Below are 115,343 nucleotides of genomic sequence, written 5' to 3'. Positions count from 1 at the left end.
GCGGTGCAATGTTTCTTGCGGCGCAGCTGTGCAAATCGCGTTCGGTCTAGCGAATCGGATCTATGGAGTGTTGGGTGCTGTCCATGGCGCGGGCCGGTGTAAATGACTGTAAAAGTTGACGCTTGCTAGCCTGACAGGCAATCTTGCCCTTATGGCCATGGGGAATTGGAAAATAACCATAATGAACGACCGTCAATCCAAGCTGATTTCAACGTGGCTCACGCCGTTTTGCCGGGATCTTTCGTCACTGGGCGGCAAAGTCGCTCTACGACGCCTCAGGAGCTTCCTGCTGGCGCTGTTGATGCCTGTGGTCCTTGTTGGCTGTTATCTCCCCGAAGCCTTCACCATTGATCTCAGTATGGAGCGCAACGGTGATTATCGGCTGAGCTATCGGGGCTTGCTTGTGCAGCCAACCATCACAGAGGGCCTTTTGGATGGCACTCTTGATGCCGATGCGGAAAAGGAAAAGGTCTCAGTTGTTTTGGCCGACCTGAAACGCGATTCCGGTGTGCGGCAGCTAACGTACAACGGGCGCGGGGTGTTCAACATCGTTTATGAACGCCGCAGCAATATCATGCGTGACAAAAGCTTTGTCTTTGTGCGCCGCAATTCCCGCATTCTCGAGATGTTCTTTTACACAGACTCCAATACCGTCGAAATTCGTGGCGGGTTCGTTCCTGATCGTTATGAGGAGCGCCTGACGGCATTGGGCTATCAAATGACGGGCAAGATTGAAGTTCGGACGTCTGCTGGCATTCGAAGCCATAACGCAGATGAGTTCACCAAGGTTGGTGGGCAGAACCGCCTGCGTTGGGAAATCAAGTCGATTACCGACCCGGTCCCGAACGTCATCATTGGATAATCAAAGCACACAAGTGGAATGGTGGGCAGGGGCAGGCTGCGCGCAAAACAGTCTTAGCCGTTGTTGACGATGCATAAAAGAAAAAGGACAGCGCAAGGCTGTCCTTTGTAAAATTGTTTTGACGTGGCCGCGGGGCTTAATAGACCATTTCGTCTTCGCCGCCGCCTTCGGAAATAACGATCTGGCCCTGTGCCGCCAGTTCCTTGGCCAGTTGCACAATCATCATTTGCGACTCTTCGACATCCGACAGGCGGACAGGCCCCTGTGCGTCCATGTCTTCGCGCATCATCTTGCCTGCACGTTCGGACATGTTCTTGAAGAACAGGTCGCGCATCTGATCGGTCGATCCTTTGAGTGCCAAGGCCAGTTTGTCTTTTTCCACCTGACGCAGCAGGGTCTGAACACCGTTGTTGTCCAGGCGTGCAAGGTCTTCGAAGGTGAACATGAGGGCTTTGATCTTTTCCGCAGAGTCACGGTTACGTTCCTCAAGTGCGGTAAGGAACCGGTCCTGACTCTGTCGATCAAGGCTGTTGAAGATATCGGCCATAAGTTCGTGGTTATCCCCGCGCGAACCGCGCGCAAGGTTGGACATGAACTCGGTGCGAAGCGTTTTCTCGATATTGTCGAGGACTTCTTTCTGCACGGCTTCCATGCGCAACATACGCATGATAACTTCCATCGAGAAGTTTTCCGGCAAAAGCGACAGCACGGCCGCAGAGTGGCCGGGTTTAAGCTTTGAGAGCACAACGCCGACTGTCTGCGGGTATTCGTTCTTAAGGTAATTTGCCAGAACGGCTTCGTTAACGTTGTTGAGCTTGTCCCACATGGTGCGACCCGCAGGGCCGCGGATCTCTTCCATGATGCCGTTAACACGGTCTTCGGACAGAACTTTCGAGAGCAGGCGTTCGGTTGTATCAAACGAGCCGACAAGCGAGCCGGTTGAAGAAAGCTGATCTGCAAATTCGACAAACAGGCGTTCAACGATGTTGGACCCGATGGTGCCAAGGCTCGACATGGTTTGGGAAATCTCCTTGATTTCCTCATCATCCATCATGCTGAACATTTTGGTCGCGTGTTCTTCGCCAAGTGCGAGCATGAGAATCGCAGCTTTCTCAGGACCGGCCAGTGATCTGTATTCTTCTTTAACGCGCCCCACGAGTGGTCTTCTCCGTCCTAATGACTCTGTTCGAAATCAGTTGTGGGATGTTCGAACTTGCCCCTATCGCACCGTAAGATAGGAGAAATTTGTCAACAATTCTATAAAAGCTGACGCCCCAATGCAAAACCCCAAACGAATTGAGGGCGTAAAATGTGCAGAAAGGGTTAATTCAGTACAAAAGGAGGCGAAATTGTCATTCACAGGGTGATGTTGGCGCGCCTAAATGTCGAAAGGGTTGAAAACACTGCTAGCTGCTTGACTTGGTTTTGGGTGTGGTCTAACAAAGGCGCGCCGAATGATGGTCATTTTGCGGGCGTAGCTCAGTTGGTTAGAGCGCCGGCCTGTCACGCCGGAGGTCGCGAGTTCAAGTCTCGTCGCTCGCGCCATGACCCTTCATCTGTTGCCTTTTATCGGGCGTTTCGTCTTTTCCGCGATCGCCTTTTCATGTGTTGCTAACGTTGCTTCGCACGATTGGGTCTTGATCATATCGATGCGCGGCCCGATATCGGACGATAGTAAACGGTACGAAAAGATTAGAAAGTTTCTGGACTTAAGGCGGGTCAAACTGTTCGAATGTCTGGAACTTGTGCGGTGCATACGCTATGGTGCGCCGATATTGGCCAGGTGGGGACCTGGTCGGGTCAGAAGGCCTGTTCTTGAGAGGTCAGAGAGATGCAAGAGCTTCTTTCGGAATATCTTCCGATCCTGGTGTTTATCGGGATCGCCGTCGGTCTTTCGGCGGTAATCATCATCGCGTCGCTGGTTCTTGCCAAACAGGCACCGGATGTCGAAAAACTGTCCGCATATGAGTGCGGTTTTGCGCCGTTCGAAGACGCGCGCATCAAGTTTGACGTGCGGTTCTATCTGGTTGCAATCTTGTTCATTATTTTCGACCTTGAAGTCGCGTTCCTGTTCCCGTGGGCTGTTACCCTCGGTGATATCGGCACATTCGGCTTCGTTTCGATGGTGATCTTCCTGGCCGTTCTGACGGTCGGATTTATCTACGAATGGAAGAAGGGAGCTTTGGAATGGGAGTGAGCACCAATACAGGCGCATCCCTGGCACCCGGCGCGGATCAGGATACCCTGCTTAAGGGCGTGTTTGACGAGATGAACGACAAGGGCTTTGTCCTTGCCAATCTTGACAAGCTCGCAAGCTGGGCAAGCACTGGTTCGATGTGGCCAATGACCTTTGGTCTGGCATGCTGTGCTGTTGAGATGATGCATTCGGCTGCGTCGCGTTATGACCTTGACCGGTATGGTCTTGTCTTCCGCCCAAGCCCGCGTCAGTCAGACGTCATGATCGTTGCTGGTACACTGACCAACAAAATGGCCCCGGCACTGCGTAAGGTCTATGACCAGATGGCAGAGCCGCGCTGGGTTATTTCGATGGGGTCGTGCGCCAATGGCGGCGGTTACTATCACTATTCCTATTCGGTGGTGCGCGGTTGTGATCGTGTTGTTCCGGTTGACGTATATGTTCCGGGGTGCCCGCCGACAGCCGAAGCGCTGATTTACGGCGTGATGCAGTTGCAAAAGAAAATCCGCCGAACTGGTGTTTTGACACGCTGATCCGTAATAGGGGGCTTGCATGAGCGAACTGCTCAGCGATAACAGCGCCGCATTGAAAGATCTTAAAGATCTTGTGGTGTCCCAGCTTGCAAACGAAATTCTCGAAACCGAGATTCGTTACGGCGAGTTGACCGTCATTGCCAAGCGCGATGACATTCTAAAAGTTCTGACCTTCCTTCGGGACGATACCGGCTGCTTGTTCAAGCAGCTTATCGACGTTTGTGGTGCGGATTATCCGGAACGCGCTGAGCGTTTTGATGTCGTGTACCACATGCTGTCGCTTAAGCATAACCTGCGCATCCGCGTTAAGGTACGTACCGACGAAGAAATCCCGGTACCAAGCTGTGTCTCGCTTTTCAGCGCCGCCGACTGGTTTGAGCGCGAAACGTGGGATATGTACGGTATCTTCTTTGCCGGTCATCCCGATCCCCGTCGTCTCCTGACCGATTACGGTTTTGAAGGTCATCCGCTGCGTAAGGATTTCCCGCTGACCGGCTATGTCGAAGTTCGTTATGATGATGAGCAGAAGCGCGTCGTCTATGAGCCGGTCAAACTGGTTCAGGATTTCCGCAATTTCGATTTCGAAAGCCCATGGGAAGGCATCCAGAATGTTCTTCCGGGCGATGAAAAGGCGGAGGGCAAGGCCTGATGTCCGAACAAAAAATCAAAAATATGACCATGAACTTCGGTCCGCAGCACCCTGCGGCTCACGGGGTTCTGCGCCTGGTCCTGGAAATGGACGGCGAGGTCATTGAACGTGCGGATGCCCATATTGGCCTTTTGCACCGTGGTACGGAAAAGCTGATCGAATATAAAACCTATATTCAGGCAACACCGTATTTCGACCGCCTCGACTATGTCGCACCGATGAACCAGGAGCATGCTTATTGCCTGGCCATCGAAAAGCTGATGGGCGTCGAAGTTCCCAAACGTGCTCAGTATATCCGTGTTCTGTACGCCGAAATCGGCCGTATCCTGAACCATATTCTGAACATGACGGCATTTGCGCTCGACGTTGGTGCGATGACGCCGCTTCTATGGGGCTTTGAAGAACGTGAAAAGCTCATGGAATTCTATGAGCGCGCCTGTGGTGCCCGTCTTCACGCCAACTATTTCCGTCCGGGCGGTGTTGCTGTCGATCTTCCGGCTGGCTTGCTTGAAGACATCGATGCCTGGGCTGATCAGTTTGACGTTTTCCTCAATGATTTTGATCGCGTTCTTACCGGCAACCGTATCTTTAAACAGCGTACGGTTGATATCGGAACCGTGACCGCCGAAGAGGCGCTTGATTGGGGCTTTACCGGCCCGAATATTCGGGCATCCGGTCTGGCATGGGATCTTCGCAAGTCGCAGCCTTATGACTCGTACGAAGATTTCGATTTTGACATTCCGGTCGGCAAGAACGGTGACTGCTATGACCGTTTCCTCGTGCGTTTCGAAGAAATGTGGCAGTCTCTGAAAATCATCAAGCAGGCCGTCAAGAATATGCCTGATGGTCCTGTAATTGTTCAGAACAACAAAGTGGCACCGCCGTCGCGCGCGCAGATGAAGCGTTCGATGGAAGCCCTTATTCATCACTTCAAACTCTTTACCGAAGGGTTCCACGTTCCGGCTGGCGAATGCTATGCCGCGGTCGAGGCACCTAAAGGCGAGTTTGGTGTGTATCTTGTTTCGGATGGCTCGAACCGTCCGTATCGTTGCAAAATCCGCGCCCCGGGGTTCCCGCACCTTCAAGGCATCGACTTCATGTCAAAAGGCCACATGCTGGCCGACGTCGTTGCAAATATCGGGTCGCTAGATATCGTGTTCGGTGAGATTGACCGATGAGCCATTTGAGAAGACCAGCTCCGAAAGAGCTTCAGCCTGTCAGCTTCGCCTTTACGCCAGAAAACCTGGATAAAGCGAAAAAGATCATCGCCAAGTATCCGGAAGGCCGCCAGCAAAGTGCTGTCATGCCGTTGCTTGATCTGGCACAGCGTCAGACCGAAGGCAATTGGGTTCCGACAGTCGCAATGGACTACCTTGCCGACATGCTCGAAATGCCTGCCATTCGTGTCTATGAGGTTGCGACCTTCTATACGATGTATAACCTTGCCCCCGTGGGTAAGAATTTCATCCAGGTCTGCACCACAACGCCGTGCTGGCTTCGCGGTTCTGCCGACGTTGTCGATACCTGTAAAAAGGAACTCGGCATTGGTGTTGGCGAAACGACGCAAGACGGTCAGTTCACCATGATCGAAGTTGAGTGCCTTGGCGCGTGTGTTAACGCACCGATGATGCAGATCAACGACGATTATTACGAAGACCTGACCGCAGATACGACCAAGGCCATCCTTGATGCCCTCAAAAAGGGTGAAAAGCCAAAAGTCGGTCCGCAAAGTGGCCGTAAAGGCTGCGAGCCGATTGATGGTCCGAAGGTTCTGAAAGCATTCTGTGGTTGCGGTGCTGCACCGCAGGACGCCGATGCAAGCAAAGGGGACGCCTGATATGCTGCAGGATAAGGATCGTATCTTTACCAACCTTTATGGTTTTCAGGACTTCGGCCTTAAGGGCGCGCAGTCACGTGGGAACTGGGATGGTACAAAGGGTTTGATCGAAAAAGGTCGCGACTGGATCATCGATGAAATGAAATCATCGGGGATGCGTGGTCGTGGCGGTGCCGGTTTCCCGACCGGCCTTAAATGGTCGTTCATGCCCAAAGAATCTGATGGTCGTCCAAGCTACCTCGTGGTTAATGCCGATGAGGGCGAGCCGGGCACCTGTAAAGACCGTGAGATCATGCGTAATGATCCGCATACTCTGATCGAAGGGTGCCTTCTGGCCAGCTTCGCGATGAATGCGCATGCGGCTTACATCTATATCCGTGGTGAGTTCTATCACGAAGCCTCCAATCTTCAGCTTGCCATTGATCAGGCATATGAAGCAGGGCTCGTTGGTAAAAATGCCTGTGGGTCGGGTTGGGACTTTGACATTTACCTGCATCTTGGTGCCGGTGCTTACATCTGCGGCGAAGAAACCGCATTGATCGAAAGCCTCGAAGGTAAAAAAGGTCAGCCGCGCCTAAAACCACCATTCCCGGCGAACTCGGGCCTTTATGGTTGCCCGACCACGGTGAACAACGTTGAATCCATTGCTGCGGTTCCGACCATTTTGCGTCGGGGCGGTTCGTGGTTCTCAAGCTTCGGCCGCGAGAACAATCACGGCACCAAGCTTTTTGCCATTTCCGGTCACGTCGAAAAGCCGTGCACCGTCGAAGAGGCCATGAGCATTCCGTTGCGTGAACTGATCGAAAAGCATTGCGGCGGTGTTCGCGGCGGCTGGGATAACCTTCTGGCGGTTATTCCGGGTGGCTCGTCTGTTCCGCTGATGCCTAAAGACGTTTGTGACGACGTGCTGATGGACTTTGATGGCCTGCGTGAAGTGGGCTCGGGTCTGGGGACGGCGGCTGTGATTGTCATGGATAAGTCAACTGACATTGTCTATGCCATCGCGCGTCTGTCGGAATTCTACAAACATGAAAGCTGTGGCCAGTGCACGCCGTGCCGTGAAGGTACCGGTTGGATGATGCGCATGATGACGCGTATGGTCCGCGGCGAGGCTACGCTTGATGAAATTGATCTGTTGTGGGATGTGACCAAACAGGTCGAAGGCCATACCATTTGTGCGCTTGGCGATGCTGCTGCATGGCCAATTCAGGGCCTTATCCGTCATTTCCGTCCCGAAATGGAACGTCGGATTAAGGAATATCGCGCGAGGATCGCGGCCTGAGAAGGACCTGTTGAGAGGGATTGAGACATGCCGAAACTAACAGTTGACGGTATAGAAGTTGAAGTAGAAGCCGGGGCGACAGTCCTTCAGGCCTGTGAAGAGGCCGGTAAGGAAATCCCGCGTTTCTGCTATCACGAACGCCTGTCAATCGCCGGCAATTGCCGTATGTGCCTGGTTGAAATGGAACGCGCGCCAAAACCGGTCGCATCCTGTGCCATGCCTGCAGCAGATGGAATGGTGATTAAAACCGATTCTGATCTGGTTAAAAAAGCGCGTAATGGCGTGATGGAATTCCTGCTGATTAACCATCCGCTTGATTGCCCGATTTGTGACCAGGGTGGCGAATGTGACCTTCAGGATCAGGCCATGGCCTATGGTTTTGATTCTTCACGTTATGCCGAGAAAAAGCGTGCCGTGAAGGACAAGGAACTGGGCCCGATCGTTAAAACGATCATGACCCGTTGCATTCACTGTACCCGTTGCGTGCGCTTCTCCGAGGAAGTCGCCGGTGTTGGCACCATGGGTGCTGTTTATCGCGGCGAAGATACCGAAGTCGGGCCTTACATCGAAGCATCGATCAACTCCGAACTTTCGGGCAACCTGATTGACCTTTGCCCGGTCGGTGCCTTGACCTCCAAACCATATGCGTTCACCGCCCGTCCTTGGGAATTGAAGAAAACCGACAGCATCGACGTTATGGATGCGGTTGGCTCGAACATTCGCATTGATGCGCGCAGCTCCGAAGTTATGCGTGTTCTGCCGCGCATCAACGAAGACGTGAACGAAGAATGGATTTCGGACAAAACCCGTTACGCCATTGATGGCCTGAAACGTCAGCGTCTCGACCGTCCTTATGTCCGTGTTGATGGCAAGCTTGTTCCGGCAAGCTGGGACGAAGCCTTTGCCGCGATCAAAGCCAAGGTTTCCGGTCTGGATGGCAAAAAGATTGCCGCCATTGCCGGGGATACGGTCGATTGTGAATCGATGACGGCGCTTAAAGATCTGATGGGCAGCCTTGGTTCTGCGAACATTGATTGTCGTCAGGACGGATCAAAAGTCGGCGGTCCGCGCAGCTCTTATATCTTTAACACCACGATTGCTGGCATCGAAGAGGCAGACGCCTGCCTGATCGTTGGCGCAAATGTGCGCGCCGAAGCACCAATCATCAATTCCCGCCTGCGTAAGCGCTGGCGTGCGACCAACGGTGATTTCCGCGTTGGTATCATCGGCGAGAAGTGGGATCCGACCTACAAGAACGATTATCTTGGTGCCGGTCCGGAAACCCTTGCCGAAATTCTTGATGGCAAGAACGACTTCGCCAAGGTTCTTAAAGCCGCCGATAAACCGATGATCATCGTCGGCATGGGTGCTCTGAACCGTGAAGATGGTGATGCTGTTCTGGCCGCAACCCGCGCAATTGCCGAGAAATTCGGCATGGTTGCCGGTGAGTGGAACGGCTTTAACGTTCTCCATACCGCAGCATCGCGTGTCGGTGGTCTTGATCTGGGATTTGTCCCGGGTGAGGGCGGTCTGGCAACCAACGACATCCTCGATGGCGCGTCAAAAGGCGCTGTTGAAGTTGTTTATCTGTTGGGTGCCGACGAAGTCGACATGAGCAAACTGGAAAAGGCATTTGTCATTTACCAGGGTGCGATGGGGGATGCCGGTGCGCAGGCAGCGGACGTGATTTTGCCCGGTGCTGCCTATACCGAAAAGAACGGAACTTACGTCAACACCGAAGGCCGCGCCCAGCAGGGCTGGCGCGCAGTCTTCCCGCGTGGTGATGCACGTGAGGATTGGTCGATTGTTCGGGCACTTTCCGGTGCGTTGGACAAAACCCTGCCGTACAACAATATCGATGCCGTTCGCGCGCGCATGGTGGAACTCAGCCCGACCTTCGCGTCACTGAACGTTCCGACCAAGGCCGAATGGACCGATTTCGGTAAAGCAGGTGAGATGAAGTCAGATGGCTTTATGTCCCCGGTTCGCAATTTCTATATGACCGACCCGATCAGCCGTGCATCGGTGACGATGGCCAAATGTACTGAGGCCTTTGTCAAAGATGCGGCTGCCGAGAAGGTTGCCTGAGTAAGGGGGGCGGCGATTTGATCGTCGCCTATTCCGCAAGGGGGTGTCCCAATTCAGGGACGAAACGCAAAAGATACGGTTTGACCGATGGAACTTCTTTGGGACGGATATATTGAACCACTTGTCTGGATCGTCGCCAAGATTTTGGCGATTGTGGTCCCGCTGCTGGTTGCTGTCGCCTATCTGACCTACGCTGAGCGTAAGGTTATCGGTGCTATTCAGCTCCGTAAGGGCCCGAACGTTGTGGGGCCGTTTGGCCTTTTGCAACCGCTTGCCGATGGTCTGAAGCTGTTTCTGAAAGAAACAATCATTCCGACAAGTGCAAACAAGGGCGTGTTCATCATCGCCCCGATGCTGACCTTCATTCTGGCCATTATTGCCTGGGCGGTTATTCCGTTCGACGAGGGCATGGTTCTGGCAGATTTGAACGTTGGTATTCTGTACCTGTTCGCGATTTCTTCGCTGGGTGTCTATGGCATCGTGATGGCCGGTTGGGCTTCGAACTCCAAATACGCATTCCTCGGCGCGCTGCGTTCTGGCGCCCAAATGGTCTCGTACGAGATTTCGATTGGCCTGATCATCATCTCGGTTCTGCTTACAACCGGCTCGCTGAACCTGAGCGACATCGTCCGCGGCCAGATTGGCGGCGTATGGGAGTGGAACTTTGTCTATCACTTCCCGATGTTCATCGTCTTCATCGTGTCCATCCTGGCAGAAACCAACCGCGCACCGTTTGACCTTCCCGAAGCGGAAGCAGAACTGGTTTCAGGCTATAACGTCGATTATTCGGCAATGACCTTTGCGCTGTTCTTCTTGGGTGAATACGCCAACATGATCCTGATGAGCGGCCTGTGTGCTGTTCTGTTCCTGGGGGGCTGGACCGCACCGTTGCCGTTCCTTGACTTCATCCCGGGAGCGATCTGGTTCATTCTGAAGATCTGTTTCGTTCTGTTCATCTTCCTTTGGGTCCGTGCAACATTCCCGCGTTACCGTTATGACCAGCTGATGCGTCTGGGTTGGAAAATCTTCCTGCCGCTGTCGTTTGCCTGGGTCATGCTCGTTGCTACGTTCCTGGTAGTTTTTGACAAGGTCCCGGCCTGATCGCCGCGCATCGGAAAGAGAGAGGTAAACGATGTCATTTATTGATCGGACGGCCCGGAGCTTCCTGCTCGCGGAACTCGTATCGGGTATGGCGCTCACCTTGAAATATATGTTCAAGCCAAAAGTGACGCTGAACTACCCGTATGAGAAAGGCCCGCTGAGCCCGCGTTTCCGTGGTGAACATGCCCTGCGCCGCTACCCGAACGGCGAAGAGCGCTGCATTGCATGTAAACTGTGTGAAGCAATTTGCCCGGCACAGGCCATTACCATTGAGGTAGAGCCGCGTGACGATGGTTCACGTCGTACAACCCGCTACGACATTGATATGACGAAATGCATCTATTGCGGTTTCTGCGAAGAAGCCTGCCCAGTGGATGCCATCGTCGAAGGTCCGAACTTTGAGTTCGCAACCGAAAACCGCGAGGAGCTTCTTTATGACAAAGACAAGCTTCTCGAAAACGGCGAGCGCTGGGAAGCCGAGCTTGCTGCACGATTGGAGGCAGACGCACCTTATCGGTAAGTGTCGCGTCTGATCGTTATAAAGAGAGTTCATGGATCGTTGTTTGCCAATGGGGCGGCAACGATTCGCCAAGGGGGTACCTTATGGTCGTACAGGCTTTGGCTTTTTACCTGTTTGCTACCATCGCGGTTCTGTCCGCGACAGCGGTTGTGACCGTTCGCAACCCGGTGCATTCGGTACTGTTGCTGATCTTGACATTCTTTAACGCAGCCGGGCTTTTCGTCCTGCTGGGTGCTGAGTTTCTCGCCATGCTGCTCGTCGTCGTCTATGTCGGCGCGGTCGCGGTTCTGTTCCTGTTCGTCGTGATGATGCTGGACATCAACTTTGTTGAAATGCGCCAGGGTTTCCTGAACTACCTGCCGATCGGGGTTCTGATCGCGGTTGTTCTGTTCGTCGAACTGGCGTTTGTCGGTGCCGGATGGACGCTGACCGACGAGGCGGTTGCGGTTCTTGCCCAACCAACGCCCGCAGGGGTCGGTAATGTCGAGGCACTTGGTCGTTTGATCTATACCGATTACGCATACATCTTCCAGTCGGCTGGACTGGTTCTGCTTGTTGCGATGATTGGCGCAATTGTTTTGACGCTGCGTCATCGTGAAGGTGTCCGCCGTCAGAAAATCTCCGAGCAGGTCAAGCGTACCCGCGCTGATACGCTTGAAATCAAAAAAGTTCCGGTCGGAAGGGGGATCTGATGGAAATCGGTCTTGCACATTATCTGACCGTCGCGGCGATCCTTTTCACACTCGGGATCTTCGGCATCTTTATGAACCGTAAGAACGTCATCATCATCATGATGTCGATCGAACTGATGCTGTTGGCGGTCAATATCAACTTTGTGGCGTTCTCGTCGTTCCTTGGCGACCTCGTCGGTCAGGTTTTCACCATCTTCGTTCTGACGGTTGCGGCGGCCGAAGCTGCAATTGGTCTGGCGATCCTGGTCGTCTACTTCCGTAACCGCGGCACCATCGCGGTTGAAGATATCAACATGATGAAGGGGTAAGGCAGATATGTATCCGTTGATTGTATTCCTGCCCCTGATCGCGGCAGCCATTGCCGGGACCATCACGCTGGTCGGCGCCATGTCGACCGCGAAAGATGCCCCGCATGACGCGCACGGTCATCACCATCATGGTGTTTCCTCCGCCGACCGCGTGGCACAGCTTGTCACCGTTTGCGGCGTGGTGATTTCCTTTATCATTTCGATCTTTGCCTTTGTCGATGTTGCCCTTGGTGGCAACCCGGTGACGATTGAACTGTTTACCTGGATCACCTCGGGCAACTTTGATGTCTCATGGGCGCTGCGTATTGATACGCTGACCTGTGTTATGCTGATTGTTGTGACCGGCGTTTCCTCGATGGTTCACATCTATTCCATCGGCTATATGTCGCATGACCCGGACAAGCCGCGCTTCATGGCGTATCTCAGCTTGTTCACCTTTGCGATGTTGATGCTGATTACCGCCGACAACCTGATCCAGCTGTTCTTTGGTTGGGAAGGTGTGGGGCTTGCGTCCTACCTTCTGATCGGTTTCTGGTATTCCAAACCGTCGGCATCGGCCGCAGCGATCAAGGCATTCCTTGTTAACCGCGTTGGTGACTTTGGCTTTGCCCTTGGTATCTTTGCGGTCTATGTGCTGTTTGATAGCGTTCAGTTCGACGTGATCTTTGGCAATGCCGAAGAAGTCGCCGGCACGACGCTGATGTTCCTTGGTTATGAATTCTCGGCTTTGGAAATTACCTGCTTCCTGCTGTTTATCGGTGCGATGGGTAAATCGGCACAGCTTGGTCTGCACACTTGGTTGCCTGACGCAATGGAAGGCCCAACCCCGGTTTCCGCCCTTATTCACGCGGCAACCATGGTGACGGCTGGTGTGTTCATGGTCGCGCGTCTGTCGCCGATCTTTGAATATGCTGAAACCACCTTGATGATCGTCACCATTGTTGGTGCGTCGACGGCTTTCTTTGCCGCGACCATCGGCTGTGTTCAGAACGACATCAAACGCGTCATTGCCTATTCGACCTGTTCGCAGCTCGGCTATATGTTCTTTGCCTGCGGTGTGTCGGCTTATTCTGCGGGTGTGTTCCACCTGATGACACATGGTTTCTTCAAGGCGCTTCTGTTCCTTGGGGCCGGTTCGGTCATTCATGCGATGTCTGATGAACAGGACATGCGCAAAATGGGTGGCATCTGGAAAATGGTTCCGCTGACCTTTGGCGTGATGATGATCGGTACGCTGGCCATCACCGGTGTTCCGGGTCTTGCGGGCTTCTATTCCAAGGATCTGGTCATCGAAAGTGCCTATGCGGCCCATACCAATGTTGGTCTTTATGCCTTCTGGGCAGGGATCCTTGCGGCCCTTATGACCTCGTTCTATAGCTGGCGTTTGATCTTCATGACCTTCTTTGGTGCTCCGCGTGCTGATGAACGGACCATGGCGCATGTGCATGAAAGCCCGGCTGTCATGACAGCACCGCTTCTGTTCCTGGCTGTCGGCGCGATCTTTGCCGGTTGGTTTGCCAAGGACTGGTTCGGTGGTGGCAACTACGAAGAAATGCTGAACTTCTGGAACGGTGCGATCTTCATGGCCGAGGGCCACACAGCCCTTGAAAATGCACACCATGTTCCAGGCTGGGTTAAACTGGCACCGTTTGTTGCGATGATTACCGGCTTTGCCATTGCGGTTGTGATGTACAAGCTTGTTCCGTCGCTGCCACGCACGCTTGCGAACACCTTCAACGGTCTGTATCGCTTCGTGCTGAACAAATGGTATTTCGACGAACTCTACGACAAGATTTTCGTAAAACCGGCCTTTGCACTTGGCTATGGCTTATGGAAATCGGGTGATGGTGCGATCATTGATGGTTGTGGCCCTGATGGGGTTGCTGCTGCCTGCCGTAACATCGCACGTCGCGTCAGCGCCATTCAGAGTGGTTTTGTCTATCACTATGCATTTGCAATGCTGATTGGCATTGCTGCGCTGGTCTCCTACACAATTTGGAAGATGGGTTAACGGGCGATGAGTGATTGGCCAATTCTTTCGATCGTCACCTTCTTGCCGTTGCTGGGCGCAGTTCTGCTGCTGTTCATCAATGGTGAAGAGGCGAATGTCGCCCGCAATTCCCGCGGAGTTGCGCTTTGGACGTCGGTGTTCACCTTCCTTGTATCTTTGATGCTGTGGGTGAACTTCGATAAAACAACTGCTGACTTCCAGTTCGTCGAACAGGCGGACTGGATGCCGGGCCTGAACATTTCCTATCACATGGGCGTGGACGGTATTTCCGTTCTGTTCGTCCTGCTTGCGACCTTCCTGACCCCGATTTGTATTCTGTCGGCATGGGAAGCGATCCAAAAGCGCGTGAAGGAATACATGATCGCCTTCCTCGTTCTTGAAACGATGATGATCGGTATGTTCAGCTCGCTTGACGGTTTGCTGTTCTATCTGTTCTTCGAAGGCGTCCTGATTCCGATGTTTATCATCATCGGCGTCTGGGGCGGTCAGCGCCGCGTTTACGCTGCATTCAAGCTGTTCCTTTATACGCTTCTGGGCTCGGTCCTGATGCTGGTTGCGCTGCTCGCGATGTATTTCGAAGCAGGCACCACCGACATCCCGACGCTGATGGCATACGGGTTCGACTATAATATGCAGTTGTGGCTGTGGCTGGCTTTCTTTGCATCCTTCGCGGTGAAAGTTCCGATGTGGCCGGTTCATACCTGGTTGCCGGACGCCCACGTCGAAGCACCAACAGCTGGTTCTGTTATTCTGGCTGGCGTGCTTTTGAAAATGGGTGGTTACGGGTTCCTTCGGTTCTCGTTGCCGATGATGCCACTGGCGTCTGAAACCTTTGCACCGCTGATCTTCACCCTGTCGATTGTTGCAATCATCTATACGTCTCTGGTGGCCCTTGCCCAGCAGGACATGAAAAAGCTGATTGCCTATTCGTCGGTTGCCCATATGGGGATTGTGACGATCGGTGCCTTCACCTTTAATCAGCACGGTATCGAAGGTTCGATCTTCCAGATGCTCAGCCACGGTGTGGTATCGGGCGCGTTGTTCCTGTGTGTTGGTGTTGTCTATGACCGCATCCACACCCGCGAAATCGACGCCTATGGCGGTCTGGTTCATCGCATGCCAAGTTACGCGCTGATCTTCATGTTCTTTACCATGGCATCTGTTGGTCTTCCGGGTACCGGCGGTTTCGTTGGTGAAATCCTGACGTTGCTCGGTGCGTTCGAAGCCAATACCTGGGTCGCATTCTTTGCTGCAACCGGTCTGATCCTTGGTGCTGCCTATGCGCTTTATCTCTATCGCCGGATTATCTTTGGGGCCCTGACAAAGGATAACCTCAAATCGATCCTCGATCTGAGCCCGCGTGAATGGCTGCTGTTTGCACCGCTTGTGATAGTTGTTGTCTGGATGGGGGTCTATCCGGTCTCCTTCCTCGACATCATGCATGTCTCGGTTGAGAACCTCGTCAACCAGGTCGAAACGGCCCAAGCTGCCGCGGCAAGTGCCGCCCAGCTGGCTGTGAATTGAGGGGAATGATCATGGGAGTTTCTATGCTCAACCTCGGGGCCGCACTGCCCGAAATCTTTATGGCAGTCTCTGCCTTGGCTCTGTTGATGCTTGGGGTTTTCGCCGGCAAGGACAAAGCGTTCCGTACCGTGTCCTGGCTGGCCGTTGCCGCCCAGATCATCACCGTCATCCTTGTGGTGACGGGCGAGGGCGGTCCTGCCTTCTTTGGCCAGTTCACCGCAGACGCCTTTGCACAGTTCTGCAAAGTCATGATCCTGATCGGCTCAAGTGTCGGCATCATCATGTCGATGAAGTTTGCCGAACGTGAAAACATGGCACGTTTCGAGTTTCCGATCCTGATCACCCTTGCCACAGTTGGCATGATGGCGATGGTTTCGGCATCCGACATGATGTCGCTGTATCTTGGTCTGGAATTGCAGTCGCTGGCACTTTACGTGGTTGCTGCGATCCGCCGTGACACGATCCGGTCGACAGAATCGGGTTTGAAATACTTTATCCTTGGTTCGATTGCCTCGGGCATGCTGCTGTATGGCATGTCGATGGTGTATGGCTTTACCGGAACCACCAATTTCGCAGTTCTTGCCGATACCCTTACGGGCGGTGATCTGCCGGTTGGTGCGATGGTTGGTCTGGCATTCATGTTTGCCGGTCTGTGCTTCAAGATTTCCGCCGTTCCATTCCACATGTGGACGCCCGACGTTTATGAAGGTGCCCCAACCCCGGTAACGGCCTTCTTTGCGGTTGCACCAAAGATCGCGGGTCTTGCACTGTTTGTCCGTGTTGCGATTGGGCCGTTTGGCGGCGTTGTTGCAGACTGGCAGCAGATCATCGTTCTGATCTCGATCCTGTCGATGCTTGTTGGTTCGTTTGCCGCCTTGCGTCAGGAAAACATCAAACGTCTGATGGCCTATTCGTCCATCGGTCACGTTGGGTTTGCGCTTGTCGGTCTGGCCGCAGGCACCGAGGAAGGTGTGACCGGCGTTCTGGTTTATCTCGGTATTTATCTTGTGATGAACCTGGGCACGTTTGCCGTGATCCTCTGCATGCGTCGTAATGACCGGATGAATGAGGAAATCACCGATCTTGCCGGTCTGGCCAAAACCAAACCGCTGATGGCGGCGATTACTGCAATCTTGATGTTCTCGATGGCGGGTATTCCGCCGCTCGCCGGGTTCTTTGGCAAGTTCTATGTCTTTAAGGCCGCCGTTGATGCTGGTCTTGTGACGTTGGCTGTCATTGGTCTGGTGACCTCGGTTGTCAGTGCGTACTACTATCTGCGCATCATCAAGGTCATGTATTTCGACGAGCCGGTCGAAGGGTTTGATCGCAATGGCACAGAAATGAACGTTATCATGGCAGTTGCCACGATCGCCATTCTGGCCTTTGTCTTCTTCCCGAACCCGTTGATGGATAGCGCAGCTATTGCTGCCGCCTCACTGTTCGGCCAGTAAGTATGAAGTCGAACACGATCCGTCTTCCAGAAGGTTTCTACCTTCACCAACTGGACTCGGTCGACAACACAAATGAAGAGGCCAAACGCCTCGCAGACAAGGGCGCCCAGAGTGGCGCCCTTGTTTTAGCCAAAACACAAACGTCCGGTCGCGGTCGCCGCGGGCGGGCATGGTCGTCGCCGGTGGGCAACCTGTATTCGTCGTTGTTGCTGCGTCCGACCTGTTCTCTTGCCGAGGCCGCGCGCCTGACGTTCCTGATTGCCGTTGCCATGGCCGAGGCGATTGAAACGGTCACGGGGATGCAGGTCCGACCCGACTGCAAATGGCCCAACGATCTGATGGTCAATGGGCGCAAGATTTGCGGTATTCTTCTTGAAAGTGCATCCAATCACCTGTCGTCGACCGACTATCTGGTCATTGGGACAGGGGTGAATGTGGCGTTTTATCCAGACGATTCCGAACGTCCGGCAACCTCGCTTGCATCCCTTGGCGCACCGGTTTCGGTTCGTGAACTTGTTTCGGTCTATGTTGAACGTATTGCATACTGGTTGCCGATCTGGGAACAGCAGGGCTTTACGCCAATCCGCGAAGCGTGGCTGACACGGGGATATGGCATTGGCGGGCCGGTTGTTGCCCGATTGACAGAACGCGAGTTGCAGGGAACTTTCGTCGGACTTGATGATGATGGTTCCCTTATCCTAAGAGAAGGCAGCGGGTTTGAGCATCGAATTGGTGCTGGCGAAGTTTTCTTCAGGGCCTAAATTGAATAATATCTTGCTGCGAAGTGGAGGCGTGTAAGCTTCATGTTGCTTGCGATTGATGCCGGGAACACAAATATCGTTTTTGCTGTCTTTGATGGAGATACCATCAAGGGGCAATGGCGTTGCTCGACTACAACCGAACGTACTGCCGATGAATTGGGCGTTTGGCTGCATCATCTGTTCACGCTTTCAGACGTGCCGGTTGATGCCATTTCCGGGGCGATTATCGCAACGGTGGTACCCGCGGCGGAATTTAGCTTAAAGACCCTGTGTCGTCGGTATTTCAATGTTGATCCGATGGTGGTTGGCGATCCGGATGTTAAACTGGATATGAACATCATCATGGACCGACCAAGCGAAGTTGGGGCTGACCGTCTAGTCAATGCGGTTGCCGCCCATAAGCTGTTTGGTGGTCCACTTGTGGTGCTCGATTTCGGGACTGCGACCACCTTTGACGTTGTTGATTACAACGGCGACTATCTTGGCGGCGTGATCGCGCCCGGCGTAAATCTGTCGATCAAGGCATTGCATATGGCCGCCGCCCAGTTGCCGATGGTCGCAATTGAAGCACCGCGCAATGTTGTTGGTAAAAACACCGTTGAAGCCATGCAGTCTGGCGTGTATTGGGGCTATGTTTCGATGATCGAAGGGTTGCTCGCGCGTATTCGCCAACAGCAGGGCCTTGAAACCATCAAGGTGGTTGCAACCGGTGGGCTTGCGCCACTGTTTACCAAGGCAGTAGACGAAATTGAACATTTGCATGGCGATTTGACCATGCTTGGCCTGTTGATGATTTACCGTCGCAACAGCCAGGAACAAGATACTCAGGCCCAATAAGGGTTTGCACCGGGCAGGGGCATAAGCCCCGCCTGATCAGAATGCCGAATGTAAAGGAAGACCGTCCGTGGATTTGTATTTGCCAAAAGACGAAGTGCTGTTTGTGCCGCTAGGCGGTTCTGGCGAGATCGGCATGAACATGAACCTTTACGGGTATGATGATCAGTGGTTGATGGTCGATATGGGGGTTTCCTTTGGCGAGGAAGGCCTGCCGGGTGTCGATGTCGTCATGCCCGACCCAACCTTTATCGAGGAGCGTAAGGACAAGCTTCTGGGGCTGGTTCTGACCCACGCACACGAAGATCACCTTGGGGCCATCCCGTATTTGTGGAAACGCCTTAAGTGCCCGATCTATGCGACGCCCTTTGCCGCAGCATTCCTCAAAGCCAAGCTCTCGGAAACCGATTTTGCCGACGAAGTTCCGATCCATGTGATCGAACTGGGCGGTCGGTTTACCTTGGGGTGCTTTGACATCGAATTTGTCACCATGACCCATTCGATCCTTGAGCCCAATGCCTTGGCCATTCGCACGCCCAAGGGGTTGATCGTTCATACCGGCGACTGGAAATTTGACCCTGATCCGCAGATTGGCGAAGCATCCGATGTCAAAAAGCTTGAAGAGCTTGGCGACGAGGGCGTTATGGCGCTGGTCTGTGACTCAACCAATGTCTTTTCCGAAGGCCAAGCCGGCTCCGAAGGTGACGTTGCCAAAAACCTGTCGAAACTGTTTGCCGAACATCCGCAAGGACGTATCGCGATTGCCTGTTTTGCCACGAATGTCGCACGTCTGCAGTCTGTGATCGAAGCGGCCCACGAAAACAACCGGTGTGTTGGCTTGGTCGGGCGTTCGCTGTACCGTGTGACCGAGGCAGCCCGCGAAGTTGGCTATCTGACATCCTATCCGAACCTTCTGACCGATCAGGACGCGATGGAAGTGCCCAAGGATCAGGTGCTGTTTCTCTGCACCGGGTCACAGGGCGAACCGCGTGCCGCACTCTCACGCATTGCCAAGGGCGATCACCCGATGGTTGAACTCGATCCGGGCGATACAGTGGTGTTCTCTGCGCGTGAGATTCCCGGCAATGAAAAATCCATCGGCTATATCCAGAACCTTTTGATCCGCCGTGGCATTAAGGTCATCACCGCACGCGATGAACCGATCCACGTATCGGGGCATCCGGGCCGTCAGGACTTGGCACGGATGTATCAATTGACCCGTCCAAAGATTCTGATCCCTGTGCACGGCGAAACCCGCCATTTGTGCGAACAGGCCGCCCTTGGGGCCGAATGCCAGATCCCTGAACAGGTGATCCCGCATGACGGGACGGTCATCCGTCTATCGCCGGGCAATTCGCAGGTCATTGGTGTGGCCGAAGCTGGCATTCTTGCGCTTGATGGTGGTCGTTTGCTCAAACGTGATGCAAACACCATCCGCAATCGCAACCGTATCGTCTGGAATGGCGTGATGTTTGTCACCGTGGTGCTTAATCAGTTTGGCGAAATGGTCAAGGACCCGATGATTTCCGCACCTAGCCTGTTTGATGAGGCAGATGACGATGTTCGTCTTGATCATTTTGCTGCTGAGATCGGCAATCGGGTAGATCGGTTGGGTGATGAGGAAGTCCTTGATGATTCTGCTGTGATCCTGGCGATCCGCCAAGCCTTGCGCCGTCCTGTGCGCCAGCGTCTTGGGAAGCGTCCGCTGATCGAAGTCCATCTGGTCCGCGTTAAGGAATAGCAAGGCGCTTTGAAATCCCGTTTGGTGGCCATATTCGACCAAATGGGCAATTGTCACGGGTGCTAACGCTAACCTAGATTAGAAGTGATCGGGCAGATCACTTTGCAGGAGTAAGAATATGATCGGACGGCTGAATCATGTCGCCATCGCAGTCCCCGACCTTGAGGCAAGCATTGCGCAATATCGCGATGTGCTGGGGGCTAAGGTCTCCGAACCGCAAGATGAACCGGATCACGGGGTGACGGTCGTTTTTGTTGAACTGCCCAACACCAAGATCGAATTGTTGTACCCGCTGGGGGAAAATTCCCCGATCAAGGGATTCCTTGAAAAGAACACCTCTGGCGGTATTCATCATGTCTGTTACGAGGTCGATGATATTCTGGCCGCGCGTGATAAGCTTAAAGCGACTGGCGCGCGCGTACTTGGCGACGAGGATCCGAAAATCGGGGCGCATGGCAAACCGGTTCTTTTCCTGCATCCCAAGGACTTCAACGGCACATTGGTTGAACTCGAACAGGTTTAGCTGATTGTGGGGCTCCCGATTAACCGCCTTGCAATCTGATCAAGTGATCGACACACGCTTCACCATCAACAAAAAGAGCATTTCATGAACTGGTTTTCCGGAACTCTGGTCTATGTCGTCATCTGGTGGCTGGTTCTGTTTATGGTGTTGCCCTTTGGCGTCAAACGCACCGAAAATGTCGAAGCCGGTCATGACAGTGGCGCACCGCAGCAAGCTCATATGTGGAAAAAGGTTCTGGCCACGAGTGCCATTTCAGGCATTTTATGGGTGGTGGCATGGTTCGTGATCACCAGCGGCATGATTGAAGTTCGTCCGCCGCAATAAGCGCTATGGTCCTTTGCCAAAACAGAAAACCCCGCACATTTGTTGCGGGGTTTTGTCGTTTGGGGCTGCACAAGAATGGTCGAGAAGGCGATAAACCAAAAAAAAAGCAAGATCCAAAGGATCTTGCTAAGATGCTATTTTTATAGCTGTTTTTCCCGTAATCTTCTTATGCTTCCTCCTAAGACCTGGGCATCTAGCACAGGTTTTAATTCGACGTCGCGCCTGCTTCTTGTATGCTTATTGGCAACAAAGCCTCCCGCAATTTTATGAGCGGCTGCGATACGCCTACCGCAACGATCTTGCGCCGTCAGCGGAGGACTAAAAAGCCACATGTTTCCGTTTTATGCAAGATGTTTTGACGAATATTCACAAATGATTCGATGCTGCATTGCACACAGATAGGGTGAAACTCAAAGATGAATAGTAATTCATTGGCTAAACCTATTAAGCGCCATGTTTCTGGTCTTAACATCAGACTATTAAAGGCATTGGCATCGGTTGCATTCATTTCTGCTTTGCCCTCCACGGGGTGGGCGCAAGCCGATTCTCCTTTCCCGTCATCACAGCAAAATGACGTTGGCCAAGGCAATAATGCTGCAGCACTGCCGCAGGGCGAAGACGCCAAGCCAACCATCACGGTAACACGTTCGGCCTGTAAGCAATTGGTCAAACATGTGCCCGACGATGATGTTGCCTATCAGTCCGGTGTGGATGTGCGGGGCAACAAGGTTGCACCGGCTGATCTGAACGGTGGCAGCAACATTCTGAATTCCTTGCCAAAGGAAATTGAGTTTCCGGTGACGGTTGATTTCTTCGAATATTCCGGGATTTCCGTCCCTGATGGCGTCAGTGGTGAGCAAAGCATCGGCAAGATTTCCTATCGTAACGGTCGGGTTTATTTTAACGATCAACCGCTGGGCGACGATGGTGCAAGTGCCGAACTGATCGAAGCCTGTCGTCAGGCGGGGTTCAGATAACGCCGCCCGGTGGGCGTTATGGGGGCAATCTGTACACACAGATGCAGGCCTTCGCGGACAATCGTAGTTTTGCCATCATTGGAAACTAACCAGACTGCGATCAGATAACATAAGTTCCAGCTTGCGTTTCGCGCGATGCTGTCGCATTTTCCGGGCAAGGTAATTCATAAACCCAACAATTCAGATTTGTTCATCACGAGGCATTGATGCGTCTTTCCCAGTTCTTTCTGCCGACCCTGAAGGAAACCCCGTCAGAAGCCCAGATTGCTTCTCACCGTTTGATGCTGCGCGCTGGTATGGTCCGCCAGCTCACGGCGGGTATCTATTCCTGGCTGCCGCTTGGCCACCGTGTTCTTAAGAAAATCGAACAGATCGTTCGTGAAGAACAGGACAAGATCGGCTTTAACGAACTGCTGATGCCAACCATTCAGCCCGCCGAGCTCTGGCAGGAAAGTGGTCGTTACGATGATTACGGTCTGGAGATGCTGCGCATTACCGACCGTCATGATCGTAAAATGCTGTTTGGGCCGACCAACGAAGAAGCCATCACCGATATCTTCCGCAATGATGTGCGTTCTTATAAGCAGCTGCCGCAGATGCTCTATCACATTCAGTGGAAATTCCGTGACGAGATCCGCCCGCGCTTTGGCGTGATGCGGGGCCGCGAATTCCTGATGAAGGATGCCTATTCGTTCGACATCGACTATGAAAGCGCGCGTCACACCTATAACAAGATTTTCCTGGCCTATTGCCGGACCTTTACGCGTTTGGGTGTGAAGGCGATCCCGATGGTGGCTGATACCGGCCCGATTGGTGGTGATTTGAGCCACGAATTCATCATTCTTGCCGAAACCGGTGAAAGTGAAGTTTTCTGCGATCAGAAATGGCTGGAAAAAGATCTGAGCGGGCAGGGTGTTGACCTCAATGACCGTACCGGCCTTGAAAGCTGGGTGCAGACGACACTTAAAGATTACGCCGCGACCGAGGACATGCATGATCCAGAACAGGATGCGGTTAAGTCATTGGGTGATGACCTGGTGACGACGCGCGGGATCGAAGTTGGTCACATCTTCCATTTCGGTGCGAAATATTCCGAACCGATGGGCGCAACCGTTCTTGGCCCGGATGGGAAGGATACCCCGGTGCAGATGGGGTCTTACGGAATTGGCGTTTCGCGTCTTGTCGGTGCATTGATCGAAGCATCCCATGACGAAAACGGTATCATCTGGCCCGACGCGGTTGCCCCGTACAAGGTTGGTCTGATCAATCTGCGTACTGGTGATGATGCTTGTGACGCGGCCTGCGAAGACGCCTATGCCAAGCTCACCAATGCTGGTATCGAGGTTCTTTATGATGACCGTGACATGCGTGCCGGTGGCAAATTTGCCGATATGGACCTGATTGGTTTGCCGTGGCAGATCGTCATTGGTCCGAAGGGGCTTAAAAACGGTGTGGTTGAGCTTAAAAACCGCAGAAGCGGCGAAAAAACCGAAGTTACCTTCGACGCCGCTCTGAACCAGCTTAGCGCCTGATTAAATATTAAAACACGGGGCAGCGATTGCTGCCCCGTTGTGATTTCCGGCTTCGTTTGATGTTTACGCATGCGGGGCCATTTCCTGACCAGCTTCCACAAGGATAGAGTGCCCATGTTCAGTCCGTTCGAACGTATGGTGGCCTTTCGCTACCTGCGTCCACGTCGGCAGGAAGGTTTCGTTTCCGTTATCGCCATTTTCTCGTTGCTGGGCATCATGCTTGGTGTGGCAACGCTGATTATTGTGATGTCGGTCATGAACGGTTTCCGCGCCGAATTACTTGGTCGGATTTTGGGCTTGAACGGGCATATATCGGTCTATGCACAAAGCAATGACGGCATTGCCAATTACGATGCGATTGAAAAAGAGATCGCTGAAACCGGCAATGTAAAGCTGTCTGTTCCTGTCGTCGAAGGACAGGTCATGGCATCGAAAAATGGCCGGGCAAGCGGTGCCATTGTGCGCGGCATGCGTCCTGACGATGTTAAACAGCGTAAAACCATTGCCGATAACATCGTGTTTGGGTCGCTTGATAATTTTAAGGGTGATGACAGCATCATCATGGGCGCGCGTCTTGCGATGAAGCTTGGTGTCGGGGTCGGTGATACCGTCAATCTGATTTCGCCCAAGGGCAATGTCACCGCATTTGGTGCTGTTCCGCGTGTACGGGCCTATACCGTGGCCGGGCTGTTTGATATTGGCATGTATGAATATGACAGCGGGTTTATCTTTATGCCGCTGTCTGCCGCACAGCTTTATTTCCGCCTGCCCGAGAAAATCACACATTTTGAAGTGATGCTTGATGATATCTCGTCACTCGATGACACCATGGATACGCTGTTGACAACGCTTGCCAGTGAAAAGCTGCGGCTGGTCAATTGGCAACAATCAAATTCCGGATTTTTCAATGCGTTACAGGTCGAACGTAATGTGATGTTCCTGATCCTGACATTGATCATTCTTGTTGCCGCCTTCAATATCATTTCGGGCATGGTCATGCTGGTCAAGGATAAGGGGCGCGATATCGCCATCCTGCGCACTATGGGGGCCACCCGCAAATCAATCATGAAGGTGTTCTTCCTAGCGGGCGCATCCATCGGGGTTTTGGGCACGCTGAGTGGTTTGATCATCGGTGTGTTGTTCTGCCTGAACATCGAAAACATCCGTCAGTTCATTCAGACCCTGACGGGCACCGATTTGTTTAATGCTGAAATCTATTTCCTGTCGCAACTGCCGGCCGATATGGATACGGGCGAGGTCGTTCTGGTCTGCGTCATGTCCCTTACACTGACCTTCCTTGCCACGGTTTATCCGGCATGGCGCGCGTCACGTCTCGATCCGGTGGAGGCTCTGCGCTATGAGTGATCAGGTCAAAACAACTGCTCAGGAACGCTCGCGTACTGTTGTTCTGCGCCTTGAAAAGATTGATCGTGTTTTCAATCAGGGCCCCGATCAGCTGGAAATCCTCAAATCAGTCGATCTTGAAATCCATCAGGGCGAAATTGTCGCCCTTGTCGGGCCGTCGGGTGCGGGTAAATCAACCTTGCTTCAGATTGCCGGATTGCTTGAAAAGCCTGACGGCGGTTTGGTGTCGATTGGTGGTAAACGCAGCACGGATTTGTCCGATCTCGCGCGGACCGAAATGCGCCGTCGTCACATCGGGTTTGTCTATCAATATCATCATTTGCTGCCGGAATTTTCTGCAATTGAAAATGTCGTCATGCCGCAAATGATCAATGGCCTGAAACGCTCCGAAGCCGAAGTCCGCGGTCTTGAACTCCTGCGCTGTCTTGGTCTTGAAAACCGGGCTGAACATCGTCCTGCACGCTTGTCGGGTGGTGAGCAGCAACGGGTTGCCATTGCGCGTGCCCTTGCCAATGTGCCAGACGTTTTATTTGCCGATGAGCCGACCGGTAACCTTGATCCGCAAACCGCGGCAACTGTCTTTGGCATGTTGATGTCGCTGGTGCGTGAAACGGGTCTGGCATCCTTGATCGCAACCCATAACCCTGCACTGGCAAGCCAGATGGACCGGGTTGTGACCTTGCGTGATGGTCATTTGGTCGAACTTGATCCAGCCGAACTCGCCTAGGTTCTGTCCCTAAGCGATCTTTCGCTACGGCTCAAAATTCTCTAAGCTGATCGAACGCGGTGTTTCTCCATTGTGCAAAACACCGCGTGACCAGTCTTTTGTCTTCTTTTCCGGGGTAAAATTACGATGGAAAACGGTTTCGTCCATCTTCGTGTTCACACCAACTATTCGCTTGCCGAAGGTGCCATCACGACGAAGGAGCTTGCCAAACTTTGCGCAGCCGACGGCCAACCCGCCGTTGCGATGACCGATACCGACAATATGTTTGGCGCGCTTGATTTCGCAGGCGCCATGAGTGGTGCGGGTATTCAGCCGATCCTTGGCGTGCAAATGGGTTTTGAGCGGTTTGGTGATAAGCCTGCTGTTGGCAAAATCATGCGCGAACCGATGCCCGATCGTCTTGTACTGATCGCGCAGAACAAGGAAGGTTATTTCAACCTTCTGAAGATTGTTTCGCGCGCCCATATGACGTCGGAGGCCGGAAGCGAACCCAAGGCGCTGTATGAGCACATCGAAAAATATTCCGACCATGTGATTTGCCTGACCGGTGGCCCGACCGGCCCCTTGGCGCGCCTTCTGGCCGAGGAACAGGTTGATAAGGCCGAAGCCTGCCTGACGAAATTAAAGGGCATCTTTGGCAACCGCCTGTATATCGAGTTGCAAAGACACGGTGAGGCGCTTGAAGAGCAGGTCGAACCGGGCTTGGTTAAGCTGGCGTATGATCATGACGTGCCGTTGGTTGCGACCAATAACTGCTATTTCCCGTCGGGGAAAATGTATGAAGCCCATGACGTGTTTATCTGTATCGGGCAGGGGGCTGTCGTCGGGCAGGATGAACGCTGGAAACTGACGCGCGACCATCGGTTCAAGACCGCAGATGAAATGCGCAACCTGTTCGCCGATATCCCTGAGGCCTGCGACAACACCGTGGCGATTGCCAAACGCTGTTCATGGCACGTCGAAAAAATCGATCCGATCCTGCCGCCCTTTGACTGTGGCGAAGGCCGCACCGAGGTTGATGAACTGCGCCATATGTCCGAAGAAGGCCTTAAGGGCCGGTTGGAAAAATACGTCTATACCCCGGACATGTCGGATGCAGACAAGGAAGAAATCGCCAAACCCTATTGGACCCGCCTTGATTATGAGCTTGGCATCATCAATCAGATGGGCTTTCCGGGCTACTTCCTGATCGTTGCTGATTTCATTCAGTGGGCGAAGGATCATGAAATTCCGGTTGGGCCGGGCCGTGGGTCGGGGGCAGGGTCGCTTGTGGCCTATGCGCTTTTGATTACCGATCTCGATCCCCTACGGTTCTCGCTTCTGTTCGAACGTTTCCTCAATCCGGAACGTGTGTCCATGCCCGACTTTGACGTCGATTTCTGTCAGGATCGACGCGGCGAAGTGATTGAGTATGTGCAGAAAAAATACGGTCATGACCGTGTTGCACAGATCATCACATTCGGTAAGCTACAGGCAAAGGCCGCCGTGCGTGACGTCGGGCGTGTGCTGAGCATCCCGTATGGCTATGTCGATAAAATCTGTAAAATGATTCCCGGTGACCCGGCCAAACCGATCCCGCTCAAAGAAGCGATCGATATGGAGCCGGACCTGCGCCGGATTGCACGTGAAGACCCCGACATCGACCGCTTGCTCACCATCGCCATGCAGATCGAAGGGCTGTACCGCAACTCCTCAACCCACGCGGCCGGGGTTGTGATCGGTGACCGCGATCTTGATGAGCTCGTCCCGCTCTATCGCGATCCGCGCTCTGACATGCCGGTGACACAGTTCAACATGAAGTATGTTGAAAATGCCGGACTGGTGAAGTTTGACTTCCTGGGGCTTAAGACTCTGACGGTGATTATTGAGGCCGTCAATTTGATGCGTCAACGCAAAGACGTCCCGCAAGACTTTGATATTAGTGCGATTGAGCTTGATGATCGTCCATCGTTCAAACTGTTGTCGGCGGCTGAAACCGTCGGCGTGTTCCAGCTTGAATCGCAAGGGATGCAGGACGTTTTGCGCGGTCTGAAGCCAGATACGCTCGAAGACATTATCGCTGTCGTGGCGCTGTATCGTCCGGGCCCGATGGACAACATCCCGCATTACATTGCGCGTAAGCATGGTCAGGAAGAACCTGACTACATGCACCCGATGTTGCAGCCGATCCTGCAAGAAACCTACGGCATCATGATCTATCAGGAACAGGTGATGGAGCTGGCCCAGATCATGGCGGGCTATTCGCTTGGCGGTGCAGATTTGCTGCGCCGTGCGATGGGTAAAAAAATCGCCGAAGAAATGGAAAAGCAGCGGTCGCTGTTTGTCGAAGGATCGGAAAAGAACGGTGTTGATCGTGGACAGGCATCCGACATCTTTGATCAGGTCGCCAAATTCGCATCCTACGGCTTTAACAAATCGCACGCAGCCGCCTATGCCTTGGTGGCCTATCAAACCGCGTTTCTAAAGGCCAACTATCCGGTCGAATTCATGGCCGCGTTGATGACGCTTGATATGCACAACACCGAAAAACTTGCGGTGTTCAAGCAAGAAGTCGAACGGCTGGAAATCGAAATTCTGCCGCCCTGCATCAACCATTCGCAGGTCGCCTTCTCGGTCGAGAACCACGAGAGTGGCGGTAAAATCCGCTATGCACTGGCGGCAATCCGCAATGTCGGCGATGCGGCGATGGAAAGCCTGGTTGCCGAGCGCGAAGCCAACGGGCCGTTTAAAGACCTTACCGATTTTGCATCGCGCATCGATAGCCGCGCAGTCAACAAACGACTGCTTGAAAACCTTGTCCGTGCCGGTGCGCTGGACTGTCTGGCAACCAACCGCAAAGTCATGCTGGAGCATGTTGATAAAGTCATCGCCGTTGCCCAGCGCGAAATGCAGGCGCGTAATGATGACCAGATTTCGATGTTTGGTGATGAAAGCGCCTTTGCCAAGGACGCGATCAAACTGCCTGATGAGCGTGACTGGGTGCCGATGGAAAAACTGACTGAGGAATTCTCGGCCATCGGATTTTATCTGTCGGCCCATCCGCTTGATACGTTCGGCAAAAGCATTCAGCGGATTGGCATTGCACCGATCAAGGAGCTGCCTGCCCGCATGCGTGCGCAGAATAAAGGGGCGATCAAACTCGCCGGAACCTTGATCAATGCCCGTGAAATGATTTCGAAAAAGAACGGTTCGAAATTTGCCTTTGTCATGTTCTCCGATCCGACCGGCAGTTTCGAAGTCGCCTTCTGGGCAGAAGCCTGGGCGGCATATAAAGAAATCATCAATGCCGGACGCCCGGTCTTGTTGATCGTGGCCGCCGAGATGCGCGAAGGGCAGCTGCGTATTCAGGGCCAACGGGTAGAGGACCTTGAAAAAGCCGTATCTGGTGCGGCTGAAGGCATTCGCATTCGGTTGAACCGCCCTGATCCGGTTTCAGAAATCCGCGAATTGCTGGAAACGGCGGGTAAGGGAAGGGGCCTTGTGACCCTGTCATCCGTGGCGATGGCCGCATGGCCGAGATCGAGCTTGAAGACAGTTATAAGGTCGGGCCATCTCTGATCGGCGCCATCGGGGCTATTCCGGGCGTTGAATTTGCCGAGGAAATTTAGAGGAAACTTAATCGCCGGGTTTTGTGGGAGTTCAGACGCCGGTCGGCATGCGAGCAGGGTATCGCGGTCATTACCACTTTGCGGTTTTGCCAGCCCTCATGACGTTTCATCCTGCGGCGACCAGTTTTCTTCTGATACTCGCCCCACCGGCTGCAAGTCCCAGCACGATGAAAACCATCACCGCATGGTCCGGGCCAAACGCGTCCATCAATATCCCGAAAACTGGGGCTCCCGCCGTTTGACCAACTGCGATCATAAGAAAACCGATCATTAATCCCATCGCAGGGCGATTGGGTGACGCGGCAACGCCCCAGATCAAATACACCCCGGTTAACATGACATAAGAAGCCCCGAACAATGCACCGCCAAGAAGGGTGGTGAAGGGGGTTGCCCCTGTCATGCCGACGGCGAGAATACCAACGGACATCAATCCCAGAAACATCCAGTGGGTGCGGTTAAGACCAAAGCGCGCAACAAATGCACCGGCAAAAGCGCCGAAAATGCCTGCTGAACCGATGGCAACCCATAGCATCCCGATATCGTTTATCTTCCATCCCATGTGTAAGTTTGCCAACTGGCCGCCAAAGGACCAAAGGGCTGTACTGGCAGCCCCCATCAGAAACGCTGCGATAATCAGTCGCACGACATCATCAGTGATTGGCGGTAATTTTTGCGGCGAACTTGGGGTGTCGTCCGTGCGGGGCAGGCTTATGCGTGCGACGAATGCCATCAATAGGGCAACAAGCGCGAACCCGCCAAACGCCAAACGCCATTGCCCGGCAACCAACAATGCAATCGGGCCTGAAAGTGCAATGCCCGCACTTGTCCCGGCATTGATCGTGGTGTTTGTTATGTTCTGCTGATGACGTTTTACCGCTGCTGTGACAGCGGCGGCCATTGGTGGGGATGCCAAGCCCGTGCTTGATCCCGCCAAAAGTACAGCACCAGCAAGCCATACTGCGTTTGGTGCCGCAGCAATTCCGGCCATACCAATCGCTGCGACCAGCGATGCGCAGACTGCAACTGCACGTGCACCGAACCGCTCGGTTAACGTGGCCGAGGCGACAATTGCAATGCAATAGCCAAAAAATGAGCCGCCTGAAATGATACCCGATAAGGTAGGACCAAGAGAAAGATCATTGTCAATTTCTGGCAGGAACAAACCAAAGGCAAAGCGCGCAAAGCCATAACAAACAGCGATCAAGCCAAATCCGGTGGTTCCGATGCGAAGTGCAGCATTCATGATCGGGCCTGCGTAATCAGGACAGCCGCTGCGTCGCGTGCCGCAGAAATAGCACCTTCACCTTGGTAAACTGAAACGGATGTGGCGCCTTCAATCAAGATCAGTATTTGGTCGACGAGGGCGCTGACGTTTGCGTGATGAAGCCCGACTTCTGAGCGGACTATTTCGTCAAGTCGGTTGCGAAATGCCGCTTTATGATCCAAGACAACTTCCGCTATTTCTGGCGTGTTACCACCCGTTTCACCGTAGGCCCGCAGGAAAAGGCAGCCGCGCGCGCCTTCATCCCGAACCCATTCCGCCAGCGCGTTGAACAGTTCATCAAGACTGTTGACGTTGATCTTTTGCATGAAACGTTCGTCTCGCGCCGTCAAGACGGCGGTTACGAGGCCAGTTTTCCCGCCAATATGTTTGTAAAGCGTGCGACTGGACATATCTGCGGCTGCGGTCAAACGGTCCATGCTGGTTGCCATGAAACCATGCTGATCAAAAAGCTGCTCTGCGGCTGTGAGGAGTTTGGTTTTTATGTTCATATCAAATATGTAAAACGAACGTTTTACATCGTCAATGGTTTTTCGGTATGCATTTCCGATTCGATCAATGTCTTTACGCACGCCGGGGCGGCTGTTTCTTTGGGTTTTTTACTATGAAAATGTGGGGCTGATCGTTTAAAGTGTTGTTCCAGATTGCCGTTCTGGTTCCGCTGAGCAGGCAAACATGTGCCATTGCGTGTCAGCGGGGTTTTAGGGCTTGCATTCTTTACGGGACGGGATTAAAACCCGCTCGAACATCGCACGCGAAAGAGCGGCGACTGCCGTCATATGGCAACTCGTCCATCCGGTGTTTCATGCATGAGGCATGAAATTCCCTTTCGCGGAGGTATTAACCGGAAAAAGGTAGGAATTATCATGGCTTTGCCAACCTTTACCATGCGCCAGCTCATGGAAGCTGGTGTCCACTTTGGTCACCACACCCGCCGTTGGAACCCGAAGATGAAGCAGTTCATCTTTGGTGCACGTAACGACATCCACATCCTGAACTTGCAGGAAACTGTCCCGATGCTGCATCGTGCGATGCAGGCCGTTCGTGACGTTACCGCTTCAGGTGGTCGTGTTCTTTTCGTTGGTACCAAACGTCAGGCATCCCCGATCGTTGCTGAAGCTGCAAAACGTTGCGGCCAGTACTACGTGAACCATCGCTGGCTCGGCGGCATGCTGACCAACTGGAACACTGTTTCCAATTCGATCAAACGCCTCAAAGAACAGGACGAAATCCTGACTTCGGGTGCCGAAGGTCTGACCAAAAAAGAAATCCTGAACCTGACCCGTTCGCGCGACAAACTTGAACGCGCTCTGGGCGGTATTAAGGACATGGGTGGTCTGCCAGACATTATTGTCGTGGTTGACACCAACAAAGAAGCACTTGCCATTCAAGACGCCAAGAACCTGAACATCCCGGTTGTTGCGATCCTCGATACCAACTCTGATCCGGCGAACGTTCAGTACCCGGTTCCGGGCAACGATGATGCGATCCGTGCGATCCAGCTGTATTGCGATCTGTTCGTTGGTTCTGTTCTTGATGGTATTCAGGAAGAAATGACCGCTTCTGGCGCGGATCTCGGTGAAGCGGAAGAAGTTCCGGCTGAAGCGAACGCGACGAAAGAAGCAGCTGCAGAAGCAGCTTCCGCATAACTTTCATTTTGTACCCGGGGAAACGGCGGCTAGGATGCCGCCGTTTCTTTAGGTGTTAACTTGATTGCGTAATAGGGGCTTTAAGAAATGGCTATTACCGCTGCTCTCGTAAAAGAGCTTCGCGAAACCACCGGCGCTGGCATGATGGATTGCAAAAAAGCGCTTTCCGAAACCGATGGCAATGTCGACGCTGCTGTTGATTGGCTGCGGACCAAAGGTCTTGCAAATGCTGCCAAGAAAGCTGGCCGCGTTGCTGCCGAAGGTCTTGTTGCCGTTGCGGTTAACGGTACCAAAGGTGCTGTTGTCGAGCTGAACGCAGAAACTGACTTCGTTTCGCGTAACGAAGACTTCCAGAAATTTGTCAACGAAGTTGCCGTTCAGGCCGTTTCTGTTGATGGCGACGTTGATGCGCTGAAAGCTGCTGCTTTCCCGGGCACATCGCGTAACGTCGAAGAGCAGGTCACCCACATGATCGCCACCATTGGCGAAAACATGTCGCTTCGTCGTTCGGCTGGCCTGTCGGTCGAAAAAGGTGTTGTTGCTTCTTACATCCACTCTGCTGTTGCTACCGATCTCGGTAAAATCGGCGTTCTGGTGGCTCTGGAATCCGAAGCTGACGCTGCTGTTCTCGAAGGTCTGGGCAAGCAGATCGCAATGCACATTGCGGCAACCAACCCGGCTTCGGCAACCGTTGCCGATCTTGATCCGGAACTGGTCGAGCGTGAAAAAACCGTTCTGACCGAACAGGCTAAAGAATCGGGCCGTCCGATCGAGATCATCGAAAAAATGATCGAAGGTCGTATCCGTAAATATTACGAGCAGGTTGTTCTGGTTGAGCAAACCTTCGTGATTGACGGCGAAAACAAAGTTAAAGACGTAATCGAGAATGTCGCTAAAGAAGCTGGCAAGCCGATTACCCTCAAGGGCTTTGTTCGCTTCGAACTCGGTGAAGGCATCGAGCGAGAAGAGAAAGATTTTGCGGCCGAAGTTGCTGAGCAGCTGAACAAATAAAACATCTTTTCGAAATGGTGCGTTACGCACCATTTCGTGTATGATCCAGACCGGCGAGGTCGGCAGCGCAAATCCGCCCTGTTACTCGCCGGTCTTTTTATATCTGAATTTTGCATTTCCCGTCGTTGGGGGATGCGTGACATCGGCATTAAGAGGCATTGAAGACATGGCAGAAAACGACCAACTGAAATTTCGCCGCGTCCTTTTGAAGCTCTCGGGTGAGGGACTTCTAGGTAAACAGCAATATGGTATCGATCCTGAGACGGTCGACCGGATTGCCAGCGAAATCAAGGTCGTTCATGACATGGGGGCTGAAGTTTGCATGGTGATTGGCGGCGGGAACATTTTCCGTGGCGTCAAAGGTGCCTCTCAGGGCATGGAACGTGCCACAGCCGATTACATGGGCATGCTGGCAACCATCATGAATGCGCTCGCGGTTCAAAACGCGCTTGAGCGCCACGGTGTCCAGACTCGCGTTCAGTCTGCCATTCCAATGTCTTCCGTTTGTGAACCTTATATTCGCCGCCGTGCTGTTCGCCACATGGAAAAAGGTCGCGTAGTGATCTTTGCTGCGGGAACGGGCAATCCGTTCTTTACCACCGATACCGCTGCCGCATTGCGTGCGGTTGAAATGGGCTGTGATGCGCTGCTTAAAGGCACGCAGGTCGATGGTGTTTATACCGCTGACCCGAAAACGGACCCGACCGCGGAGCGCTACGACTCACTTACCTATATGGAAGTTTTGTCCAAAGATTTGCGTGTGATGGATGCATCGGCTATTTCTTTGGCACGCGAAAATGATATTCCGGTTATCGTATTTTCTTTGCATAATCCGGGTGCCTTCGCAGATGTTGTCTCTGCAAAGGGGACGTTTACGATTATTTCGAATGGAGACTGAACGTGTCTGACGTTGCTGGCCTAAAAAAGGACCTGTCCCGCCGTATGGAAGGGGCCGTAGAAGTACTGCACAAGGAATTTACCGGTCTGCGCACCGGACGTGCCAGTGTAAGCCTTCTTGAGCCGGTCATGGTCGAAGCCTATGGCGTTCCGACCCCGCTCAATCAGGTGGCTTCTGTCAGTGTTCCTGAATCTCGGATGCTTTCGGTTCAGGTATGGGACAAAACCATGGTCAAATCCGTTGAAAAGGCTATCCGCGATTCTGGCCTTGGCCTCAATCCGGCGGCTGATGGCACCCTTGTTCGTGTTCCGATTCCGGCATTGAACGAAGAACGCCGTGCCGAGCTGTCCAAAGTTGCTGGCAAATATGCCGAGCAAGCCAAAATTTCAGTTCGTAACGTCCGCCGCGATGGCATGGACCAGCTGAAAAAATGGGAAAAGGACAGCGACATCTCCAAAGACGAGATGCATGACGAAGAAAAAGAGATCCAGAAGCTGACCGATAAGGTCATTTCCGACATCGATGAGACGCTGTCGCACAAAGAACAGGAAATCATGCAAGTCTGACCATGGCTGTTCTGTCTTCGCAAACTCAACAAAAAGAACTGCCGTGTGTTCCGCGTCACGTTGCCATCATTATGGATGGCAACGGTCGTTGGGCCCGTGGGCGTGGAAAACCCCGTACGATGGGGCATCGTGCCGGGGTTGAAGCAGTGCGTCGCACGGTCGAGGCATCTGCCGAACTTGGCATTGAGTATCTGACGCTCTATGGGTTCTCGACGGAAAACTGGAAACGCCCGGAAAGCGAAGTCAGTGATCTCATGGGACTTTTGCGGCTGTTTTTAAAGCGTGAGCTTGCGACGTTGCACCGAAACAACGTGAAAATTCGCATCATCGGCGACCGGACACGTTTTGCCGATGATATTCGCGGTCTTCTGGCCAAGGCCGAAGACCAAACCCGTGACAACACGCGTCTTAACTTGACGATTGCGTTGAGTTACGGGGCACGGGCCGAAATTACGCAGGCCGTGCGCGAGATCGCGCGCAAAGTCGCATCGGGGGAACTTTCAGCGGATGCTGTTACCGAAGACTTGATCGAACAGAACTTGTCGACCGTTGGCATGCCCGATCCTGATCTTTTGATCAGAACCAGTGGTGAACAACGGATCAGCAATTTCTTGCTGTGGCAATCGGCCTATACAGAGTTTGTCTTTGAAGACGTTCTCTGGCCTGATTTTGACCGCAGCCATCTGGAAAGAGCCATTGACAACTTTGCCGGACGGGAGCGGCGTTTTGGTGCAGTCATCTGAAACCGAACGTCAAAAAGATACGAATTCCGGACTAAAACCACGCATTCTTTCTGCGCTGGTTATGACACCAGTGGCAATTGCCGCTGTCTGGTTTGGTTCACCCTATTTCGACATTCTGTTATTTCTGTTTTGCGCGGGCATGATGTGGGAATGGGCGCGCATGTGCGTGCCTGCCCATTATAACGGTGTGTCGATTGTCGCGGCTGTGGCCGTTGGCGTTGCCATGCTGATGCATATGACCGGGCAGGGTCCGCTTGCATTTATGCCAATTGCGATCGGTGTGATTATTGCCGTTGCCCGTGGGGGCAAAAATTGGCTGCTGGCTGGATTTGGTGTTCTTTACATCTCTCTTGCCGGATTGTCGGCATTATGGTTGCGCAATCAGGATGCTGACGGTCTTCTGACCATCATGTGGTTGTTCTTCCTTGTCTGGGCGACCGATACAGGCGGCTATGCCTTTGGTCGGGCGATTGGTGGACCAAAACTGGCACCGCGTTTCAGCCCGAAGAAAACATGGGCGGGTTTGATTGGGGGCATGTTCTGTGCTGGCGTTATTGGCGGTCTTGTGACCTATTTCAGCAATGATGCGGTCAACTGGCTCATTGTTCTGGTCAGTATGGTTCTGGCGATTGTGGCTCAGATCGGTGATCTGGCTGAGTCTGCTCTTAAACGGCGTTTCAAGGTTAAGGACAGCAGCAATTTGATCCCGGGGCATGGTGGGCTGCTTGATCGTGCTGACGGAATGCTGACGGTGTTTCCAGTTGCCTTTGCCATTGTCTGTTTCGCTGGACTCACATTGCGATAGAGCCTGATATCCATCCGGTTCCTTTCTGACAGGTGTTTGATGAATTTGAAGAAATCCGTCAGTGTTTTTGGCGTTACGGGATCTGTCGGCACAAGTACGGTCGATATTCTAAAAACGCACGCTGACAAATATTGCGTCGATGCGGTTACCGCGCACCGCAATGTTGATGCACTTGCCAAAACCGCCCGTGACCTTGGCGCAAAATGTGCTGTCATTGGGGATCCCGACTGTTTCTCCCAACTGCGTGACGCATTGTCAGATACCGACATTGAGGTGACGGCTGGCGAAGACGCCCTTGTCGAGGCGGCTTCACGGCCGTCTGATATTGTCATTGCCGCAATCGTCGGGGCGGCGGGCCTTAAGCCAACGCTTGCGGCCATTCGTCGTGGTGCGCGGGTGGGGCTCGCAAATAAGGAAACGCTCGTCTGTGCGGGAAGTCTGATGTCCCGGGAAGTTGTGGCGCACGGCGCAACCCTTATTCCCGTCGATTCGGAACATAGTGCGATTTTTCAGGTGCTCGAAGACCGGGCCGAAGACCAGATCGAGCGTATTTTGCTTACCGCGTCCGGGGGGCCGTTTCGGGCATGGTCACTGAACGAGATGAAATCGGTGACCCGCGCGCAGGCGCTGGCCCATCCAAATTGGGATATGGGTGCCAAAATCTCGATTGATTCGGCAACCATGATGAACAAGGGGCTTGAGCTGATTGAAGCGCGCCATCTTTTCCCGGTTCCCGAAGAACGGATCGAAATTGTTGTCCATCCCCAGTCGGTCGTGCACAGCATGGTCGAATATGCTGATGGATCTGTGCTGGCCCAGCTTGGCTCGCCCGATATGCGAACACCGATTGCCTATGCGCTTTCATGGCCTGAACGGATCAAGGTTGACGCACCGCGTCTTGATTTTGCCACGATCGGAGGTTTGAACTTCGAGGCGCCAGATATTGTTCGCTTCCCGGCACTGCGTTTGGCACGAGAAGCCTTGCAGGCGGGGGGCACACTGCCTACTGTCTTGAATGCGGCAAACGAGGTTGCGGTTGCGGCGTTCCTTGGCGACAAAATCGGCTTCCTTGCGATTGCAGAAATCGTCGAGGACATGATGGATAAAATCGGCAAGGAAGACCTTGTCGACCTGGATCAGGTATTTGCGACAGATGCCATGGTCCGACGTGAAACAGCAGCACGCATCGCTGCTGTTTAAGTAAATAACACCGGTTTTACCGGATAAGGGACGTCTTGATGGAAACCTTGCTTTCTTTTCTATTTGTGCTCTCGGTTCTCGTTTTTGTTCATGAGTACGGGCACTACTGGGTTGCGATCAAAAACGGCGTGAAAGTCGAAGCCTTTTCAATTGGTTTCGGGCCGGAACTGTTTGGCTGGGTTGATAAAAAAGGAACGCGCTGGAAAGTCAGTCTTCTGCCGCTTGGCGGATATGTGAAGATGTTTGGCGACATGAACCCGGCAAGTGCCGGGCAGCGTGATGACCTTGCCGAAGACGAAAAACAGTTCGCGTTCCATAACAAAAGTGTTGCTGCACGCGCTGCCATCGTTTTTGCGGGCCCGCTTGCCAACTTCCTGTTTGCTATTGTCGTTTTCACCTTCCTGTTTGCTGCCGTTGGTCAACAGCGCGCTTTGCCCGTGGTTGGCGAGGTCATGGACAACAGCCCGGCCGCGAGTGCCGGCCTTTTGGCCGAAGACCGCATTACCGCGATTGATGGTGATCAGGTCGAATGGTTCTCCGATCTATCTGAAATTGTCCGCGCTCATCCGGCCGAAGAACTGCGTTTGTCGGTTGTTCGCAACGATGCACCGCTTGACCTTCTTGTCACCCCGGAAGCTGTAACCTCCGAAGAGGGCGATGGCACGCAGACATTTGGACGTCTTGGTATTACTGCCGGGGCTTTTGAAACCAGTCGCGATGGCGTGATTGATGCCGCGGGGCGGGCGTTTACATCGTTCTATACCTTAACAACGCAAACATTCTCGGCCATTGGCGAAATGATCAGTGGTGATCGTGATAGTTCGGAATTGGGCGGACCGATCCGCATTGCGCAAATGTCTGGCGAAGTCGCCGAAGGTGGCTTTGGTCCCTTGCTGTTCTTTATGGGGTATTTGTCCATCAGCCTTGGGTTGATTAACCTGATGCCTGTTCCGGTTCTCGATGGAGGCCATCTGGTGTTTTATGCGATTGAGGCAATTCGCGGTAAGCCATTGGGGACAAAAGCACAAGAATATGGTTTCCGTATTGGCGCGGGTTTGGTATTCAGCTTAATAATTTTCGCAACCTGGAACGATTTGACGCAGTTGGGCGTCTTTAGTTTCCTCAAAGGACTTGCTGGCTAATGAATGACGGCAAAAGGGGGGTTAACTTGCTGCGTAGGGTAAAAGCAGCCGTAATTTTTACGGCTTTGCTTGGCGCGACGACGCCAATGATTGTGTCCACGGTTGCATATGCCCAAAGTTCGGGCGTGATCCGCGACATCAAGGTGGATGGGAACAATCGTATCGAAAGTGCGACCGTTGATGCCTACCTGACGGTTGCAGCGGGCGATCCTTACGACGCACAGAAAATCAACGATTCCCTTAAAGCGCTGTTTTCGACAGGACTTTTTGCCGATGTATCGATTTCATTCAATCAAGGCGTGCTTCTGGTTAATGTCGTTGAAAACCCGATCATTAACCGTATTGCCTTTGAAGGTAATCAGCGTCTGAAAGATGATACGCTCAGTACCGAGCTTCAATTGCGTCCGCGTGTGGTTTACACGCGTACCAAGGTTCAGTCCGACGTGCAGCGTATTCTTGAACTTTACCGCCGTAATGGCCGGTTTGCCGCGACGGTTGAACCCAAGGTCATCCAGCTTGAGCAAAACCGCGTCGATCTGGTTTTCGAGATTGAAGAAGGCGAAGCGACGGGCATTCGGAAAGTCAACTTCGTTGGCAATAAGGCCTTTGACGATGGTGAGCTTCTCGAAGTCATTCGCACAACCGAAAGTGCCTGGTGGAAAATCCTGACATCTGACGACAATTACGACCCGGACCGCGTGACGTTTGACCGTGAACTGCTGCGTCGTTTTTATCTTTCGGCGGGCTACGCTGATTTTCAGGTGCTGTCTTCCGTCGCAGAATTGACGCCGGATCGCTCCGATTTCTTCATCACATATACCGTCAGCGAAGGCAGCCGTTACCAGTTTGGCACGATCAATGTGGTGTCGCAGATTGACAAAATTGATGCCGAAGCATTGGTGCCTTTGATCGAAATCGAGGCTGGGGAATGGTACAATGCCGATATGGTCGATGACGCCATTGAAGTTTTGACCACCCAGGTTGGCGATCAGGGCTATGCCTTCATTGATATTCGGCCAAATGTGCAGCGTAACCGTGAAAACGGCACAATTGATGTGACCTTCACGATTGCCGAAGGACCAAAGGTCTATGTCGAGCGCATTAACGTTGTCGGGAACGTGCGAACGCTTGATGAAGTGATCCGGCGTGAATTCCGCCTTGTCGAGGGCGATGCGTTTAGCAGTTCGAAAATGAAGCGGTCTAAACAACGTATCGAGAACCTGAACTTCTTCAAATCGGTTGACGTCAAGACCCTGCCGGGCACAACGCCTGACCAGACTGTTCTTGAAGTCGACGTCGAAGAAAAATCGACAGGCGAATTCTCGATTGGGGCCGGGTACGGAACCGATAATGGTGCGTTTGGTCAGCTGGGCATTCGTGAACGTAACCTGTTGGGTAAAGGTCAGGATTTGCGTCTTAACTTTACACTTGGGTCTTCAGATCAACAGGTCGACCTTTCCTTTACCGAGCCATATTTCCTGGATCGTGAAATCGCCGCGGGTTTTGATCTTTATCGCCGTGAAGAGGACAACCAGGACGAAAGTTCTTACGACGAAGAGCAAACGGGCGGCCGCTTGCGCGCCGGGTTCAAATACTCCGAGGAACTGTCACATTCGCTTCGTTATGGTCTGGAACAGAATTCGTATTCCAATATCAACGAAAATGAAGCGTCACGACTGTTGTTGGCTGAAGAAACAGAATTCGTTGAATCTTCGATCGGTCACACACTGACCTATGACAAACGTGATAGCTCTTATTCTCCCACCGAAGGTTATTTCGCACGGCTGTCGAACGATTTCGCCGGGCTCGGTGGTGATGAAACCTATCTTCGCACGCGTATTGAAGGTGGATATTATTATCCGCTGGATCGTGAAAATGAGTGGGTGCTCTCGACACGTGCGTCGACGGGGTACATCTTTGGTATTGGGGACGACACGCGCATCTCCCAGCGCTTCTTTACAGGCGGTGCAAACCTGCGTGGGTTTGAATCGGCTGGCGTTGGGCCGCGAGACATCGCCACAGGCGATGCTCTTGGCGGCAAAACCTACTACACGGGGTCTGTGCAAATGGACTTCCCGCTTGGACTGCCGTCTGAGTTTGCCCTGAAAGGTCGCGTCTTTAGTGACTTCGGTTCGTCCGAAGGTGTAGACGGTGCCCGGCCTGGCGAAATCTATGACGAAGGTTCACTGCGTGGATCTGTCGGGGTTGGCGTTGGTTGGGAATCGCCGTTTGGCCCCATCGGTGTCGATCTGTCACAGGCCGTTTTGAAAGAAGATTACGACAAAGAGGAAGTGTTCCGTCTTAACTTCGGGACCAGATTCTAAAATGAGCATTATGAAATCGATCCGTAACGTCGCGTTCGCTGTTGCAGTTATCTCGGGCATCGGTTTGTCGACCGAAGTTCGGGCGCAAGATGCGTTATCGACGGAGACGCTTGCAAACGTCATGATCGTCGATATCGACGGTATCTTGCGTGAATCATCGGCAATGCGCGACGTCAATAAGCAGCTTAAAGAACGTCAGCAAGCCTATCAGCAGGAAATCGAAACCCGCCAGCAGGCCCTGCGTGAAGAAGACAAACAACTGGCTCAGCAGCGAACCCTGCTTGCCAATGATGTCTTTCAGGGAAAGCAAAAGGCCTTTCAGCAGAAAGTTGCCGATTTTCAGAAGTTCGCACAGGGACGTAACCGCGTACTTGACGAAGCACGTGCGGTTGCCAACGGAACTTTTCAGAAGAAGCTGATTGAAATCGTTGCCGCACTGGCCGAAGAACGTAAATCAACCTTGGTTTTACGCAAAAGTGAGGTCATCCTCCATGCCAAGGGGATGAACGCGTCGGCTGAAATCCTCAACCGTATCAATGCCGAACTGCCAACGATTCAGGTTGAATTCAAGGAAGGCTCGTAATGGCTGATCCGCGTTTCTTTCATCGCAAAGGACCGTTCAGCGTCAAAGAAATCGCTGAGCTGACTGGTGCGACCCCGGTCAATGCACCGGACGCGGAACGCCGTTTTGATGATGTCGCACCGCTGCAAATCGCCGACAGCACGATCCTGAGCTTCTTTGACAATCGCAAATACATTGATGCGTTCGTCGGAAGTAGCGCTGGTGCGTGTTTCGTGCGTCCCGAATTTGCAGATCGCGCCCCCAAAAACATGGTGCTTTTTACGACCGATGATCCGTACCGCGCCTATGCTAAGGCCGCAACGGCGTATTATCCATTTGAAACCGGTAATGGCATCATTTCGGATCGTGCGGTGATTGATCCAACGGCCAAGCTTGGCACCGGGGTTCAAATTGATGCCTGTGCCGTGATCGGTGCAAACTGTGAAATCGGGGACGGCACAATCATTGCGTCCAACGCGGTGATTGGCGACGGTGTTGTTATTGGTTCGGGCTGCAAAGTCGGTGCCGGTGCAACCATCAGCCACAGTTTGATTGGCAATCTGTGCCTGATTTACCCCGGTGCACGTATCGGTCAAGACGGTTTTGGCTTTGCCATGGGCCCGCAAGGCCATGCAAAGGTTCCCCAACTTGGCCGCGTTGTCATCGGCAATGATGTCGAGGTCGGATCAAACTCGACGATTGACCGTGGGGCAGGACCCGATACCGTGATCGGGAACGGGTGCCGTATCGACAATCTGGTGCAAATCGGCCATAACGTCGAACTTGGCATGGGCTGTGTTATTGTGTCCCAGGTCGGGATTTCCGGTTCGACCAAGCTTGGCAATTTTGTTGTTCTTGCCGGTCAGGCTGGCATAACCGGGCACCTTGAAATTGGCGATGGCGCCAAAGTTGCTGCGCAATCAGGTGTCATGAAAAATATCGGACCGGGTGAGACCGTGGGCGGAAGCCCTGCTGTCCCGGTCATGGACTATCATAAGCAGACGGTGGCCTTGTCGCGTCTGATACGAAAAAAGAAATAAGGACGATACGCATGACCGAACTGTTAAGTGTTGATATTCAGCGCATTATGGAAATGATTCCGCATCGTTACCCGTTCTTGCTGATCGATAAAGTAATCGATATTGCCCCGGGTGAGTCGGCGACCGGCATCAAAAACGTCACGATGAACGAGCCGCAGTTCACCGGTCATTTCCCGCAGCAACCAATCATGCCGGGCGTTCTGATTATCGAAAGCATGGCGCAAACGGCGGCCATTCTTGTCGTGCAGACTCTTGGTGAGGGTGCCGAAGGCAAACTCGTTTATTTCATGAGCATCGACAGTGCGCGTTTCCGTAAACCGGTGACGCCGGGTGACGTCATGCACATTCACGTGGTCAAAAAACAAAGCCGTGGTCCGGTCTGGAAATTCGAAAGCCAAGTCAAAGTGGATGGGCAAGTCGTTGCCGAGGCCACAATCGCCGCGATGATCCGGGATAACTGATAATGTCAAAAGTGCATCCAACCGCCGTCGTCGAAGATGGCGCGCAGATTGGTCAGGATGTCGAAATCGGGCCCTATTGCGTGGTCGGCCCGAAGGTTGTCTTGGGGGACCGGGTAAAACTGCACAGCCATGTGGCAATGGCAGGCGTGACAACCCTTGGTGATGAATGTGAAGTCTATCCGTTCGCCTCTGTCGGTCATGCCCCGCAGGACCTTAAGTTCAAGGGTGAACAAAGCCGCCTGATTGTTGGCAACCGTACCAAAATCCGCGAGGGTGCCACCCTTAATCCCGGCACCGAAGGCGGCGGGATGGAAACCACAATTGGCGATGACTGCCTTTTGATGACCGGGGCCCATGTTGGTCACGATTGTCATGTCGGGAACCATTGTATTCTGGTCAATAACGGAACCTTGGCGGGCCATGTCCTGGTCGAGGATTTCGCCATTGTTGGCGGTCTGTCGGCCGTTCATCAGTTTGTCCGCATCGGCAAACACGCCATGATCGGCGGCATGACCGGTGTTGATAGCGACGTGATCCCGTATGGATCGGTGATTGGCAACCGGGCCTATCTTTCCGGTTTGAACATCATTGGCCTGAAACGGCGCGGGTTTGATCGTGAAACGATCCATTCCCTGCGTAAAGCCTATCGCCTGCTGTTCGCACAGGAAGGTACGCTTGCCGAACGTGTCGAAGAAGTCTCCAAGGATTTCGAAGGCCTCGGTCCGGTGATGGAAATCATCGACTTCCTGAAAGCAGAAAGCATGCGTTCCGTATGCACACCAAAATATGACAGCTCCTCAGGATAATTCGCCGCCGAAATTGGGCATCATTGCGGGGGGCGGTTCGCTTCCGGCCCGTTTGGCTGCTGCTGCCAAGGCCGCCGGGCGGGCTGTTTTCGTTGTGATGCTTGATGGTCATGCCAATGACCCGACGCTTGAAAGCTACCCACAAACCACCTTGCGTCTTGGTGCCGCGGCCAAAATCCTTGATGCCATGCGCGCAGAGGACTGCGAAGATATTGTGTTGGCCGGCAAGGTGGCACGACCAAGCTTTTCCGCCATGCGGCCTGATTGGCGCGCCACCAAACTTCTGATGAAAGTCGGTATGAAGGCGCTGGGCGATGATGGGCTCTTGCGTCTTGTTGGTCAGGAACTCGAACGCGAAGGTTTCCGGCTGATCGGGGCGCATGAAATCCTGACCGATTTGGCGGTCGAAGAAGGCGTGCTTGGCACAGTTCAGCCAGATGAACAGGCAATGAGCGACGCCAAACACGGCCTTTCGGTGGCCCGGATCCTTGGTCAGGCCGATGTTGGGCAGGGCTGTGTAGTTCAACAAGGACTTGTTCTGGCTCTTGAGGCGATTGAGGGCACCGATGAAATGCTCCGCCGGTCTGCCCTGTATAAACGCGAAGGCGTCGGTGGTGTTCTGGTGAAATCGGCCAAGCCGCAACAGGACAAACGCCTTGATCTGCCGGCCATTGGACTAAGAACCATTGAAGAATCTCATAAGGCAGGCCTGCGTGGCATCGCACTTCTTGCCGGTGGGACCATGATCATTGACCGTGAGGCGGTTTTAGCCCGTGCTGATGCGCTTGGGATGTTTGTCGTTGGTTTGCGCGCGGATGATGATCAATGACCACTCAGACCGTTTCTAACGGCCCTAAGATCATGCTTGTTGCCGGTGAAGCATCTGGCGATCAGTTGGGCGGGCGTTTGATGGCTGCCATCAAGGCACAGGCACCCGATGCGCGCTTTATCGGCGTTGGTGGCCCGCGCATGGAACGTGAAGGCCTAAGCAGCCTGTTTCCGATGAATGAAATGTCGGTCATGGGCCTGACGGAAGTCGTGCCGCATATCCCGCATCTTCTCAAGCGTATTTCACAGACCGCAAAATTTGCCCAAACCGAACAACCCGATGTCGTGGTGACAATCGATGCCCCCGATTTCAGTTTTCGTGTTGGTAAGAAGTTAAAGGGGAAGGGCATACCGCTTGTCCATTATGTAGCACCCTCTGTCTGGGCATGGCGCGAAGGGCGCGCGCGCAAAATTGCCGGTTTCCTTGATCACCTTTTGGCTCTTCTGCCGTTTGAACCGCCCTATTTCGAAAAAGAAGGCCTGCCAACCACCTTTATTGGCCACTCAGCCGTCGAAGAGCGTCACGATGGGGATGCAGATCGTTTTCGGGCCAAGCATGGTCTGAGCGACAAGACAAAGCTGCTCGCTGTTTTACCCGGCAGCCGCAATTCAGAAGTCAAACGTCTGTTACCTGTGTTTAAAACCGTGATCACGGACATTGCGGCCAAATATCCTGATACACGCATCGTCGTGCCAACCGTAGCCAAGGTCGCCGATACCGTAACCGCGGAAATGAAAGATTGGCCATTGTCGCCCATCGTTGTTTCAACCGATCAGGAACGCCACGATGCGTTTGCCGCTGCATACTGTGCCTTGGCGGCATCGGGCACGGTATCGCTGGAGCTTGCCATTTCCGGTGTGCCCCATGTGATTGCCTATCAGGTGAACGCAATAACCGGCTGGATTGCCAAACGCCTGATCAAGATTGATACGGTAACCATCGTCAATTTGGTGCTGAGGCGTAAGCTTATCCCGGAATTCCTGCAAGATAAGTGTCAGCCGGGCAATATTACACCAATACTTGATGGCTTGCTCGGAGACAGTCCGATCCGCCAAGAGCAGAAGGACGGCTTTGACGAAGCCTGCCACCTGCTGGGGTTTGGCGGGCGTGCGCCAAGTGAAAAGGCCGCCGAGCAAATTTTGAAAATCATCGCCAAAAAATAGTCGACGCAGGGTGGTGTTATCGCCTGATAACGCATAGTTTCACGTCATTGATCACTTCATGACGGAGACATTGTTATGCGTTATTTGCACACGATGGTGCGTGTCGAAAATATCGATGATTCGCTGAAATTTTATTGTGACCTGCTCGGCATGAGCGAAACCCGCCGCATCGAAAGCGAGCAGGGGCGTTTTACCCTGATTTATCTGGCACCGCCCGCTGACGTTGACAGTGCCAAGGCAACCAAGGCACCGGAACTTGAACTGACCTACAACTGGGATCCGGAAAGCTATTCAGGCGGTCGCAACTTTGGCCATCTGGCCTATGAAGTTGATGACGTCTATGCGCTCTGTCAGAAACTGATGGATGCCGGTGTGACCATTAACCGTCCGCCCCGCGATGGCCGGATGGCATTTGTACGTTCCCCTGATGGCATTTCCATCGAGTTCCTGCAAAAGGGTGAAAACCTCAAATCAGCGGAACCATGGGCCAGCATGGAAAACACCGGAAGCTGGTAAAACACCGTCTCTTTATACGTTAGATGCAAGAAAGGCCCGGAAAACTCCGGGCCTTTCTTTTTGTTCAGATCGCGTCTGTGGTCGCCGCGAATTAACGCTTGTCGACCGGAACAAACGGACGTTCTGCGACGCCGGTAAACAGCTGACGCGGACGACCGATTTTCTGCGAAGGATCTTCGATCATTTCTTTCCACTGGGCGATCCAGCCGACGGTACGTGCAACCGCGAACAGCACGGTAAACATGCTGACCGGAATGCCCATCGCCTTAAAGATGATGCCCGAGTAGAAATCGACGTTTGGATAGAGTTTCTTCTCGATGAAGTACTCGTCTTCACGTGCAATACGTTCAAGTTCCTGCGCAACGTCAAGCAACGGATCGCTGACGTTGAGTTCTTTGAGAACTTCGTGGCAGGTTTCCTGCATGACTTTGGCGCGCGGATCGTAGTTTTTGTAAACGCGGTGACCAAAGCCCATCAGGCGGAACGGATCGTTCTTGTCTTTTGCTTTTGCAACATATTCCGGGATGTTTTTCACATCGCCGATTTCGTTGAGCATTTTAAGAACGGCTTCGTTCGCACCACCATGTGCCGGCCCCCAAAGGGACGCGATACCAGCAGCAATACATGCAAACGGATTTGCACCCGAAGAACCGGCAAGACGTACGGTCGAGGTCGATGCATTCTGCTCATGGTCGGCATGGAGGATCAGGATACGATCCATTGCTTTGGCCAGAACAGGATTAACAACATACTCTTCGCACGGGTTGCCAAACATCATCTGCAGGAAGTTTTCCGCATAACCGAGTTTGTTGTTCGGATAACGGAACGGCTGACCGATCGAATATTTATACGCCATCGCTGCGATGGTCGGCATTTTCGCAATCAGGCGATATGCCGAAATCAGACGCTGCTGCGGGTCATTGATGTCGGTGCTGTCATGATAGAAAGCAGACATCGCGCCAATAACACCAACCATAATGGCCATCGGATGCGCATCGCGGCGGAAGCCGTTATAGAAATTGCGCATCTGTTCATGCACCATGGTGTGCAGGGTGATGTCGGTTTCGAACTGTTTCTTTTCGGTGGCGTTTGGCAACTCGCCATAAATCAGCAGATGGCAAACTTCCAGGAAGTCTGAGTCTTCTGCAAGATCGTCAATCGCATACCCACGATGGCGCAGGATACCCACATCACCATCAATATAGGTCAGCTCGGACTGGCAGGAGCCGGTCGACGTAAAGCCAGGATCGTATGTGAAAAATCCAGTTTCAGCATAGAGTTTACGAATGTCGATTACATCCGGTCCTACGCTACCCTTAAGCACCGGCATCTCGATCGACTTGCCTGTGGCATTGTCGGTCAGTGTTACGGTGTGGGAAGTCTTGGAATTATCAGCCATGACTATTTTTCCTTCCCTGTTTGAACGAACACGGTTTCAAGTTGGATACAGCATAATGCTGCGGCGCACCAAGCGCAAACAGACTATTAGCTTTTTCGTTATTCGCTGTTGTTATGCACCGAAATGTCGGATGCGTTTCAGCGTTTGCTCTTTGCCAAGCACGATCATTACGTCGAAAATGCCTGGTGAAGAATTGGAACCTGTGAGCACCGCCCGCAAGGGTTGCGCGACTTTACCGAGTTTAAGATCGAGTTTTTCGGCAGTTTCGCGGACACTTGCGTCAACGTTCTCTTCGGTCCAGCTATCAAGCGCTTCGAGACTGTTGGCCAGTTCAGCAAACAGACCTTCGGGTGCGCTATCAATGAGGGACTGAGCTTTCTCGTTAAATGACGTAACGCCATCCGTAACGTAGAAGGCCGAAGAGCAGGCGAGCTCGATGAGTGTCTTAGCCCTTTCTTTAAGGCCTGACATGCCATTGATCAAGATTTCTTTTTGCGCTGCATCAATTGCATCGCTTCCAATCAGGGTCGCAACCCGTTGGGAAATCTCGTCTACTAGCCGCTTGTCGTCTGCCTGGCGCATGTAGATGCCGTTAAGGTTTGTCAGCTTCGCGAAGTCAAATCGCGCAGCACCCTTACCGACATCGGTGATGTCAAACCACTCAATTGCCTGCTCCTGGGAGATGACTTCATCATCACCGTGGCCCCAGCCAAGACGCAGCAGATAGTTGTTAACCGCTTCGGGCAGGAAACCCATTTCATCGCGATAGGAATCAACACCTAACGCGCCATGACGTTTGGAAAGTTTTGCACCGTCCGGGCCATGAATAAGCGGAATATGGGCAAATGTCGGTACATCCCAGCCCAGTGCGTCATACAAAGCTTTCTGGCGGAATGCGTTGGTCAGATGATCATCGCCGCGAATCACATTGGTGACACCCATGTCATGATCATCGACAACAACTGACAGCATATAGGTCGGCGTGCCATCGCCGCGCAGAATGACGTAATCGTCAAGCTGTTCGTTGCCAACCCGGACTTCGCCCTGCACCTGATCATTGATCACCGCATCGCCTTCTTGTGGCGATTTAAGCCGCACAACAGGCTTGATGCCCTCAGGGGCGTCAGACGCATCACGGTCACGCCAGGTGCCGTCGTACTTCATCGGACGGCCTTCTGCGCGTGCTTTTTCGCGCATGATGGTCAGTTCTTCGGGCGAGCAATAGCAATAATATGCCTTGCCTACATCCAGAAGGGATTGGGCAACCTCGGCATGGCGGTCGCGACGGGCAAACTGGAAAGTCGGCTCTTCGTCGGCGGTCAGGCCCAGCCAGTTCAACCCGTCAAAAATAGCTTCGACAGCTTCAGGGGTTGAACGTTCGCGGTCAGTGTCTTCGATACGCAGCAAGAACTTGCCGCCAGTATGTTTGGCATAAAGCCAGTTATAAAGGGCGGTACGTGCGCCGCCGATGTGTAAGAACCCGGTCGGGGACGGGGCAAAACGGGTAACAACCGTCATTCAATATATCCGTTATTTGGATGTTGTCGCTTGTCGCAAGGACTTTTGGCGTGCAGGCTATAGCACAAATGACACGCTGTTGCACCACAGCCGATGTTAGATAGAAACTAACCGCCGGGTAGGCTATTGGACATTCGTCGAAGACACTTCAGTGGAATATTGAAAAAACAATATCTTGTGGAGGTACCTTCACAGATTGCATCCGCTGTTGCACATCAAAGAAATAAATGGTTCCTGTCGTCGGTTCTCTTCTTTGGGTTGGGATGCGCGCTGTATTTTTGTCTTCCTGCGCGTATCTGGCCGCATCAGGCCGCCTTGGTTTTGATTCTTTTGCTGTGCGGATTTTGGCGGTCCCGTCGCCGGGCCATGGTGGCGTTTGTCCTGCAATCTCTGGCATGTCTTGTCGCCGGACTTTTGATCGCTGCTCTTCATACCCAGGCCGGGCCGACGAACCTTCTGACGCGGACGTTGTATTCAACCACAGTAACCGGCGTGGTTTCTGCCCTTGAACCGCGTGGAAGCCGATTGCGCGCAACCATCGATCCGACGCATATCGACGGTTTGGATCAGGATGGTTTTGATTGGAAAGTGCGGATCAGTTTTCTGGGCGATAGCGATCTTGCGATTGGCGATCAGATATCGGTCAAGGCACGCCTGTTTCCGTTGCGCCCGCCGTCCGTGCCCGGTGATCCCGATTTTGCCCGCAATCTTTACTTTAGTGATATTGGCGCAACCGGCTTTGCCTTTGGTCGTCAATTCGAAGTGTCTCGATCACAAAGTGATAAATCTAATGAAATCAGTTCATTATTAAGTTATTTCGAAGTTTTGCGACAAAGTGTATCGCGCAGGATTGACGATGGTATGCGCCCCCCGGAAGCTGGAATTGCCAAGGCCCTGATCATTGGTGAACGGGGTGATGTTCGGCCCGATATTGCCGAAGATTTGCGAAAATCCGGACTTGCCCATCTTTTGGCAATATCAGGCCTGCATATGGGGCTTCTGTGTGGAACGGTATTTTTCCTGATCCGCTTGGGCTTGTCGGCAGTCCCGACGATTGCCTTGCGTTATCCGATTAAGAAATGGGCCGCAGTTGGTGCGATGGTGGCCGGGCTGGTCTATCTTGGATTATCCGGCGCAACCGTTCCGACCCAGCGGGCATATGTCATGCTGCTTGTGGTTTGGGTTGCCTTGCTACTGGATCGACGCGCCATTTCGCTGCGTCTGGTCGGGGTGGCTGCGGTGATTGTTTTGCTCTTGCGACCTGATGTGGTTTTGGGCGCAAGTTTTCAGCTTTCCTTTGCCGCTGTCGGCGCGCTGGTTGCCTTTTACGATGGACCGGGACGGCGTTGGCTTGATGGGCAGGGAGCCCGGCCATGGTTTGAACGCGCGATGGTCTATCTGGTCGGGCTTGTCATTACGGGCATCATTGTTACCGCTGTGACGGCCCCGATCATTGGCTATCACTTCGGCCGGATATCCGCCTTGGGCGTGGTGGCAAACCTGATTGCCATACCGGTAATGGCGTTTTGGATCATGCCATTGATTGTTGCCGCACTTGCCCTGATGCCCTTTGGCTTTGAGTACCCCGTACTGTGGTTGATGCAGCCCGGTTTGACCGTTTTACTTGATACCGCATCTGGGTTGGGCAGTGTCGAATGGGGATTATGGTACGTTGCGGGCCTTGATGCCGTGGCGGTATCTTGCGCGATGTTAGCGCTAACATGGTGCGTGATCTGGCGGGATCGCTGGTTGGTGTTACCTGTGATCCCAATACTGATCGCGGGGATAATCATTCAATCGCGCCATCATTCTCCTGATATTCTGATTTCCGGCGACAGGGAAAGCTGGGCGGTTTTTGATCGCGACCAACAGGTTCTCCACATCCCGCAAAAACTGTCTTCATTTCAAAAATCCCTGTGGATGGCGCGGTTTGGACTGCGCCCTGAAAACGAAGACAGGCATCTGCAAACATGCGCCAATGATCCGTGCCGTGTTGTGATGGGCAGTGATAGGCAAAAGACCATCGTGATCGCCAACACATTCGCCAACCCGTTCTATGCCTGTCGCAATGCCGATATCGTGGTCGATCTCAAAAGTGATCTGCCCCAAACCCAATGCCGCGCAGCAGGGGCTGATATTCTGGTCGATGATGATGTGTTGTGGTGGCAGGGCGGGGTGACCATTGATCCGGACAATCATGAAAACCCGGTGAGATCGGTTCGAACCGAAACCGGCGGCTGGCCTTGGATTGTGATCGGCGGCAGGATCGCCCGCTGATCTGCACTGGAACCTACGAAACAGCCGTAACAAACAGCGAGAATCCGCCAAAAAATAAATCATCATACAAATGAATTTCGCCCGGACTTCATCAAAGCCGGGCGAAACAAGAAACAGGTGTATGTATGGGGCAGGGCGTAGTCTGGCTTGCCTTAGTACTGGCGCAAAAGTCCCACCAGACGCCCCTGAATACGAACCCGGTCCGGTGACAGGGATCGGGTTTCATAACGCGCGTTTGCCGGTTCCAACATGACTTCACCGCGCCCGCGTTTCAAACGCTTCAGCGTGGCTTCACTGTCATCGACCAGGGCAACAACGATGGTGCCGTCATGGGCCTGCTCGCACCGCTGGATCAGCACGGTATCGCCATCAAGGATGCCGGCATCAATCATGGAATCGCCTGAGACCTCAAGCGCATAGTGATCTCCAGCTCCCAGAAGGGCGGCAGGAACCTGCACCATTGTGCTTTGATCGCGCAGCGCCTCAATCGGGGTACCCGCAGCAATCCGGCCATACAGCGGCAGCGAAATGGCGTCACTGTTGTCAGAAAAGGCCGTCGGGACCGTTGTCGGCCGATGCGGGGTTTTGCGCGCACTGGCAAGCGATGTCACATTGTTTGGCGTTTCGGGCGCATCATCATCGCTGTTTTCTGGCAGGCGCAAGACCTCAAGCGCACGCGCGCGATGGGCAAGGCGGCGGATAAACCCGCGTTCCTCAAGTCCTGTAATCAGGCGATGAATGCCCGATTTGGATTTAAGGTCCAGTGCCTCCTTCATTTCATCGAAAGAAGGCGAGATACCGCGATCGCGAAGGTAATTGTCGATATAGACCAGCAATTCATATTGCTTGCGCGTCAGCATGATATTTTCCGAACCTGTAACAAGAACAAAAAGAATACATAGATGTTCTACTTTAGTTCTTTTTGCAGGTCAAGCGCATCGATACGATTTTACATCAAATGTGTTTAATAGCCGGTATTATTCAAAATATGTGAATAATCGAATAGGGGATTAATCCGTGACGAAGGTGCCTGATTTGCCACCTTCTTTTCGGGTCACGCGCAGATCGGTAATCTGCATGCCCTTATCGACCGCCTTGCACATGTCAAACACGGTCAGTGCTGCGACAGACGCGGCCGTCAATGCCTCCATCTCGACCCCGGTTTTGCCCGTGGTTTTGCAGGTGGCGGTAATATCAACCGCATCAACACCGTCAACCAGTTCAAGATCAACCGTCACCGAAGTCAGCGGCAGGGGATGACACAGCGGTATCAGATCCGGGGTTTTCTTGGCCCCCATAATCCCGGCCAATTGGGCGATGGCAAGAACATCTCCCTTTTTATGACCGTGATTTGCGATCAGCGCATATGTCTCGGCAGACATCAGAACGCGGGCCTTGGCAATGGCGATACGCGTGGTATCGGCCTTGCCCGAAATATCGACCATCACCGCGTTACCGCCAGCATCAATATGGGAAAGTTTGTCTGCCATAAAACTGTCCGATCCCAATCAGGCCGCGAGGCCAAGTAGTGTGCGGGTGGCCGTGGCAACGTCGTCCTGACGCATCAGGCTTTCGCCAATCAGGAAGCATTGCGCGCCGACCTTTGCCATGCGCGACAAATCATCTGGTGTGAACAGACCGCTTTCGGCGACCAGCAAACGGTCCTCGTCAACCATGGCGGCCAGTTCTTCGGTGGTGGTCAGCGACGTTTCCATGGTTTTGAGGTTGCGGTTGTTCACCCCGATCAGCCGCGACTTCAATTTCAGCGCCCGTTCAAGTTCCGGAGCGTTGTGGACCTCGATCAAAACATCCATGCCAAGCGCACGGGCCGCATCTTCAAGCTCAGCAGCCTGAGCATCTTCAAGAGCCGCCATGATCAGCAAAATGCAATCGGCACCCAGTGCACGCGCCTCGGTCACCTGATAGGGATCAATCATGAAATCCTTGCGCAGCGCCGGAAGATCCACAGCAGCACGGGCCGCGACCAGATAGCTGTCATCGCCCTGAAAATACGGCACATCGGTCAATACCGACAGGCAACTCGCCCCGCCAGCCTGATAGGCCTTGGCCAGTTCCGGCGGATTAAAATCGGCGCGAATAAGTCCCTTTGACGGGGAGGCTTTCTTGATTTCGGCAATCAGGCCATAGCGACCATCGGCCACCGACGTTTCAAGCGCCTTGATAAATCCACGTGGTGCAGACTGTTCATTGGCCGCAGCTTCAAGGGAACCAAGCGTCGTGCGCGCCTTGCAGGCCGCAACGTGATCGCGTTTGTCGGTGCAGATTTTGGTCAGTACGTCGCTCACGCTGCGTTTCCTTCGTTGGTGATCGTAACAAGGCCCTGCAGCGTTTCTGCAGCCTTGCCGCTATCAATGGCGTCGGCAGCCTTTTGAATGCCGTCTGCAAGGTCGCTTGCGATATCGGTGACCACAAGGGCGGCACCGGCATTCATCAAAACGATATCGCGATAGGCACTTTTCTGACCGGCCAGAAGGTCAAGAATGGCTTTGGCATTCACATCGGCATCGCCACCCTTAAGTGCATCAAGGGTTACGGTTTCAATGCCATAGTCACCCGGACTGATTTCAAAGGTCGTGACCTTGCCATTTTTGACTTCGGCACCAAAAGTCGGCCCGGTGGTTGAAATTTCATCAAGCCCGTCATGACCATGAACAACCCATGCATGCACCGATCCCAAACGGTTCAAAACGTTGGCAATCGGTTCGACCCATTCACGGGCAAAAACGCCGAGAACCTGACGTTTTGTCTTGGCCGGGTTGGCAAGTGGGCCCAGAAGGTTAAAGATGGTGCGTGTGCCCATTTCAACCCGGGTTGGCATGACGTGGCGCATGGCCGAATGGTGACGGGTCGCCATCATGAAACACAGATTGATGTTTTTAAGCGCCTTTTCCAGAAGCGCCATGTCGGCATCAAGATTAACCCCCAGCGCCATCAAAACATCCGCTGATCCCGATTTGGAGGATGCGGCACGGTTACCATGTTTGGCAACGGTCGCACCGGCAGCAGCGGCTACAATCGCGGCTGCGGTTGAAATGTTATAGGTCCCGCTGCCATCACCACCAGTGCCGCAGGTATCAACCGCGTTTTCAGGTGCAATAATCCCGGTCGCCTTGGCGCGCATGACGCGGGCCGCCCCGGTGATTTCATCGACCGTTTCGCCGCGCAGGCGCAAGCCCATCAGGAACGCGCCCATCTGTGATGGGGTAGCCTGACCCGACATCAGAACGTTAAAGGCCTGTTCGGCCTGTTTTTCGTTCAGCTTTTCGCCAGTTGCGACTTCGGCCAAGATGGCCTTGAGATCATAATCAGTCGACATACAGGTGTCCTCGGTTTGCGGTCCGGTGCAGGGTCATGCGCCGGTAAAATCGATAAAATTCTTTAATAATGCGTGGCCATGTTCTGACGCGATGCTTTCGGGATGGAACTGAACGCCATGAATTTGATGGGTTTTATGACGCACCCCCATGATCAGACCATCTTCGCTTTCGGCGGTAATTTCAAGGCAATCGGGCAGGGTGTCGCGTTCAATGACCAAGGAATGATACCGTGTTGCTGTAAACGGACTGGGCAGCCCGTCAAACACACTTGTCGCGTTGTGGTTCATGGCATCGGTTTTACCATGCATGCAGTTTGGTGCACGGATGACCTTGCCGCCAAAGGCCTGACCAATGGATTGATGGCCAAGGCACACGCCCAGAAGTTTGACCTTGCCCGCGGCCGCCTTGATCAGATCAAGGCAAATGCCCGCCCGTTCCGGATCACAGGGGCCGGGTGATATCACAATGCCTTCGGGGTTCAGCGCAAGAGCCTCATCAACCGTGATTTCGTCATTACGGCGCACTTCGACCTCGGGGCCGAGTTCGCGCAGGTAATGCCACAAATTGAAGGTAAAGCTGTCGTAATTGTCGATGAGGAGATACATCGCGGGAAAGGCCTATGCATATTCAAGGTCGCCAGAGAATAAACGCACCTGCGGCCACGTCAAGCGGAAGCAGGATAAGGATTTTTTCGCCTGTATGGGGTGGTGATGGTCCGGGGTTAACAGGGTGCTAACCAGACGCGGTGTAAAAGCAGCAAAACAACAGCCGACACGATCGGTCTATAATCACCATATGGGTAGCACGATCCGGTAAACGAGGCCGGGCAAACAAGACTGGAGACGACCACGTGGCACGTCGGGCACAACCCGCCAAACGTAAAAAGGCGGCACCCAAAAAAACAACCCGCAAGAAGTCTGCACCGAAAAAGAAATCGGGCGGTATTGGTCGCCTGATGCTGGGCGGGGCTTTTGTGGCCGGGACACTGTCGGCGATCATTGCGGTTGGCAGCATGCTTGAACTTGACCGCGCCTCGGATGAATTTGGTCGTGCCGTCGATCAAAAGGCCCCGGATTATACCCTGGCCGAACCGGCTCCGACGCCAAAACTGCGCAAGGACTACAAGCTTTCGGAAGACACACCGACACGCGGTCGGACGGGCTATCTTGTTGGTAACGAGGAAGAGACAGAAGGTGCTGCGCCTGAAACGGCGGCGGCACCCAAGCCCCGTGAGACCAAACCGGAACCAGATATTCTTCCCGGTGACAGTGGATCAGATCACGGTGTTGCGCCGGACAGTGACAGGAATGCGCCGTGGCGCAAATATGCCGCCCTTGCCCCGAATGCCGGAAATGCGCCGGTGATTGCGATTGTCATTGATGATGCGGGGCTTGACCAACCGCGTACGGCACGCACCGTCTTGCTTCCCGGACCGGTCACCATTTCATATCTGCCCTATGCCCGCGATTTGCAGCCACAGGTCAATGCTGCGCGTAAGGCAGGCCATGAAGTGATGCTGCATATGCCCATGGAACCGTCATCGGCATCGGTTGATCCGGGGCCGCATGCCTTGCTGGCGAAGTATGACCGGCAAACGATTTTAAACGAAATGACATGGATGCTGGATCAGTTTGACGGTTATGTCGGGGTTAATAACCACATGGGCAGCAAGTTCACATCCGACCCGGAACGCATGAAGACCGTCATGGAAGTCATGAAGTCGCGGGGTTTGATGTTCCTTGATTCACGCACCAGCGCCAAATCGGTTGGTTTTTCAACTGCCAATGAGTTTGGCGTGCCCGCCATCACCCGTGATGTGTTCATTGATGACGCCGATGATGACGCCAAAATCGCTGATATGCTGGCAAGAATAGAGCGGGTTGCCGCCAAGCAGGGCTACGCCATTGCCATTGGCCATCCACGTGACCGAACGCTCAAAGCACTTCAAAACTGGATTCCATCGCTCAAAGCCAAGGGATTTGTGCTTGTCCCGGCGACAGAGGTTCTCAGGCGTACAACGCAAAGTGCGACAGGCTAGCCGCCGGACTGACAACAATCATCCATTTACCACAAAGGGCCGCATTCATGATGCGGCCCTTTGTGGTGCGAAATCGTTCTGAACTAAATGGTCTTAGGCAAAGCGATGGGCTTCGCGAGCCGCAGCCATAAGCGCGCCTGCCTTGTTTCGGCATTCCTTGTCTTCGAGTTCGGGTTGGCTGTCGACAACGATGCCAGCCCCGGCCTGAATGTGGATTTGTTCGTCCTTGATCACGGCGGTGCGCAGTGCGATGCAGGTATCCATTGAGCCATCGGCGGAAATATAGCCAATACACCCGGCATAAATACCGCGACGGACCGATTCCAGTTCATCAATGATTTCCATGGCGCGGACCTTGGGCGCGCCCGAGACGGTGCCCGCCGGGAAACCGGCCTTGAGTACATCCATCGCATCGTATTTTTCGTCCACTTCACCCACGACGTTGGAAACGATGTGCATGACGTGGGAGTAGTACTCGATCTTTTCGCGGTCGGTGACGCGTACGGTTCCGGGCATGGAAACCCGGCCCACATCGTTGCGGCCAAGATCAAGCAGCATCAGATGTTCTGAGCGTTCCTTGGGATCGTCCAAAAGGTCCTGCGCCATGACTTTGTCGTCTTCGGGTGTATGACCGCGGCGGCGGGTACCGGCAATCGGGCGAATGGTGACTTCGTTATCGCGCAGGCGCACCAGAATTTCCGGGCTGGCACCAACCACCTGAAACCCGCCGATATCCAGATAGAACATGAACGGCGACGGGTTGATCCGGCGCAGCGCACGATAAAACGCAAAAGGCGGGAGCTGATAGGGCAACGTGTAGCGTTGTGACAGCACCACCTGGAAGATATCGCCTGCGCGGATATATTCCTTGGCCTGATCGACCATTTTATGGAACCCGGCTTCGTCGACGCTGACCTTGGGGTCGGGCAGGGTGTCGGGCACCGATTTCGAACGCCGGTCGATAAACAGATTGCGCTGAAACTGTAAAACCACGTCATTGAGGCGCGCACAGGCCAGATCATAGGCCGCATCGGCGCTTATGCCGTCTTCAGGACGGACCGGGGTTACCACGGTTACGGTGTCTGCGATGGTGTCAAAGCTTGCCGTGACCGTTGGGCGGATAAAAATGCCATCAGGAACACCAAGTTCATCCTTGTTGCTGTCGGGTAGTTTTTCCATCAGACGCACTGTGTCATAGCCCATATAGCCAACAAGACCGGCACTCATGGGCGGCATATTGTCGGGCAGGGTAATGTGGCTTTCGGCCATCAGTTTTTTCAAGCTCTCGAGCGGGGCGTCTTTTTCGGCGACAAACGCATCGGCATCGGCCATGGCACGGCGGTTGAGTTCGGCGCGGTCGCCAAAGCACCGCCAGATCAGATCGGGTTTCAGGCCAAGGAACGAATAACGTCCGCGAACAGCGCCGCCTTCAACAGATTCAAGCAAATAGGTGTTGGGCATGCCGTCGGCAATTTTAAGGAAAGCCGAGACAGGTGTATCGAGGTCCGCGGTGAGCGCTGTCGAGAGAACCTGCGAAATGCCGTTTTCATAATTTTGCTTGAAACTGGTGAAATCCGGTTTGATTTCCATGGGGATGTCCGATTTCCGGTCTTTTGGTGTGGGTGGATTTTCATAAGAAAAAGGGCGGCTTGTTTAAACAGGCCGCCCTTTGCGTTGGATGATCAGTTTGCCGCGGCGGGCGCATAAAGCTCGTTGATCACGCTGTTGTTGATGCTGACCGAGATTTCCTCGTTCAGGTAATCAAGATACTGCGCGAGGATGTCCTGATTGATGGCTTGTTTAAGCTCATCGGTGACAGGGGCCGCATCAGCGGTGTCCGTATTGGCAGCCTTGATGTCATCAAGTTTGACGATGACAACGTTTTCGCTGGTCTGGAGTGCTTTGGCCTTGCCATCCTCAAGCGAGAACAGGGCAGCGGCAACAGATGGGCTTACGCCATCGTTAAGTCCATTGCCGTCACGTTTGGTCAGGCCGCTTTGTTTGACTTCCGCACCATCATTGGCCGCCGTGGTGGCGATGTCAGCACCTGTGTTGTTGATGTCATTGGCCAGTTCTTCGGCCTTGGCAAGCATCAGGCGTTGACGTTCATCGGTTGTCCATGCGGTCACAACCTCGTCACGTACGTCCTCAAACGGACGCAAGGCTGACGGGGTGATCTCGTTTACCCGCAGGACATAGCGTACACCGTTTGCAGTTTCTTCAAGCAGGCTTTCTTCGCCACCTTCGAGTTCAAAGATTTTGGCGTTGATTTCATCCGAACCATCGATGGTTTGACCGGCCAGACCTTCGCCACGGACAACGCCCGACAGGTCATAGGTTTTTGCCCCGACCTCGCGTGCGGCATCTTTGATCGGGGTGCCTGCACCAAGTTCTTCGTCGAAGGTGACGGCAAGATCATAGATCGCGTCTTCGGCTTTGAACTGTTTCAAGCCATCAACAACGGTGTCGCGAACGTCATCAAGTGACTGGGTTTTGCCAGCTGTGATCGACGGAACACGCAGGATATGCCAGCCAAGTGCGGTTTCAACCGGTTCGGAAACACCACCTTCAGGCAGATCAAAGGTTGCATCGCGCAAATCAGGAAGAATGTCATTGGCAGTGAATTCACCCAGATTAACCATAGAACTGTCCATGTCGGCTTCTTTGGCGACATCCATGAAGTCAGCGCCTTCTTGCAGACGTTTGTAAGCGTCTTGGGCAGTCTGTTCTTCGTTCGGTGCAAACAGGATCTGCTGCACGGTGCGTTTTTCCGGTGTCTGGAATTCGGCAATGCGCTGGTTATAGGATTCGAGGATTTCTGCGTCGGTCACGTTGATTGTGCTGATCAGATCCGCAGAAGACAGTGTCGCCAAGGTGACGTCACGAGTTTCAGGTGCGGTAAACTGCTGGGCATTGTCTTCGTGATATTTGCGAAGGGTGGCGTCATCGGCGGTTGCGATGTCGTCAAATTCTGCGCGGTTAAGGGTAAAGAATGACCCAGAACGCTGTTCGTTCCGATATGAAACGATCTGCTGTGCCATCACTTCAGGAACTGCGGCAGTGCCGGTCAGGCTGCCAACGATCTGCTGGCTCATAAGGTCGCCACGCACGCCGTCGATGAATTCCTGTTCCGTGTAACCCGCGGCATAAAGCGACTGCATGAAACGATCACGGCTGAACTGGTTGGTTGCCGGGTCTTTGAAATTGTCCGAGGCAAAGATCGCGTCACGGACTTTTTCATCGCTGATGCCAATGCCCTTGTCGCGTGCGTCTTCACGCATGATCTTCTGGGAAACCAGTGACTGAACCGTATTGTTCAGGAGGCCCATTTGCACGGCCTGCTGCTGGTTAAAGTTCGGACCAAACACATTACGCATGTTCTGAACACTGCGCTGGAAAGCGCGGTCCAGTTCGACGGGGGTGATCGACTGATTGCCGATTTCCGCGACTTGACGTGATGTTCCAAGGTCAAGCATGGACGCATTGAGGCCCCAGCCGACGAAGCTCAATGCAATCAGGCCAAAGATGATTTTGGCAAAGATTGATTTCGAAAATTTGCGAATGCCAGCAAGCATATGAATAAGCCTAACAATTCGTGGTTTGGTGTCGAAATGGTGTCTCGACAGGTTATAATTTTGTCCGTCACGGTACGGAACCCGGTTCGGAATTGTCGCGCATCTTAATGGCGAGAGGTACCCCCGGCAACATCCGATTACATAGAACAAATAAGCAGGACAAAACAAGGGCCATATCACCACCGTTTCCGGGGCTTGGCGCAGAGCATGCCGCGTGCTAGAAACCGCGTATCAAGATAGAATGTAACGGATCGTAACCGGGCTATGCGCCCGACGACGCATTTGTTAGAGATACCGAACCTGTTTGACCCTGACCCAGCAAGAGGACCACATCCATGACCCAACGCCGTCCCATGATCGCCGGAAACTGGAAAATGAACTGTTTGCGCGCGGATGGTGTCGCGCTGGCCACGGCCCTTGCGGCCAAGGCGGGCGAACGCGGGACTTTGGACTGTGACGTTCTTGTCTGTCCACCGGCAACTCTTTTGTCGGAGGTTGTTGCGGCGACCAAAGGCAGTGCTGTTATGGTTGGCGGGCAGGATTGCCATGTTGCGACGTCGGGCGCACATACCGGGGATGTGGCCGCCCCGATGCTGGCTGACATTGGTGCAGGTTATGTTCTTGTTGGGCATTCCGAACGGCGTGCCGATCACGATGAAAGTTCCACCACCATCCGTCTGAAGGCCATTGCCGCGCATGATGCGGGGTTGGCCGCCGTTGTCTGTGTCGGTGAAACCGAACAGGAACGTGATCTTGGGGCGACACTTGCGGTGGTTAATGGTCAGGTTGCCGTGTCGGTGCCCGATGGGGCGACGGCGAAAAACACGATTATTGCCTATGAGCCGGTCTGGGCCATTGGCACCGGGCGCACGGCCAGTGTCGCCGAAGTTGCCGAGGTTCATGCGGCAATTCGTGCCGAACTTGTTGAACGTTTTGAAGACGGTGATGAATTCCGTATTCTTTATGGTGGTTCGGTCAAACCGTCCAATGCGGCGGAATTGCTTGCTGTCGAAGATGTTGACGGTGCTTTGGTCGGCGGGGCCAGCCTCAAGGTTGATGATTTTTGGAAAATTATTGAAACTTGCGCCTAGCCAACAGCCATAAAACGGGTTAAATACGCATCAAATTTATGCCCGATCCGGGGCAGGTTGTGTTCGGATCGGAAGTTAGGACAAGAGTTTCGACACCATGCAAACAGTTATTCTGGTAATTCACCTTCTTCTCGCGCTTGGCATGATTGCCGTCATTCTCGTACAGCGCAGCGAGGGCGGTGGGCTTGGTATCGGTGGTAACAGCGGCGGCGGTGGCGGCGGCGGTTTTGGCGTGATGAGTTCACGCGGTGCTGCAAACTTGCTGACCCGCACGACTGCGATACTGGCCGGCGCGTTCATGATCACCAGCATCATCCTGGCCCTCCAGTCCAATAGCCACACCAAGCCAGCTTCCATCTTGGAACAGGCTCCGGCAGCATCGTCCTCGGCGACCACGGATGCCCCAGCGGTTACTGAACCCGCTGAGGATACCGGGCCCGCGGCTCCGACCCGCTAGACAAAATAACCGACGACCCGAGGCGGCAAACTTGCCGCCTCATTTTTTGATTGTTGTATTTCCCGGTTCATGATGCACTGCATTGGAACCGAGGCTTTGTGCTTTGAGATGAGGCAAAGAAATGACTCGTTATATCTTTATCACCGGTGGCGTTGTTTCTTCGTTGGGCAAAGGCCTGGCGTCGGCTGCTTTGGGTGCCTCGCTACAGGCACGTGGTTTTACCGTTCGGTTGCGCAAGCTTGATCCGTATATCAACGTTGATCCGGGCACCATGAGCCCGTATCAGCACGGTGAGTGCTATGTGACCGAAGACGGGGCCGAGACCGACCTTGATCTTGGCCATTATGAACGTTTCACCGGGGTGTCATCGCGCCGTTCTGATAACGTGACCACCGGGCGGATCTATTCCAATGTGATTGCGCGCGAACGTCGCGGGGATTACCTTGGCGGGACGGTGCAGGTCATTCCGCACATTACCGACGCGATCAAGGAATTCGTTCAGTCCGATGCGACCGAGGATTTCGTGCTTGTCGAAATTGGCGGCACGGTTGGCGATATCGAAAGCCTGCCGTTCCTTGAAGCCATTCGTCAGATGGGCAATGATCTTGGCGATGGCCGGACCTTGTTCATGCATCTGACACTGGTGCCGTATATTTCATCGGCCGGTGAGCTTAAAACCAAACCAACCCAGCATTCCGTCAAGGAACTGCAAAGTGTTGGTATTCAGCCCGATATCCTTCTGTGCCGGTGTGATCGTGAAATTCCGATCAATGAGCGTCGCAAGATTGCGCGTTTCTGTAACGTGCGCGAAGCGGCTGTTATCCCGGCCTATGATGTTGATAACATCTATCAGGTGCCGATCAGTTACCACCAGTATGGTCTTGATAACGAAGTGCTTCATCACTTCGGCCTGCAGGCACAGGACCCTGATTTGCGTCCGTGGGATGAAATCTGCAACACCATCCGCAATCCGGAAGGTGAGGTCACCATCGGGATCGTTGGCAAATACATTCAGTTGCCCGATGCCTATAAATCCCTGACCGAAGCCCTTACTCATGGCGGCATTGCCAATAAGGTCCGGGTTAAGCTGGAATGGATTGCGTCAGACGCGCTTGAAAAAGAGGGCGACGTTAGCGAAATCCTGTCCAAGCTTGATGCAATCATGGTGCCGGGTGGTTTTGGCGAGCGTGGCGCAGAAGGCAAGATTGCCGCTGCGCGCTATGCCCGTGAAAACAAGGTGCCGTATTTTGGCATTTGTTTTGGCATGCAGATGGCGGTTCTTGAGGCGGCGCGTAACCTGGCGGGCCTTAAAGATGCATCGTCATCTGAATTTGGTCCGACGAAAACACCGCTTGTCGGTCTGATGACCGAATGGTCCAAAGATGGTGGGTCGGTTGAGCGACGTTCGGATGAAGACGATCTTGGTGGCACCATGCGCCTTGGCAATTACGAGTGCAAACTGGTTGACGGATCGCGTGCGCGTGACATCTATGCCAGTGAAACCGTTCTTGAGCGCCATCGCCATCGCTATGAAGTTAACGTAAACTTCATGGGGCAGCTTGAGGAAAAAGGGCTTAAATTCTCGGGCCTGTCGCCGGATGGGCGGTTGCCGGAAATCGTCGAATATCCGGATCATCCGTGGTTTATCGGCGTTCAGTTCCACCCGGAACTGCGGTCGCGTCCGCTTGATCCGCATCCGCTGTTTGTGTCCTACATCAAGGCTGCCAAAGAGCGCAGTCGTCTGGTGTGATCCAATTCAATCGCTTGCGTGCCTGAAGCCCTGAGTGAAAGTCAGTGAAGTGACCGAAATCAAAACCGTTAAAGTCGGAAATATCGAAATCGCCAATGACCGGCCGTTTGCTGTATTGGCGGGCCCGTGCGCGATTGAAAGCCGTGCGCATGCGCTTGAAATGGCCATTGCCCTCAAGGAACTTTCCGAGGGGATGGGCATCGGGCTTGTCTATAAAAGCTCGTTTGATAAAGCCAACCGGACCAGCACCACATCCAAACGCGGTGTTGGCATGTCCGAGGGGCTTGATATTCTGGCTGAAGTCAAAGCCAAGACCGGCCTTCCGATTGTAACCGATGTGCATTTGCCTGATCAGTGTGCGGCCGTGGGCGAAGTTGCCGATATCCTGCAGATCCCTGCATTCCTGTGCCGTCAGGCCGATCTTTTGCAGGCGGCGGGCAAAACCGGGCGCGTGGTTAATGTCAAAAAGGGGCAATTCCTGGCGCCTTGGGACATGGCCAATGTCGCCAACAATATTGCTGCCACCGGCAATGAAAATATTATGCTGTGCGATCGTGGAACCAGCTTTGGCTATAACACGCTCGTTACAGACTTCCGCGGACTTCCCACCATGGCCCGTCAGGGCTATCCAGTTGTCTTTGATGCAACCCATTCGGTTCAACAGCCGGGCGGTCAGGGCACCACATCAGGTGGCCAGCGCGAATTCGCGCCGGTGCTTGCACGTGCGGCCGTTGCGGTTGGCATCGCGGCACTGTTTATCGAAACCCACGATAACCCGGCGACGGCCATCAGTGATGGTCCGAACCAAATTCCGTTGAACAAACTCCCCGAAGTTCTTTCGGTCCTGATGGAACTCGACAAGGTGGCCAAAGCCAACCCGGTTCGTCTGGATATGTTCGACGTCTGAAAATAAAAATGCCGCCAGAACATGTCTGGCGGCATTGTTTTTGCTGTAACCCGCAGGCCCAATAAAGGGCTTGCTTCCTCGTCCTTAAGGAGAACGTTTCAGTCATGACCGCTATTATCGATATTCGCGGCCGCGAAATCCTTGACAGCCGTGGTAACCCGACGGTCGAAGTTGATGTCACCCTGGAAAATGGCGCCTTTGGTCGTGCTGCCGTTCCGTCTGGCGCGTCAACCGGTGCGCACGAAGCTGTTGAGCTGCGTGACAAAGAAGACCGCTATATGGGCAAAGGTGTCACCAAAGCAGTGGCCTCGGTCAATGGTGAGATTTTTGAAGCACTGGTTGGCATGGATGCAGAAGACCAGATTGCTGTTGATACCGTCATGATCGATCTTGACGGTACCCCGAACAAAGCTCGCCTTGGCGCAAATGCGATTCTTGGTGTGTCGCTTGCCACAGCCAAGGCTGCGGCCGAAGATGCCGGCCTGCCGCTGTTTCGTTATGTTGGGGGTTCGTTTGCGCGGACCCTTCCGGTGCCGATGATGAACATCATCAACGGTGGCGAGCATGCCGATAACGCCATCGATGTTCAGGAATTCATGGTTGTTCCGGTCTCAGCCGAAACCGGGTCAGACGCGATCCGTATGGGTGCGGAAATCTTCCATAACCTGAAAAAGGCACTGTCCGCAGACGGTCTGAGCACTTCGGTCGGCGATGAAGGCGGTTTTGCACCGAATATTGCCTCGACCGAAGCTGCAATCAGCTATGTGATGAAGTCAATCGAAGCTGCGGGCTATCGTCCGGAAGAAGACGTTGTGCTGGCACTTGATGCCGCATCAACCGAATTCTACAAAGACGGCAAATACGTGCTGGCGGGCGAGGGCAAGACCCTTGATGCCAGTGGTATGGTCAAATACTGGGCCGATCTTGTCGGGAAGTACCCGATCTTCTCCATCGAAGATGGTATGGCCGAAGATGACTGGGACGGTTGGGCAGAACTTACCGCAGCAATCGGTGCTAAAACCCAGCTGGTTGGCGATGATCTTTTCGTGACCAACCCGATCCGTCTGGCCGACGGCATTAAAAAGGGTGTGGCGAACTCGATCCTGGTCAAAGTCAACCAGATCGGCACACTGTCCGAGACGCTTGAAGCCGTCGAAATGGCCCATCGCGCAGGCTATACTGCCGTGATGTCGCACCGTTCGGGCGAAACCGAAGATTCGACCATTGCCGATCTGGCAGTTGCCACCAACTGTGGTCAGATCAAAACCGGCTCGCTGTCACGTTCTGACCGTCTTGCAAAATACAACCAGTTGATCCGCATCGAAGAGATGCTTGATGCCGGTGCGTATTATCCGGGTCGTTCGATCCTGAAGTAAGCCGTATCGGTTTTAAAGATCGATAGATGTTAAAGCGGGCCGTTCCGGGAATTCCGGGATGGCCCGTTTTCTGTGCGCAATGAGCGGTGCCCGAAAAGGCCGGGACGCCAAGGCAATGGTGGATGAAACGGCTGCTTCTGCGCGCTCTTGCAACACCATTTTCCTAATTCAGAATTACCTGTTTGACCGTATTTTTGTGCGTTTGAAGCGCGCGGTTAACTCTATTTTTACGCGTTTGGGTGTTACTTGACGGGTAATATTACCCGGTTTCTGACTTTAGCAGGTGCTATCTACCTGATAAGGCATGGAAATAACGCATGTTGTTTTCATGTTACGAGGCCGGAATAACTTTTAAAGCCGTCAAATCGGCTTTGTGCGTACGGGCAGGGGTAAATGTCTTCAACATCACCGGTCTTTCGTCGCCTTAAACAGGCTGTTGCACCGGTCATCGCATTTACAGTAATGGCGTATTTTATCTTTCACAGCGTGGAAGGTGATCGCGGTCTTTTGACCTATTGGTCGATGCAGGATCGTGTCACCGAGATTGCTTTGGTCCGCGATGAGACGACGCAAAAGCGCAAACTGCTTGAACAACATGTTGTGTCCTTGCGCGCCAAGCATCTTGACCCCGATCTGCTTGATGAACGTGCGCGTGCGATGCTTAATGCCGCCCATCCAGATGATGTGATTATCTTCCATCATGATGGCTACAGCGACACCGCAACCATCACAGCGCAGAAGTAATCTTCCCGGCACTACGTCATCGTTTCTTCCGGTGCTTTAAAACAGGCCGGAGAATCCATTGATTGCAATTATTGTAACTTTTGCCGTTTTGGCGCCGGTTTGGCACAAATCCTGTGCTTGATGTGAATATTTACAGTTGTGAAATGGCTTCAGTAATAAATCCCTTTGGATAAGGTTTTGTTTCAACTGACTTTTGGTTGAAATGCCAATTCCTCAGGAAAACAGTTGAGGGCGTTGATATTGAATGCCTTCTGGGGTTGTATTTGTTCTTTTACGGCTATGCGATATTATGTTCATAAAAGCATAGCATTTGTGACGTCAGGGAATGAACGGATTTTAAAGGATCGCCCCAAGTAGCTGAAAACCCTGAAAATCTGTATATTTGTGAAATTGCGATAATTAACCAATTTATGGTTTATCAGCAATTGTGCGTTGCAAAACAACGGTTTATTCAGTGTTAGATTACTTGCCCTTCCACGTGGTTTTAGGTAGTCATTTCGGTGGTCCAGTACCGAATTAAGCGCTCATACATGATGCTTAAGCGACAGCCATCCACCGGGAGGAAACATGGCGACCACGAAACGCAAACGCGCCACAACGCGCGCCGACAATCAGGCGAGCAGTGACGATCTCCTCAAATATTACCGTGAAATGCTTCTGATCCGTCGCTTTGAAGAAAAAGCCGGTCAGCTGTATGGCATGGGTCTCATCGGTGGCTTCTGTCACCTTTACATCGGGCAGGAAGCAGTCGTTGTCGGCATGCAGGCTGCTGTTACCGGCGACGATGGTGTTGTCACCAGTTACCGTGACCATGGACACATGCTTGCATGTGGTATGGATGCCGGTGGCGTGATGGCCGAGCTGACAGGTCGCGAAGGCGGCTACTCCCAAGGTAAGGGTGGCTCGATGCATATGTTCTCCAAGGAAAAGAATTTCTATGGCGGACATGGTATCGTTGGCGCACAGGTTCCGCTTGGGACCGGTATTGCCTTCAATTACAAATATCGCGGTGAAGACAAGGTCTGCCTGACCTATCTTGGTGACGGTGCCGTCAACCAGGGGCAGGTATACGAGTCCTTCAATATGGCCGCACTCTGGCAGCTTCCGGTGATTTATTGCATCGAGAACAACCAGTACGCCATGGGTACCTCTACCCAGCGTCATTCATCCAGTCCTGATCTTTATCAGCGCGGCTCTGCTTATGGCATTCCGGGTGAACAGGTTGACGGTATGGATGTTCTGGCGGTGAAAGCCGCTGGCGAACGTGCGGTTGAACACTGCCGCGCAGGCAAGGGCCCTTATATCCTTGAGCTGAAAACGTATCGTTATCGCGGTCATTCGATGTCGGATCCTGCGAAATATCGCACCAAGGACGAACTCGACAAGATGCGCAAAGAACACGATCCGATCGATATGGTCAAAAAGCTTCTTATTGATGGTGACATCATCGACGAAGCTGGCCTGAAAGATATCGACAAGGAAGTGAAATCCGACGTCGCAAAAGCGGCCGAGTTCGCACAGAACAGCCCGGAACCGGATGTTTCGCAGCTGTTTACCGATATTCTGATCGACGCGTGATCGCGAACTCTCGCGAACCGCTTTTGAACGATTTTTCCCGGGAGAGAGGGAACAATGCCGATTGAAGTTTTGATGCCGGCGCTGTCGCCGACCATGACCGAAGGCACGCTTGCCAAATGGATTGTCAAGGAAGGCGACACTGTCGCATCCGGTGACGTCCTCGCAGAAATTGAAACCGACAAGGCGACGATGGAAGTCGAAGCTGTCGATGAAGGTACTGTGGGCAAGATCGTGATCGCTGAAGGTACCGAAAATGTCGCGGTGAATGCAGTCATCGCGTACATCCTCGACGAAGACGAGGATGCATCTGCACTTGATAACGTTTCTGCGTCACCTGCGCCCAAAGCAGAAGCCGCACCGGCACCCGCCGAAGAAAAAGAAACACCGGCACCGAGCACGGCAAAGGCCGCCCCGGTTTCCGCAAGTGGTACGATTGAACGTGCGGAGTCCGATCCGCGCGCCATGAGTGTTGTTAACGCAACGCAGGATGAGAAAACCTACACCAGCTTTAAAACCCAGTCGGTGCGTGAAGCCTTGCGTGATGCAATGGCCGAAGAAATGCGCAGTGATGAAAACGTCTTTGTCATGGGCGAAGAAGTTGCGGAGTACCAGGGGGCCTACAAAGTTACCCAGGGTCTGCTTGATGAGTTTGGTGACAAGCGAGTTGTTGATACGCCGATCACCGAACAGGGGTTTGCTGGTCTTGCGACTGGGTCCGCATTTATGGGCCTGCGACCAGTTGTTGAATTCATGACGTTCAACTTCGCCATGCAGGCGATTGACCAGATCATCAACTCGGCAGCAAAGACGCTTTATATGTCTGGTGGCCAGCTTGGTTGCCCGATTGTGTTCCGTGGTCCAAATGGTGCCGCATCGCGCGTTGGTGCCCAGCACTCGCAGTGCTATGCATCATGGTATGCACATTGCCCGGGTCTTAAGGTCGTTGCACCGTATTCGGCAGCAGACGCCAAAGGTCTTCTCAAGGCGGCGATCCGCGACCCGAACCCGGTTGTCTTCCTTGAAAACGAACTGATGTACGGTCAGAGCTTCGAAGTTCCTGATGACGACAATTTCGTTCTGCCAATCGGTCAGGCCAAAATTGAACGCGAAGGGACCGATGTCACCATCGTTGCTTTCTCGATCATGGTTGGCAAGGCACTGAAAGCTGCTGAACAGCTGGCAGAGCAGGGCATCTCGGCCGAGGTTATCAACCTGCGTACGATCCGTCCGCTGGATGTGAACACGATCATTCGCTCGGTGATGAAAACCAACCGTATTGTCACCTGTGAAGAAGGCTGGCACTTCGCCGGTATCGGTGCGGAAATCGCATCGGCGGTCATGGAACATGCATTTGATTACCTCGACGCACCGGTTGCGCGTGTCGCCGGGGAAGATGTTCCGATGCCGTATGCTGCAAACTTGGAAGTGCTTGCACTTCCGCAAGAGCAGCACATCGTCGATGCGGCCAAGGCCGTTTGCTATCGCTAAGTGATACGGACAGGGGCAGGTGCGGTTGTAAAACGCGCCGCCCCGTTACCGGGAGAATGTGTTCATGCCTGTAAAAGTATTGATGCCGGCGCTTTCGCCGACCATGACCGAAGGCACCTTGGCAAAATGGCACGTCAAGGAAGGTGATACCGTTGAATCGGGCGATGTCATCGCAGAAATTGAAACCGACAAAGCCACGATGGAAGTCGAAGCCGTCGATGAAGGCAAAATCGGTAAAATCCTTGTTGCCGAAGGCAGCGAGGGGGTTCCTGTAAACGAGGTAATCGCGCTTCTGCTTGAAGAAGACGAAGACGAAAGCGCGCTTGACGGTGCTGATACGTCAGCAGCGGATACCTCGGCGGCAGGTTCCAAAGAAACAAAAGAGCCTGCACCAGCCAAAGAAGACGCACCAGCGGCTGCTTCTGCCCCGGCAGAAGCAAGTCAGGCACCAGCAGCCCCTGTATCTGGTGGTGAGCGCGTTAAGGCCAGCCCGCTTGCACGACGCATTGCGTCGAACGAAGGTGTTGACCTTGCGGCTGTAACCGGCTCTGGTCCGCGTGGTCGCGTTGTTAAACGTGACGTCGAAGCGGCCATGTCGTCGAAACCGGCAGAAAAGAAATCGGACGCAGAGGCTGCGCCATCTGCACCGGCTGCTTCTGCTGCACCGGCGGCATCTGGCTGGAACCCGGATTTGACCGGTCTTCCGGAATACGAAGAAGTTCCGAACAGTGGCATGCGCAAAACCATCGCGCGTCGCCTGACAGAATCCAAACAGCAGGTTCCGCATTTCTACCTGACGGTCGATTGCGAACTCGACAACCTTCTTGCCACCCGTAAGCAGCTGAATGAAAAAGCTGGTGACGGTGTCAAAATCTCGGTCAATGACTTTGTCATCCGTGCTGTTTCGTTGGCACTTAAAAAAGTCCCGGCGGCGAACGCCATCTGGACTGACAAAGCGACCCTGATGTGCAAGAAACAGGATATCTCGGTGGCGGTTGCCATCGAGGGTGGGCTGATTACGCCGGTTGTGCGTGATGCCGGCTCCAAAGGCCTTGCTGAGATCTCGGGCGAGATGAAAGCACTTGCTGGCAAAGCACGTGATGGCAAACTTAAGCCGGAAGATTATCAGGGCGGGACCTTCTCGGTTTCCAATCTGGGCATGTTTGGCATTAAGGAATTTTCTGCCATCATTAATCCGCCGCAGGGTTGCATTCTTGCCGTCGGTGCAGGCGAGCAGCGTCCGGTTGTTAAAGACGGCGCGCTTGCCATTGCCACGGTCATGAGCTGCACCCTGTCTGTTGACCACCGTGCGGTCGATGGCGCGGTCGGTGCCGAGTTCATGGCCGAATTCAAAAAGCTGATTGAAGATCCGCTGAGCATGCTGCTCTGAGGGTCCAAAGTTGCGCGGGGACTTTAATTAGTCCCCGCAAGCATTTGAATTTCAAGACCTGTAACCGGTGACGGGCAGGCGAAGGAGATCCTACGATGGCGGATAGCAATTTCGACGTAATCGTGATTGGTGCAGGTCCGGGTGGTTATGTAACCGCAATCCGTGCTGCCCAGCTTGGCCTGAAAACGGCTGTTGTTGAACGTGAACATCTTGGTGGTATTTGCCTGAACTGGGGCTGTATCCCGACCAAGGCGTTGCTGCGTTCAGCCGAAGTATATCGCAATATGAACCATGCAAAGGAATATGGCCTTTCGTGCGAAAAGCCATCCTTTGATCTTGATGCCGTCATTCAGCGGTCGCGTGGCGTTTCCAAACAGCTGACCGGCGGTGTTGGTCATCTTCTCAAGAAGAACAAGGTTACCGTCATCAACGGCGAAGCCAAGTTTGATGGCCCGAAAAAGATCGTTGTTGAAGGCAAGGATGCAGGCACCTATACGGCAAAGCATTACATCATTGCCACCGGCGCACGTGCCCGTTCGCTGCCGGGGCTTGAGGCCGACGGCAAGGTGGTCTGGGATTACAAAAAGGCGATGACGCCAGACAAAATGCCCAAAAGCATTGTGGTTGTCGGGTCGGGCGCAATCGGGATCGAATTTGCCAGCTTCTATCACACCATGGGTGCGGATGTGACGGTGGTTGAAATCATGTCGCAGATCATGCCGGTCGAAGATAAGGAAGTGGCCGCCCTTGCGCAGAAGATGATGACCAAGGACGGGATGAAAATCCTGACCGAAGCCAAGGTTGCCAATCTGAAGCGCAATGCGGATAACGTTGTTGTGACGGTTGAGACCAAAGACGGCAAGAAACAGGAAATCACCGTTGATCGCGTGATTTCGGCTGTTGGCGTGATTGGCAATACCGAAAACCTTGGTCTTGAAACCACCAAGGTCAAAGTTGATCGCAACGTCATTGGTGCCGATGAATATTCGCGCACCGCAGAACCAGGCATCTATGCCATTGGCGATGTCGCCGGTCCGCCGATGTTGGCCCATAAGGCCGAGCATGAAGGTGTGATCTGTGTTGAGAAAATCGCCGGTGTCAAAAATGTTCACCCGATTGATCCGCTTAAGATTCCGGGCTGTACCTATTGCCATCCACAGGTCGCCAGTGTCGGCCTGACCGAAGCCAAGGCCAAAGACGCCGGATACGATGTCAAAGTTGGCAAATTCCCGTTCATTGGCAACGGCAAGGCGGTTGCATTGGGGGAGCCCGAAGGTCTGGTGAAAACCGTGTTTGATGCGAAAACCGGCGAATTGCTGGGCGCGCATATGGTTGGGACCGAAGTCACCGAGCTTATTCAGGGCTTTGTCGTGGCCATGGGGCTTGAGACGACCGAAGAAGACCTGATGCATACGATCTTCCCGCATCCGACACTTTCGGAAATGATGCATGAGTCGGTCCTTGACGCCTATGGGCGTGCGATCCATTTCTAAAATATCGCGTTTTACCGGGCAAGCATGCCCGGTATGACGTACTTTGACGAATGTCGGTTTGACAAATACGTGGCGTGGCGGCACATTGCCGCCCGTCAAATCCTTCGGAGGTCACTCTATGTCGACGGCGCAGAACGAGGCGAAAGCACTTCGTCACCCGGAAAAGCAAAAACGCCCGGATCGTCCATCAGGACGCAAGCCGTCCTGGATCCGTGTTAAGGCGCCGACGTCGAAGGGGTATCAGGAAACCCGCGAACTTGCGCGTGGTCTGAACCTGCATACGGTCTGCGAAGAAGCGGCATGCCCGAATATCGGTGAATGCTGGCAGAAAAAGCACGCGTCCTTCATGATTATGGGCGACACCTGCACACGGGCATGTTCGTTCTGTAACGTTAAAACCGGGATGCCGAACGCGCTTGACCCGTTTGAGCCGGAAAATCTGGCGATGGCGGTTGCCGACATGCAGCTTAAGCATGTTGTGATCACGTCTGTTGACCGTGATGACCTTGCCGATGGCGGGGCAGCCCACTTTGCCCGCGTGATCGAAGCGATCCGTCATAAAGCGCCGGAAACCACCATTGAAATTCTGACCCCGGATTTCCGCGATAAGCCGGGAGCGGTTGAAATCGTCGCCAAGGCACGCCCGGATGTGTTTAACCACAATCTGGAAACCGTGCCGCGTCTTTATACCAACATCCGTCCGGGCGCGCGCTATTACCAGTCGCTGCGCATTCTGGATCGTGTGAAACAGATTGATCCGACGATCTTTACCAAATCGGGCCTGATGGTTGGTTTTGGCGAAGAACGTAAGGAACTCTCACAGGTTATGGATGATCTGCGTGTTGCTGATGTCGATTTCCTGACAATTGGGCAGTATTTGCAGCCAACCCTTAAACATGAGCCGGTCAATCGGTTCGTGACGCCTGATGAATTCGATGAATATGCATCGATGGCACGTGGTAAGGGCTTTTTGATGGTGTCAGCAACGCCGTTGACGCGTTCGAGCTATCACGCGGACCGAGATTTCGAACAGCTGCGTGAAGCACGTGAGAAAAAGCTGGCGGCGGCAGATCAGGCCAAAGCAAAAGCGGCACGCGCAACCGAAGCAGCCGAATAAGTTAGAAACGACACGCGCGACGATAAGGGGAGATATCGAGTGCCGACGCATGCAGAGCGCAGGAAGCTGCCTTATACGCAGGAACAACTCTTTGCACTCGTCGAGGATGTCGATTCCTATTCCGAGTTCTTGCCGTGGTGCGTTGCATCGCGTGTACGCAGTCGCGAGGGTGATGTTCTTAAAGCCGATCTTGTGATTGGCTTTAAGATGTTCCGCGAGAAATACACATCCAAAGTAACCTTGCAGCGCCCGGACCGGATTGATGTCGAGTATCTGCAAGGGCCGTTCAAATACCTCAACAACCATTGGGTGTTTGAAAAGGATGAGGACGGCGGGACGTGGCTTGATTTCTTCGTTGATTTTGAATTCCGATCAGCCCTGTTGCAAAAGATGATCGGTGTGGTCTTTAACGAAGCGGTCAAAAGAATGGTGGGGGCGTTCGAAAACCGGGCCCGCGAAGTGTATGGCGCGCCGAACGTGCCGCCATCGGGCGACTAACTCTCTTTTATATCTCGATCATGGAGGCTGGGGCAGGCGTATATCGCTGTGATCAGTCGCTTAGCATGTCGTTGATCATGGCAAAGGCTTGAAGGATGGTTGCCTTACGCACCGCATGGCGATCACCGGGAAAGACTTCGTGATACAGTTTGGTTGCTCGCCCTTTGCCTGCACAGCCAAAATGAACCAGGCCAACAGGTTTTAACGCACTTCCGCCACCCGGACCGGCAATGCCGGTGACAGAGACGGTAATGGTTGCATTCGGGGCGCGCTGTAATGCGCCTTCGCACATGGCCTTGGCGACCTGTAGTGACACGGCACCATGTTCGGCCAGTACATCTTGGCTTACACCGATCAAGCTGTGCTTTGCCTCGTTGGAATAGGTGACAAACCCGCAATCAACCACAGATGAGCTGCCATCGACGGCAGTCAGTGCGCCGGTGATTAATCCACCGGTACAAGACTCGGCCGTTGCGATCATTTCGCCCTGTTGGGTGCATTTTTCAATCAGATTACGTGCGGCGGTCAGGATATCGTCATCTATCATCATACAAATCCCCCGCTGATGAAATGATGGATGCCGGCAAGTATGATCATTGCGAATATTCCTGCCAGAACATCATCGCACATGATGCCAAACCCGCCCCCAACGCGGCGGTCAACCCAGCGGATCGGCCACGGCTTTAAAACGTCAAATACACGAAACGCGATGAAAGCCCCAAACAGCCAGGCAAGATCGATCCAGCCATTGCCAAGCGGAATGACCATCAGGCACATCCATTGACCGACAACTTCATCAATGACGATTTCACCGGCATCATGGACGCCGATCATGTGGCTGTATCGATCAGCGATAAACACGCCGAAAACGAAAACAACGATGCTGGCAACGATAAGGGCGGTGTTGCCACCGTAAGCCCACAACAACCAGCCGAACGGTAATGCGGCAAAAGACCCCATCGTGCCGGGGGCCTTTGGACTTTTTCCGCTATAGAACCAGGTGGCGGAGCAGGTGATCAAAAAACGGGAAAAAGGCATTACTGATCCGCACATTAGCTATTGAACATGCCATTAAGTACCATAGCAAAGCAACCGACCGGAGAAAATTTTGAAGTTAAGGTTGCGTTAACATGCTTGCCTGAGTGGCGAGTTACAGGTAGCGTAAAGATAAAGCAAAAAATAAGATCGATGGGGCTAAGAAGAAACAATGCGTGATCGGGGGTCCCGGACGCGTGAGTACGGGCAAGTAGGGGTTATATACTGAATATGTCGGCGTTTGAACGCACGCGTCGCTTGGTGAATAAATGGTTCCCGGACCGGCAGATACTGGTCCGATCAAACGATTCCGTTTACCAGCTTCGGCTTGGAAAATACGCACAGCTCGGTTTGGCTTCGTTCGGGGCGGCTGCCATTACGTGGATGGTCGGCGTATCGGGGTATAGTTGGTACCTTGATCAAAGGCTGGCGACGCGCGAACAGCAACTTTTTCGCAGCGAGCTGTCCTATAACCAGTTGATTACGCGGGTTACAGAAAGTCAGCGTCGGTTTGGCGAAATTACGACCCAGATGGAAGGGACGCACCGCAACCTTCTGTCGATGGCCGAAAAGAACATGCAGCTTCAAGCGCGTGTACAGGATTATACGTCCAAGCTCGAAAGCAGTGAGAAAGAAAAAACCCGTATTTCTGCGCTTCGGACGTCAATGGACAACCAGATGTCGGCCCTTCAGGGGCAGATCGACGGGATTACCAACCGTAATCTGGCGCTGCGCGATGAACTCGAAACAGTTGAAACTGTGATGTCGCGGCTCATGCGTGAACGGGATCAGGCCTTGCAGCGGTCAAAGAAGTTGCAGGTTGAACTGAGTGACACGCGCCAGCGTATTGCCGATTTGCATACCGTGCAGCAACAGGCGATGCAGCGGGTGGCAGAAACCGCAGACAGTACTATTCTTGAACTGGAAAGTGTTCTTGAAATGACCGGCTTGCAGCCGGAAGAATTTATCCTGCCGCCGATGAAGCCCGATGAACCGGGGATTGGTGGTCCGTTCGTGGCGTTTGAGCCCGAACATCCGCAGGACGAGGAATTCGTCAATACAGCCGTGGCCTTGAATGATCGCATGGATCATCTTGCCAATCTGAATGAGCGAATAACGAAGGCACCGATCGGGGAACCGGCAGGGGCTTACTATCTATCCAGTCCGTTCGGTAAACGAAAAGACCCGATCAATGGGAAATGGGCCTTTCATTCCGGTGTCGATCTTGCCGGGCCGGTCAAAACAAAGATCTTTGCTACAGCACCCGGAAAAGTGGTGCATGCAGGGTGGAGTGGCAAATACGGGAAGATGGTCGAACTCGATCATGGGAACGGCGTTCGAACCCGTTTTGGGCATTTATACAAGGTCCTCGTAAAGAAGGGCGATGAAGTAGGTTATCGAGACATCGTTGCATTGATGGGAAGTACCGGACGAAGTACGGGAAGCCATGTTCATTACGAGGTCTTGGTTAATGACAAACCGGTCAATCCGATAAAGTTCATTGAGGCGGGACGTTATGTTTTCAAAAACGAGCAAGACGAAACAAACGGCAACAACTAATCACGGTGGTTCTGCTGCCGAGAAGAAGGGTGGCCTTTCAGTAATTAATGCGGATCTTCGGGTAACCGGCGATCTGATTTCGGAATCTGATGTGCAGGTGGATGGTTCTGTGAATGGTGACATTCGCACCCGTAATCTGACCATTGGTCAATCTGGCGAAGTCCGCGGCGAAATCGTTGCCGACAAGATTCGCATTTGCGGTTCCGTCACCGGGCAAGTCCGAGCCCGTGACGTATCGCTGGCAGATACAGCACGCATGATGGGCGATATCCTTCATGAAAGCCTGTCAATCGAGCCCGGTGCCCATATCGAAGGGCACTGCCGCCGTATTGAAGGCCTTGCCGAAGAAGGCGGCCTGACGGTTATTCAGGCAGGGCAGGTTGTTGCGTCTCATATCAAAAAAGAACACAGCAAGTGATCTAAAGATGATCACCACGAGCGCGACCACGTGACCAACAAGTCGCGATCCGCTGGTTCCATAAAATGAAAGGCAGGCCCGTTTGGCCTGCCTTTTTTATTGGTCGTAATGTCGTCTGTCAGAAAAGCACTGTCCAGTGTTCCCAGTTACGCTTCTTGTGGTGCCTCAATCAGGGGCAAAAGTTCGTCCAGACCGTTGAGGACCACATCGGCCTGATGTGACAGACGTTCCATTGGTTGTTTGCTGCGATTGATCCATGCAGTGCGGAAGCCGAAATGCCCGGCACCGGCAATATCCCAGCCATTGGACGACTGGAACGATATCTCGGCGGCGTCAACTTCGAGCTGATCGACGGCCAACTGATAGACATCTGGGTGCGGCTTATAAGTTTTGAGATCATCAACACAGATAATGTGATCGAACAACGTAAGTATGCCCGATGATTTTGCCGCTGAAATCAGCATATGCTTGGCCCCGTTCGACAGGATGGCCAGCTTGTGGCCCTGCGATTTAAGGGTCTTGAGCGTTTCGACAACTTCAGGGAAGGTATCAAGTGACAGATAGGTTTCCATCAGCTTGGCGCGTAACACCGGGTCCTTTTTACCAATCTGTTCCATGGCAAAATCAAGGGCATCGCCGGTAACGGTCCAGAAGTCGGTGAAATCACCCATCAGGCTGCGCAGCCAGGTGTATTCAAGTTGCTTTTGCCGCCAGACTGCGGAAAGTCGCTCTGCCTCGTCGCCGACCGTGTCGCGGAACTTGGCAACGGCGGAGCCGACGTCGAAAAGTGTACCGTAAGCATCGAATACAAATGCGCGGCAGGATGAAAGTTCTTTATCGGACATATTTTCGACCTTCTTCTGACAAGCAGGATGGATCAAATTTGGTGCGATGGTAACCATTGTGCAAGCCGATGTGTTTTCCGACTGTGCGCAACGGTGGGTTTATTCGTCGGTCTTGGGGTTGTCTTGCCCCATCGCGATTTCGTCGCGGGCAAAACGCCTGCGATAGACATAGGTTCCTTCCATCACGCGCTGCACGTAATTTCGGGTTTCGCTATAGGGGATCATTTCAATCCAGTCGACCACATCAACATCGGGGTCGCGCGGATCACCATATTCGTTGACCCATTGGCGCACACGGGTTGGTCCTGCATTGTAACTGGCAATTGTCAGGACTTCTTCGCCACCCCAACGATCCAGCAACCGCGCAAGATAGGCACGTCCAACAGCAATGTTGAACGACGGGTCTTCGGTCAGACGTTCGGTTTCATATTCAAGGTCCAGCGACTGTGCCATGCGCTTTGCCGTTGCGGGCATTAATTGCATCAAACCGCGTGCACCGGCAGATGACACCGCATTCGGGTTAAACAGGCTTTCCTGGCGCATGATCGCATGTACAAGGCCAGGATCTGGATTGCGTCCCAACGGAACCTGTTCATGGACCGGATAGGCGGCATCAAGATAGCCGCTGCCAGAACGAATGCTTCGTTTGGCGGCAATAATGCCAAGGTCGGCCCGGCCATATTCACGTGCAAGATCGGTCGCCATGGCGAGATATTCCGGTTCATCATGTTCATAAACCAGTGCCATGATGAAGGGGCGGATGATGTTGCCAAGGCCAAGATCGCCAAGTTTGCGAACAACCTGTGTCAGTTCCTGATTTTCAAAATCTGCACGTTGTTTTGCTGTCGGGACAGGTTGGATCACTGAATAGCTTGGTTTGGCGCCAAGCGCATCGATTGCCAGTTGACCATAGAATGTATGGGCATGTTCCGCGGCAAGTTTATACCAATGGTGTGCACGGTCCTTGTCGCCAATTTTTTCACTGGCACGACCGGCCCAATAGGCACCGCGAGACAGGCTGATCGGGTACTGCACAACATCATAAAGGTTCTGGAAGTGCGTGAGGGCGATATCCGCATCGCCAAGGAACTCGAGCGCAATCCACCCAGCATACCATTCGGCTTCTGCAATATCCCCTGCATCGGTCTGACCATGGTTGGCGACCAAACGATAGGCATCGGTGATATGGCCCTTTTGCAGGGCGCGACGCGCCAAAATGGCCTTTTCAAGCCACCAGTATTGTGGGCGGATCGAGATGTAGGCCAGATCATTTGCCTGTGACAGCAGCAGATCACGGGCTTCCTGATCACGGTCCTTGATGCGACGCCAGCGAACTCGTTCGTATATCAATCCCGGATCATTGCGGTATTTTTCAGGGACGCGGTTGATTGCCGCATCCACACCGCCACTCATTGAGCGCAATGCTGCACGGGCCTTTGCCAGTAGGCGATAGTCGTCACTGACATATTCCATCGTGCGTGATGCCGGGCCAAGTCGGCCTTCCCACAACAGGCGGTCAAGGCGCTGTTGATGGGTATCCTGATCGATGTATTTGCTGTTCCGGTCAAGGAAACGGCGTTCCTGTCCACTGCCGAAATTTTCGTTGATCCAGCTTGCGCGGACCAAGGCGGTTGCAGCAGATACCTGTCCGGCGTTCAAAAGGGCCTTGATTTGGCGGGTTGCGCCATCGGCGGTTACCGGTGCAGATCGTTTGAACCATGCGAGAATTTCGGCGTCAGGCACCGCATCGGTCATGGCTTCTTCGGCACGCTGGCGCAGCAACGACTGACTCGGCCATTTTGGATGGGCGTCGATAAAAGTGGTGATTTCTTCAAAGCTTCGCCCCGAATTCGGGGCAACAAGCCACATCCATTCTGCGGCCTTTTGCAGCAACGGATCCTCAAAGTTCGGGAGCAATTGCTCAAACGTTTCTGTACGCCCGTTTTCAAGAGCATCAAGAAATGCATTCAGTCTGGCCCGGCTGACTGCGGAATAGGCCGGCGAGGGCGGTTGCGTTAGAAGAAGATTGTCTTCGTATGCCTCGGCCTTTGCCTGATTGCCTGTTGGCATCAGCATTGATAAGCCCAGTGCCAATGCGCAGACCGAAATCTTGCGGAAAGACGCTTGCGCCATGTAATTGTCCCCTTGTGCCTTTCGGCAGCTTTTGCGCTTTAGACCTGCGCATTATGGCAGTGAATTTGACAAAAGCCAAACAGTCCTCGTCGGAAATTGCAACCGCAATCGCAGAACCGACTTATTAATGTATACAGTGCTTGCGGGAATGACCAACAGCCGCTATTTTCGCGTCCGCTTTCAATCCATCCAAGATTTGGAGATCTCTATGTTTAAGGGTTCTATTACCGCTTTGATTACACCGTTTGACCGTGATGGTGCGATCGATGAAAAGGCGTTCCAGGATTTTGTGGATTGGCAGCTTAAACAGGGCACGGCGGGTGTTGTGCCTGTCGGAACCACCGGTGAATCGCCGACCCTTAGCCATGCCGAACACCATCGCGTGGTTGAACTGGCACTTGAAGTTGCCAAGGGGCGCGGCCCGGTTATCGCCGGTACAGGTTCAAATTCGACCGCAGAAGCCGTTTCGCTGACACGTCATGCCCAGAATGCCGGTGCGGATGCAGCCCTTGTTGTGACACCTTATTACAACAAACCGACCCAGGCGGGACTGCATGCGCATTACAAAGCGATTCACGATGCGACCGACATCCCGATTGTGATTTACAACATTCCGGGCCGTTCGACCGTTGACATGTCAGTTGATACCATGGCGTCGCTTGCGAAATTGCCGCGCATTGTTGGTGTCAAAGATGCGACCAGCGATCTTGAGCGTCCTGCATTGACCCGTTTGGCAGCAGGGGCTGATTTCTGCCAGCTTTCGGGCGAAGACGGGACAATTGTTCCCTTCCTTGCACAGGGCGGACATGGTTGCATTTCGGTGACATCAAATATTGCCCCGAAACTCTGCGCTGATCTTCATAGCGCATGGGCGGCAGGGAACCTTTCGAAGGTTCAGGAGTTGAATTATCGACTGATGCCGGTTCACAAGGCGATGTTCTGTGAATCGAGCCCCGGACCTGTAAAATACGCGGCAGAACTTCTCGGCCTGTGTGGACGCCACATGCGTCTGCCGATGGTCGAGATTGCCGATGAAACCAAACGCAAGGTCGAAGCCGCGCTTGAGGGCGCTGGTATTCTCGGCCACTAGGCGATTAAAGCTGATTTATGGCACCCAAGAAAGAGACCGATAACACGAATATCGTCGCGCAAAACAGGCGCGCCCGCTTTGATTTTTTCCTGACGGAAACTTTTGAAGCCGGGATCGTTTTGCGTGGAACCGAGGTCAAATCGCTGCGCGATGGCAAAGGTAATATTCAGGAATCCTATGCCGAGGCCAAAAATGGCGAAGTTTGGCTGGTGAACTGCTATATTCCTGAATATCAAAGCAAAATGCCGTTCGGGCACGAAGAACGCCGTCCGCGCAAGTTGCTGCTGCGTAAGCGTGAAATCACAAAAATGCACGACGCGTTGAACAAAAAGGGTTTCACCCTTGTTCCCGTGAAACTGTATTTTACGGAACGCGGCATCGCCAAACTTGAAGTAGCCATCGCGGAAGGTAAGAAAAAAGCCGATAAGCGAGAAGCGGTTAAAGCGCGTGATTGGCAGCGCGATAAAGCGCGTATTCTGCGCGATTTTAGCTGATATTGACCGTTAGCAGGTAACATCGCGCGCATGTGAATTGCACGCGGTCCAAGATTTAGTGATTAAATGGCGTCGTCATGGTGAACATGTTGACGCCATTTTCCGTATCAGCTTGTAGTAAAGGAGAGTTCTGTGACGCAAAGTTTCAGTGGCAAAATCAAGGACAAGCTGATTGCGGCCAAACGCAAATGGGCCGAAGACGGGCGTCTTCTGACCGGTGCTGCGGATGAAAAGCACGAGAACCGTTTGCCGCCGGGCCAACGTTTGGTCAAGGATTGGCCGGTTCTTGATCTTGGTATTACGCCGCATATCAGTCCAGATGCTTTTGAACTGTCAATTACGGGGGAGGTAGAAAACCCGCTCATCCTTGATTTTCAAGCGCTTCTTGATCTGCCAAATGTTCAGGCAAAGAATGATATTCATTGTGTCACCAGTTGGTCGCGGTACGATAATCACTGGCATGGTGTGTCGGCGTTGGCACTGGCTGATATCGTCAAGCCGACCAAAGATGCGACGCATGTTTTGTTCACCGCCCATGACGGCTATACGACCAATGTCCGAATTGATCAGTTCCTTGATGACGATGTGCTCATCGCCCACCATTGGGAAGGTGAGCCCTTGACCGAGGAGCACGGTGGTCCGGTTCGCGTGGTTATTCCGAAGTTGTATTTCTGGAAAAGTACGAAATGGGTGCGCGAGATCAATTTCGCCAAGCACGACAAACCGGGATTCTGGGAAGAACGCGGATATCACAATAACGCCGATCCCTGGACGGAGGAACGATATGGCTAGACTCGATTACCCAAGTAGCAAGTCATTTCAATTCGTTGTATTGTTTTCGCTTCTTCTTGTAATAGTCATTTTTTCCGGGAGAGGAAGTATGGCATCGGGTGATGCGCACACTGCGTATGACTTTTCATTTCCTGCCATTGATGGTGGTGAAATTAATCTGTCAGATTATCGTGACAAGCTCGTCTTATTGGTCAATACCGCATCTATGTGTGGTTACACGCCGCAATATGAGGGGCTGCAAAAGCTGTGGGACGATTACAAGGACGATGGTTTGGTCGTTCTGGGCGTGCCATCAGGTGATTTTGGGGGGCAGGAATATGGTGACGACGCAGCAATCCAGGATTTTTGCGAAGTCAATTTTGATATCGATTTCCCGCTGACGTCCAAAACCGGGGTTAAGGGGCCAGACGCTCACCCATTTTTTAAGTGGGCGGAACAAACACTTGGTGCGGATAATGCGCCGCAGTGGAACTTCCATAAATATCTGATTGGTCGGGACGGGGCGCTCATCAACAGCTTTGAAACGCGCGTCAAACCCGGTGATGATGAAGTCATCATCGCAATCAAGGCCGGACTTGCAGATTAGTAACTCATTTCCCGAGTAGCCTGACTTGACTTCAGATAGATGGGCGGCTGTGATTAACGCCGCCCGTCCATAACATCCAAAAATGCCAAGCCATATTGGTCGAGCTTTTTCACGCCAACGCCATTGATGGACATCATGTCTTCAAGGGTGCGGGGTTTGAAACGCACCATTTCCCAAAGTGTCCGGTCGCTAAAGATCACATACGGCGGGACATTCTGGCCCGTGGCGAGCTCACGGCGCATGGTGCGCAGCCGTTCCCAAAGATCGCGGTCTTCTTCATTTTCAAATTCAGTATCGAAATCGCGCAGGCGCCGCGTTGTTGCGCGTTTGCTTTCGCCCGGGTCTTTACGCATTTCAACGACTTTTTCACCGCGCAAAACCGGTCGTGAGTCTTCGGTCAGATAAACGCCGCCATGGCCTTCGACATCGACTTGCAGATACCCCATCGCGAGAAGTTGACGGAAAACAGACCGCCATTGCGGCTGGGCAATGTCTTTGCCAATGGCATAAACCGAGATGTTGTCGTGACCGTTCTGACGGATTTTTTCAGTTTTGCGGCCGATCAAAACCTCGATCACATGGGCCGGTCCAAACCGCTGTCCGGTGCGGTAAACCGCCGATAGGGCCTTGCGTGAGGCCTCGGTCGCGTCCCATGTTTCCACAGGTTCAAGGCATGTGTCGCAATTACCACAAGGCTCGTGGCGATCTTCGCCAAAATACGACAAGATGACTTGTCGGCGGCATTTGGTTGTTTCGGCAAGGCCAACAAGCGCGTCGAGTTTGCGCGATTCAATGCGCTTTTGCGCTTCGGGGGCTTCGGAGCCGGCGACCATGCTGCGGATCGATACGATGTCAGACAGGTCGTAATTCATCCACGCATTGGCGGGCAGCCCATCACGACCCGCACGGCCGGTTTCCTGATAATAGGCTTCCATGCTTTTGGGCAGATTGAGGTGGGCGACAAACCGGACGTTGGGTTTGTCGATCCCCATGCCAAAGGCCACGGTGGCGCAAATGATCATTCCATCTTCGCGCAGGAAACGGTCCTGGTGGCGTTGGCGCACGTCCTGTGTCAAGCCGGCGTGATAGGGAAGGGCCGGGCGACCATTATCGGTCAGCCATTGGGCGATGTCTTCGGTTTTGCGACGCGACAGGCAATAGACAATCCCGGCATCTTCGACGTGTTCACGGTTTAAGAATGACAATAACCGCTGTTTGGCGTTGCCCTTGGTTTCAATCCGGTACGTGATATTGGGGCGGTCAAAGCCGGTCAGAAAGCACTGGGCATCTGTCAGATGAAGGTTTTCGGCGATGTCTTTGCGCGTTGGTGTATCTGCCGTTGCGGTAAGGGCAATGCGCGGCACATGGGCAAAGCGCGTCGGCAACAGATCAAGGCGACGATACTCGGGGCGGAAATCATGGCCCCATTGCGATACGCAGTGGGCCTCGTCAATCGCAAACAGCGAAATGCTAATGCGGTCCAAAAGGTTTAAAAACCGATCAGATGCAAAGCGTTCCGGTGCGACATAAAGCAGATCGATGTCGCCATCAATCGCACGCGCCTCGATCTCGCGCGCGGCATCGGGGGCCAGTGTCGAATTGATAAAGGCGGCCTTCACGCCAAGCTGGCTTAGCGCGTCGACCTGATCTTTCATCAAGGCAATCAGGGGCGAGACAACAATCGCGGTCCCCGGTCGGCAGAGGGCTGGAACCTGATAGCAAAGCGACTTGCCGCCGCCGGTTGGCATCAGGACAAGCGCATCGTTGCCGGCAATCACATGGTCAATGACTTCGGCCTGTTGACCGCGAAAACTGTCATAGCCAAAAACGTCTCGCAGAACGTCAATCGGCAGACGTTGAGCAGGTCGGTCGAGCAAGTCGTGCATGGGTGGTATATCGGGCAATTTAACCGTCCAGATGTGCGCGGATGTCGACAAAGACGTTTTCAAACATCTCTGGCGTCAGGCGATAGGTCTGGGTGTTGTAGCGCGAACAGTGATAGCTATCAAACAATGTGATGCCATTTTCCATGCGATGTGATGCACGGTGGGCGAATTTAAATGCTGAAAGCTTCAAGCCATAGGTGCGCATCATTGCCTGATGGGCGACTTGACCAAGGCACAAAATGGCCGAAAGGTTGGTCATCGCGTCAAACTCACTGATCAGGAACGGGCGGCAGGTGTTGGCTTCTGGCCCGGTCGGTTTATTTTCCGGCGGAACGCATTTAACGGCGTTGGTAATGCGACAATCAAGCAGTTCCAGCCCGTCATCAGGACGTTTGTCGTAGGTGCCTTTGGCAAATCCAAATTTTTTGAGCGTGTCATAGAGAAGATCGCCGGCATAATCGCCGGTAAACGGGCGGCCTGTGGCATTGGCACCCTTTAGGCCGGGGGCAAGGCCGACAATCAAAAGTCGGGCATCAATCGGGCCAAATGGCCGCACCGGGCCATTGTAGAAATGGGGAAATTTTTCCTGATTTGCCCGGCGAAATTCAACAAGGCGCGGGCAAAGCAGGCAATCTCGGTCGGGCTGCTGATAGGCGGTCATGGCAGATCTGACAGTTTGCCGGTTACGGTGCGGGCCGTAACCGGTCGTGATCAGGATGGGCGGGGCACGGCGTTCAATCAGGTGTAGTCGAACTCATCATCAAGTTCAGGGTGGTCGGGGTGATCATCAATGTCAGGATGATCATCGTCGCGACGTTGCTGAACCTTGCGTGCGATTGTGCCTTCAAGGTCGGTCAGTTCGATGAAATTGTCGGCCTGACGGCGCAGTTCATCGGCAACCATCGGCGGGTTCGATTTAACCGTGGAGACAACCGTTACCCGGACACCTTTGCGCTGGATGGCATCGACTAGGCGGCGGAAATCACCGTCGCCCGAGAAAATAACAACATGATCAAGGTGTTGCGCCATTTCCATGACGTCAATCGCCAACTCGATATCCATGTTGCCTTTGATTTTGCGACGGCCAGTGGCATCGGTAAATTCCTTGGTCGGTTTTGTGACCATGGTATAGCCGTTGTAATCAAGCCAATCGACAAGCGGGCGAATGGGGGAATATTCCTGATCTTCAATCAGCGCCGTGTAGTAAAATGCACGGATCAACTGACCTTTTTGCGAAAACAGTTCCAAAAGGCGTTTGTAATCAATGTCAAAACCAAGCGCACGTGCCGCAGCGTAGAGGTTGGAGCCATCAATAAAGAGCCCGATCCGCTCTTGCGGGTAAAAAATCATCATATAAATTCCTCAAACATCAAATTTAAGTATGCTGTTCCTAAAAAAAACGGAACACCAAATGTTTACCGTGGGTAGGTGGACAAGGAAAGGTGAAAATGTCACAGAATGTCATAGACAGAATATGCTGACTCCCTTAGATATGCCGTCTTTCCCGACACCCACAGACCCGAAAGCCTGCTTTGTGAGCACCTCGTCGACGTCCAACAGTCACCATACGTCTGAAAACGCTATTCTGATCGCTTTCGGTGCAAATCTGCCTACCGATCAATATGGTGCGCCAGCGCAAACATTGAAGGCGGCACTGGAACATTTGGCCAAGGATGGCGATGTTTTGGTGGATTGTGTGTCATCATTTTATGAAACAGCCCCGGTGCCGGTTTCCGATCAGCCTTGGTATGTGAATGGTGTTGCGCGGTTGTCGACGGACCTTTCTGCCCATGATTTGCTATCACGTCTGCATGACGTTGAATCTGAATTTGGTCGGGTGCGTCGCGAACGCAATGCCGCGCGGGTGATTGATCTTGATCTGGTTGCCTATGGCCGTGAGTTGATCGCCGAAGACGGCGGAATTCAGGTACCCCATCCCAGAATGGCAGAACGGGCGTTTGTTCTTTTGCCGTTGCGCGATGTTGCGCCAGGGTGGGTGCATCCGGTTTTGAACAGGTCGGTCGAAGACCTGATTTCCGATCTTCCATCCGATCAGCAGATCAGACAACAGGTAGATCGCTAAAAAATGCAGTGAAAACCTGTTCTAAAGTGTGGTTTCGCTGTTGCAACACAAACGATCCGGCGCTATAAAGCTCGGTCTGGACACCCCAAAAGTTTTTCTGGAGACATTTATGGCGCGCGTTACCGTCGAAGATTGCGTAGACAAGATTCCGAACCGCTTTGAGCTGGTTATGATTGCTGCTCAGCGTGCACGCAACATTTCGGCTGGCGCTGAACTGACCATTGATCGTGACAACGATAAGAACCCTGTTGTTTCGCTTCGTGAAATCGCTGAAGAAAAAGTTGATTTCGACGAACTGCGCAATGGCTTGGTTCAGGGTCTGCAGCGACATGTTGAACCTGATGAACCAGAAGAATCCGAAGACGATTTCGGACCGAAACTGGTTGCAGAAGCAGTCCAAGATGCGTCGGTTGGTGTGGTTGCACCATCCGAAGAAGAATAAGGTCACAGCGACGTTGTTGTGAGACCGTTTCAAAAGAAAAGCCACGGTGTTTATCTTCCGTGGCTTTTTTTTGTCTAAATCGTACTATCTTATGAACGGGGCGTGGTTTGTGCCCCAGTCGTGATTTGCGGAGATGCCCCCTGAATGATGCGTCAATATGAACTTGTTGAACGGGTAAAGGCTTACGACCCCGATGCGTGCGAAACCACGCTTAATCGGGCCTATGTCTATGCGACCCAGAAACATGGTTCTCAAAAGCGCGCCTCGGGCGATCCATATTTTTCCCATCCGATCGAAGTCGCGGGCATTCTGACCCATTACAAGCTCGATTGCGATACGATCATCACGGCGCTTCTGCATGACACCATCGAAGATACCGATGCCACGCCAGAAGAAATTACCAAGCTGTTTGGCACCAACATCCTCAAGATGGTGGATGGTGTTACCAAGCTGACCCAGATCGAGTTGAAATCAGCCGATTCAAAGCAGGCCGAGAACTTCCGCAAGCTGCTGCTTGCCATGTCAGAAGACATTCGGGTTCTGTTGGTCAAGCTGGCGGATCGCCTGCACAATATGCGCACGTTGCATTACATCGACAAACCCGAAAAACGGGTGCGCATCGCGGCAGAAACGCTTGAAATTTATGCCCCGCTTGCTGAACGCATCGGTATGCATGATATCAAGGAAGAGCTCGAAGATCTGGCGTTTCAGCATATCAACCCTGAAGGCCGTGACTCGATCCTTGCCCGGTTGGAGTTCCTGCGTGAGAAGGACGACAATGTTGTTAATCGCATTGTCTCAGAGCTTAAAGACGTTATCGTGCGCCAGGGCCTGAAGGTTGATATTTATGGGCGTGAAAAACGGCCATATTCGATCTGGCAAAAGATGCAGCGCAAGAACATCACCTTTGGTGAGCTGTCTGACATCATGGCGTTTCGGGTTTTGGTCGAAGATATGCCGCAATGTTACGAGGTTCTTGGCTATTTGCATGCCAATTACAAAGTCGTACCGGGGCGGTTCAAGGATTACATTTCGACCCCAAAACCGAACGGTTACCGGTCCATTCACACAACCGTTCTTGGCCCGGAAAACCATCGTATCGAGGTGCAAATACGTACCCGTGAGATGCACGAAGTAAACGATAACGGCGTTGCGGCACACTGGGCGTACAAGCAGGAAGGTGGCTCGCAAAAGGCTGGCCCGCAAAAAGAAGGTGTGCAGTATCGCTGGCTGCGCGATCTGCTTGATATTCTTGAACATGCGTCCGAGCCTGAAGAGTTCCTTGAACACACCAAACTTGCGATGTTCCAGGATCAGGTGTTCTGCTTTAGCCCGAAGGGCGAAGTCATTGCATTGCCAGCACGCGCAACCCCGGTTGATTTCGCCTATATGATCCATACCCATATCGGCGACACTTGTGTCGGGGCAAAGGTCAATGGTGCGATGGTCCCGCTGCGCACCGTGCTGAATAACGGTGATCAGGTCGAGATCGTCACGTCAAAGGCGCAAACGCCTAATCCGACGTGGGAACGGTTTGTTGTTACTGGCAAAGCACGCGCGCGAATTCGCCGGTTCATTCGCCAGCAGCAGGAAGACCAATACAAGGACCTTGGCAAAGCGATCCTGCAAAAGGCGTTCCGTCAGGAAGGCTATGATTATTCTGACAAGGCCATTGATGGTGTTCTGAAAATCTTCAAGCTGCCAACGGTTGAATCATTGCTAAGCTCGGTCGGGGCAGGGCACCATACCGGGCGTGAAGTTGTTCATGCCGTATTCCCGGGATCGAAAGACACCGAAACCGCGCGCAAGATTATACCGCTTGAAAAAGGGCGCCCCCGCAAGCACGAGCATGCCATCCCGCTTAAAGGGCTTATTCCGGGCATGGCGGTGCATTATGCCGGGTGTTGTCATCCCTTGCCGGGCGATCGCATTGTCGGGATTGTGACGACGGGTAAGGGCGTTACGATCCATACGATTGACTGTGACACGCTTGAAACCTTTACCGAGCAGCCTGAACGCTGGCTTGATGTTGGCTGGGACAATGATGGCGACCCTGAACACTTCATCGGGCGCCTTGGCTTGACCGTCGGGCACGAGCAGGGCGCGCTTAGTTCCATTACCAGTGTGATTGCCAAGAACCATGGCAATATCACCAATCTGCGCTTTACCAACCGGACCACGGATTTCTTTGAGATGTTGATTGATGTCGATGTTGTCGATGTCAAACACCTGACCAATATCATTGCCGCTTTGCGGGCAACCCCGGTGGTCAATACTGTGGAGCGCGCGCGCGGGTAATGGGGAAACGTAACGTCCTTCGCCTTTTCGATTGTTTCGGCGTAAAAGCCTTGCCAAGTGCGCAGGTAGCACTTACCCATATGCCTCGACTTTGTCTTGGTTTACCTGATTTTTCCCAGAACTGATCCCACATGTTTCGGCGCCGCATCAAACCAAATTCCTTTGAAAAGTTTCGCAACGTGGTTTGGCCGCGCGGCGGATGGCGGCGCTCGTCGCAATATTTTGCCCACCGTGTCGCACGTTTGCCCGGTTCCCCCTATAGCATCGCCTCGGGTTTTGCGATCGGGGCGGCAGTTTCCTTTACGCCGTTTATCGGGTTTCATTTTGTTCTGTCTGCGATTCTAAGCTTTGTCTTGCGAAGCAATCTTGTTGCATCGCTGCTGGGCACGATTATCGGTAATCCCTGGACATTCCCGTTTATCTGGATATGGCTTTATACCAGCGGAAACTGGATACTCGGTGTGGATGAAACCGCACAGGCGGTTCATTTTGATATGACCGTTCTTTGGGATTTCATCACCTTGGGGCTGAGCTATATTGGCGGGGGATTGATTTTTGGCCATTGGGATCCGGCCGATCACACGACACTGGGAAATCTGTGGCATGGCATTGTCGATATTATCTGGCCGATGATCGTTGGCTGTGTTCCGACTTCACTTGTGGTCTGGATGCTGTTTTACTTCCCGGTGCGCCGTGCTGTGGGGATTTATCGCCATAATCGTATTTTGCGTCGCATGAAAAAATCGGATCGCCATGGTTTGGTGCCGATGCTCGAAAGTGCGAAGGAAAAGATCGGAAGTGCGGCAAAGAGTGCCACCAAAAAGCAGGATGAAACTTCATGAGTTCGAAACTTCGGCTCGGCGTCAATATTGACCATGTTGCGACTGTGCGGAATGCCCGTGGGGGTGTTGCACCTGATCCTGCACGTGCGGCCGCCCTTGCGCAGGCCGCCGGTGCAGACGGAATTACAGCGCACTTGCGCGAAGACCGTCGTCATATTTCTGATGATGACATGAGAAAGCTTCGTGAACATATTGATATCCCTTTGAATTTTGAAATGGCCGCAACCGATGAGATGCTGGCGATTGCGCTTGAAACAAAGCCGCATGCTGTTTGTCTGGTTCCGGAAAAACGTGAAGAACGCACGACCGAAGGCGGTCTTGATGTCGCTGGTGGTCACAATCATCTTAAGCGGTTTGTGTCTGAGCTTGGTGATGCTGGTATCCGGGTATCGCTGTTTATCGAAGCATCGAAAGAACAGCTTGATGCGGCCAAAAGTCTTGGCGCACCCGTTGTTGAAATTCATACCGGTGCCTATTGTGATGCGCAGACCGAAGATGACCGTAACCGGGAACTTCAGCGTATCGGCAAGGCTGTTGCCTATGGTTCTGCGATCGGGCTTGAAATCCATGCCGGGCATGGGCTGAATTACGACACGGTCAAACCGATTGCGGCGATGCCGGCTATTGCAGAACTTAACATCGGGCATTTTTTGATCGGCGAGGCGATCTTTGTCGGTCTGGAAGCTGCTATTGGCAAAATGCGCCGTCTTATGGATGACGCGCGTGGCATTGAAACGGGTGCTAAATGATTATCGGGATTGGCACAGATTTGTGTGACATCCGCCGAATAGAGACGGCTCTTGAGCGTCACGGCGAACGTTTCATGAAACGTGTCTTTACCGAGGTTGAAATTGCCCGTGCAAAGCGCCGCCCGCATCGGACTGCATCATCGCTTGCCATGTCTTTTGCTGCCAAAGAGGCGTGCTCAAAGGCATTGGGAACAGGCTTTCGCCGGGGTGTTTATCACAATACGATGGGGGTTGTGCATCAACCCAGTGGTAAACCTGACATGGTTTTGATAGACGGTGCTTTGAAAAGACTTGAAGAATTGACCCCTGACGGGAAAATTGCATCAGTGTATGTGACGTTGACGGATGAATATCCATTGGCCAACGCTGTTGTGGTTATTTCGGCGGATTGACAGATTAAAGTGATTGGTAAGACACGGAATGGAAAAGCTAGTGCATAAAAAGAAAACGGGTGGAATTCTCGATACTCTGAAAACCGTTTTCTGGGCCGTTCTCATCGCGCTTCTGGTTCGCACATTCGCATATGAGCCGTTTAACATTCCGTCCGGGTCGATGATTCCGACCTTGCTGGTCGGCGATTACCTGTTCGTGTCAAAGTTTTCGTTCGGGTATTCCAAGCACAGTTTGCCCTTCAGCCTGCCGCTGATACCGGGTCGTGTGATGGAATCACAGCCTGAGCGCGGTGACGTTGTTGTTTTCAAACTGCCGTCTGATACGTCGCAGGATTACATCAAACGTGTGATCGGACTTCCGGGTGATACCGTTCAGGTGACCAATGGACGTCTTTACATCAACAACAAGATGGTCGAACGCGAACGGATCGAAGATTACATCCTGACCGATGGGACCGGGCGTTCAGCAGCCGTTGCACAGTATCTTGAAACGCTTCCCAATGGTCGAGTGCACCGTATCCTTGAGCTGTTTGGCGATCAGGGGCCAAGTGACAACACCGAGCCATTTACCGTACCTGAAGACCATTTCTTCATGATGGGTGATAACCGCGACAATTCGGCAGACAGCCGCGCATTCCCGTCACGCTTCCGCTTCGTTCCGATTGAGAACCTTGTTGGCCGCGCTGAATTCCTGTTCTATTCCAAGGACAGTTCGCAGCCGATCTATGATTTGGGCAGCATCCGCTATGACCGCCTGTTCCAAGGGGTTAACTGATGGGCGATGGTGCTCCGCTGATCCCAGAAATTGATCACGGTTTTTCTGACCCGGACCTTCTGCGTGTCGCCTTAACGCATCGTAGTGCGGCAAAGGGCAAAGACGCACTGAGTGGGGGCAACGAACGCCTTGAGTTCCTTGGCGATCGTGTTCTTGGTCTGGTCGTGGCTGATATGCTATACACCCGTTTCGGGCGCGAACGCGAAGGGGCTATGGCCAAGCGTTTCGTCGCCCTTGTGCGGCGTGAGACACTTGCGCGTGTTGCAGTACAGATCCATCTGGGTGATCACATCCAGATGGCAAAAGGTGAACGCGCCGCAGGTGCCGATACCAATCCGGCAATTTTATCTGATTGCATGGAAGCAGTGATTGCCGCACTCTATCTTGACGGTGGCTTGGAACCGGCGCGTAGCTTTATTGAAAAGCTGTGGACGCCGCTTCTTGATGAAGATAACAAACCGCCTCAGGATGCGAAAACCCAGTTGCAGGAATGGCTGCAAGGACGCGGGAAGCCGCTTCCAAAGTATGAAATGGTTGGCCGCGAAGGCCCAGCCCATGCACCTGTTTTTACCATCGAGCTGACCACCAGTGACGGTGACAGTGTCAGTGCCGAAGGCAAATCAAAACGTGAGGCGGAACAGATAGCCGCCCAATTGATGTTGGATAAACTGAGCTATGAATGAGGTTCCCACACCTGTGAGTGAAGACAGATTACCTTATCAGCAGCGCTGCGGCTTTGTTGCACTTGTTGGTGCACCAAACGCAGGTAAATCGACCCTGCTGAACCAGCTTGTCGGTACGAAAGTATCGATTGTCTCGCCCAAGGTGCAGACAACCCGTACCCGTGTGCGCGGTATTGTCATGACCGAAGACGCACAAATTGTTTTCATTGATACGCCGGGGATTTTCGCCCCCAAACGCCGCCTTGACCGTGCCATGGTCAAAGCCGCGTGGAATAGTGCAGATGATGCGGATCTGATTGTTCTTGTTATTGATGCCGGGGCTGGTGTTACCGCAGAAGATCAGGCCATCATCAAGCAGCTTAAAGATCAGCACCGCAAAGCCATATTGGCCTTAAACAAGGTCGACAAGGTTACGGATAAGGAAAAACTTCTGCGCCTGTCGCAAGAGCTTTTTGCGCATGAAGTCTTTACCGATGTGTTTATGATTTCAGCCAAAAAGGGTGCCGGAACACAGGATCTGGTTAATTTCCTTTCGGCAAAAATGCCTGATGGCCCTTGGATGTTCCCTGAAGACGATGTGTCTGACATGCCGCTTCGTCTTCTGGCAGCGGAAATCACCCGCGAGAAGCTATATTATCAGCTTCAGCAGGAGTTGCCGTATTCTGCAACGGTGGAAACCGAGCTTTGGGAAGAGCGCAAAGACGGTTCAGTCAAGCTTGAGCAAACCATTTTTGTCGAGCGTGAAGGCCAAAAGGCCATCATTCTGGGCAAGGGTGGCAAACGGATCAAGGCACTGGGCAGTGATGCGCGCAAGGAACTTGAGGCGATTTTCGAACGTCGTGTTCATTTGTTCTTGTTTGTTAAGGTGCGTGAAAACTGGGGCGACGATCCCAATCGGTTCGCCATGTGGGGTCTGGATCCCAACGCCTGATTTAAACGCGCCGTACGGATGAGCTATCAATCACGGGATAGATAATGGAAATCGGATCGTTTTGGGGCGTTGTCTTGATTGTTGTTGGCGCTGTTGCCGCAATGATTGTTGCACGCATTGCCAGAAAACCTTTCCGGAAACGGATTGATCGTTCGTCCGTACGACGCGAAACCTCTTTTTTGCATCGACCACTTAACCTTGTTGCGCTGCTGGCAGCGCTGAGCATCTTTTTGCTCGGGTTGTTCTGGAAGATGACGGGCGGAGGCCCGAATTAATGACCAAACATTCCACCGATCCAATCGATATGGCTGTCGAAGACGTCGAAAACCGTTCCTGGGGTAGAAAAGCTGTTCTGGGCGTGGCGCTTTTCTGTCTTGCGTCCTGCTTGATTGGTTTCTTTTTCCTTGTGACCCGACTGATAGTGCCCAGCGGCTTTTTCTAAGGTGCGTGCATGGACTGGCGTGATGACGGCATTGTTCTTTCGACACGCAAACTAGGCGAAAATGCCGTTCGTTTATCCGTCCTGACCCGTGACTATGGCCGCCATGCTGGCATGGTGCGAGGTGCCACCAGCAAATCAATGCGCGGTACACTTGAGCCGGGCAATGAAGTGCGGGTGGGGTGGTCGGCACGGCTGGCGGAACATCTTGGGCAATTTCGCTGCGAGTTAACCGGTGCGCATGCGGCTGACCTTTTGCTGTCTGCGGGGCCGTTGATGGCGATGAGTTCGGCCTGTGCCATGCTTGATGCGACCTTGCCCGAACGTGAATCCCATCCTGATTTATTCCATGGAACCATCGCATTGCTGTCGGCTTTAAAGGCCGAACAGTGGCTGCCGGCCTATATCCGTTGGGAGGTCGGCCTTCTTGACGAACTTGGTTATGGTCTTGCACTTGATTGCTGTGCGGCGACAAATGCGACCACGGGGCTTGCTTATGTATCGCCCAAAAGTGGGCGGGCTGTGGCGGAAGAAGCCGGTCATGCGTATCGTGATCGTCTGTTGCCATTACCGGCCTTTCTTGCCGGTGGGCAGGGATCGGACGCACGCAAGGCCGCACCGCTTTCTGATCAAATACGCGATGGGCTTAAGCTTACCGGGTTCTTCATTCATCGCGATATTTTCGAAGCAAAAGCCCTAAAGCCTGTCGCGGCACGCGACCGTCTTGTCAGCCATGTCTGGCGGTCTGTGCCCGTGTAAGAAAAATAAATCACCCATTTTGTACAGCACATGTTGACCACTCCTACGCCGGGCGTAGTATGTTGCCAGAACAGTGAGACATTAACGCTAAAACCGTTTGTGTTGTCACACCTGTCCATTCTGCAAAGAAATAAGAAAAACCGTTCATGAGCACCAAGACTTCCGACCCGGCCGGTGCCGGCCAAATCAGGGAAACCCGCCTTGCCGACGCGCTGAGCGAACGTTACCTTGCTTATGCGATGTCGACGATCATGTCGCGTTCTCTTCCCGATGTTCGCGATGGATTGAAACCAGTACATCGCCGTCTTCTTTTCGCCATGCGCCAATTGAAATTGAACCCGGAACACGGGTTTAAGAAATGCGCGCGTGTGGTTGGTGACGTGATCGGTAAGTATCACCCGCATGGTGACCAGTCGGTCTATGACGCGCTTGTGCGTCTGGCACAGGATTTTGCGGTGCGTTATCCGCTTGTCGACGGGCAGGGTAACTTTGGCAATATTGACGGCGATAACGCCGCGGCCATGCGATATACCGAAGCCCGCATGACCGCCGTTGCGGCGGCTTTGATGGATGGTCTCGACGAGGACGCGGTTGATTTCCGGTCGACCTATGACGGTGAAGAACAAGAACCGATCGTCATGCCCGCCGCGTTTCCGAACCTTTTGGCGAACGGTGCGTCGGGCATTGCAGTTGGTATGGCAACCAACATTCCGCCCCACAATGCCGATGAGCTGTGTAAAGGTCTGATCAAGCTTATCGACAATCCGGAAACCTCCATCGCAGAGCTTGTGCGCTGTGTGCCGGGCCCCGATTTCCCGACGGGTGGTGTTCTGGTTGAGCCGCGTGAAAATATTCTTGAGGCCTATGCGACCGGGCGTGGGTCCTTCCGCTTGCGCGCCAAATGGGAAGTCGAAAAACTCAGCCATGGCCTCTATCAGGTTGTGATCACTGAAGTTCCCTATCAGGTTCAAAAGGCCAAGCTGGTTGAACGCATCGCCGACTTGATGATTGCCAAGAAGCTGCCGCTTCTTAATGATGTGCGCGATGAATCGACCGATGTTATCCGTCTTGTTCTGGAACCACGCACCCGTGCGGTTGAACCAGAACATCTGATGGAAATGCTGTTCAAAAACACCGAACTGGAAATCCGGTTTGGTTTGAACATGAACGTTCTTGATGGCGATAACACGCCGCGTGTGATGAATTTGCGCGAAGTTCTTCGCGCGTTTCTGGCGCATCGTCAGGATGTTCTGATCCGTCGTTCCAACCATCGACTGGCCAAGATCAATCATCGTCTTGAGGTGTTGGAAGGCTATCTTGTTGCCTATCTGAACCTTGATGAGGTCATCCGTATCATCCGGTTTGAGGATGAGCCAAAGGCGTCTTTGATGAAGGCGTTTGACCTGACAGAAGTTCAGGCCGATGCGATCCTTAATATGCGTCTGCGGTCTTTGCGCAAGCTCGAAGAGATGGAAATCAAGAACGAGCACGCCAAACTGACCGAAGAAAAGGAAGGCCTGGAAGCGCTTCTTGCCAGCGAGACAATGCGTTGGGAACGCATTCGCGACGAAGTCGAACTGATGCGCGAAAAGTTTGGCAAGAAAACAGCACTTGGCAAACGCCGTACCGAGATCGGCGATGCGCCAGAGGAAATTGAAGTCCCGCTTGAGGCCCTGATTGAACGAGAACCGATTACGATCATTTGTTCGAAAATGGGCTGGGTTCGTGCCCTTAAGGGGCATGTTGCCGATCTTGGCGATCTTAAGTTCAAAGATGGTGACGAAGGCCGCTTTGCGCTGAAGGCCTTTACGACCGACAAAGTGATTATCTTGTCAACGGCGGGGCGTTGTTACACCATGTCGTGTGACAAGCTGCCCGGTGGTCGTGGCAATGGTGAACCGATCCGTCTGTCAATCGACCTGCCACAGGAACATGACATCGTCTCCATGATCGTTCACAAGAATGATCGTAACCTGCTTGTGGCAAGTTCAGCCGGACGTGGTTTCCAGGTTGCTGAGAAAGACGTTGTCGCCCAGACCAAGAACGGCAAACAGATCCTTAATCTTGGTGCGGGTGAAGTTGCCAAGATATGCCTGCCGGTCGAGCACGATCACGTGGCCGTTTTGGGCGATAACCGTAAACTTCTGATCTATCCGATTGCCGAAGTGCCTGAAATGACGCGCGGCCGCGGCGTGATTTTGCAGAAATACCGCCAAGGCGGTCTTTCGGACCTGATCATGTTCAAGCTTGAAGACGGTCTGAGCTGGGCCATGGGCGGCAACGAAGGCCGTACCCGGACTGTGACCGATCTTGCCGAATGGACCGGCAAACGTGCCGGGGCAGGGCGCCTGCCGCCAAATGGTTTCCCACGGTCCAACAAGTTTGAATAAGCTTTGATTTGTTGAACGCAGAACGATTGAAAAGCCGGATGGAGCCGTTCCATCCGGCTTTTTTTATGGTCGGACGGGCCAAAGACATCTGAAACAGTATCCATGACAGTAAAAATGCCCGGAAATGGCGGAAATACGCACCAAAAGATATAGCGCTTTCGATGTTTAATATGTAACTTCGCAACCTGAATAACAGGAAGCCCGCAATTTTCCTGTGCGATACATAAGGGCTTGGGAGTGGAAAGTGAGATTTCTGGGAAATTTCGTCCGCGCGATTGATGGTCTGAATGACCTGATCGGTCGTGGGGTCGCTTGGCTGGTGATCCCGATGGTGGTGATTACTTTTTTGGTCGCCACATTACGATACGGCTTCGCGATCGGCTGGGTTTCGATGCAGGAAAGCTATATGTGGCTTTACGGCATCATGTTCATGGTCGGCGCGGGATATACGCTTTTGCATGGAGGTCATGTGCGCGTTGACGTGTTTTATCGTCCGGCATCTGCGCGCTATAAGGCGTGGGTTGATCTGTTTGGATCGCTGTTCTTGCTGATGCCGGTTATCATCATGATTCTGATGTATAGCTACCCGTATGTTGTGACCAGCTGGCACCGTCTTGAAGGGTCGCACGAAACGGGCGGTCTTCCGGGGCTGTTCCTTTATAAATCCGTGATTCTTGTGTTTTGCGTTTTGATGCTGCTGCAAGGGTTGTCCCTGGCAGCGCGCAGCGTTCTGGTGCTTGCCGGTCATAAAGAATTTGAAATCAGCGAAGAAGAGCACGAGGGCGTTTGATGACAGGTGAAGTTCTTAGCCTGGTAATGTTCGCCGTTGCGTGCGGCGTGCTTATTCTTGGTTTTCCGGTTGCCTTCTCGCTTGCGGGCACCGGTCTTGCTTTCGCACTGATTGGTAATGCGCTTGGCGCGTTTGATATGCCGCTTCTGGGCTCTTTGCCGTCACGCTATTTCGGCGTGATGACCAACGAGCTTTATGTTGCGATCCCGCTGTTCGTCTTTATGGGCGTGATGCTCGAACGTGCACGCATCGCCGAAAAACTGCTGACCACCATGGGAATGCTGTTTGGCACCATGCGAGGTGGTCTTGGTATTTCGGTGGTGATTGTCGGCATGTTGCTCGCGGCATCCACCGGTATTGTCGGTGCGACGGTTGTTACAATGGGCTTGCTGAGCCTGCCTGCGATGAACAAAGCCGGGTATGATCCGAAACTGTCGACCGGTATTATTTGTGCGTCGGGCACCTTGGGGCAGATCATTCCGCCGTCAATCGTGCTGGTTCTGCTTGGTGATATCCTGCAAGGGGCCTATGCCGAAGCACAGCGTTCGATTGGCAACTGGGCCCCTGAGCCGATTTCGGTGATGGACCTGTTTGCAGGTGCCTTTATCCCGGGGATCATGCTGGTTGCGTTGTATATCGGCTGGATCATCATCAAGTCGATCATTGATCCCGAATCTGCACCAGCCCTTGTCGAAGGCAAACGTCCGGAAGGGCTTTGGGGGGAGGTGCTGCGCGCACTTTTGCCGCCGGCTCTTTTGATTGTTGCGGTTCTGGGATCGATCCTGACCGGGATTGCCACACCAACGGAATCGGCTGCTTTCGGCTCTGTCGGTGCGATGGTTCTGGCGGCGTTCTATCGTCGTCTTGATATGGCAGTTCTGCGCCATGTTGTGCGTCAGACGGTTCAGGTCAGCGCGATGGTGTTTGTCATCTTGCTCGGCGCGTCGGTGTTCTCATTGGTGTTCCGTGGTCTTGGTGGCGATCAACTGGTTGAAGACCTTTTGCACAACCTTCCGGGTGGCACGTTTAGCGCGATTCTGGTGGTCATGCTGTTGATGTTCTTCATGGGCTTCTTCCTCGACTTCATCGAGATCGTGTTTGTTGTGGTCCCGATTGTCGGTCCGATCCTGCTTAAGATGGATATTGACCCGGTCTGGCTGGGCATCATGATCGCCATTAACCTTCAGACCAGCTTCTTAACCCCGCCATTTGGGTTTGCGCTGTTCTATCTGCGTGGTGTGGCGCCGCCCTCGATCAGGACGATGGATATCTATCGCGGTATTATTCCGTTCGTGGTTATTCAGATGCTGGGCTTGTGCCTTGTCGCAGCCTTCCCATGGCTTGCGACGTGGCTGCCAAGCGTTCTGTTCTAGCCACTAACAATATCCAAAACGATCTTGCGAGAAGGGCACCCAAATGGGTGCCCTTCTTCGTTTCTGGGCATCTTTCGGATCGAATGGTTTGTATGAAGCGCACATGAAAAAAGAGCTGGCAAAATGCCAGCCCTTTGTCGTTTCCGTAAGACGGAGACTTAGTATTTGAACGGCAGGATACGTGCCTGTGCGAAGGACGATTCCGAGAATTTCGACCATGCGATCGACTGGGTACGGAATTTAATCAGGCTTTCGAACACTTCCTGCGACAGTGGGTTGGACGAAACGAGATCACGCAGAACTTCGCCCGATAGTTTACCAAGGCCCGTCAGAATGTCGTCAGAGAACGGACGTACATCGACATTGTGCTTGTCACGCAGAGTCTCAAGCGCCTGATTGTTCCGTGCGGTGAATTCCGACAGGACCATCTGGTTCACGGCCGTGTTGGCCTGCGCAACAATTGCCTTGAGATCATCAGGAAGAGCATTCCATGCATCAAGGTTGATGAAGTTGTCGAGAACGGTTGCTGGTTCATGCCAGCCCGGATAGTAGTAATATTTCGCCGATTTATAGAGGCCAAAGGCCAAGTCGTTGTATGGACCAACCCATTCCGTTGCATCAATTGCACCAGACTGCAGAGCCGGCGGAATTTCGCCCCCCGGAAGGTTCACAACGTTTGCACCGGCTGCTTTGACGACTTCGCCACCAAGGCCCGGAATACGCATTTTCAGACCTTTGTAGTCATCAATGGTATTCATTTCCTTGTTGAACCAGCCGCCCATCTGGGTTCCGGTGTTGCCTGACGGGAAGAACTTGCAGTTCAGTTCAGCATAGACCTTGTCGGCCAACTCCTGACCGCCGCCCCACTGGAACCATGCATTCTGTTCCTGTGCGTTCAGGCCAAACGGCATTGCCGCAATATATTGAGTCGCGTCGACTTTGCCTTTCCAGTAGTAAGGCGCGCCATGACCCATTTCAACGGTGCCATTGCCAACAGCGTCGATTGCTTCAAATGCGGGGACAATTTCACCCGCACCGAAAACAGTGATTTGCAGACGGCCATCGGATGCTTTGTTGATGTATTCTGCAAGCAGATTCCCGCCCGTACCCAGACCTGGAAAGTTTTTTGGCCATGTCGTGACCAGACGCCATTCACGGACATCTTGTGCAATTGCCGGTTTGGCAAAGGTCGATGCAGCGGCAGCAGTTGCACCTGCTACTGCGGCGCCAGATAGAAATTGGCGACGTTTCATTTGTTACAGCCTCCCAAAGATGCAAGCTCATGATTTATATGTAAAAGCCAGTTAATTGACTTTGTCAGGCAGCTTATATGCGTCTTTGGGTGCAGGCAACCGGGGATCGAGTTGCATGATTGGACTTTAGTATAATGTGGAAAAATAGATGTCAGGAACTGCCGTTGGGACGGGCTTGGGTTGCGTCTTCTGACATGATTTCCCATCGACCGTTCTTGAAGCCTTCAAGCGGCTGGAAACGCATTTTATAAGACATTTTACGGCAATCAGAAATCCAGTACCCCAAATAAATATGAGGAAATTCAAACGCCTGTGCTTCGGCTATCAAGTCCAAAATGATGTAGGTCCCAAGACAGCGCTTATGTTCCTTGGGATCAAAAAAGCTATACACCGCCGAAAGACCATCAGACAAATTATCAACCAGTGCGACGGCAATCAGGCTGCCATCCGGACGCCGGTATTCAAAGATGGATGTGTCAATCGTGCTGTCTTCGACCATCGCGCGGTAATCACGCGCATCCATTCGTGCCATGTCACCATTGCCGTGGCGTGCATCCTGATAGGTGCTAAAAAGCTGAAACTGTTCCTGAGTAGCTGACGCAGGCACGATGCTGCGCACAATGTCGTCATTCTTGGCTTGAATGCGGCGAAAGGAACGACCGGGTTTGAAATCAGCACACGACACCCGAACCGGCACACAGGCGTTGCAATCGCTGCAGGCGGGAAGATACGCAATTGAATGACTGCGGCGGAACCCGGCACGTGACAGAAGATCATGAACACCATTGGATTCTGGCCCACGCAATTCTGTTACCAGCTTGCGTTCAAAACGCCCAGGCAAATAGGGGCAGGGCATTGGGGCCGTCATGAAATAATGCTGGGTAAGTCGGCGCTGATTGACTGTCATTTAGCTCTTCTGTGTCCCGATCACATTCAACCTTCTCTATTATATGAGATTAAGTGTTGTTTGTGACAGTTTAAAGGGCTGAGACACAAAAGGACCGCGCAAACCCGGTTTGCGCGGCTGTTTTATGGCTGTGACGGGACGGAGAATGACGGACGTCGCACCGGGGCTGGTGATGTTCTTGGGTCAATGTTTTCCCCCGACGTGCCCGTTGTTTCCCCACCTGTACCACTTTCCTGACCACCCTCAAGTGCGGTGCGTTCACCGGTACCGCGCAGCAACGTAATGCTGATGCGTCGGTTGCGCTCGTTATCAGGGGCCTCGGGCATCAGTGGGTCGGTATCGGCAAGACCGGCAACTTTGGCAAAGCGGTCCGTATTCAGACCAAGATCTTCAAGGGTTCTGCGTGTTGCAAGTGCGCGTTCAGAGGAAAGTTCCCAGTTTGAATAGCCGTCGGCGCGGTTAAACGGAACCGAGTCTGTATGTCCTTCAATTGCAACGTCTTGTGGTAGTTTTGCAATGATCTCAGCGACCTTTTGCAGAAGCTTTTTGGTATGTTCGGCCATCGACGGGCTGCCGCTTGGGAACATTGCTGTGCCGTCTTCGTCAAGCAGCTGGATGCGAAGGCCTTCATCGGTGTCTTCAATGCGGATATTCTTTTCGAGCCCTTGGAGCTCTTCGCTGCTTTCGATGGCTTTGCGAAGTTCTTCCTGAGCTTCATTGAATTCCTGTTCTTCCATTTGGGCCACGCGAATGGCTTCGCGTTCATCGGGCGATTGTTGTGGTGGAATATCCATACTGACGGTTGGAGACCCAAATTCAGACCGCAACGCACCTTCTTCGGCAAGACTGGTACCGCCCAGCAAACCACCCGACCCAGAGTCGTTTTGAGAAATGGTTTCGGGGGTGAAATAGTTTGATACCCCCTGAAGCTGTTCTTCGGTGGCGCTTGAAAGCAGCCACAGCAACAGGAAAAACGCCATCATTGCCGTCACGAAGTCGGCATAAGCAACCTTCCATGCGCCGCCATGGTGGCCGTGTCCACCTTTCTTGATTTTCTTTATGACGATATCAGGCATGCGTCGTACTTTTCCCTAAACCGGAACTTTACTATTCAAGAAAATCAAGCTGTTGGTGCATTTTGCAAAGCTTCATCAAGTTCCTTGAAGCTTGGTCTCAGGCCGTGCGGCAGGGATTTTCGCGCAAATTCAACCGAAACCTGGGGCGCATATCCTTGCATGTGCCCGATCAATGCAGCCTTGATGCAGGTGTAATATTTTGCATCCGTATCAACGGTGTTCTTGATGATGGAAGCCGTCGGGGCGACAAAGCCGTATGCGCCGAGAATACCAAGGAATGTCCCTACCAGTGCTGCCGCGATCAGGCCACCAAGAATTTCGGGGGGTTCTGTCACGGAACTCATGGTTACAATCACGCCCAGAACAGCAGCCACAATGCCAAGGGCAGGAAGCCCGTCGCCTACAGTCTGAACGGCATCGGAAACCGCGTGCTCTTCCTCGTGATGGGTTTCGAGTTCCTGATCAATGACAGCTTCCAGCTCATATGGATTGGTTGTGCCAAGGGTCAGTAGGCGAAGATAGTCACACATGAATTCCAGCGCGTGGTGATCCTTCGTCAGAATCGGAAAATTGGAAAAAAGGCTGGAACTTTCGGGGTTTTCAACGTGGCTCTCAAGTGCGAGATCGCCCTTGGATTTTGCAAGTCGAAAAATTGCGTAAAGGCAGGTCAGAAGCTCGACATAGGCGACCTTCTTCTTGGGGCCCTTCATGGCACGCAAGGTGTAGGAGAACGACCGTTTGACAACGTTTAGCGGATTGGCTGTCAAAAACGCACCAAATGCAGCCCCGAAAATAATCAGGACTTCAAGCGGTTGAACGAGAATGTCAAATGACCCGTGTGGTAAATAACCGCCCAGCACCGAGCCGAGTACTATGATATAACCGATTATCAGAAACACTATTTTTCCCCGTTATGCCGATATCGATACCGGATCAATTCACGATACATTTATCTGGCCCCAAGCTGTTTTTTGCATCCAGATAAGATGCAAGCCCCATCTATATGGTCCTATTAACTTTTAATGTTATTAATATCGCGTTTAAATCTGCTGCGAGATAGGTTTGACAGCGCGAAGATTAATCGCCATTTTCCCTTTGCCCAGAGCAAGGGCCGTTAGATAATATGTTTAGTCAGTAAGAGCATTCTTCAATATGTCATTCTCTCCGCGCGATTTTCGCGACTGTCTGGGTCAGTTCGCAACAGGTGTTGCTGTTGTGACGACACGCGCACTGGATGGGACCAAAGCAGGTATCACCATCAACAGTTTTGCCTCCGTGTCGCTTGAACCGGCCTTGGTCCTGTTTTCTGTCGATTGCCGGGCGGCGACACATGACATGTTTGCAGGCGAATGCACCCGGTTTTGCATCAATATCCTGCGTCAGGAACAGCAAACCCTGTCCGATCTTTTTTCCTCACCCGGTCAGAATGATTGGGATGGTGTGACCTATCGCGATGATTGTCACGGTGTTCCGTGTCTTAGCGACAGCCTTGCAACATTTTCGTGTAAGCGCCACGCGATCCATGATGGTGGGGATCACAGCATCATTGTCGGGCAAGTTCAGGAAATTGACTTGGGTAAAACCGGGAATCCGCTTTTGTATTATGGCGGGCGTTACCGCGGACTTGATTGCTAACAGCACCAAACATCAAAGTTAGAAAAAACGGGCCGCGGCGAAATGCTTGCGGCCCGTTTTTTATTTCACGTAAAGATATTGATCAATCAAGCGATGTGTTGCCAAGCAGTCTTCCGCCAAATCCAGCGTTAATCAGGCGTGCGATGACTTGTTCGGCATGTACTGTGTCGCGGACCTCAAGAACCATATCAACGTCGGTCTGTTTGGCCGGGACATCATAGAAATGACGCTGATGATAGACTTCAATGATGTTGGCTTCTTCTTCACCGATCAGGGTGCTGATAGTTGCCAATGCACCCGGGACATCAGGGATTTCAATGCGAACGCGCACAAGGCGGCCTTGACGGGCCATGCCGCGCATCAGGACCTGTGCGAGAAGGCGGGTGTCTATGTTGCCACCACTTATGATGAGGCAGACCTTTTTGCCCTTAAACCGTTCGGGATGGTCGAGCAGGGCGGCAAGTGGGGCTGCCCCGGCACCTTCGACAACGCTTTTTTCGATTTCAATCAGCATCTGGATGGCGCGTTCGATTGAGCTTTCCTCAACCAGAACCACGTCATCAAGTTTTTCCTTACAGATTTCAAGCGTCAGGCCACCGGGTTGCTTGACTGCAATGCCCTCGGCAATTGTCACGCCACCGCCAGTGAACTCCTGATCTGTCATGCCTTCAAGCATCGACGGATATAGCTTTGTTTCGACACCGATGATTTCGATGTCGGGTCGGCGCGCCTTGATCGCAGTTGAAATACCCGACGCAAGGCCACCGCCGCCAATCGGAACGACAATGGTGTCGATGTCGGCATTTTCATTGAGAATCTCAAGTCCGACAGTGCCTTGTCCTGCGATGATATGCGGATCATCAAACGGATGCACAAAAGTCAGTCCACGCTCTTGCTGAATTTTGCCCGCAGCCTCGAGGCTTTCGGCAAATACATTACCGATCAGGACAACTTCGGCGCCATGAGATCGCGTGTGATGTACTTTTGTGAACGGGGTGTTTTTAGGCATCACGATGGTTGCCGGAATGCCAAGTCGTTTGGCGTTATAGGCCACACCCTGTGCGTGGTTGCCCGCCGAGACGGCAATAACGCCTTTTTCGCGTTCTTGCGGTGTCAGGCTTGCCAGTTTGACATAGGCGCCGCGTTCTTTGAAGGACGCTGTGTATTGTTGGTTTTCAAGCTTAAGATAAACTTCTGCCTGACAAATATTTGAAAGCGTTAAGGACTTTACCAAAGGTGTTTTGGCAACGATGCCCTCTAACAGTCCGGCTGCACGGACGATATCGTGATAGGAAACAGCCATAATTTCCATGCTCCTGCGGCCACCATCAAGCTTGATGTGGTGGCAATATTATCATGTAACGGGTGATAAACGGGTTTAAACCGGGCCTGTCATTCGCGAATGACAGGGATCACATTCGCAGGTCGGAAATCCCAATAATCATGGCCATCGCACCGGCACGAAGCGTCGGACGGGAATGCGATGCGGGGATGTCATTGTATAAAGACATTGCCATGTTCTTTCAGGTTTATGGACGTATGTTCGAGCGCAGCTTTGCGGATAAGTCGCCTAAGGTCAAGGGCCGCAAAAGAAAAACCGGGTTGCAAAAGATGCAACCCGGCAAGGTTAAACGCCTGGCATAGGGTTGGTTTGGCGTTATTCCATGTTCAGAATGATGGTTTTCTTGTAGGTGAAATGTTCAAGCATGCTTTCAAGCGAGGCTTCTTTGCCCAGCCCGGAAAGCTTGATCCCGCCATATGACAGGTTGGGTTGAACAACAAGATTCTGGTTGACCTGAACAAAACCCGCTTCAAGGCGCTTGGTTGCCGTCAGTGCGGTTTTAAGGTCGGTTGTCCATACGGTTGCCGCCAGGCCAAAATCACTATCGTTGGCAAGCTCAAGTGCCTCTTCGAAGGTTTTGAACTTGAACACGCATGCCACCGGGCCAAATATTTCTTCGCGGGCGACGCGGGCGTTCGGATCAACATCGGTAAAGATCACCGGGCGCACAAACGTGCCATCGGCGAGCGCACTATCGGTTGGAAGGGCGCTTAGTTCATGTTTGGTTGCACCTTCTTTTTCGCCGATGTCGATGTAACTGCGGACCTTGTCGAACTGCTTGCGGTTGATGATGGTGCCGATGTCGGTTTCTTCGTCAAGCGGATCCCCCATCTTAAGGGCATTGACCTTTTCAATCAGTTGCTTAACAAACGCATCATGAAGTTTTTCATGAACAAGAATACGCGATGATGCCGTGCAGCTTTGCCCCTGACGGGTAAAGCGCATACCACCAACAGCACCGGCAATTGCCTTATCAAGGTCGGCATCGTCCATCACGATCATTGGTGATTTACCGCCGAGCTCAAGGGTGACCGGGATCAGTTTTTCAGCCGCAGCTTTGTAAACCGTGCGGCCGGTTTCGACAGATCCGGTAAAGGAAACTTTTTTGACGTCCTTATGTTCGACCAGTGGTCCACCACAGGACGGGCCAAAGCCAGACAGGATATTCAGAACGCCTTTGGGCAGGATTTCTTGCATGATCTGACAGACGCGCAAAGCTGCAAGCGGGGTATCTTCGGCTGATTTTACGACAACCGCGTTCCCCGCGACCAATGCCGGTGCAACTTTGATCGCCATCAGAAGAAGCGGCACATTCCAGGGAATAATCGCCCCGACAACGCCAACCGGCTCACGGGTGGTCAAGGTCATCATGTTGGGATTAAACGGGACGGTTTCGCCCTTAAGTTCGGAAGCCAACCCGCCGAAAAAGACAAACATATCGGCAAGAACCGATGCCTCGACCCGGCTTTCGGTGCGCAGTGCTTTGCCCGATTCAAGGGCAATCAAACGACCCAGTTCTTCGGTGTGCGACATCAGCACACGACCACATTCGGCAACCAGTTTGCCGCGTTCGCGGGCAGGGCGTTCCGCCCAGTCTTTCTGCGCCTTCTTTGCAACCCCAACGGCAATTGCCACGTCCTGGGCATCACCGTCTGCGGCCTGACCAATGACCTTGCCAGTTGCAGGGTTTAAGACATCAAAATTTTTGCCGCTTTGGGATGCAACGAGTTCTCCATTGATCAGGTGGCGGCCAGAAAGTTCGCGAGCAAGGCTGCTGGGATCAAGGATCGGGTCGATGGGCATTTCAGGCTCCCTGTATGTTGGTGTGCTGTGGCGCAGAAAAGCGTAAATCACACGATATTGGTTATTTGGTATTGTTTTACCAATTTATCGGTGGGCGTTTGGAATATCAAGATCAATTCGCCGGTTGGGGCATGACAGGGCCCAAAAGGGCTGCTACCCTTATGTTTATAAATGGCCAGCCCGGCGATAATGCGTGTCTGGGCGCCAGATACCCGTGAACGATGGAGTTTACATGCCGCGTCATTTCGATACGACGTTCGATGTTGTTAAGGAACTTAAGCCGTCCTATCCGGTCTATTGTCTTAGGCCCAATATCCTTCGAGAAACAGCGCAGCGCTTTGTCGATATGTTCCCTGGTGACGTTCTCTATGCGGTGAAATGTAATCCGCATCCCGAAGTCATGCGCTATCTGCATGAAGGTGGGGTGAGGCATTTTGATACGGCCTCGCCAGATGAAATTGCATTGGTGCGCCGCCAGTTCCCCGGCATGAAGTCCTACTTCATGCATCCGGTTAAAAGCCGCGATGGCATTCGCAGTGCACACCGGGTCTTTGGCATTGATCATTATGTGATTGATACCGAAGATGAACTTAAAAAAATCCGAGAAGAAACCGACGGCGACACCAATCTGAAAATCCATGTACGTTTGGCGACCCCGCCGGCCGGTGCAATCTATAATCTATCAGCAAAGTTTGGTGCCCGCCCAATGGCTGCGGCCGAACTTCTTAAGCAGGTTGACGCACTGGGCTATGAGGCCGGGCTTTGCTTCCATGTTGGGTCGCAATGCACGACGGCAAACGGCTATCGCATTGCGATTGAGCTGATCCGCCAAGTTGTCGATTTCTCGGGCGTGAAGGTGAAACACATTGATGTGGGCGGCGGTTTCCCCGGCCAGTATATGAACCAGCGCGGTCCGGCACTTGAAGAAATCATGGATGAAATCAAGGACTGCATCCGATGGCTTGATATGCCTGAAACGACCTTCATGTGCGAACCGGGCAGAGCTCTTGTTTCAAGCGGCGTGTCCCTGATTACCCAGGTGCAGCTGCGCAAGGAAGATCAGCTTTTCATCAATGATGGTGTGTATGGCAGCCTGTCAGAAACCGTGACCGGTCAATTACGCTATCCTGTGCGGCCCATGCGTCTTAAGGGCGAATTTGATCCTGAGGAAACGCTTGATTTCACCATCTATGGACCGACCTGCGACAATATGGATGTCCTGCCAGCAACCGTGAATTTGCCAGCAGATATTCGTGAAGGGGACTGGATCGAATTTGGTCATATTGGGGCCTATAGCAACGCGCTTGCGACGAATTTCAATGGGTTCCACCCGGAAGTCCAAGTTACCGTCGGCGAGGCTTTCCCGTTTGTCGACGGTGAATTCCCGTATGTTGCGTAATCTTTCCGCCTAACGCATTTCGCATAAAACCAACCATTACGGTAAAATAGTACTTGTTTACCGTTAATGGTTGGTTGCACTATGCTGCCCGCGAACAGGATCGGTGGTTATGTCTGCTGATCCAATGATAATTCATCGGGGAAGCGTTACTGTGACCAACAGCCTTTTTATGCGTATTCGGGACCGGTTCCCGGCTGATTTGTCGTCAGTTTTGATCGAAACACCAGATGGCAAGACTTATAGCTATGGCGATGCGGATACATATTCAGCCCGCATTGCCGGGCTTTTTATCTCGTTGGGGGCCAAAAAGGGAGACCGGATCGCGGTTCAGGTCGATAAATCACCCGAAGCCCTGTTTTTGTATCTTGGATGTATTCGTGCCGGTCTTGTTTATTTGCCGCTCAACACGGCTTATCAGGCGGGTGAGTTGGCGTATTTCATGGGCAATGCATCGCCGGTGATTTTTGTCTGTCAGCCGCATCGTGAAGCAGAAGTCAGCGCAATCGCCGCAGAACAGGGTGTTAAATCTGTTTTGACCCTTGGCACGGAAGCGGACGGGACGTTGGTCTCAGGCGCAGCAGAGCAGGGCGATGATTTCGCACCCGTGGCCTGTGCTGATGATGACCTTGCTGCAATCCTTTACACGTCGGGAACAACCGGCAAGCCCAAGGGCGCGATGATGACCCAGATGAACCTGTGGTCTAATGCGTCAACACTCGAAACGCTGTGGGGCTTTACCGGCGACGATGTCTTGCTGCACGCCTTACCGATCTTTCATACCCATGGCCTGTTCATTGCCTGCCACTGCGTGATGTTGTCGGGCTCAAAGATGTTTTTCCTGCCGAAGTTTGACCGTGATCAGGTTCTGGCGCTTTTGCCGCGCAGTACGGTCATGATGGGGGTTCCGACCTTCTACGTCCGTTTGCTGTCCGAGGATGATTTCACTGCCGATGTTAGCGCTAACATGCGGTTGTTTATTTCCGGTTCCGCCCCGTTGCTGTCCGAGACCTTTACCGCGTTTGAACAGCGCACCGGCAAGGCCTTGCTTGAACGCTATGGCATGACTGAAATGGGGATGGCGACGTCAAACCCGCTGGATGGTGACCGCATTGTGCATACGGTTGGACCGGCATTGCCCGATGTGGATGTGCGCGTTTGTGATGATGCCGGCACGATATTGGCTGCCGATGAGGTCGGTGTGCTTGAAGCGCGTGGTCCGAATGTATTTGCCGGCTATTGGCAGATGCCCGAAAAAACGGCCGAGGAATTTCGCGATGATGGCTTCTTTATCACCGGTGACATCGCCAAGATCGATGCCAAGGGATATGTCCATATCGTCGGTCGGGCCAAGGACCTGGTGATTTCCGGCGGGTTTAATATCTATCCCAAGGAAATTGAAACGCTGATCGACAAAATGGATGGTGTTGTTGAGAGTGCTGTGATTGGTGTTGCCCATCCGGACTTTGGTGAGGCGGTCGTCGCAGTGATCGTATGTAGTAGCGATGAATTGTCAGAAGACGATGTCATCGGTGCCATCAAATCACAGTTGGCCAATTTCAAAGTGCCAAAACGGGTATTTTTTGTGGGCGAACTGCCACGCAATGCGATGGGCAAGGTGCAGAAGAATATCCTGCGCGAAGAGCACAAGGCGCTATTTGCCGATTAGACGGCAGAACATTGATAAGCTCTGCGGGGTAGGTCATTCGTTTGGTCTATTGCAGCAGGCAGATAAAGAAAAACCCCGGCAAAACTGCCGGGGTTGTTTTCATCGGACGTTTCAGTCGTTGATTAACGACCGAAAGCAACGCGGTGTGCTACATCGTCGATCATGTCGCGGTTCAGACCGATGTCGGCAAGTTCGCGCGGATCAAGTTTACGCAGCGCAACCTGGGTCTGGTACTGAACGCGAAGAGCGCGGAGGAAAGCAAAAATTTTAGTTACGATCATTTCATCACCTATTTCAAACCGGCCGATTTTTCGGCGCCTGTTCAGATAACCGGCATGTTCTCACCGAAGGTATTCCGCATGCGGAATAGTTAACTGGTTTGACGTGTCGGTTTGTTTACAATGTATCGAGTGATCATCTGCTTGATGGCGCATTCACCAGTCGATACGTCCTATTCATTTCGTGAGGGCAATCTACGCTCGGCATTTGTGTAATTCCAATGCATTTTTTGCATGGCAGTCGCTTGGAAAGTGCAAAAAGTCACCAAATTGCAACGAATTGGCTTTAGTTCTGTCATGTAGCGATGCTTTTCGGTGTTTTATTGCTATGCTTGCGGCGCATGGCTAACGAAGTTGCTTAACGCGTAAGGGTTGTTTAGTCCCGAATGGCCTTGCATTAAAAAATTGGGATGTAAAAAGGTCGCTTAATCGGGTTGAATGGGCCCGCTATGCGTTTCGCACCCCATATGATCAGGAGAATCGAACATGAGCATCAACCGCCCCAGGCTCAATTTTGAGCAGGCAATCGAGGCCTATTTGCACTATGCGCCCCGTTTGCCTGAGGTGCGTGTCGATGCGGTGCCCCAAAAGACAGAATATGTTGAAAACCTTCTGTCGATTGCGGATCAGTTTGATTTGATCGTCTTTGATGCCTTTGGCGTGCTTAATAGCGGCCCAACAGCCATCCCCGGTGCGGTTGATACCATTGCGCATTTACAGGGCATGGGTAAAAGCATTGCTGTTGTTACCAATGACGCGTCAAGCTCGGCCGAGGCTATTTTGGCCCGCCACCGCAATCGCGGATTTGATTTTGATGCCCGCAGTCTGATCAGCAGCCAGCAATTTGTCGCCCCGATGATGAATAGCCATGGCGACATTACGTATTGGGGGGCAATGGCGCCAAAAGATTGGCCGTTCCATGTGCTGCCTGACACTGTTGAACCGCTTGGCGAAGACCGCGCACTATATGATGCGGTCGGTGGTTTCCTTCTTATTGATTCTGAAAGCTGGTCTGACTCCCAGCAGAACCTGCTCGAGCAAAGCCTGCGTGACAATCCACGACCGATTTTGGTTGGTAACCCGGATATCTGCGCCCCGATGGGGGAATTCCTGTCGGTTGAGTCAGGTTATTTCGCGCATTTGGCCGCAGATGCCTGCGGTGTGATGCCGCAATGTGTTGGTAAACCGTATCATCACGTATTCGAAGAAGTTCTGCGGCGGCATCCGGATGTAAAACGCGACCGTGTACTGATGGTTGGGGATACGGTTCATACCGATGTGCTGGGCGGGCTTTCTGTCGGGATTAAGACCCTTTTGGTGCATCAGGGTGGTTTCCTTGATGGGCAGGATATCGAAGGCGTATTTGCCCGTGCCGGTCTTCGCCCGCATTTCTGTGCCCGCGCTATTGGATTTGGCATCGGCGACAATATCAAAACCGAAGTCGCCTGATAGAAAATAAACCACATAGACCATACAACAAAGGGCCTCTGGTGAGGTCCTCTGTTTCGTTCAAGGATCTTTTAAGTCAGCTAATTACATTTGCGGATTAAAGCGCTTCGGCAACTTCGATTGCGCTGTAGGTCAGAATGCCCGATGCGCCGGCACGTTTGAAACACGACAGTGTTTCAATTGCGCAGCCAAGATAATCCAGCCAGCCATTTGCCGCGGCCGCACGCAACATCGCGTATTCACCTGACACCTGATAGGCAAAGACCGGAACGCCAAATTCCTGACGGACCCGATAAAGCACGTCAAGATAGGGCAAACCGGGTTTAACGATGACGGAGTCTGCACCTTCGTTCAAATCGTAAGCCACTTCGCGCATGGCTTCGTCGGTGTTGGCGGGGTCAAGCTGATAGGTTTTTTTGTCAGCCTTACCCAGCGCGCTTGCCGATCCGATGGCATCGCGGAACGGTCCATAGAACGATGACGCGTATTTCGCGGCATAGGCCATGATCTGCACGTTTTTAAGGTTCTCGCCCTCAAGCACGTCGCGAATGGCGCCGATGCGGCCATCCATCATGTCAGAGGGGGCGACTACATCACAACCTGCCTGCGCCTGAACCAGTGCCTGACGGACCAGTGCCTCGGTGGTTTCGTCATTCAGAATCTGACCATCAACCACAATGCCGTCCTGACCATCGGCATTGAACGGATCAAGGGCGACATCGGTGATCACGCCAAGGTTAGGGCAGGCGTCCTTGATCGCCTTGGTCGCGCGACAGACAACATTGTCAGGATTGTATGCTTCGCGCGCGTCCTTGGTTTTAAGGCTTACATCAATATAGGGAAACAGGGCGAGGGCCGGAATGCCAAGGCTTTGCGCATGTTTTGCCGTTTCAACCAAAACATCAATTGATTGGCGTTCGACACCGGGCATCGATGGGATTGGCATGCGTTGATTGGAGCCGTCCACAACAAACACCGGCAAAATCAGATCATGGGGTGTCAGCCGGGTTTCCGCGACCATTTTCCGCGACCAGTCGGACATGCGGTTTCGACGCTGGCGGTTGCGGGGGAATGCGCCATAGGTATGGGATTTGGCCATGATCTGTTCTCTATTTTGTGGGCTGCTTTGTGGGGCTATGTCACCGGCAGGACCGGCTGGTCAATTTATGCGGCAGAATGCGCGCCGGATCAACCATTGCCCGCAATTTGCAAACGCCGACGCATGGTTAGCAGATAAACAGGAATGATCAGAGACAGGAAACTGGCCGTGACGATAAAGGCATTTACAAGCCCGAATAACTCACCAATGGCACCAATAACCGGCGGTCCCGCCATGATGGCTGAATACCCCGTGGCCGCAATAATTGAAACCACTGTGCCACCGCCTTTGCCCGTGGCCTTTGAAGCGGCAGACAACAGCAATGGCAATATCACGGCAAGTCCCATCCCCGCGATGGCACATCCGATCCACGCCACAACGAAATGCGGAGACAATGCGATGATGAAGGTGCCGAGGGACGCCAGGCATGAACTGGTTAAAAGGACCTGTGCTCGGCCAAATTTCATCACCAGCATATCGCCCGACAATCGCGTTGCGGCCATGGCACATGAATAGATCGCAAATCCAACTGCTGCCATGGTCGGACCGGACGATAGTTCGCTATTCATAAAGACAGTTGCCCAGTCGGTAATCACACCTTCGCCAAATTGCCCGATGAAGGCACACACCCCAAATGGCAACAAAAACACAATGAGCGGGCGTCGTTTGAGGTTTTGGGTGGTCGGGTTGGGTTGCTGTATGTCAGGTTGAGATGTTTGAGCATGGACGGCGGCATCAGGGACAAGGCCCGCCTGCATGATCACATGTGCGATAAGGAAGATAGACAGCACGGTTGGCAAGTGCGCTGCGATCGGGATGGGCAGGGCAAACCACGCGGCCGCAATCCCGGCACCGGCAAAACCGCCGAGGCTCCAGAAGCCGTGAAGACCCGACATGATGCTACGGCCCCGAAGGCGTTCCACATTCAAGCCGTTGGCATTCATCGCGACATCCAGAAACGCGCCAGAAAAGCCCAAGGCAAACATCGCAATTGTGATGCTGAGATAGGACGGCATGAATGCAGGAAGCCCAACGGCAATGAAATAGAACAAACCGGAATAGCGTACGACACGTTCACTGCCGAAACGGTCAGCCAGCCGTCCGGCAATTGGCATTACGGCCAAAACACCGATGGCCGCCGCCAGCAAAATACCGCCAAGGTCATTGTGACCA

At 53.1% G+C, this 115,343-nt stretch carries 109 protein-coding genes and 1 tRNA gene (1 of these 110 cut by a window edge); 82 read left to right on the top strand and 28 right to left on the bottom strand.

Features of this window, described 5'->3' with window-relative positions; translation table 11 throughout:
- Window positions 1-181 precede the first annotated feature (181 nt).
- Window positions 182-862, top strand: coding sequence for a hypothetical protein (locus AMM48_RS02890; RefSeq protein WP_244271101.1), 681 nt, complete (start codon window positions 182-184; stop codon window positions 860-862).
- A gap of 136 nt (window positions 863-998) precedes the next feature.
- On the opposite strand, the gene fliG is transcribed toward AMM48_RS02890, so the two are convergent.
- Complete coding sequence (fliG, locus tag AMM48_RS02885; RefSeq protein WP_022732401.1) at window positions 999-2,018, bottom strand: flagellar motor switch protein FliG; 1,020 nt, start codon at window positions 2,016-2,018, stop codon at window positions 999-1,001.
- A gap of 312 nt (window positions 2,019-2,330) precedes the next feature.
- On the opposite strand from fliG, the gene AMM48_RS02880 reads away from it, so the two are divergent.
- The 25 genes from AMM48_RS02880 (at window position 2,331) to dnaE (ending at window position 29,397) form a co-directional block, all read left to right on the top strand.
- A tRNA-Asp gene (locus tag AMM48_RS02880) sits at window positions 2,331-2,407 on the top strand.
- A 286-nt stretch (window positions 2,408-2,693) separates the two neighbouring features.
- A complete protein-coding gene (locus tag AMM48_RS02875; protein WP_022732400.1) occupies window positions 2,694-3,059 on the top strand; it encodes an NADH-quinone oxidoreductase subunit A in 366 nt (121 codons plus the stop codon).
- Window positions 3,050-3,592 (top strand): NADH-quinone oxidoreductase subunit B, encoded by a 543-nt coding sequence (locus AMM48_RS02870; protein WP_198413493.1) that lies wholly within the window; start codon window positions 3,050-3,052, stop codon window positions 3,590-3,592. The genes AMM48_RS02875 and AMM48_RS02870 overlap by 10 nt, the downstream gene beginning before the upstream one ends.
- Window positions 3,593-3,611: 19 nt before the next feature.
- Complete coding sequence (locus AMM48_RS02865) at window positions 3,612-4,241, top strand: NADH-quinone oxidoreductase subunit C (protein ID WP_102782819.1); 630 nt, start codon at window positions 3,612-3,614, stop codon at window positions 4,239-4,241.
- On the top strand, window positions 4,241-5,419 hold the full coding sequence (locus tag AMM48_RS02860) for an NADH-quinone oxidoreductase subunit D (protein WP_102782818.1): 1,179 nt from the start codon (window positions 4,241-4,243) through the stop codon (window positions 5,417-5,419). Before AMM48_RS02865 ends, AMM48_RS02860 begins: the two co-directional genes overlap by 1 nt.
- On the top strand, window positions 5,416-6,078 hold the full coding sequence (gene nuoE / locus AMM48_RS02855; RefSeq protein ID WP_101300654.1) for an NADH-quinone oxidoreductase subunit NuoE: 663 nt from the start codon (window positions 5,416-5,418) through the stop codon (window positions 6,076-6,078). The genes AMM48_RS02860 and nuoE overlap by 4 nt, the downstream gene beginning before the upstream one ends.
- A gap of 1 nt (window position 6,079) precedes the next feature.
- On the top strand, window positions 6,080-7,360 hold the full coding sequence (gene nuoF, locus AMM48_RS02850; RefSeq protein ID WP_022732395.1) for an NADH-quinone oxidoreductase subunit NuoF: 1,281 nt from the start codon (window positions 6,080-6,082) through the stop codon (window positions 7,358-7,360).
- A 27-nt stretch (window positions 7,361-7,387) separates the two neighbouring features.
- Entirely contained in the window at window positions 7,388-9,448 is a 2,061-nt protein-coding gene (nuoG, locus tag AMM48_RS02845; RefSeq protein ID WP_102782817.1) for an NADH-quinone oxidoreductase subunit NuoG, read from the top strand.
- 87 nt (window positions 9,449-9,535) lie between these two features.
- Complete coding sequence (gene nuoH, locus AMM48_RS02840; protein ID WP_022732393.1) at window positions 9,536-10,549, top strand: NADH-quinone oxidoreductase subunit NuoH; 1,014 nt, start codon at window positions 9,536-9,538, stop codon at window positions 10,547-10,549.
- Between the two features lie 31 nt (window positions 10,550-10,580).
- Window positions 10,581-11,069, top strand: coding sequence for an NADH-quinone oxidoreductase subunit NuoI (nuoI, locus tag AMM48_RS02835; RefSeq protein WP_022732392.1), 489 nt, complete (start codon window positions 10,581-10,583; stop codon window positions 11,067-11,069).
- A gap of 83 nt (window positions 11,070-11,152) precedes the next feature.
- Window positions 11,153-11,761 carry an NADH-quinone oxidoreductase subunit J gene (locus AMM48_RS02830; protein WP_022732391.1) on the top strand — a complete coding sequence of 203 codons (609 nt, stop codon included), beginning with the start codon at window positions 11,153-11,155 and terminating at the stop codon, window positions 11,759-11,761.
- Entirely contained in the window at window positions 11,761-12,069 is a 309-nt protein-coding gene (gene nuoK / locus AMM48_RS02825) for an NADH-quinone oxidoreductase subunit NuoK (protein ID WP_022732390.1), read from the top strand. Before AMM48_RS02830 ends, nuoK begins: the two co-directional genes overlap by 1 nt.
- A 7-nt stretch (window positions 12,070-12,076) precedes the next feature.
- A complete protein-coding gene (gene nuoL / locus AMM48_RS02820) occupies window positions 12,077-14,080 on the top strand; it encodes an NADH-quinone oxidoreductase subunit L (RefSeq protein WP_102782816.1) in 2,004 nt (667 codons plus the stop codon).
- Window positions 14,081-14,086: 6 nt separating this feature from the next.
- On the top strand, window positions 14,087-15,604 hold the full coding sequence (locus tag AMM48_RS02815) for an NADH-quinone oxidoreductase subunit M (protein WP_022732388.1): 1,518 nt from the start codon (window positions 14,087-14,089) through the stop codon (window positions 15,602-15,604).
- 23 nt (window positions 15,605-15,627) lie between these two features.
- Window positions 15,628-17,055 (top strand): NADH-quinone oxidoreductase subunit NuoN, encoded by a 1,428-nt coding sequence (gene nuoN, locus AMM48_RS02810; RefSeq protein WP_102782815.1) that lies wholly within the window; start codon window positions 15,628-15,630, stop codon window positions 17,053-17,055.
- A 2-nt stretch (window positions 17,056-17,057) separates the two neighbouring features.
- The gene (locus AMM48_RS02805) at window positions 17,058-17,816 is read left to right on the top strand and encodes a biotin--[acetyl-CoA-carboxylase] ligase (protein WP_102782814.1); all 759 of its coding nucleotides are present in this window, start codon (window positions 17,058-17,060) and stop codon (window positions 17,814-17,816) included.
- Between the two features lie 42 nt (window positions 17,817-17,858).
- Window positions 17,859-18,653, top strand: coding sequence for a type III pantothenate kinase (locus AMM48_RS02800; protein ID WP_102782813.1), 795 nt, complete (start codon window positions 17,859-17,861; stop codon window positions 18,651-18,653).
- A 67-nt stretch (window positions 18,654-18,720) separates the two neighbouring features.
- Window positions 18,721-20,391 (top strand): ribonuclease J, encoded by a 1,671-nt coding sequence (locus AMM48_RS02795; protein ID WP_181951541.1) that lies wholly within the window; start codon window positions 18,721-18,723, stop codon window positions 20,389-20,391.
- A 118-nt stretch (window positions 20,392-20,509) separates the two neighbouring features.
- Window positions 20,510-20,914 carry a methylmalonyl-CoA epimerase gene (mce, locus tag AMM48_RS02790; protein WP_102782812.1) on the top strand — a complete coding sequence of 135 codons (405 nt, stop codon included), beginning with the start codon at window positions 20,510-20,512 and terminating at the stop codon, window positions 20,912-20,914.
- An 84-nt stretch (window positions 20,915-20,998) separates the two neighbouring features.
- Complete coding sequence (locus AMM48_RS02785; protein ID WP_102782811.1) at window positions 20,999-21,238, top strand: DUF1467 family protein; 240 nt, start codon at window positions 20,999-21,001, stop codon at window positions 21,236-21,238.
- Between the two features lie 431 nt (window positions 21,239-21,669).
- Window positions 21,670-22,215 carry a hypothetical protein gene (locus AMM48_RS02780; protein ID WP_244271100.1) on the top strand — a complete coding sequence of 182 codons (546 nt, stop codon included), beginning with the start codon at window positions 21,670-21,672 and terminating at the stop codon, window positions 22,213-22,215.
- A gap of 206 nt (window positions 22,216-22,421) precedes the next feature.
- A complete protein-coding gene (gene proS / locus AMM48_RS02775; protein WP_102782810.1) occupies window positions 22,422-23,747 on the top strand; it encodes a proline--tRNA ligase in 1,326 nt (441 codons plus the stop codon).
- A gap of 114 nt (window positions 23,748-23,861) precedes the next feature.
- A complete protein-coding gene (locus AMM48_RS02770; protein ID WP_022732378.1) occupies window positions 23,862-25,112 on the top strand; it encodes a lipoprotein-releasing ABC transporter permease subunit in 1,251 nt (416 codons plus the stop codon).
- Window positions 25,105-25,839, top strand: a complete 735-nt coding sequence (locus AMM48_RS02765) for an ABC transporter ATP-binding protein (RefSeq protein ID WP_022732377.1) — start codon at window positions 25,105-25,107, stop codon at window positions 25,837-25,839. The genes AMM48_RS02770 and AMM48_RS02765 overlap by 8 nt, the downstream gene beginning before the upstream one ends.
- Before the next feature lie 126 nt (window positions 25,840-25,965).
- Complete coding sequence (gene dnaE / locus AMM48_RS02760) at window positions 25,966-29,397, top strand: DNA polymerase III subunit alpha (RefSeq protein ID WP_244271099.1); 3,432 nt, start codon at window positions 25,966-25,968, stop codon at window positions 29,395-29,397.
- A 156-nt stretch (window positions 29,398-29,553) separates the two neighbouring features.
- Here the strand turns inward: dnaE and AMM48_RS02755 are convergent, their stop codons facing one another.
- On the bottom strand, window positions 29,554-30,690 hold the full coding sequence (locus AMM48_RS02755; RefSeq protein ID WP_102782809.1) for an MFS transporter: 1,137 nt from the start codon (window positions 30,688-30,690) through the stop codon (window positions 29,554-29,556).
- A complete protein-coding gene (locus AMM48_RS02750) occupies window positions 30,687-31,301 on the bottom strand; it encodes a TetR/AcrR family transcriptional regulator (RefSeq protein ID WP_244271098.1) in 615 nt (204 codons plus the stop codon). The genes AMM48_RS02755 and AMM48_RS02750 overlap by 4 nt, the downstream gene beginning before the upstream one ends.
- 294 nt (window positions 31,302-31,595) lie before the next feature.
- On the opposite strand from AMM48_RS02750, the gene rpsB reads away from it, so the two are divergent.
- The 16 genes from rpsB (at window position 31,596) to AMM48_RS02670 (ending at window position 46,444) form a co-directional block, all read left to right on the top strand.
- The gene (gene rpsB / locus AMM48_RS02745) at window positions 31,596-32,378 is read left to right on the top strand and encodes a 30S ribosomal protein S2 (RefSeq protein ID WP_022732373.1); all 783 of its coding nucleotides are present in this window, start codon (window positions 31,596-31,598) and stop codon (window positions 32,376-32,378) included.
- An 87-nt stretch (window positions 32,379-32,465) separates the two neighbouring features.
- On the top strand, window positions 32,466-33,389 hold the full coding sequence (tsf, locus tag AMM48_RS02740; protein ID WP_101300632.1) for a translation elongation factor Ts: 924 nt from the start codon (window positions 32,466-32,468) through the stop codon (window positions 33,387-33,389).
- Between the two features lie 166 nt (window positions 33,390-33,555).
- A complete protein-coding gene (gene pyrH, locus AMM48_RS02735; protein WP_022732371.1) occupies window positions 33,556-34,287 on the top strand; it encodes a UMP kinase in 732 nt (243 codons plus the stop codon).
- A gap of 2 nt (window positions 34,288-34,289) precedes the next feature.
- Window positions 34,290-34,853, top strand: a complete 564-nt coding sequence (gene frr / locus AMM48_RS02730) for a ribosome recycling factor (RefSeq protein WP_101300630.1) — start codon at window positions 34,290-34,292, stop codon at window positions 34,851-34,853.
- Window positions 34,854-34,855: 2 nt separating this feature from the next.
- On the top strand, window positions 34,856-35,596 hold the full coding sequence (locus tag AMM48_RS02725; RefSeq protein ID WP_102782808.1) for an isoprenyl transferase: 741 nt from the start codon (window positions 34,856-34,858) through the stop codon (window positions 35,594-35,596).
- Window positions 35,583-36,401, top strand: a complete 819-nt coding sequence (locus AMM48_RS02720; RefSeq protein ID WP_244271097.1) for a phosphatidate cytidylyltransferase — start codon at window positions 35,583-35,585, stop codon at window positions 36,399-36,401. Before AMM48_RS02725 ends, AMM48_RS02720 begins: the two co-directional genes overlap by 14 nt.
- Before the next feature lie 39 nt (window positions 36,402-36,440).
- Window positions 36,441-37,601, top strand: coding sequence for a 1-deoxy-D-xylulose-5-phosphate reductoisomerase (locus tag AMM48_RS02715; RefSeq protein WP_102782806.1), 1,161 nt, complete (start codon window positions 36,441-36,443; stop codon window positions 37,599-37,601).
- A gap of 38 nt (window positions 37,602-37,639) precedes the next feature.
- A complete protein-coding gene (gene rseP / locus AMM48_RS02710; RefSeq protein ID WP_102782805.1) occupies window positions 37,640-38,743 on the top strand; it encodes an RIP metalloprotease RseP in 1,104 nt (367 codons plus the stop codon).
- A gap of 26 nt (window positions 38,744-38,769) precedes the next feature.
- Complete coding sequence (gene bamA / locus AMM48_RS02705; RefSeq protein WP_347876271.1) at window positions 38,770-41,067, top strand: outer membrane protein assembly factor BamA; 2,298 nt, start codon at window positions 38,770-38,772, stop codon at window positions 41,065-41,067.
- A 1-nt stretch (window position 41,068) separates the two neighbouring features.
- A complete protein-coding gene (locus tag AMM48_RS02700; protein WP_102782803.1) occupies window positions 41,069-41,650 on the top strand; it encodes an OmpH family outer membrane protein in 582 nt (193 codons plus the stop codon).
- Complete coding sequence (gene lpxD / locus AMM48_RS02695) at window positions 41,650-42,669, top strand: UDP-3-O-(3-hydroxymyristoyl)glucosamine N-acyltransferase (protein WP_102782802.1); 1,020 nt, start codon at window positions 41,650-41,652, stop codon at window positions 42,667-42,669. Before AMM48_RS02700 ends, lpxD begins: the two co-directional genes overlap by 1 nt.
- A gap of 11 nt (window positions 42,670-42,680) precedes the next feature.
- Complete coding sequence (gene fabZ / locus AMM48_RS02690; RefSeq protein ID WP_022732362.1) at window positions 42,681-43,130, top strand: 3-hydroxyacyl-ACP dehydratase FabZ; 450 nt, start codon at window positions 42,681-42,683, stop codon at window positions 43,128-43,130.
- Window positions 43,131-43,132: 2 nt separating this feature from the next.
- On the top strand, window positions 43,133-43,936 hold the full coding sequence (gene lpxA / locus AMM48_RS02685) for an acyl-ACP--UDP-N-acetylglucosamine O-acyltransferase (RefSeq protein ID WP_022732361.1): 804 nt from the start codon (window positions 43,133-43,135) through the stop codon (window positions 43,934-43,936).
- Window positions 43,917-44,765 (top strand): UDP-2,3-diacylglucosamine diphosphatase LpxI, encoded by an 849-nt coding sequence (lpxI, locus tag AMM48_RS02680; RefSeq protein WP_102782801.1) that lies wholly within the window; start codon window positions 43,917-43,919, stop codon window positions 44,763-44,765. Before lpxA ends, lpxI begins: the two co-directional genes overlap by 20 nt.
- Window positions 44,762-45,928, top strand: a complete 1,167-nt coding sequence (gene lpxB, locus AMM48_RS02675) for a lipid-A-disaccharide synthase (RefSeq protein WP_102782800.1) — start codon at window positions 44,762-44,764, stop codon at window positions 45,926-45,928. The genes lpxI and lpxB overlap by 4 nt, the downstream gene beginning before the upstream one ends.
- A gap of 75 nt (window positions 45,929-46,003) precedes the next feature.
- Entirely contained in the window at window positions 46,004-46,444 is a 441-nt protein-coding gene (locus AMM48_RS02670; protein WP_022732358.1) for a VOC family protein, read from the top strand.
- A 91-nt stretch (window positions 46,445-46,535) separates the two neighbouring features.
- On the opposite strand, the gene AMM48_RS02665 is transcribed toward AMM48_RS02670, so the two are convergent.
- Window positions 46,536-47,843 (bottom strand): citrate synthase, encoded by a 1,308-nt coding sequence (locus tag AMM48_RS02665; protein WP_101300610.1) that lies wholly within the window; start codon window positions 47,841-47,843, stop codon window positions 46,536-46,538.
- A gap of 111 nt (window positions 47,844-47,954) precedes the next feature.
- On the bottom strand, window positions 47,955-49,361 hold the full coding sequence (gene gltX, locus AMM48_RS02660; protein WP_102782799.1) for a glutamate--tRNA ligase: 1,407 nt from the start codon (window positions 49,359-49,361) through the stop codon (window positions 47,955-47,957).
- Window positions 49,362-49,676: 315 nt separating this feature from the next.
- Between gltX and AMM48_RS02655 the strand changes: the two genes are divergently transcribed.
- On the top strand, window positions 49,677-51,638 hold the full coding sequence (locus AMM48_RS02655) for a ComEC/Rec2 family competence protein (protein ID WP_244271096.1): 1,962 nt from the start codon (window positions 49,677-49,679) through the stop codon (window positions 51,636-51,638).
- A 152-nt stretch (window positions 51,639-51,790) separates the two neighbouring features.
- Here AMM48_RS02655 and lexA read toward each other — a convergent pair whose 3' ends face one another.
- From lexA to AMM48_RS02630, 5 genes are all read right to left on the bottom strand, one after another.
- The gene (gene lexA / locus AMM48_RS02650) at window positions 51,791-52,498 is read right to left on the bottom strand and encodes a transcriptional repressor LexA (protein WP_102782798.1); all 708 of its coding nucleotides are present in this window, start codon (window positions 52,496-52,498) and stop codon (window positions 51,791-51,793) included.
- Window positions 52,499-52,648: 150 nt separating this feature from the next.
- The gene (gene moaC, locus AMM48_RS02645; RefSeq protein ID WP_102782797.1) at window positions 52,649-53,128 is read right to left on the bottom strand and encodes a cyclic pyranopterin monophosphate synthase MoaC; all 480 of its coding nucleotides are present in this window, start codon (window positions 53,126-53,128) and stop codon (window positions 52,649-52,651) included.
- An 18-nt stretch (window positions 53,129-53,146) separates the two neighbouring features.
- Window positions 53,147-53,944, bottom strand: a complete 798-nt coding sequence (trpC, locus tag AMM48_RS02640; protein WP_102782796.1) for an indole-3-glycerol phosphate synthase TrpC — start codon at window positions 53,942-53,944, stop codon at window positions 53,147-53,149.
- Window positions 53,941-54,975: an anthranilate phosphoribosyltransferase gene (gene trpD / locus AMM48_RS02635; RefSeq protein WP_102782795.1), complete on the bottom strand. Its 1,035-nt coding sequence runs from the start codon at window positions 54,973-54,975 to the stop codon at window positions 53,941-53,943. The genes trpC and trpD overlap by 4 nt, the downstream gene beginning before the upstream one ends.
- Before the next feature lie 33 nt (window positions 54,976-55,008).
- Entirely contained in the window at window positions 55,009-55,581 is a 573-nt protein-coding gene (locus tag AMM48_RS02630) for an aminodeoxychorismate/anthranilate synthase component II (protein ID WP_102782794.1), read from the bottom strand.
- A gap of 245 nt (window positions 55,582-55,826) precedes the next feature.
- Here AMM48_RS02630 and AMM48_RS02625 point away from each other — a divergent pair, with 245 nt between their 5' ends.
- Window positions 55,827-57,014 (top strand): divergent polysaccharide deacetylase family protein, encoded by a 1,188-nt coding sequence (locus tag AMM48_RS02625; RefSeq protein ID WP_102782793.1) that lies wholly within the window; start codon window positions 55,827-55,829, stop codon window positions 57,012-57,014.
- A gap of 93 nt (window positions 57,015-57,107) precedes the next feature.
- Here AMM48_RS02625 and trpE read toward each other — a convergent pair whose 3' ends face one another.
- Both trpE and AMM48_RS02615 read right to left on the bottom strand, forming a co-directional pair.
- A complete protein-coding gene (gene trpE / locus AMM48_RS02620; RefSeq protein ID WP_102782792.1) occupies window positions 57,108-58,604 on the bottom strand; it encodes an anthranilate synthase component I in 1,497 nt (498 codons plus the stop codon).
- A gap of 92 nt (window positions 58,605-58,696) precedes the next feature.
- Window positions 58,697-60,589 carry a peptidyl-prolyl cis-trans isomerase gene (locus AMM48_RS02615; protein WP_102782791.1) on the bottom strand — a complete coding sequence of 631 codons (1,893 nt, stop codon included), beginning with the start codon at window positions 60,587-60,589 and terminating at the stop codon, window positions 58,697-58,699.
- A gap of 335 nt (window positions 60,590-60,924) precedes the next feature.
- Here AMM48_RS02615 and tpiA point away from each other — a divergent pair, with 335 nt between their 5' ends.
- The 12 genes from tpiA to AMM48_RS02550 all read left to right on the top strand — a co-directional run bounded on the left by tpiA (window position 60,925) and on the right by AMM48_RS02550 (window position 74,478).
- Window positions 60,925-61,680, top strand: coding sequence for a triose-phosphate isomerase (tpiA, locus tag AMM48_RS02610; RefSeq protein WP_102782790.1), 756 nt, complete (start codon window positions 60,925-60,927; stop codon window positions 61,678-61,680).
- A 97-nt stretch (window positions 61,681-61,777) separates the two neighbouring features.
- A complete protein-coding gene (secG, locus tag AMM48_RS02605; RefSeq protein WP_101300590.1) occupies window positions 61,778-62,137 on the top strand; it encodes a preprotein translocase subunit SecG in 360 nt (119 codons plus the stop codon).
- Window positions 62,138-62,258: 121 nt separating this feature from the next.
- Window positions 62,259-63,887 (top strand): CTP synthase, encoded by a 1,629-nt coding sequence (locus tag AMM48_RS02600; RefSeq protein ID WP_022732343.1) that lies wholly within the window; start codon window positions 62,259-62,261, stop codon window positions 63,885-63,887.
- Between the two features lie 49 nt (window positions 63,888-63,936).
- Window positions 63,937-64,794 carry a 3-deoxy-8-phosphooctulonate synthase gene (gene kdsA, locus AMM48_RS02595; protein WP_102782978.1) on the top strand — a complete coding sequence of 286 codons (858 nt, stop codon included), beginning with the start codon at window positions 63,937-63,939 and terminating at the stop codon, window positions 64,792-64,794.
- A 104-nt stretch (window positions 64,795-64,898) separates the two neighbouring features.
- Entirely contained in the window at window positions 64,899-66,170 is a 1,272-nt protein-coding gene (eno, locus tag AMM48_RS02590) for a phosphopyruvate hydratase (RefSeq protein WP_102782789.1), read from the top strand.
- 393 nt (window positions 66,171-66,563) lie between these two features.
- Window positions 66,564-66,914 (top strand): septum formation initiator family protein, encoded by a 351-nt coding sequence (locus AMM48_RS02580; protein ID WP_022732340.1) that lies wholly within the window; start codon window positions 66,564-66,566, stop codon window positions 66,912-66,914.
- A gap of 567 nt (window positions 66,915-67,481) precedes the next feature.
- Window positions 67,482-68,492, top strand: coding sequence for a pyruvate dehydrogenase (acetyl-transferring) E1 component subunit alpha (gene pdhA, locus AMM48_RS02575; protein ID WP_022732339.1), 1,011 nt, complete (start codon window positions 67,482-67,484; stop codon window positions 68,490-68,492).
- Window positions 68,493-68,546: 54 nt separating this feature from the next.
- Window positions 68,547-69,980 carry a pyruvate dehydrogenase complex E1 component subunit beta gene (locus AMM48_RS02570; protein WP_022732338.1) on the top strand — a complete coding sequence of 478 codons (1,434 nt, stop codon included), beginning with the start codon at window positions 68,547-68,549 and terminating at the stop codon, window positions 69,978-69,980.
- A 64-nt stretch (window positions 69,981-70,044) separates the two neighbouring features.
- Complete coding sequence (locus AMM48_RS02565; protein ID WP_101300587.1) at window positions 70,045-71,370, top strand: pyruvate dehydrogenase complex dihydrolipoamide acetyltransferase; 1,326 nt, start codon at window positions 70,045-70,047, stop codon at window positions 71,368-71,370.
- 95 nt (window positions 71,371-71,465) lie between these two features.
- The gene (gene lpdA, locus AMM48_RS02560) at window positions 71,466-72,863 is read left to right on the top strand and encodes a dihydrolipoyl dehydrogenase (RefSeq protein ID WP_022732336.1); all 1,398 of its coding nucleotides are present in this window, start codon (window positions 71,466-71,468) and stop codon (window positions 72,861-72,863) included.
- A gap of 118 nt (window positions 72,864-72,981) precedes the next feature.
- On the top strand, window positions 72,982-73,980 hold the full coding sequence (gene lipA, locus AMM48_RS02555; protein ID WP_101300586.1) for a lipoyl synthase: 999 nt from the start codon (window positions 72,982-72,984) through the stop codon (window positions 73,978-73,980).
- Window positions 73,981-74,019: 39 nt separating this feature from the next.
- Complete coding sequence (locus AMM48_RS02550; protein WP_101300585.1) at window positions 74,020-74,478, top strand: type II toxin-antitoxin system RatA family toxin; 459 nt, start codon at window positions 74,020-74,022, stop codon at window positions 74,476-74,478.
- Window positions 74,479-74,530: 52 nt separating this feature from the next.
- Here the strand turns inward: AMM48_RS02550 and AMM48_RS02545 are convergent, their stop codons facing one another.
- A complete protein-coding gene (locus tag AMM48_RS02545; RefSeq protein ID WP_347876270.1) occupies window positions 74,531-75,028 on the bottom strand; it encodes a CinA family protein in 498 nt (165 codons plus the stop codon).
- Entirely contained in the window at window positions 75,025-75,516 is a 492-nt protein-coding gene (locus AMM48_RS02540) for a phosphatidylglycerophosphatase A (RefSeq protein ID WP_181951540.1), read from the bottom strand. The genes AMM48_RS02545 and AMM48_RS02540 overlap by 4 nt, the downstream gene beginning before the upstream one ends.
- A gap of 228 nt (window positions 75,517-75,744) precedes the next feature.
- On the opposite strand from AMM48_RS02540, the gene AMM48_RS02535 reads away from it, so the two are divergent.
- Entirely contained in the window at window positions 75,745-77,073 is a 1,329-nt protein-coding gene (locus tag AMM48_RS02535; RefSeq protein ID WP_022732331.1) for a M23 family metallopeptidase, read from the top strand.
- Complete coding sequence (locus tag AMM48_RS02530; RefSeq protein ID WP_102782787.1) at window positions 77,030-77,491, top strand: polymer-forming cytoskeletal protein; 462 nt, start codon at window positions 77,030-77,032, stop codon at window positions 77,489-77,491. Before AMM48_RS02535 ends, AMM48_RS02530 begins: the two co-directional genes overlap by 44 nt.
- Window positions 77,492-77,637: 146 nt before the next feature.
- On the opposite strand, the gene AMM48_RS02525 is transcribed toward AMM48_RS02530, so the two are convergent.
- Entirely contained in the window at window positions 77,638-78,336 is a 699-nt protein-coding gene (locus tag AMM48_RS02525; protein WP_102782975.1) for a haloacid dehalogenase type II, read from the bottom strand.
- Window positions 78,337-78,435: 99 nt separating this feature from the next.
- The gene (locus AMM48_RS02520) at window positions 78,436-80,469 is read right to left on the bottom strand and encodes a lytic transglycosylase domain-containing protein (RefSeq protein WP_102782786.1); all 2,034 of its coding nucleotides are present in this window, start codon (window positions 80,467-80,469) and stop codon (window positions 78,436-78,438) included.
- A gap of 208 nt (window positions 80,470-80,677) precedes the next feature.
- Here AMM48_RS02520 and dapA point away from each other — a divergent pair, with 208 nt between their 5' ends.
- From dapA to AMM48_RS02500, 4 genes are all read left to right on the top strand, one after another.
- On the top strand, window positions 80,678-81,559 hold the full coding sequence (dapA, locus tag AMM48_RS02515) for a 4-hydroxy-tetrahydrodipicolinate synthase (RefSeq protein WP_102782974.1): 882 nt from the start codon (window positions 80,678-80,680) through the stop codon (window positions 81,557-81,559).
- Between the two features lie 17 nt (window positions 81,560-81,576).
- The gene (smpB, locus tag AMM48_RS02510) at window positions 81,577-82,053 is read left to right on the top strand and encodes an SsrA-binding protein SmpB (RefSeq protein ID WP_022732326.1); all 477 of its coding nucleotides are present in this window, start codon (window positions 81,577-81,579) and stop codon (window positions 82,051-82,053) included.
- Between the two features lie 132 nt (window positions 82,054-82,185).
- The gene (locus AMM48_RS02505) at window positions 82,186-82,845 is read left to right on the top strand and encodes a sulfite oxidase-like oxidoreductase (RefSeq protein ID WP_102782785.1); all 660 of its coding nucleotides are present in this window, start codon (window positions 82,186-82,188) and stop codon (window positions 82,843-82,845) included.
- Window positions 82,838-83,431, top strand: coding sequence for a glutathione peroxidase (locus tag AMM48_RS02500; protein ID WP_244271095.1), 594 nt, complete (start codon window positions 82,838-82,840; stop codon window positions 83,429-83,431). Before AMM48_RS02505 ends, AMM48_RS02500 begins: the two co-directional genes overlap by 8 nt.
- A gap of 53 nt (window positions 83,432-83,484) precedes the next feature.
- Here the strand turns inward: AMM48_RS02500 and recQ are convergent, their stop codons facing one another.
- The 3 genes from recQ to AMM48_RS02485 all read right to left on the bottom strand — a co-directional run bounded on the left by recQ (window position 83,485) and on the right by AMM48_RS02485 (window position 86,667).
- On the bottom strand, window positions 83,485-85,317 hold the full coding sequence (gene recQ / locus AMM48_RS02495; protein WP_022732323.1) for a DNA helicase RecQ: 1,833 nt from the start codon (window positions 85,315-85,317) through the stop codon (window positions 83,485-83,487).
- Window positions 85,318-85,336: 19 nt separating this feature from the next.
- Entirely contained in the window at window positions 85,337-85,978 is a 642-nt protein-coding gene (locus AMM48_RS02490) for a uracil-DNA glycosylase (protein ID WP_102782783.1), read from the bottom strand.
- Between the two features lie 77 nt (window positions 85,979-86,055).
- Entirely contained in the window at window positions 86,056-86,667 is a 612-nt protein-coding gene (locus tag AMM48_RS02485; protein ID WP_028791546.1) for an NYN domain-containing protein, read from the bottom strand.
- A gap of 184 nt (window positions 86,668-86,851) precedes the next feature.
- Here AMM48_RS02485 and folK point away from each other — a divergent pair, with 184 nt between their 5' ends.
- From folK to AMM48_RS02415, 15 genes are all read left to right on the top strand, one after another.
- Complete coding sequence (gene folK, locus AMM48_RS02480; protein WP_244271094.1) at window positions 86,852-87,400, top strand: 2-amino-4-hydroxy-6-hydroxymethyldihydropteridine diphosphokinase; 549 nt, start codon at window positions 86,852-86,854, stop codon at window positions 87,398-87,400.
- A gap of 109 nt (window positions 87,401-87,509) precedes the next feature.
- A complete protein-coding gene (gene rpoZ / locus AMM48_RS02475) occupies window positions 87,510-87,842 on the top strand; it encodes a DNA-directed RNA polymerase subunit omega (protein WP_022732319.1) in 333 nt (110 codons plus the stop codon).
- A gap of 144 nt (window positions 87,843-87,986) precedes the next feature.
- On the top strand, window positions 87,987-90,140 hold the full coding sequence (locus AMM48_RS02470) for a bifunctional (p)ppGpp synthetase/guanosine-3',5'-bis(diphosphate) 3'-pyrophosphohydrolase (protein ID WP_102782781.1): 2,154 nt from the start codon (window positions 87,987-87,989) through the stop codon (window positions 90,138-90,140).
- Window positions 90,141-90,271: 131 nt separating this feature from the next.
- Window positions 90,272-90,982 carry a DUF2062 domain-containing protein gene (locus AMM48_RS02465; RefSeq protein WP_022732317.1) on the top strand — a complete coding sequence of 237 codons (711 nt, stop codon included), beginning with the start codon at window positions 90,272-90,274 and terminating at the stop codon, window positions 90,980-90,982.
- Window positions 90,979-91,731: a pyridoxine 5'-phosphate synthase gene (locus tag AMM48_RS02460; RefSeq protein WP_102782780.1), complete on the top strand. Its 753-nt coding sequence runs from the start codon at window positions 90,979-90,981 to the stop codon at window positions 91,729-91,731. Before AMM48_RS02465 ends, AMM48_RS02460 begins: the two co-directional genes overlap by 4 nt.
- Window positions 91,728-92,123, top strand: coding sequence for a holo-ACP synthase (gene acpS, locus AMM48_RS02455; protein WP_022732315.1), 396 nt, complete (start codon window positions 91,728-91,730; stop codon window positions 92,121-92,123). Before AMM48_RS02460 ends, acpS begins: the two co-directional genes overlap by 4 nt.
- Before the next feature lie 28 nt (window positions 92,124-92,151).
- A complete protein-coding gene (gene lepB / locus AMM48_RS02450) occupies window positions 92,152-92,898 on the top strand; it encodes a signal peptidase I (protein ID WP_022732314.1) in 747 nt (248 codons plus the stop codon).
- Window positions 92,898-93,581 (top strand): ribonuclease III, encoded by a 684-nt coding sequence (rnc, locus tag AMM48_RS02445; protein WP_022732313.1) that lies wholly within the window; start codon window positions 92,898-92,900, stop codon window positions 93,579-93,581. Before lepB ends, rnc begins: the two co-directional genes overlap by 1 nt.
- On the top strand, window positions 93,574-94,512 hold the full coding sequence (gene era / locus AMM48_RS02440; protein WP_022732312.1) for a GTPase Era: 939 nt from the start codon (window positions 93,574-93,576) through the stop codon (window positions 94,510-94,512). Before rnc ends, era begins: the two co-directional genes overlap by 8 nt.
- 44 nt (window positions 94,513-94,556) lie before the next feature.
- Window positions 94,557-94,787: a hypothetical protein gene (locus tag AMM48_RS02435; protein ID WP_102782779.1), complete on the top strand. Its 231-nt coding sequence runs from the start codon at window positions 94,557-94,559 to the stop codon at window positions 94,785-94,787.
- Window positions 94,787-94,954, top strand: coding sequence for a hypothetical protein (locus tag AMM48_RS22125; RefSeq protein WP_022732310.1), 168 nt, complete (start codon window positions 94,787-94,789; stop codon window positions 94,952-94,954). Before AMM48_RS02435 ends, AMM48_RS22125 begins: the two co-directional genes overlap by 1 nt.
- Window positions 94,955-94,963: 9 nt before the next feature.
- Window positions 94,964-95,710: a DNA repair protein RecO gene (recO, locus tag AMM48_RS02430; RefSeq protein ID WP_102782778.1), complete on the top strand. Its 747-nt coding sequence runs from the start codon at window positions 94,964-94,966 to the stop codon at window positions 95,708-95,710.
- A 146-nt stretch (window positions 95,711-95,856) separates the two neighbouring features.
- Window positions 95,857-98,100: a DNA topoisomerase IV subunit A gene (gene parC / locus AMM48_RS02425; protein ID WP_022732308.1), complete on the top strand. Its 2,244-nt coding sequence runs from the start codon at window positions 95,857-95,859 to the stop codon at window positions 98,098-98,100.
- A gap of 244 nt (window positions 98,101-98,344) precedes the next feature.
- Entirely contained in the window at window positions 98,345-98,890 is a 546-nt protein-coding gene (locus AMM48_RS02420) for a TRAP transporter small permease subunit (RefSeq protein WP_181951539.1), read from the top strand.
- The gene (locus AMM48_RS02415) at window positions 98,890-100,263 is read left to right on the top strand and encodes a TRAP transporter large permease subunit (RefSeq protein ID WP_022732306.1); all 1,374 of its coding nucleotides are present in this window, start codon (window positions 98,890-98,892) and stop codon (window positions 100,261-100,263) included. The genes AMM48_RS02420 and AMM48_RS02415 overlap by 1 nt, the downstream gene beginning before the upstream one ends.
- Window positions 100,264-100,421: 158 nt before the next feature.
- On the opposite strand, the gene AMM48_RS02410 is transcribed toward AMM48_RS02415, so the two are convergent.
- The 4 genes from AMM48_RS02410 to motA all read right to left on the bottom strand — a co-directional run bounded on the left by AMM48_RS02410 (window position 100,422) and on the right by motA (window position 104,398).
- The gene (locus AMM48_RS02410) at window positions 100,422-101,516 is read right to left on the bottom strand and encodes a TRAP transporter substrate-binding protein (RefSeq protein ID WP_102782777.1); all 1,095 of its coding nucleotides are present in this window, start codon (window positions 101,514-101,516) and stop codon (window positions 100,422-100,424) included.
- 151 nt (window positions 101,517-101,667) lie between these two features.
- Window positions 101,668-102,423 carry an arginyltransferase gene (locus tag AMM48_RS02405; RefSeq protein ID WP_102782776.1) on the bottom strand — a complete coding sequence of 252 codons (756 nt, stop codon included), beginning with the start codon at window positions 102,421-102,423 and terminating at the stop codon, window positions 101,668-101,670.
- 122 nt (window positions 102,424-102,545) lie between these two features.
- Window positions 102,546-103,499 carry a flagellar motor protein MotB gene (locus AMM48_RS02400; protein ID WP_102782775.1) on the bottom strand — a complete coding sequence of 318 codons (954 nt, stop codon included), beginning with the start codon at window positions 103,497-103,499 and terminating at the stop codon, window positions 102,546-102,548.
- Between the two features lie 44 nt (window positions 103,500-103,543).
- The gene (gene motA / locus AMM48_RS02395) at window positions 103,544-104,398 is read right to left on the bottom strand and encodes a flagellar motor stator protein MotA (RefSeq protein ID WP_102782774.1); all 855 of its coding nucleotides are present in this window, start codon (window positions 104,396-104,398) and stop codon (window positions 103,544-103,546) included.
- A 253-nt stretch (window positions 104,399-104,651) separates the two neighbouring features.
- Between motA and AMM48_RS02390 the strand changes: the two genes are divergently transcribed.
- Window positions 104,652-105,134, top strand: a complete 483-nt coding sequence (locus tag AMM48_RS02390; protein WP_022732301.1) for a flavin reductase family protein — start codon at window positions 104,652-104,654, stop codon at window positions 105,132-105,134.
- Window positions 105,135-105,216: 82 nt separating this feature from the next.
- On the opposite strand, the gene AMM48_RS02385 is transcribed toward AMM48_RS02390, so the two are convergent.
- Window positions 105,217-106,437: a threonine ammonia-lyase gene (locus tag AMM48_RS02385; RefSeq protein ID WP_102782972.1), complete on the bottom strand. Its 1,221-nt coding sequence runs from the start codon at window positions 106,435-106,437 to the stop codon at window positions 105,217-105,219.
- 140 nt (window positions 106,438-106,577) lie between these two features.
- Between AMM48_RS02385 and AMM48_RS02380 the strand changes: the two genes are divergently transcribed.
- The gene (locus AMM48_RS02380) at window positions 106,578-106,778 is read left to right on the top strand and encodes a hypothetical protein (RefSeq protein ID WP_102782773.1); all 201 of its coding nucleotides are present in this window, start codon (window positions 106,578-106,580) and stop codon (window positions 106,776-106,778) included.
- A 13-nt stretch (window positions 106,779-106,791) separates the two neighbouring features.
- Here AMM48_RS02380 and AMM48_RS02375 read toward each other — a convergent pair whose 3' ends face one another.
- A complete protein-coding gene (locus tag AMM48_RS02375; protein ID WP_102782772.1) occupies window positions 106,792-108,279 on the bottom strand; it encodes an aldehyde dehydrogenase family protein in 1,488 nt (495 codons plus the stop codon).
- Window positions 108,280-108,511: 232 nt separating this feature from the next.
- Here AMM48_RS02375 and AMM48_RS02365 point away from each other — a divergent pair, with 232 nt between their 5' ends.
- Together AMM48_RS02365 and AMM48_RS02360 are read left to right on the top strand one after the other, a co-directional pair.
- Window positions 108,512-109,678 (top strand): type III PLP-dependent enzyme, encoded by a 1,167-nt coding sequence (locus tag AMM48_RS02365; protein WP_101300552.1) that lies wholly within the window; start codon window positions 108,512-108,514, stop codon window positions 109,676-109,678.
- Between the two features lie 124 nt (window positions 109,679-109,802).
- Window positions 109,803-111,344: a malonyl-CoA synthase gene (locus AMM48_RS02360; RefSeq protein WP_102782971.1), complete on the top strand. Its 1,542-nt coding sequence runs from the start codon at window positions 109,803-109,805 to the stop codon at window positions 111,342-111,344.
- A gap of 122 nt (window positions 111,345-111,466) precedes the next feature.
- On the opposite strand, the gene AMM48_RS02355 is transcribed toward AMM48_RS02360, so the two are convergent.
- Entirely contained in the window at window positions 111,467-111,625 is a 159-nt protein-coding gene (locus tag AMM48_RS02355) for a DUF1127 domain-containing protein (RefSeq protein WP_081649507.1), read from the bottom strand.
- 483 nt (window positions 111,626-112,108) lie between these two features.
- Between AMM48_RS02355 and AMM48_RS02350 the strand changes: the two genes are divergently transcribed.
- Complete coding sequence (locus AMM48_RS02350; protein WP_102782770.1) at window positions 112,109-113,071, top strand: HAD hydrolase-like protein; 963 nt, start codon at window positions 112,109-112,111, stop codon at window positions 113,069-113,071.
- A gap of 97 nt (window positions 113,072-113,168) precedes the next feature.
- Here the strand turns inward: AMM48_RS02350 and hemB are convergent, their stop codons facing one another.
- Together hemB and AMM48_RS02340 are read right to left on the bottom strand one after the other, a co-directional pair.
- The gene (gene hemB / locus AMM48_RS02345) at window positions 113,169-114,170 is read right to left on the bottom strand and encodes a porphobilinogen synthase (protein WP_102782769.1); all 1,002 of its coding nucleotides are present in this window, start codon (window positions 114,168-114,170) and stop codon (window positions 113,169-113,171) included.
- A gap of 89 nt (window positions 114,171-114,259) precedes the next feature.
- Window positions 114,260-115,343 carry the 3' portion of an MFS transporter gene (locus AMM48_RS02340; RefSeq protein ID WP_102782768.1) on the bottom strand. 113 nt of this gene lie beyond the right edge of the window, so 1,084 of the gene's 1,197 nt are visible here — the last part of the coding sequence; its start codon lies off the right edge, out of view; the stop codon is at window positions 114,260-114,262.

Source organism: Thalassospira sp. GB04J01 (assembly GCF_000751115.1).
GTDB lineage: Bacteria > Pseudomonadota > Alphaproteobacteria > Rhodospirillales > Thalassospiraceae > Thalassospira > Thalassospira lucentensis.
Note: the sequence above shows the minus strand (reverse complement) of the source record. Positions and strands in the feature narration are given on the sequence as shown.

Excerpts from the sequence above, each read along its gene's own strand:
- AMM48_RS02890 (WP_244271101.1), top strand. The coding sequence starts at position 182 with ATGAACGACCGTCAATCCAAGCTGATTTCAACGTGGCTCACGCCGTTT.
- AMM48_RS02875 (WP_022732400.1), top strand. The coding sequence starts at position 2,694 with ATGCAAGAGCTTCTTTCGGAATATCTTCCGATCCTGGTGTTTATCGGG.
- AMM48_RS02870 (WP_198413493.1), top strand. The coding sequence starts at position 3,050 with ATGGGAGTGAGCACCAATACAGGCGCATCCCTGGCACCCGGCGCGGAT.
- AMM48_RS02865 (WP_102782819.1), top strand. The coding sequence starts at position 3,612 with ATGAGCGAACTGCTCAGCGATAACAGCGCCGCATTGAAAGATCTTAAA.
- AMM48_RS02860 (WP_102782818.1), top strand. The coding sequence starts at position 4,241 with ATGTCCGAACAAAAAATCAAAAATATGACCATGAACTTCGGTCCGCAG.
- nuoE (WP_101300654.1), top strand. The coding sequence starts at position 5,416 with ATGAGCCATTTGAGAAGACCAGCTCCGAAAGAGCTTCAGCCTGTCAGC.
- nuoF (WP_022732395.1), top strand. The coding sequence starts at position 6,080 with ATGCTGCAGGATAAGGATCGTATCTTTACCAACCTTTATGGTTTTCAG.
- nuoG (WP_102782817.1), top strand. The coding sequence starts at position 7,388 with ATGCCGAAACTAACAGTTGACGGTATAGAAGTTGAAGTAGAAGCCGGG.
- nuoH (WP_022732393.1), top strand. The coding sequence starts at position 9,536 with ATGGAACTTCTTTGGGACGGATATATTGAACCACTTGTCTGGATCGTC.
- nuoI (WP_022732392.1), top strand. The coding sequence starts at position 10,581 with ATGTCATTTATTGATCGGACGGCCCGGAGCTTCCTGCTCGCGGAACTC.
- AMM48_RS02830 (WP_022732391.1), top strand. The coding sequence starts at position 11,153 with ATGGTCGTACAGGCTTTGGCTTTTTACCTGTTTGCTACCATCGCGGTT.
- nuoK (WP_022732390.1), top strand. The coding sequence starts at position 11,761 with ATGGAAATCGGTCTTGCACATTATCTGACCGTCGCGGCGATCCTTTTC.
- nuoL (WP_102782816.1), top strand. The coding sequence starts at position 12,077 with ATGTATCCGTTGATTGTATTCCTGCCCCTGATCGCGGCAGCCATTGCC.
- AMM48_RS02815 (WP_022732388.1), top strand. The coding sequence starts at position 14,087 with ATGAGTGATTGGCCAATTCTTTCGATCGTCACCTTCTTGCCGTTGCTG.
- nuoN (WP_102782815.1), top strand. The coding sequence starts at position 15,628 with ATGCTCAACCTCGGGGCCGCACTGCCCGAAATCTTTATGGCAGTCTCT.
- AMM48_RS02805 (WP_102782814.1), top strand. The coding sequence starts at position 17,058 with ATGAAGTCGAACACGATCCGTCTTCCAGAAGGTTTCTACCTTCACCAA.
- AMM48_RS02800 (WP_102782813.1), top strand. The coding sequence starts at position 17,859 with ATGTTGCTTGCGATTGATGCCGGGAACACAAATATCGTTTTTGCTGTC.
- mce (WP_102782812.1), top strand. The coding sequence starts at position 20,510 with ATGATCGGACGGCTGAATCATGTCGCCATCGCAGTCCCCGACCTTGAG.
- AMM48_RS02785 (WP_102782811.1), top strand. The coding sequence starts at position 20,999 with ATGAACTGGTTTTCCGGAACTCTGGTCTATGTCGTCATCTGGTGGCTG.
- proS (WP_102782810.1), top strand. The coding sequence starts at position 22,422 with ATGCGTCTTTCCCAGTTCTTTCTGCCGACCCTGAAGGAAACCCCGTCA.
- AMM48_RS02770 (WP_022732378.1), top strand. The coding sequence starts at position 23,862 with ATGTTCAGTCCGTTCGAACGTATGGTGGCCTTTCGCTACCTGCGTCCA.
- AMM48_RS02765 (WP_022732377.1), top strand. The coding sequence starts at position 25,105 with ATGAGTGATCAGGTCAAAACAACTGCTCAGGAACGCTCGCGTACTGTT.
- dnaE (WP_244271099.1), top strand. The coding sequence starts at position 25,966 with ATGGAAAACGGTTTCGTCCATCTTCGTGTTCACACCAACTATTCGCTT.
- AMM48_RS02755 (WP_102782809.1), bottom strand. The coding sequence starts at position 30,690 with ATGAATGCTGCACTTCGCATCGGAACCACCGGATTTGGCTTGATCGCT.
- rpsB (WP_022732373.1), top strand. The coding sequence starts at position 31,596 with ATGGCTTTGCCAACCTTTACCATGCGCCAGCTCATGGAAGCTGGTGTC.
- tsf (WP_101300632.1), top strand. The coding sequence starts at position 32,466 with ATGGCTATTACCGCTGCTCTCGTAAAAGAGCTTCGCGAAACCACCGGC.
- pyrH (WP_022732371.1), top strand. The coding sequence starts at position 33,556 with ATGGCAGAAAACGACCAACTGAAATTTCGCCGCGTCCTTTTGAAGCTC.
- AMM48_RS02725 (WP_102782808.1), top strand. The coding sequence starts at position 34,856 with ATGGCTGTTCTGTCTTCGCAAACTCAACAAAAAGAACTGCCGTGTGTT.
- AMM48_RS02715 (WP_102782806.1), top strand. The coding sequence starts at position 36,441 with ATGAATTTGAAGAAATCCGTCAGTGTTTTTGGCGTTACGGGATCTGTC.
- rseP (WP_102782805.1), top strand. The coding sequence starts at position 37,640 with ATGGAAACCTTGCTTTCTTTTCTATTTGTGCTCTCGGTTCTCGTTTTT.
- AMM48_RS02700 (WP_102782803.1), top strand. The coding sequence starts at position 41,069 with ATGAGCATTATGAAATCGATCCGTAACGTCGCGTTCGCTGTTGCAGTT.
- lpxD (WP_102782802.1), top strand. The coding sequence starts at position 41,650 with ATGGCTGATCCGCGTTTCTTTCATCGCAAAGGACCGTTCAGCGTCAAA.
- fabZ (WP_022732362.1), top strand. The coding sequence starts at position 42,681 with ATGACCGAACTGTTAAGTGTTGATATTCAGCGCATTATGGAAATGATT.
- lpxA (WP_022732361.1), top strand. The coding sequence starts at position 43,133 with ATGTCAAAAGTGCATCCAACCGCCGTCGTCGAAGATGGCGCGCAGATT.
- lpxI (WP_102782801.1), top strand. The coding sequence starts at position 43,917 with ATGACAGCTCCTCAGGATAATTCGCCGCCGAAATTGGGCATCATTGCG.
- lpxB (WP_102782800.1), top strand. The coding sequence starts at position 44,762 with ATGACCACTCAGACCGTTTCTAACGGCCCTAAGATCATGCTTGTTGCC.
- AMM48_RS02670 (WP_022732358.1), top strand. The coding sequence starts at position 46,004 with ATGCGTTATTTGCACACGATGGTGCGTGTCGAAAATATCGATGATTCG.
- AMM48_RS02665 (WP_101300610.1), bottom strand. The coding sequence starts at position 47,843 with ATGGCTGATAATTCCAAGACTTCCCACACCGTAACACTGACCGACAAT.
- gltX (WP_102782799.1), bottom strand. The coding sequence starts at position 49,361 with ATGACGGTTGTTACCCGTTTTGCCCCGTCCCCGACCGGGTTCTTACAC.
- lexA (WP_102782798.1), bottom strand. The coding sequence starts at position 52,498 with ATGCTGACGCGCAAGCAATATGAATTGCTGGTCTATATCGACAATTAC.
- moaC (WP_102782797.1), bottom strand. The coding sequence starts at position 53,128 with ATGGCAGACAAACTTTCCCATATTGATGCTGGCGGTAACGCGGTGATG.
- trpD (WP_102782795.1), bottom strand. The coding sequence starts at position 54,975 with ATGTCGACTGATTATGATCTCAAGGCCATCTTGGCCGAAGTCGCAACT.
- AMM48_RS02630 (WP_102782794.1), bottom strand. The coding sequence starts at position 55,581 with ATGTATCTCCTCATCGACAATTACGACAGCTTTACCTTCAATTTGTGG.
- trpE (WP_102782792.1), bottom strand. The coding sequence starts at position 58,604 with ATGGAAATCAAACCGGATTTCACCAGTTTCAAGCAAAATTATGAAAAC.
- AMM48_RS02615 (WP_102782791.1), bottom strand. The coding sequence starts at position 60,589 with ATGCTTGCTGGCATTCGCAAATTTTCGAAATCAATCTTTGCCAAAATC.
- tpiA (WP_102782790.1), top strand. The coding sequence starts at position 60,925 with ATGACCCAACGCCGTCCCATGATCGCCGGAAACTGGAAAATGAACTGT.
- secG (WP_101300590.1), top strand. The coding sequence starts at position 61,778 with ATGCAAACAGTTATTCTGGTAATTCACCTTCTTCTCGCGCTTGGCATG.
- AMM48_RS02600 (WP_022732343.1), top strand. The coding sequence starts at position 62,259 with ATGACTCGTTATATCTTTATCACCGGTGGCGTTGTTTCTTCGTTGGGC.
- eno (WP_102782789.1), top strand. The coding sequence starts at position 64,899 with ATGACCGCTATTATCGATATTCGCGGCCGCGAAATCCTTGACAGCCGT.
- AMM48_RS02580 (WP_022732340.1), top strand. The coding sequence starts at position 66,564 with ATGTCTTCAACATCACCGGTCTTTCGTCGCCTTAAACAGGCTGTTGCA.
- pdhA (WP_022732339.1), top strand. The coding sequence starts at position 67,482 with ATGGCGACCACGAAACGCAAACGCGCCACAACGCGCGCCGACAATCAG.
- AMM48_RS02570 (WP_022732338.1), top strand. The coding sequence starts at position 68,547 with ATGCCGATTGAAGTTTTGATGCCGGCGCTGTCGCCGACCATGACCGAA.
- AMM48_RS02565 (WP_101300587.1), top strand. The coding sequence starts at position 70,045 with ATGCCTGTAAAAGTATTGATGCCGGCGCTTTCGCCGACCATGACCGAA.
- lpdA (WP_022732336.1), top strand. The coding sequence starts at position 71,466 with ATGGCGGATAGCAATTTCGACGTAATCGTGATTGGTGCAGGTCCGGGT.
- lipA (WP_101300586.1), top strand. The coding sequence starts at position 72,982 with ATGTCGACGGCGCAGAACGAGGCGAAAGCACTTCGTCACCCGGAAAAG.
- AMM48_RS02545 (WP_347876270.1), bottom strand. The coding sequence starts at position 75,028 with ATGATGATAGATGACGATATCCTGACCGCCGCACGTAATCTGATTGAA.
- AMM48_RS02540 (WP_181951540.1), bottom strand. The coding sequence starts at position 75,516 with ATGCCTTTTTCCCGTTTTTTGATCACCTGCTCCGCCACCTGGTTCTAT.
- AMM48_RS02535 (WP_022732331.1), top strand. The coding sequence starts at position 75,745 with ATGTCGGCGTTTGAACGCACGCGTCGCTTGGTGAATAAATGGTTCCCG.
- AMM48_RS02530 (WP_102782787.1), top strand. The coding sequence starts at position 77,030 with ATGTTTTCAAAAACGAGCAAGACGAAACAAACGGCAACAACTAATCAC.
- AMM48_RS02525 (WP_102782975.1), bottom strand. The coding sequence starts at position 78,336 with ATGTCCGATAAAGAACTTTCATCCTGCCGCGCATTTGTATTCGATGCT.
- AMM48_RS02520 (WP_102782786.1), bottom strand. The coding sequence starts at position 80,469 with ATGGCGCAAGCGTCTTTCCGCAAGATTTCGGTCTGCGCATTGGCACTG.
- dapA (WP_102782974.1), top strand. The coding sequence starts at position 80,678 with ATGTTTAAGGGTTCTATTACCGCTTTGATTACACCGTTTGACCGTGAT.
- smpB (WP_022732326.1), top strand. The coding sequence starts at position 81,577 with ATGGCACCCAAGAAAGAGACCGATAACACGAATATCGTCGCGCAAAAC.
- AMM48_RS02500 (WP_244271095.1), top strand. The coding sequence starts at position 82,838 with ATGGCTAGACTCGATTACCCAAGTAGCAAGTCATTTCAATTCGTTGTA.
- recQ (WP_022732323.1), bottom strand. The coding sequence starts at position 85,317 with ATGCACGACTTGCTCGACCGACCTGCTCAACGTCTGCCGATTGACGTT.
- AMM48_RS02490 (WP_102782783.1), bottom strand. The coding sequence starts at position 85,978 with ATGACCGCCTATCAGCAGCCCGACCGAGATTGCCTGCTTTGCCCGCGC.
- AMM48_RS02485 (WP_028791546.1), bottom strand. The coding sequence starts at position 86,667 with ATGATTTTTTACCCGCAAGAGCGGATCGGGCTCTTTATTGATGGCTCC.
- rpoZ (WP_022732319.1), top strand. The coding sequence starts at position 87,510 with ATGGCGCGCGTTACCGTCGAAGATTGCGTAGACAAGATTCCGAACCGC.
- AMM48_RS02470 (WP_102782781.1), top strand. The coding sequence starts at position 87,987 with ATGATGCGTCAATATGAACTTGTTGAACGGGTAAAGGCTTACGACCCC.
- AMM48_RS02465 (WP_022732317.1), top strand. The coding sequence starts at position 90,272 with ATGTTTCGGCGCCGCATCAAACCAAATTCCTTTGAAAAGTTTCGCAAC.
- AMM48_RS02460 (WP_102782780.1), top strand. The coding sequence starts at position 90,979 with ATGAGTTCGAAACTTCGGCTCGGCGTCAATATTGACCATGTTGCGACT.
- acpS (WP_022732315.1), top strand. The coding sequence starts at position 91,728 with ATGATTATCGGGATTGGCACAGATTTGTGTGACATCCGCCGAATAGAG.
- lepB (WP_022732314.1), top strand. The coding sequence starts at position 92,152 with ATGGAAAAGCTAGTGCATAAAAAGAAAACGGGTGGAATTCTCGATACT.
- rnc (WP_022732313.1), top strand. The coding sequence starts at position 92,898 with ATGGGCGATGGTGCTCCGCTGATCCCAGAAATTGATCACGGTTTTTCT.
- era (WP_022732312.1), top strand. The coding sequence starts at position 93,574 with ATGAATGAGGTTCCCACACCTGTGAGTGAAGACAGATTACCTTATCAG.
- AMM48_RS02435 (WP_102782779.1), top strand. The coding sequence starts at position 94,557 with ATGGAAATCGGATCGTTTTGGGGCGTTGTCTTGATTGTTGTTGGCGCT.
- AMM48_RS22125 (WP_022732310.1), top strand. The coding sequence starts at position 94,787 with ATGACCAAACATTCCACCGATCCAATCGATATGGCTGTCGAAGACGTC.
- recO (WP_102782778.1), top strand. The coding sequence starts at position 94,964 with ATGGACTGGCGTGATGACGGCATTGTTCTTTCGACACGCAAACTAGGC.
- parC (WP_022732308.1), top strand. The coding sequence starts at position 95,857 with ATGAGCACCAAGACTTCCGACCCGGCCGGTGCCGGCCAAATCAGGGAA.
- AMM48_RS02415 (WP_022732306.1), top strand. The coding sequence starts at position 98,890 with ATGACAGGTGAAGTTCTTAGCCTGGTAATGTTCGCCGTTGCGTGCGGC.
- AMM48_RS02410 (WP_102782777.1), bottom strand. The coding sequence starts at position 101,516 with ATGAAACGTCGCCAATTTCTATCTGGCGCCGCAGTAGCAGGTGCAACT.
- AMM48_RS02405 (WP_102782776.1), bottom strand. The coding sequence starts at position 102,423 with ATGACAGTCAATCAGCGCCGACTTACCCAGCATTATTTCATGACGGCC.
- AMM48_RS02400 (WP_102782775.1), bottom strand. The coding sequence starts at position 103,499 with ATGCCTGATATCGTCATAAAGAAAATCAAGAAAGGTGGACACGGCCAC.
- AMM48_RS02390 (WP_022732301.1), top strand. The coding sequence starts at position 104,652 with ATGTCATTCTCTCCGCGCGATTTTCGCGACTGTCTGGGTCAGTTCGCA.
- AMM48_RS02385 (WP_102782972.1), bottom strand. The coding sequence starts at position 106,437 with ATGGCTGTTTCCTATCACGATATCGTCCGTGCAGCCGGACTGTTAGAG.
- AMM48_RS02380 (WP_102782773.1), top strand. The coding sequence starts at position 106,578 with ATGGCCATCGCACCGGCACGAAGCGTCGGACGGGAATGCGATGCGGGG.
- AMM48_RS02375 (WP_102782772.1), bottom strand. The coding sequence starts at position 108,279 with ATGCCCATCGACCCGATCCTTGATCCCAGCAGCCTTGCTCGCGAACTT.
- AMM48_RS02365 (WP_101300552.1), top strand. The coding sequence starts at position 108,512 with ATGCCGCGTCATTTCGATACGACGTTCGATGTTGTTAAGGAACTTAAG.
- AMM48_RS02360 (WP_102782971.1), top strand. The coding sequence starts at position 109,803 with ATGATAATTCATCGGGGAAGCGTTACTGTGACCAACAGCCTTTTTATG.
- AMM48_RS02355 (WP_081649507.1), bottom strand. The coding sequence starts at position 111,625 with ATGATCGTAACTAAAATTTTTGCTTTCCTCCGCGCTCTTCGCGTTCAG.
- AMM48_RS02350 (WP_102782770.1), top strand. The coding sequence starts at position 112,109 with ATGAGCATCAACCGCCCCAGGCTCAATTTTGAGCAGGCAATCGAGGCC.
- hemB (WP_102782769.1), bottom strand. The coding sequence starts at position 114,170 with ATGGCCAAATCCCATACCTATGGCGCATTCCCCCGCAACCGCCAGCGT.